The sequence below is a fragment of the Enterobacter sp. 198 genome, assembly GCF_009025585.1.
Taxonomy (GTDB): domain Bacteria; phylum Pseudomonadota; class Gammaproteobacteria; order Enterobacterales; family Enterobacteriaceae; genus Enterobacter; species Enterobacter ludwigii.
On the sequence record NZ_WCIM01000015.1, the window covers coordinates 57,672 to 173,014 of the forward strand.

The following is a 115,343-nucleotide window of genomic DNA, read 5'->3' on the forward strand; positions in this document are numbered from 1 at the left end:
TCCTGCTGTTGACCGACCTTCTCACGCAAGCGCTTGATATTGCGGAGGCCAAAACCTGGCTTCTGGAGACGCAAATCTCTGACTATCGCCTCGGGCCAACCTTTGCCGGCGACGTGCGCGGCTGGCTGGCAGATATGCCGCACCGCGAACTGGCACGCAGATTAAGCGGCGGATTAACCTACGGTGAAATTCCGGCGGCCTTTAAAAATATGGTGGTGGATACCCACACGGCAAATGATTTTATTATGAAGCCACTGCCTAACCATTTATTTACCCGCGATACCTCGTGCTGGATTTATAACGGCGTGTCAATTAACCCGATGGCCAAAGCAGCCCGCCAGCGTGAAACCAATAATCTCCGAGCCATATATCGCTGGCACCCTGCATTTGCCGATGGCGATTTTATTAAGTATTTCGGCGATGAGAACATTAATTATGACCACGCCACGTTAGAGGGCGGCGACGTATTAGTTATTGGCCGCGGCGCAGTGTTAATCGGCATGTCTGAACGCACCACGCCGCAGGGCGTTGAGTTCCTCGCCAATAGCCTGTTCAAACACCGCCAGGCCGAGCGCGTCATCGCTGTGGAACTGCCAAAACACCGCTCCTGCATGCACCTCGATACCGTCATGACCCACATCGACGTGGACACCTTCTCCGTCTACCCGGAAGTGGTGCGCAAAGACGCTCAGTGCTGGACGCTCACCCCGGACGGCCGCGGTGGCCTGCTGCGCACCCAGGAAACGGATCTGCTGCACGCCATTGAAAAAGCGCTCGGCATTAATCAGGTACGCCTGATCACCACCGGCGGCGACGCCTTTGAAGCCGAACGCGAACAGTGGAATGACGCGAATAACGTGCTGACCATCCGCCCGGGCGTGGTGATTGGCTACGAGCGTAACGTCTGGACCAACGAGAAATATGACAAAGCGGGTATCACCGTGCTGCCTATCCCGGGTGACGAACTGGGACGCGGCCGCGGCGGCGCGCGCTGCATGAGCTGCCCACTGGAACGCGACGGAATTTAAAGGAGCCATCATGGAACGAAAACCCACTCTGGTTGTGGCGCTTGGCGGTAACGCATTGCTGAAACGCGGCGAGCCGCTGGAAGCGGAGATCCAGCGCCAGAACATCGAGCTAGCGGCCCGCACCATCGCCGGGCTGACGGAACAGTGGCGCGTGGTACTGGTTCACGGCAACGGGCCGCAGGTTGGGCTGCTGGCGCTGCAAAACAGCGCGTACGACAAAGTCACGCCCTACCCGCTGGACATCCTCGGCGCCGAAAGTCAGGGAATGATCGGCTACATGCTCCAGCAGGCGCTGAAAAACAATCTGCCCCAGCGTGAGGTGAGCGTCCTGCTCACCCAGGTGGAAGTGGACGCCGCCGATCCGGCATTTACTAACCCGACTAAATACATCGGCCCGGTCTACAGCGAAGCCCAGGCAAAAACGCTGCAGGCGGAGAAAGGCTGGGTGTTCAAGGCCGACGGCAGCTATTTCCGCCGGGTGGTTCCCTCTCCACAGCCGAAACGCATCGTTGAGAGCGACGCCATCACGGCACTGATACAGCGCGATCACCTGGTGATCTGCAACGGCGGCGGCGGCGTGCCGGTGGTGGAAAACGCCAATGGGTATCACGGCATTGAAGCGGTGATCGACAAAGACCTCTCTGCCGCCCTGCTGGCGCGCCAGATTGAAGCCGATGCCCTGCTGATCCTGACCGATGCCGACGCGGTGTACCTCGACTGGGGCAAACCAACCCAGCGTCCGCTGGCACAGGTCACGCCGGAACTGCTCAGGGGCATGCAGTTTGACGCCGGTTCGATGGGGCCAAAAGTGGCCGCCTGCCGCGAGTTTGTCGAGGCCTGCAACGGCATCGCCGGGATCGGCGCGCTGGCCGACGGGGCAGACATTCTGGCGGGCGAGAAAGGCACGTTGATTCGCCACTGAACCGTATTTTCCCCTCACCTTCCCTCTCTCCCTGTGGGCGAGGGTCGGGGTGAGGGCACCAGACAACACCATTTTAAAAGGGACGACCCAATGACCATCAATCTGAAAAACCGTAATTTCCTCAAACTGCTGGACTACACCCCGGCAGAAATCCAGTACCTGATCGACCTGGCCATCGAACTCAAAGCCGCCAAAAAAGCCGGACGTGAAAAACAAACCCTGGTCGGGAAAAACATCGCCCTGATTTTTGAAAAAACGTCCACGCGCACCCGCTGCGCCTTTGAAGTCGGTGCCTTTGACCAGGGTGCACAGGTGACCTACCTCGGCCCAAGCGGCTCGCAGATTGGCCACAAGGAGTCGATGAAAGACACCGCCCGCGTGCTGGGGCGGATGTACGACGGCATAGAGTATCGCGGCTACGGCCAGGCCATCGTGGAAGAGCTGGGCGAGTATGCGGGCGTGCCGGTGTGGAACGGCCTGACCGACGAGTTTCACCCCACGCAGATCCTCGCCGACCTGATGACCATGCTGGAGCATGCTCCGGGCAAAACCCTGCCGGACCTGAGCTTTGCCTACCTTGGCGACGCGCGGAACAACATGGGCAACTCCCTGATGGTCGGTGCCGCCAAAATGGGGATGGATATCCGCCTCGTCGCACCGAAATCGTTCTGGCCGGAAGCCGGGCTGGTTGAGCAGTGCCGCGCCATCGCCAAAGAGACCGGCGCACGCATCACGCTCACCGACGACGTGGAGGAAGGCGTACACGGTGCCGATTTCCTCTACACCGACGTGTGGGTCTCGATGGGCGAGCCGAAAGAGGCCTGGGCCGAGCGCGTCAGCCTGATGAAGCCTTACCAGATTAACGCCCAGGTGATGAAAGCCACCGGCAACCCGAACGTCAAGTTCATGCACTGCCTGCCGGCGTTCCACAACGAACACACCAAAGTCGGCCGTGAAATCGAGATGGCCTACGGTCTGAAAGGGCTGGAGGTGACGGAAGAGGTCTTCGAATCACCGAACTCAATCGTCTTTGACGAAGCAGAGAACCGCATGCACACCATTAAAGCGGTCATGGTGGCGACACTCGGCGACTAATCACCGCCCGGCGCGCCACGGGGTGCGCCGGGTACAGGAGAACATCATGGGCAAGTTCAAGTTTCCCTCCGCTTACACCATTCTCTTTTTTCTGATTGCCGTTGTGGCGGCACTGAGCTGGGTCGTGCCTGCCGGTCAGTATCAGATGGCAATGAATGAAACCCTCGGTAAAGAAGTGCCGATTGCCGGAACGTACGCGCACGTGGCGGCGCATCCGCAGGGGCTGGTTTCCGTACTGATGGCCCCCATTGCCGGGCTGTACGATCCCGTTTCCGGCCAGGCCGGGGCGATCGACGTCGCGCTGTTTATCCTGATCATCGGGGGATTTCTCGGGATCGTCACCAAAACCGGGGCGATCGACGCCGGGATCGAACGCGTAACCACCCGCCTTCGCGGACGTGAAGAATGGATGATCCCGATCCTGATGGCGCTGTTCGCGGCTGGCGGCACCATTTACGGCATGGCCGAAGAGTCCCTGCCCTTTTATACCCTGCTGGTCCCGGTAATGCTGGCCGCCCGTTTCGATCCGGTTGTCGCCGCATCCACCGTGCTGCTCGGGGCGGGGATCGGCACGCTCGGCTCCACCATCAACCCGTTTGCCACGGTGATCGCCGCTAACGCCGCCGGGATCCCCTTCACCAACGGTATCGCCCTGCGCGTGGCGCTGCTGGTGATCGGCTGGATCATTTGCGTGGCATGGGTGATGCGCTATGCCCGTAAAGTGCGGCTGGATCCGTCATGCTCTATCGTCGCAGACAAGCAGGAAGAGAACCTCGCCCACTTCCTCGGCAATAAAGGCGAGCAGTCGCTGGAATTTACCCCGGTGCGCAAAATCATTCTGCTGATCTTCGCCCTCGCCTTCGCGGTGATGATCTACGGCGTAGCGGTGCTGGGCTGGTGGATGGCGGAGATCTCGGCGGTATTTTTGGCCAGCGCCATTATCGTCGGGCTGATTGCCCGCATGAGCGAAGAGGAGCTGACCTCGACGTTTATCAACGGCGCGCGAGATTTGCTGGGCGTCGCGCTGATTATCGGCATTGCGCGCGGTATCGTAGTCATTATGGATAAGGGCATGATTACCCACACCATTTTGCACAGCGCGGAAGGGCTGGTCAGCGGGTTGTCCACGGTGGCGTTTATCAACGTGATGTACTGGCTTGAGGTCGTGCTGTCGTTTCTTGTGCCTTCTTCGTCCGGCCTGGCCGTTCTGACGATGCCGATCATGGCACCCCTTGCTGATTTCGCTAACGTCAACCGCGACCTGGTGGTTACGGCTTACCAGTCGGCCTCCGGCATCGTTAATCTGGTCACGCCGACCTCAGCGGTTGTGATGGGCGGTCTGGCGATTGCCCGTGTGCCTTACGTGCGTTACCTGAAATGGGTTGCGCCGCTGCTGGCGATCCTGACGGTGGTGATTATGGTGGCGTTAAGCCTGGGTGCCTTGTTGTAATTTGCCGGCTGGCACTGCGCCTGTCCGGCCTACGGACCGGTGCGGTGCCACCGGTTATGTCGGGAACTGATATGGGAAATATGATGGATTACGAAGACTGCTCTCCCAGAGAACAACTGCAGCTAACGGTGTGCCAGCAGCTGATCGCCGAAAAGAGTTATCTCTCCCAGGAAGAAATCCGCCGCGATTTGCAGGAGAGAGGGTTTGACAGCATCAGCCAGTCGACCGTTTCGCGTCTGCTGAAATTGCTAGGTGTCATAAAAATTCGAAATGCCAAAGGGCTAAAGATTTATTCGTTGAATCCTCAGTTGCGCCCTGCCCCCGATGCCGCGCGTACCGTTTCCGAAATGGTGGTGAGCGTGGAGCATAATAGCGAATTTATCCTTGTTCATACCGTGGCCGGATATGGCCGTGCGGTGGCGCGAATTCTGGATTATCACCAGTTACCGGAAATTTTAGGTGTGGTTGCCGGAAGCAGTATCGTCTGGGTCGCTCCCCGGGTGGTGAAGCGTACTGCGCTGGTGCATAAACAAATTAATTATTTACTCAGAACGAATTAATATTCATAAAGAACCGTTTGCATTGAGTAAAGTGTGCATTAAACCCCTTGATCCGAAAATCGAGCTGCGTATAATGCCCGACAATTTGCCGGGAGGAAGCATGGTCAAGCGTGTACGACATAACGTCTTACCGCGTCTGAAATCAGACGCTGGCCTGCCGTTTTTCTTCCCGTTGCACAATCTATTCCCAGAGCCCCTCATTTGAGGGGCTTTTTTTTGCCCGGCGTCAGGAGATAAACATGAATCCGCTTTATCAAAAACACATCATTTCCATAAACGACCTCAGCCGCGAAGAGCTGGAACTGGTTCTGGAAACCGCGGCAAAACTGAAGGCAAATCCGCAACCGGAACTGCTGAAGCACAAGGTGATTGCGAGCTGCTTCTTCGAAGCGTCGACCCGCACCCGCCTCTCCTTCGAAACCTCCATGCACCGCCTCGGCGCGAGCGTGGTGGGGTTTTCAGACAGCAGCAATACCTCGCTGGGTAAAAAAGGCGAAACGCTGGCGGATACCATTTCAGTTATCAGTACCTACGTTGACGCGATTGTGATGCGCCACCCGCAGGAAGGCGCGGCGCGTCTGGCGACCGAATTTTCCGGCGGTATTCCGGTACTGAACGCCGGAGACGGGGCCAACCAGCATCCGACACAGACCCTGCTGGATCTGTTCACCATTCAGGAAACGCAGGGCCGTCTGGAAAACCTGAACATCGCCATGGTGGGTGACCTGAAATATGGCCGCACCGTTCACTCGCTGACCCAGGCGCTGGCGAAATTTAACGGCAACCACTTCTTCTTCATCGCGCCGGACGCGCTGGCGATGCCGCAGTACATCTTCGACATGCTGGACGAAAAAGGGATCCCGTGGAGTCTGCATGCCAGCATCGAAGAGGTGATGGGCAACGTCGATATTCTGTATATGACCCGCGTGCAAAAAGAGCGTCTGGATCCGTCTGAATACGCCAACGTGAAGGCACAGTTTGTGCTGCGCGCCAGCGACCTCGACGGCGCACGCGAGAATATGAAGGTGCTGCACCCGCTGCCGCGTATCGATGAGATCACCACCGACGTGGATAAAACGCCGCACGCCTGGTACTTCCAGCAGGCCGGAAACGGCATCTTCGCCCGCCAGGCGTTACTGGCACTGGTTCTGAATCGCGAATTGGCTCTGTAAGGGGAAACGACAATGACACACGATAACAAACTCCAGGTTGAAGCCATCAAACGTGGCACCGTGATTGACCACATCCCTGCCCAGATCGGCTTTAAGCTGCTGACGCTGTTCAAGCTGACCGAAACCGACCAGCGCATCACCATCGGCCTGAACCTGCCGTCGGGTGAAATGGGCCGCAAAGACCTGATCAAGATTGAAAACACCTTCCTGACCGACGAGCAGGTTAACCAGCTCTCTCTGTACGCGCCGGATGCCACCGTGAACCGCATCGATGAGTACGAAGTGGTCGGTAAATCCCGTCCCAATCTGCCGGATCGCATTGAAAATGTGCTGGTCTGCCCGAACAGCAACTGCATCAGTCATGCTGAGCCGGTTTCGTCCAGTTTTGCAGTGAAAAAACGTGCCGATGACATCGCACTCAAATGCAAATACTGCGAAAAAGAGTTTTCTCATTATGTGGTGCTGGCCAACTAATTGAGGTTGGTAAAGGATCCCGGCCTCCCTATAATGGCCGGGAACATTTAATCAGCTGTTATTCTGGAGAAATCATGACCAAAGTACTCGCGACGGAAAATGCACCAGCGGCTATCGGCCCATACGTTCAGGGCGTTGATCTGGGTAGCATGATTATTACCTCTGGCCAGATCCCGGTGAACCCAAAAACGGGTGAAGTGCCAGTAGACGTGGCGGCGCAGGCGCGTCAGTCGCTGGAAAACGTACAGGCTATCGTGGAGTCTGCGGGTCTGAAAGTGGGCGACATCGTGAAAACCACCGTGTTCGTGAAAGATCTGAACGATTTCGCGACCGTTAACGCCACGTACGAAGCGTTCTTCACTGAGCACAACGCCACTTTCCCTGCACGCTCCTGTGTGGAAGTTGCGCGTCTGCCTAAAGACGTGAAAATTGAAATCGAAGCGATCGCCGTACGTCGCTAAGTTTCAGTCAGGGGCAGCCGAGGCTGCCTTTGCGCCCGGCAGGCAACGCGCTACCGGGCGTTTTACTACTGATTCCGCGTCGCCCGTAGCAGCGTTTCCAGCGGATACACCGCCGCAATCACCACTTCATCCTGTATTTTCGCCGCGTTATCCAGCTCGCCCTGAATAGAGGCAATCTCGTTGTCATCCAGCGTCCCCTGACGCGCCACCAGATCCGTCAGCCGCAGGCCAATCGAGGCCAGCTTATCCACCTCCTGAATAACCGGTTTAATCGCCTTCAGTGCGTAGCTGTTTTCACTTAATGCCAGCGCATCGCTGGTGTTACTTTGCCAGCGGTTGAAGACGTGGCGCAGCGCGTCGGCGCTTTCCGTGTCTTCCGCGTCGCTGACCAGGCGGTCAGCCCATTTGTTCATCTGGCGCACCGTGGCACTTTCGGCGTTGAGCGCATCAGCAAACCGGTTGAGCGGTTCGAACTGATGGTAATTTCCGGCCTGGAACTTAAGATGCTGACGGGTGTAATACTGCGCCGGCTCGATTGCCTGCGCGAGGATTTGCAGCGGAAGGGTATCGGCGTTATTCGCCAGACGCGTGAACTGCACCTGCTGCTGAGTATGCTGCTGCAGCCCGACCGAGACCGTCGACCAGCTGTCCATCGCCTGCAGGCGGGTGTACATATTGTCGACATCGTTAACGTCCTGCGCGGACCATAACCGCTCCGCCACCGCAAAGGTGCGCGGCCACAGGCGGATATCCAGCACCGGTGCGACCACGTTTTCCGCCCACAGCGCGGCTTCCCCGCCGAGCAGGTTGACCTGATGAGCGGCGTCCGGTACCACCGGCGGGATGCCTTTGGGGATATCGTCCAGGCGCTTGCCGTCAATGGGATAGCGGGCATTGCCCACCAGGAAATAGCCGCTCAGCTTATCGTTGTCCACCGACACCACCGGGCGCGTTTCGCCCATCCAGGTATCGACGGTAAACGTCACCTGATTGTCGTCGCGCCACGCAATATCCTGTACCGCACGACGGGATTTCCCGGCGAAATCAATAAATCCACGCCAGCCGGAATCCCCTTTCACCAGGGTGAAACTCCCCTTCACCGGCTTGCCTTTCAGACGCGGCATGGTGAATGACCAGCTTTGAGCGCTGTCGGTGTCGCCAATCACATCCTCGCCGTTTAACCCCTGCGGCACAATTTCATTGCGGTAGTGATAGGCGGTGGACTGGGGCTGATCGAGGTAAAAGCCGGTCGAGAGAATGCCTTTATAGCCCTTCTGCGCCACCTGCCCCAGCGCGTCCTGCCCTTGCCAGGACTGGATCAAGATGCTTTTTGGCAGATCAGGATGAGCAATTTCATCCCAGCCCACCATCTGCCGGTGGTGTTTTTCGAGGATATTTTCCAGCTTGCGGTTGAAATAGGCCTGCAGGGCGTGGCTGTCTGCCAGTGTGTTGTCGCGCATAAACTGCTGAATGGCAGCGTTCGCTTTCCACTGGCTGTCATCCACCTCATCGCCACCGATATGCAGATACGGATCGGGGAAGATCGCCGCCAGTTCACTGACCATCGCCTCCGCAAACTGATAGGTCGCCGCTTTTGTCGGATCCAGGACCGGTTTCAGCACGCCCCAGTGGCGTTCCATCACATACGGTCCCGGGGCGCTCATCAGTTCCGGGTAGGCCACGGCAATCGCCGAGGCGTGGCCCGGCATGTCGATCTCCGGCACCACGCGGATGCCGCGTTCGGTGGCATAGCGCACAACGTCGCGCATCTGTTCCGGCGTATAAAACAGCCCGTCGCTGGCGAGTTGCGTGAGCTTTGGATAGCGTGTCGAGCTGAAGCGCCAGCCCTGATCGTCGGTCAAATGCCAGTGCAGCACGTTGAGTTTTGCCGCCGCCATACCGTCAATCTGCCGCTTGATATCCGGCAGCGGGATAAAGTGTCGTGCCGAGTCAAGCAGCAGCCCACGCCACGGGAAACGGGGGGAATCCTCGATAGTGACCCACGGCAGAGAGGTGTTTTCCGCCCCGTTTTGTATCAGCTGGAGCAGGGTTTCCATGGCGCGCAGCGCGCCAAAACGGGTGTTGGCGGTGATATCCACGCCACTGGCATCGACCGTGAGCGTATAGCCCTCATCGCTGTCCGGCAGCGGCTGCGGCTTCACTTTTTTGGTAATAGCAATGCGGATGGTGGGCTTGTCCGGTTTAACGGCCTGCGGTTGTAGCGTCCAGCCGGTTTGCAGGGCGATGCGCTGGCGCAGACGGTTGACCGCGTCGCCGAGGTCGTCTCCGGTAACGCTGACGGAAAGGGTGTTGTTGAGTACCAGTGCGCCCTGCGTCGCGGGACGTTCAACCTTCGCAGGCCAGGGCATCAGGGGAAGGTCGCCTGCCGGAGCGGCAAACGCTGACGCGCCGAGCATCAGCCCGGCGGTTAAGAGACTGTACCGTAACATGAATGTTCCTTATCTGACGGGCCAAATAAAGGCAAAACATTCAGTTAACATGCGCTCATTTTGTCGTCAAGCGAATGCGCTGACGGAGATCACAGGTTGTTGAATTTGGGAGGAAACGTACCCCTCTCCCGTGCCGGGAGAGGGGGGAAATCACTGCCACCCATACCGACGGCTATAGAAGCCTTTGACCATCTGCGTCAGCACCATATAGCCCGCGAGGATCGCCACCAGCCACGGGAAGTAGCTCAGCGGCAGCGCCTGCAGCTGGAGGTAGCTGGCCAGCGGCGAGAACGGCAGTGCAATGCCGAGCGCCATCACGATACCGGTCATGACAATCAGCGGCCACGCGGCCCGGCTCTGGATGAACGGGATGCGACGCGTACGGATCATATGCACAATCAGCGTTTGCGACAGCAGCCCTACCACGAACCAGCCGGACTGGAACAGCGTCTGGTGTTCCGGCGTGTTGGCATGGAACACAAACCACATCAGGCAGAAGGTCAGAATGTCGAAGATGGAGCTGATCGGGCCAAAGAACAGCATAAAGCGCCCCAGATCGGACGGATTCCAGCGCTGCGGCTTCTGGATCTGCTCGTCGTCCACGTTATCAAACGGGATGGCGACCTGAGAGACATCGTACATCAGGTTCTGGATCAGCAGGTGCAGCGGCAGCATCGGCAGGAACGGCAGAAACGCACTCGCCACCAGCACGCTGAAAACGTTACCGAAGTTGGAACTGGCGGTCATCTTGATGTACTTCAGCATGTTGGCGAAGGTGCGACGTCCCTCGATAACGCCCTCCTCCAGCACCATCAGGCTCTTTTCCAGCAGAATGATATCCGCCGCTTCACGGGCAATGTCCACCGCACCGTCTACAGAGATACCAATATCCGCCGCACGCAGGGCGGGCGCATCGTTAATGCCGTCGCCCATAAAGCCCACCACATGCCCTTCGCGACGCAGCAGGGTGACAATGCGCTCCTTGTGCATGGGTGTCAGCCGGGCGAACAGCGTGGTGCGCTGCGCAAGCGTCGCCAGCGCATCATCGGAGAGGGGCTCAATATCACTTCCCACAACGACGTCACCCGCATCCAGCCCCACTTCATGACACACTTTGGCGGCCACCAGCTCGCTGTCGCCGGTAAGGATTTTCACGGTGATGCCGCTGGCCTTTAACGCTTTCAGCGCAGGCGCGGTGGTCTCTTTCGGCGGATCGAGGAATGCGATATAACCCTCGAGGATCAGATCGGATTCGTCGATACGCTGATAGTCCCCTTCGCGTGCAGGCAGGAATTTGCTCGCCACCGCCACCACGCGCAGCCCCTGACGGTTCAGGTTATCGGTGACGCGCTTGATACGGCGCAGCATGGTTTCATCCAGCGGCACAATGTCGCCGTTATAGCGCACCTGGGTTGAGACATTGAGGATCTCCTGCAATGCGCCTTTGCAGATCAGCTGATGCACGTCCGGATGCTCGCTCACCACCACCGACATGCGGCGGCGCTCGAAGTCGAACGGGATCTCATCCACTTTCTGCCAGCGCCCGGAGAGCGTGCGGGCAGATTCTTCATCCACGCCTTCGAGCACGGCGACGTCGAGCAGGTTTTTCAGCCCGGTCTGGTAGTGGCTGTTCAGCCAGGCGCTGTGCAGCACGCGATCGCTGGTTTTACCGGCGATATCGGTGTGGTTCTCCAGCACAATTTTGTCCTGGGTCAGCGTGCCGGTTTTATCGGTGCAGAGAATGTCCATCGCGCCAAAGTTTTGAATGGCATCCAGGTGTTTGACGATCACTTTCTGTTTTGACAGTTTGACCGCCCCGCGCGCCAGCGTGGAGGTGACAATCATCGGCAGCATTTCAGGCGTTAACCCTACGGCGACGGAGAGCGCAAACAGCGCCGCTTCCCACCAGTCGCCCTTGGTATAGCCGTTGATCAGCAGCACAATCGGCGTCATCACCATCATAAAGCGGATCAGCAGCATGCTGACGCGGCCAATCCCCTTCTGGAAGGCATTCGGTTCGCTCTCCTGCTCGCTCACGCGCCCGGCTAACTGTCCAAACCAGGTGTTGCCGCCGGTAGCGATGACCATTGCCTGCGCCGTGCCGCTGACCACCGTAGTGCCCATAAAGCAGAGGGTGTCACACTCGAGCGGGTTCATCTGCTGCGGGTCGCGGGTGCGCGCCACTTTTTCTACCGGCAGAGATTCGCCGGTCAGCGAGGCCTGCGCCACGAACAGATCCCGCGCCTGAAGAATACGTAAATCCGCGGGGATCATGTCGCCGGCCGCCAGCTTCACCAGATCGCCTGGCACCAGCTGGTCGATAGGCAGCTCAACCCAGGCGTTCTCCCCGAGATCGTTAATGACGCGCGAGACGGTTGCGGTGTTGCTTACCATCGCTTTCAGGGCGTCTGCCGCGCGGGTAGAGCGGGCCTCCTGAATAAAGTTCAGCAGCGTGGAGATCCCCACCATCAGGGCGATAACCCCGGCGGCAAACAGATCTTCGGTGGCATAGGAGATAATGCCAAGCACGGTCAGCAGCAGGTTGAACGGGTTACGGTAGCAAGTCCACAGATGCACCCACCACGGCGCCGGTTTTTGCGCTGGAATTTGGTTATCGCCATGCACGGCACGGATTTTTTCCACTTCCGCCGCGTTCAGCCCCTCCGGATGCCCGCCAAAGGCACGCCAGACTTCGTTTTCATCCATCGCCGCCACGTTCAGGCAGCGTTGGCTTAGGGAAGCAGGGATCGCTGCAGAGGCCATATTTTTGGCATTTGGCAGCGGGTCGCGCTGAACAAGACGATGTGGCAGGTGGCGGCTCAGCATCGCCTGCAGCTGCCGGGTGATATTTTTAAACATAGTCATTCCCCCGCGCCCGCAAACGCGGACACAGTATTTCCTGCAGGCGTGGCAAGGCCGTACCTGACAGGCACTTAATGTTTTAAGCAGGAACGTGCAGGACGTTGCTGCCTCACATACCGGTGAGACAGCACAAAGGCTGGCTTACCGGAAAGAAAGAACGCTCCCGTTCAGGAGAAGCGTGGGATCGGGATCCATGTCACCTCCGGTAAGTAAAAAAGTAAGGTGCCGCCGCGCAGTATAAGGATTTAACCGTACCGTTTGCGGCGATTCGGGCGGTATTATACTCCCCCGCAAATAAACCGAACGTAAACCAGACTTTGCCCATAGCGAAAACACGCTATAGCATTAGGCTCTACTGACCACGTTGTCATTGTTACAGGGAATACAGCATGCAGAACCGCCTTACGATAAAAGACATCGCGCGTTTAAGCGGCGTGGGGAAATCCACCGTATCGCGCGTGCTCAACAATGAGAGCGGTGTCAGCGAACGCACCCGCGAGCGCGTCGAGGCGGTAATGAATCAGCACGGTTTTTCCCCTTCCCGCTCTGCGCGCGCCATGCGCGGGCAAAGTGACAAAGTGGTTGCCATTATCGTCTCGCGTCTGGATTCCCTGTCCGAGAACCTCGCCGTTCAGACCATGCTGCCCGCCTTTTATGAGCAGGGCTACGACCCAATCATGATGGAGAGCCAGTTCTCCACGCAGCTGGTTGAAGAGCATCTGGGTATGCTCCAGCGGCGCAACATTGACGGCGTGGTGTTGTTCGGATTTACCGGCATCAAAGAGGAGATGCTGAAGCCCTGGCAGGCGTCGATGGTGATGCTGGCGCGCGATGCCCACGGTTTTGCCTCCGTCTGTTACGACGATGAGGGGGCGATTATTACCCTGATGCAGCGTCTGTACGATAAAGGCCATCGCCATATCAGCTACCTCGGCGTACCGCATGCGGACGTTACCACCGGCAAACGGCGTCACGAGGCCTACCTGACCTTCTGTAAACAGCACAACCTTTCCGCCGTCGCGTCTCTGCCGGGTCTGGGAATGAAACAGGGCTACGAGCAGGTCGCCAGCGTGCTGACCCCGCAGACCACGGCGCTGGTGTGCGCCACCGATACCCTGGCGCTGGGCGCGAGTAAATATCTTCAGGAGCAACGCATAGAGGGACTGCAGATCGCGAGCGTAGGCAGTACGCCGCTGATGAAGTTTCTGCACCCGGAGATTATCACCGTCGACCCGGGCTACGCCGAGTCAGGCAGGCAGGCCGCTGCACAGCTGATCGAGCAAATTAACGGACGTGCTGAGCCGCGTCAGATCGTAATTCCTGCCCACCTTTCATAACCCTCGTTTATCCGTTTATTGTGATCTTCGCCCGATTTCGGGAACGTTCCCATTTTCGCCGTCACGCTGAAGGAGTAGGCTTGCGCTCAGGTCATTACCCCCCTCACCATCGGTCATGAGGTTTCATGATGAGTAAAGTCAAACAAGAAGATATCGACCAGTTGATTGTCCTGGTAGGCGGCCGTGAAAACATCGCGACCGTCAGCCATTGCATTACCCGCCTGCGCTTCGTGCTGAACGATCCGGCCAAAGCCGATCCGAAAGCCATTGAAGCGCTTTCCATGGTTAAAGGCTGCTTCACCAACGCCGGTCAGTTCCAGGTCGTCATCGGTACCGAAGTGGGCGATTACTATCAGGCTCTGCTGGCGACAACCGGGCACAGTTCAGCCGATAAAGAGCAAGCCAAGAAAGCTGCACGCCAGAATATGAAATGGCACGAGCAGTTAATTTCCCACTTCGCGGAGATTTTCTTCCCGCTGCTCCCGGCGCTGATCAGTGGCGGTCTGATTCTGGGCTTCCGCAACGTTATCGGTGATGTGCCGATGAGCGACGGCAAAACCCTGGCGCAGATGTACCCGGCGCTGAAAACCGTTTACGACTTCCTGTGGCTGATTGGTGAAGCGATCTTCTTCTATCTGCCGGTCGGGATTTGCTGGTCAGCGGTGCGCAAAATGGGCGGCACGCCGATTCTGGGTATCGTGCTGGGCGTCACGCTGGTCTCTCCACAGTTAATGAACGCTTACTTACTTGGTCAGCAGGTGCCTGAGGTGTGGAACTTCGGTCTGTTCACCATCGCGAAAGTGGGCTATCAGGCGCAGGTGATCCCAGCCTTGCTGGCCGGTCTGACGCTGGGCTTTATTGAAACGCGCCTGAAACGCATCGTACCGGATTACCTCTATCTGGTGGTGGTGCCGGTTTGCTCCCTTATTCTGGCCGTCTTCCTCGCCCATGCATTTATCGGTCCGTTTGGCCGCATGATTGGCGACGGCGTTGCCTTCGCGGTACGTCACCTGATGACCGGCAGCTTCGCGCCGATTGGTGCCATGCTGTTTGGCTTCCTGTACGCCCCGCTGGTGATCACCGGCGTGCACCAGACCACGCTGGCGATTGATATGCAGATGATTCAGAGCCTGGGCGGTACGCCGGTCTGGCCTATCATCGCGCTGTCTAACATTGCGCAGGCCTCGGCGGTCACGGGCATTATCCTGGTCAGCCGTAAGCATAACGAGCGTGAGATTTCTGTTCCGGCCGCCATCTCCGCCTACCTCGGCGTTACCGAACCGGCGATGTACGGTATCAACCTGAAATACCGCTTCCCGATGCTGTGCGCGATGATCGGCTCCGGTCTGGCAGGCCTGGTATGCGGTCTGTACGGTGTGATGGCGAACGGGATCGGTGTCGGCGGTCTGCCTGGTATTCTCTCCATCCAGCCCGCTTTCTGGCAGGTGTTTTCCCTGGCGATGGTCATCGCGATTGTCGTTCCAATGGCTCTCACCACCGTGGTTTACCAGCGTAAGTACCGTCAGGGCGCGCTGCAGATTGTTTAACTTCATCTTTCGGGGCGCAGTTGCGCCCCTTCGCATTTGCAGGAACGCATTATGAATACCCTTCCTCACTGGTGGCAGAACGGCGTTATCTACCAGATCTATCCAAAGAGTTTTCAGGACACGACGGGCTGCGGTACCGGCGATTTACGCGGCGTCACGCAGCGGCTGGACTACCTGCAAACCCTCGGCATCGACGCCATCTGGCTGACGCCGTTTTATATTTCCCCGCAGGTAGATAACGGGTACGACGTGGCGAATTACACCGCCATCGACCCGGCCTACGGCACGCTGGATGATTTTGACGAGCTGGTCGCGCAGGCCCATCAACGCGGCATTCGTATCGTGCTGGATATGGTGTTCAATCACACCTCAACGCAGCACGCCTGGTTCCGGGAATCGCTGAATAAAGAGAGCCCGTATCGCCAGTTCTACATCTGGCGCGACGGTACGCCGGAACAACTGCCCAATAACTGGCGCTCCAAATTTGGCGGCAACGCCTGGCGCTGGCACGCCGAGAGCGAGCAGTACTATCTGCACCTGTTCGCCCCCGAGCAGGCGGACCTCAACTGGGAAAACCCGCAGGTGCGCGCCGAACTGAAAAAGGTATGCGAGTTCTGGGCCGACCGTGGCGTGGACGGTTTACGCCTCGATGTGATTAACCTGATTTCTAAAGACCAGGATTTCCCGGATGACGCCGTGGGCGATGGCCGTCGCTTCTATACCGACGGACCGCGCATTCATGAGTATCTTCAGGAGATGAGCCGCGACGTCTTTACCCCGCGAAACCTGATGACGGTAGGCGAGATGTCGTCGACCTCGCTGGAAAACTGTCAGCAATACGCCTCTCTCGACGGGCGCGAGCTGTCAATGACCTTCAACTTCCACCACCTGAAAGTGGATTACCCCGGCGGCGAAAAGTGGACCCTGGCCAGGCCGGACTTCGTGGCGCTGAAAACCCTCTTCCGCCACTGGCAGCAGGGCATGCACAACAAGGCCTGGAACGCGCTGTTCTGGTGTAACCACGATCAGCCGCGCATTGTGTCGCGCTTTGGCGATGAAGGGGAGTACCGTCCCCACGCCGCGAAAATGCTCGGCATGGTGCTGCACGGAATGCAGGGCACCCCGTATATTTACCAGGGCGAAGAGCTGGGTATGACCAACCCGCACTTCAGCCGTATAACCGATTACCGCGACGTTGAAAGCCTTAATATGTTCGCTGAACTGCGGGCCAACGGTCGCACCCCTGAAGAATTGCTGGCTATTCTGGCGAGTAAATCCCGCGATAATGGCCGCACGCCAATGCAGTGGGATGCCACACACAGTGCGGGCTTTACCGAGGGTGAGCCGTGGATTGGCGTTTGCGACAATTACGAGACGGTCAATGCCCGTGCGGCGCTGGACGATACTGATTCGGTGTTTTACACCTACCAGACGCTGATTCGCCTGCGCAAAACCCTGCCGGTGCTGACGTGGGGAGATTATGAAGACCTGCTGCCTGACCACCCTTCCCTGTGGTGCTATCGCCGGCGGTCGCAGGGCCAGACGCTGATGGTGGTGGCAAACCTGAGCCGTGAGCGCCAGCAATGGGTTCCCGCGTCAGTACAGGGAGCCTGGCGGGTCGCACTGAGCAACTATGCGGATGCTCCCCCTCAGCCCGACAACCTGCTGTTGCGCCCGTTTGAAGCCATCTGGTGGATACAGGAATAACCCTCAAGAGATACAGCCAGCTGTATCTCTTTTTTTATGTTTAGCGATACGCTAAATGTACGACGATAACTTTTACTTCACGGTGTGCCAAAATAAGAATAGCCCTGCCATTTAAATAACCTCGGCAGGACATTATGAAAAAGACAATTATTAAAGCAACATGTATTAGCGCATTATTATTAAGTACCCAGGGATGGTGCGGAAATACCTCCGTCGATCTTCGCTTTGGTCATAATACGCGCTCAGACGTAAATGATTCACGTATTAAAGTGATGCATCAGGCTGATAACGGTTTTTACTTCTCCGTCGAAGCGGCGCAAAACCATAACGATACGTTCTTTGGTGATACCGACCGATATAATCCGGACGAAAAAGGGTTAACGGAGGCAGCACAGGAAATCGAAACGCGCTGGCGTTTTGATCTGGGAAATGGGTTCGCCATCGCGCCAGGTATGGTGACCGTCTTTACCGCCAGCAATACGCATTACCGCCCCTTCATCCAGGGCTGGAAAACGTTCGATAACGGCCTGAACCTGTCTGCCCGCTACCGCTATAACACCGTTAACGATGCGCACAGCGACAAACGCCTGGACGGCAGCGGCTACACCCGCCGCGAGTCACACCAGTTCGACCTGTGGTTCGCGTACAACATCGGGAAATTCGGCATGTCCTATAACCCGCGCTTCCGCTGGCAGGATAATGTCGATCAGGGAACCGGGGATGATACCTACTGGGAGCACACCGTAGCGTTCAACTACAAGCTCGACGACGGCTGGACGCCTTACGTCGAACTGGTGTCGCTGGATAAAACCTACCTTACTCAGGATGGCAATCATGAAAATGATTACGCCATTCGTCTGGGTATCGTGAAACAGCTCTGACGGCCTGCCTACTCCGTATCGTGCTGCAGAAGCCTGCAGCCGATACGATCGACGGCGCTTAACAGGTCCAGCTGCCCCTCTCGCTGGTATAACGAGACGGCATTCATATCAATCGACAATGGCCAGCACAGCGTAGAAAGCCCGGCCAGCGTCGAACCCTGACGAGTAATCGCAATAATCTTTAGCCCCTTACGCAGCGCGTTACGCGCCATTTCTATCAGCGACTGCGTCTCCCCGGATTTACTGATCAACACCAGCGTGCCCTTCGATACCCGGGTCAACTGGTGCATATCATTCAGAATCAGGTGCGGCAGGCTCGCCAGTGACAAAAAACGCGACAGGTAGTTGAGGCTGGTGAGAGACGCCCCGCGTGCATATAAATAGATATGGCTGGAATGGGTCAGTAACCGGGACACGTCCACCACGATATCGTCTGCCTGCGGCCCCATCGCAGGCTCGGCAGGGACAGACGTAAAATGGTCGCGTAAAAACCGATAGCGAAGCTCGGTATAACTTTTATAGCCCATTTTCTTACAGACACGATTCACCGAGGTGGTTGTCGTAAAAGTATCACGCGCAATCTCTTTTGCCGATATATCAGAAATATTGCGTGCGTGGTGCTGAATGTATTCAAATATCAACCGTTCACTTCCCTGAAATGAATTCATTTATTACGTCCTGTTAAAACCTAACAGGATATTAGCAGAATAGCGAAATAGTCTCTGGAAGGCGCTTCACATATTGCCACATAGCGTATGACGATACGTAATTAGTATTAGCAAACCTTAAACACTGTTTTAAGTTCTCTTTATACTTTCGCTATTTTCACACCCAGGGAATTATTACAATGATGAATCAAAAAATTATCGCTGTAACGGCTTGTCCTACAGGGATCGCGCACACGTTTATGGCGGCAAGTAAAATTATTGCATGGGCAAAAGAGCATAATATTGAGGTCAAGGTCGAAACGCAGGGCAGCGACGGCGTAAAAAACAGATTAACGAAACAGGATATTGCCTCCGCCACGGCCATTATTCTTGCAACCGACGTTCCCATTCAGGACGCAGAACGTTTTGAACACGTTCCTCACCTTCAGACCCGCACGCAGGAGCTGATTAAAAATACCGACCGCTACCTGCGTCAGGCGCTGGCCATGCAGAAAAACGTCACCGCTGTGACGTATGAAGACGCCATTCAGCGTTCGGCTTACCAGATTTTTATCGGCCATATCATGGCGGCCATCAGCTATATGTTACCGGTCGTGGTGATGGGCGGCCTGATGATGGCGACGGCCAAAATTACCGGGCAGTTTATTAACATTGAGCATTCGCCGTTCAGCGTGCTGGATAAAATGGGCTTTATGACCATCAAGTTCATGTACCCGGTCTTTGCGATGTATCTGGCCTTTTCCATTGCCGGTAAACCGGCGCTGATCCCCGGACTGATCGGCGGCATCATGTCAGATGAGGTCTACAAACGCTTCTTTGATATTGAAGGCTTTATGCCCTCCGGCTTTTTCGGCGCAATTGGCATTGGCTTTTTTGTCGGCTATCTGGTGCGCTGGCTGAATGATGCCATTCACGTCCGACAGCAGCTTACTACCCTTAAAACCATGTTGGTCGTTCCGCTGATCACCGGTATTACGCTGGTGATGGTAATGGAATATCTGATCAACCCGATTTTTGGTTCGCTTAACCAGCTGATGGTGGTCTTTTTTACCTCGGCGGGTGATACCGGACGCGGCTTCTATTCGGCCATGATCGCCGCGGGTACCGCGTTCGATCTCGGCGGCCCGGTCAACAAGGCGGCAGGATCGGTCGCGCTTGGCCTGAACGGCATGAGCGAGACATTTGATTTAACCGCCCGCGAGCTCTCCATCGTGATTCCTTCTATTGGGGTAGGCCTCGCCGCGTTCCTCAATGGGCGTTTTGGCCTGCCGGATGTGTTCAGCCGTGAAGAGAAAACCGTTGGCAGCACTTCGTTATTGCTGGGCTTTATCGGTATTTCAGAAGGCGCTATCCCGTTCATCCTGAAAAACCCACGTCTGATCCCCGTGTTCATGACAGGAGCCGTCGCGGGTGCGCTGGTGGCGATTACCCTCGGCGTGAAGCAGACGTTGCCCCTGCCGGCTATCTGGGGCTGGCCGCTGGCGACCAATGTGGTCGGGTACCTGGCAAGCGTCTTTATTGGCGCACTGATTTGCGCCCTGGGCGTGCTTTATCTCAGCCCAAAGAACGCCAGATAAGGAGAGCGCAATGAGCCAGATCCACGTCATAGCCCATACCCATTGGGATCAGGAGTGGTATTTCACCCGCCAGGACAGCATGGTGCTGGCGTCATACAACTTTGCGGAGGTCATCGAGACGCTGGAGCAGGACCCGGCCTGGCAGTGCTATCACCTTGACGGGCAGATGGCGGTGGTGGATGACTTTCTCGCCATCAATCCCGATTACCGGCCCCGGCTGGAAAAACTGGTCAGGGAGAAAAGCGTGTTTGTCGGGCCGTGGTTCACCCAGACGGATACCTACAACGTTCACGGCGAATCGATTATCCGCAACCTCAAGTACGGCATTTTCGCCGCTCGGGCGCTGGGGCATGCCATGCAGGTCGGTTATCTGCCGGATACCTTTGGGCATAACGCGCAGATGCCCACGATTTTGCAGGGCTGCAATATCGATAACATCGTTTTCTGGCGCGGTATCGACCACGACACTCAGGCCAAAAACAGTCAGTTTCTCTGGCGCGCGCCGTCAGGTGCAACCATCATCGCCTGTGCAATGGCGCTGGGGTATGGTGCGGCCAAGAACATGCGCGCGGAGGCCAGCCATCTGCACGGCAAGATCTACCCGATGGTGGATCTGCTGCGTTCACGGTCGCAGATTGACGACCTGCTACTGCCCTGCGGCGGCGATCAGGTCAGCATCGACCCGGCGCTGCCGCATATCCTGCAGGTTGCCAGCGCGCACTCTCCCACGCAGGACCGTTACGTCCTCAGCTCGCTGGAGCAGTACGTCGCTCTGCTGCGCACAAAACGGGAACAACTGGCGTTATGGGAAGGTGAGCTGAAATCGCCGCGCTACACCCGCATTCACAAAACGATCGGGTCTGTGCGTTACGATATCAAAAAGAAAAATGCCGACATCGAGCAGTTCATCCTGCGACAGCTGGAACCCACTATCGCCATGGCGCGTCATCAGGGCATTCCGGTCGCGCTCCCGATTGTGGACACCCTCTGGAAGAAGCTTCTGCGAAGCCATGCCCACGACTCCATGGGCGGCTGCAACAGCGATGCCACTAACCGCGATATTCTTCATCGGCTCGAGCAGACAGAGCAGCTTTGTCACAGCCTGTGGAATCTGGTGGTGAAGTCACTGGCCGCCGCATGCTGTCAGGAGGGTGACCTGCTCATTTTCAACCCGCTGGCCACCCCGACCCGCTGCGTGATCCACACCACCCTGTACAGTCGGGCCGACAATATCACCCTGACGTATCAGGGCCAGCCGCTGCCCTTCGACGTTCTGGAACGCGAGACGTTACCCGGAGGAACGGCTATCTCCCTCACCTGTGAGGGCGAACGCGAAACGCACCTTCCGCCTTATTTCCGCTGGCATGTTGTTCTGCAGACGCCTCTCCTGCCGCCGGTGGGCTATATCACCGTCAACGTAAAAGACACACCGGCTCCGTTTGCCAGGACCTGCGCCGCGAAAGGAGAGGCGATAGAGAATACGGTTTATCGACTGACGCTGGAGGCCGGTACGCTGGTGCTTGAAGACAAGCGCAACGCCAGGCGCATCACGTCGTTATTCAGTCTTGAAGACTGCGCGGATGCCGGAGACAGCTATGATTTCTCGCCGCTCGCGGGCGATGAACCGACGCGCTGCGCGCATTTCACGCTGATCGACTGCAGCAAAACCCCTCTTTGCCAAACGATGGTGCTTGAGGCGGTCATGTCGCTGCCGCCGGATCTCGCTGGACGCCGGGAAAATACCCGCACCCCGTTATCAATGCGCATAGTGTGCGAATTACGTCACGACGATCCGAACCTGCATGTTGATAGCTCGCTGGTAAACAGCCACTGCGATCACCGGCTGCGTTTACTGATCAACAGCGATATTTGCACCCGTCACTCCCTCGCCTCGCAGCCGTTCTCGATAATCGAGCGCGAAACGGGGTACGACGATACTCACTGGCAGGAGCGCTATCGCGAGAAGCCCGTGGATATTGAAACCAGCGAGGGCATCATCGCTATCGCGCAAGCGGGCAAAGCGCTGGTCGTGAATAGCCGCGGCATGAAAGAGTTTCAGGTTATTGGAAGCAATCCGGCAGTCATTGCCCTGACCTTATTCAAATCAACCGGCGTACTGGGGCGCAGCGATCTTGACTGGCGACCCGGCCGGGCGTCTGGCATTAACAATACGGTGGTCGACACGCCCGATGCGCAGCTGCTCAAACCGCTGCACTTTTCCTTCACCGTGGCGCTGGCCGATAACGCAGACCATCTGACGCTGCGCCAGCTGGAGAATCAAGCGACGGGTCACCCCTTCACCTATCAACGGCAAACGCTGCATACCCTCGATAACCGGCTTGAGCGTTTTTCGCTGCGCCTGCCCGAACGCACGCTGCCGGCAGAATTTTCGTTATTCGCCTTACCGGAACCGCTCGTTCTTTCTGCCCTGCCTCATGCGCAACGATCGCCTGGCACGATCGCCCGCGTGTTCAACGCCGGGACGCAGCCTGTCCCTGTTCCGGCTGGCCTGGCAGAGCGTCCCCAGCTCAATTATCTGGAAGAACACGTGCCATCGGTGACGACGATCCCCCCTTCTGCGACCTGTGATTTTTTGATTGAGGCTTAACATGAACTTGCTTGAACTCACGCACCCCGAACTGGTGTTTATTAACCCACCCTGCCGCACGCCTGAAGCGCTGATCCGCTGGCTCTCCGAACCGCTTGTCGGTCGAAACGTCATCACGGATAAAGACGCCTTTATCCAGAGCGTCTTACACCGCGAAAGTGAAGGTCCCACCGCGCTGGGCGAAGCGCTGGCCGTTCCGCACGGTAAATCAGACGCGGTGCAGCAGGCGGCGTTTTGCCTGGCGCTTTTTGATGAGCCGGTTATCTGGCCGGGGCTGGGAGGCGATGAAGCGGTCAGGATGGTTTTTCTGCTCGCCATTCCGCACGCCGAGGCCGGCAGTACGCATATGCAGCTGCTGACGACGCTGACCAGTTCGCTGGCGGAAGAGCGCGTGCGTAACGCGCTTCTGGCGGCGCGCACCGGCGAAGAAGCGCTGTCCGCGTTGCGCAGAGAAACGCCACAAAACGCGGACGCCGAACCCGGGCGCTCACTTGTTATCCCGCTGATACTGGGGAGTATTGCGGCGGCAGCCTTTCTCCAGGCCGGACTGAACTGGGCATGCGGTGTGAGTTAACCGACTGGCGCTCGGCACATGCTGCTGAGCGCTTGTTTTTGTTGAATAATTAATCAGAATTTTCCCTCTCGTCTTTACAAACGCTGGAGTGCCCGTCGTTTGTACTCTCGTCTTTTTACTTTGTTCTGAATCAAATAAATCGCAAACATGTTTGATGCAAATCACTATATGTAGCACTTAAAATGCACGCCGACCCAACATATTGTATTTATCGTCTACTATTCCAACAACAAGACGGCGACTCAGCTCTCCGGAATTGTGGATAACACGCGTTGGGAACGAGGGAAGTCTCTGGCCAGGCTGACAATACGCCCGGTGAACACTTCTCCACCTCTGTGGATAACCTGTTTTTAAAAATGGAGTGATCATGACACCGCATGTGATGAAACGTGATGGCTGTAAAGTGCCGTTTAAATCAGAGCGCATCCAGGAAGCCATTCTGCGTGCAGCTAAAGCAGCGGGTGTCGATGACGCAGATTACTGCGCCACCGTCGCAGAAGTCGTTAGCAGCCAGATGAACGAACGCAGCCAGGTCGATATCAATGAGATCCAGACCGCGGTTGAAAACCAGCTGATGGCGGGCCCCTACAAGCAGTTAGCCCGCGCCTATATCGAATACCGCCACGATCGGGACGTTCAGCGTGAGAAACGCGGTCGTCTTAATCAGGAGATTCGTGGCCTGGTGGAGCAGACCAACTCCGCCCTGCTGAATGAAAATGCCAACAAAGACAGCAAAGTGATCCCCACCCAGCGCGACCTGCTGGCCGGCATTGTTGCCAAACACTATGCCCGTCAGCACCTGCTGCCGCGCGACGTGGTCTCGGCGCATGAGCGCGGTGAGATCCACTACCACGATCTCGATTACTCGCCCTTCTTCCCGATGTTCAACTGCATGCTCATCGACCTGAAAGGCATGCTGACCCACGGTTTTAAAATGGGGAATGCCGAGATTGAGCCGCCAAAATCGATCTCCACGGCCACTGCGGTCACGGCGCAGATTATCGCTCAGGTCGCCAGCCATATTTACGGCGGCACCACCATTAACCGCATTGATGAAGTACTGGCACCGTTCGTCACGGCAAGCTTCAATAAACACCGTCAAACCGCTGAAGAGTGGCAAATCCCGGACGCCGATGGCTACGCGCACTCCCGTACCGAAAAAGAGTGCTACGACGCGTTCCAGTCGCTGGAATACGAGGTGAACACCCTGCATACCGCCAACGGTCAGACGCCGTTTGTGACCTTCGGTTTTGGTCTGGGTACCAGCTGGGAATCACGCCTGATTCAGCAATCTATCCTGCGCAACCGTATCTCCGGGCTTGGTAAAAACCGTAAGACAGCGGTGTTCCCGAAACTGGTGTTCGCTATCCGCGACGGCCTGAACCACAAGTTTGGTGATCCTAACTACGACATCAAACAGCTGGCGCTGGAGTGTGCGAGCAAGCGCATGTACCCGGACATTCTGAACTACGACCAGGTGGTCAAAGTGACCGGCTCGTTTAAAACGCCGATGGGCTGCCGCAGCTTCCTCGGCGTGTATGAAGACGAAAACGGCGAACAGGTTCACGACGGCCGTAATAACCTCGGTGTGATCAGCCTCAACCTGCCGCGTATCGCCCTCGAAGCCAAAGGCGACGAAGCGGCCTTCTGGGCGCTGCTGGACGAACGTCTGCAGCTCGCACGTAAGGCCCTCATGACCCGTATCGCGCGTCTGGAAGGGGTGAAAGCCCGCGTTGCGCCCATCCTGTATATGGAAGGGGCCTGCGGCGTACGCCTGAAGGCGGACGATGACGTGTCGGAGATCTTCAAAAATGGTCGCGCGTCGATTTCTCTGGGCTACATCGGTATTCACGAAACGATCAACGCGCTGTTCGGCAACCAGCACATGTATGACAGCGACGCCCTGCGTGAAAAAGGTGTCGCCATTGTTCAGCGCCTGCGCGATGCGGTTGACCAGTGGAAAGACGAAACCGGCTACGGCTTCAGCCTGTACAGCACCCCGAGTGAAAACCTGTGTGACCGTTTCTGCCGCCTGGATACCGCTGAATTTGGCATTGTCGAAGGGGTAACCGACAAAGGGTACTACACCAACAGCTTCCACCTCGACGTGGAGAAGAAGGTGAACCCTTACGACAAGATCGACTTTGAAGCCGCGTATCCGCCCGTCGCGAACGGTGGCTTCATCTGCTACGGCGAGTATCCGAACATTCAGCACAACCTGAAGGCGCTGGAAGATGTCTGGGATTACAGCTATCAGCACGTACCGTATTACGGGACCAACACCCCGATTGACGAGTGCTACGAGTGTGGCTTTACCGGTGAGTTTGAGTGCACCAGCAAAGGCTTCACCTGCCCGAAATGCGGTAACCACGATGCGGCTCGCGTCTCGGTGACCCGCCGCGTGTGTGGCTATCTCGGGAGTCCCGATGCGCGTCCGTTTAACGCCGGTAAGCAGGAAGAGGTTAAGCGACGCGTGAAACATTTGGGGAATGGGCAGATCGGTTAAGGCGTCGGGGGTTTCCCCTCACCTTACCCCTCTCCCTCCGGGAGAGGGAACCGAACGCGCACCTACGTTTCCCCCCTCTCCCGGTGGGAGAGGGCTGGGGTGAGGGCACCCGCGCACACACACTCTGGACATCTTCTTATGCGATATCATCAATACTACCCCGTCGACATCGTCAATGGTCCCGGCACCCGCTGCACTCTGTTTGTCTCAGGCTGCGTCCATGAATGCCCCGGCTGTTACAACAAAAGCACCTGGCGCCTGAATTCAGGCCTGCCGTTCACCGCAGAGATGGAAGAGCGGATCATCCACGATCTCAACGACACGCGCATTCATCGCCAGGGGATTTCACTCTCCGGTGGCGACCCGCTTCACCCGCAAAACGTGCCGGACATTCTGAAGCTGATAAAACGCATTCGCCGCGAATGTGCAGGAAAGGATATCTGGGTCTGGACGGGTTATAAGCTTGAAGAACTGAATGCTGAGCAGAGGGAAGTGGTGGATTTGATTAACGTGCTGGTTGACGGCAAGTTTGTGCAGGATTTAAAAGACCCTGCGCTGATCTGGCGCGGCAGCAGCAACCAGGTTGTGCATCATTTGCGGTGATCGCTAAAGCCGTTTGTTTACGTCATGAGAAACGGCTGATTTCTCTCTCTTACCGATAGTAATAACACATACCGTCACAACGTTGTCCTGAACCTGATAGACCAAACGATAACCCTGGGATCTGAGTTTTATCTTGTAGCAATCAGGCAGGCCATGCAGGCGAGCCGATTCAACCCAGGGGTTCACCAACACGTTCGCAAGCTTCTTCTTAAACTGATTTTTTACGGTATCACCCAGCCTGGTCCACTCCTTGAACGCCCTCGGATCAAATACGAGTTCATAACTCATCCAGCCTAACCTTAATTCCTTTTTGCGGATCAGCCAGCCGCTCCCGGACTGTCTGTATGAGTTCATCTTCACTGTCGCTAACAGTGACCGTTTTCACCGGCATACGCCCCGTCTCCGCAACGTACTGAAACAGTAACCGAACGGCTTCCGTTGGCGTGATATTGAGTTTTTCAAGCACGGCATAAGCCTCGTTTTTGAGTTTGTCATCCAGACGGACGTTCAGCGTGGCCATTATGCCTCCAGTGAAATCGATTGTGTAATGCATTTTAGCATTACATTTGCATTACATCGAATTCTGGATAACGTCTCTCAAAACCGGCTCACACTCTCCATCGCCACCGCTTTAAACCCGGCGAAATCATTGCAACTGCACAGCCGTGACATGGCGCGCTCACGCAGGAAAGTCACGAAAATATCGTAAATCGCCATCGCCTCTTCGTACTCACGCTTGCTGATGGCGAGCAGGAAAATCACGTGGGCGGTTTCATCCCCCCAGGCAATACCCTGCGGTGCCAGCACGGTGTAAACCACCGTTTTTTGTGCCAGTAGCCCGAGGGAGTGCGGCAGCGCAATGCCGTCGCCCAGCATGGTGCTGACGATGGCCTCTCGCTCAACGACCGAATCCAGAAACTCCGCGCCAACAAACCCCTCTTCTTCGAGCTGCTCGCACAGCTCCCGGAACAGCGTTTGCTGGTCAATCGGCCTGTCAATAATGCGGAAATGGGCGGCGTCGAAGTATTTATCCAGCATCCACGGGCGGGTTCGGTCCACCAGCACCAGCTTACCTATCTGCTCAAGCTGGTAGTCCGTCGGGAACGGGGCGATCATTACCACCGGTTTAGATTTTTCGCTCACCCGGGCAGTCGAGATAACAAAGTCTTCGCCGATCGGTTCCGCCAGCTCATACTCGCGCAGCGTGAGCGTGCGGGTCACCTCAATTTGCGGATATTTGCGCTGCAGCACCGCTTCAATCATCCGGACCATCGCATTCCCGGCATCGCAAACTAACAGCACGCGCGGCTGGCGCTGGTAGCCGATGTTGTAGTGGCGCTCCAGCCCGACGCCGATATGCAGCACCAGGAAACCGATCTCGTTTTCGCTGATCACATACGGCGTGTATTTCCCCCAGCTCGACACTGCCGCGAGGGTCATATCCCACGCCATCGGGTAGTGCTGCTTGATGTTATCCAAAAGCGGATTCGGGATCATGATTTGATAGCGCACGCGGGTGATCATGGTTTTGATGTGGGTGAGCAGATCCGCATGCAGTTGCTCGTCGCTGAGCAGGTTGTAGTTATAGTGGGTATTGATGTAGCGCAGGATGTAATTGACCAGCGCTTCGTCGTCATCGGCATTGATGGCACTGGGGGCAATCTCCTGGATCTGACGTGCCGCGATGTGAACGCAGAGCCAGCTCTCTTCTGAAGGCGAAAGCGCTTTATCCGCCAGCTGTTGAATGGTCACAGCGATGTCTTTCGCCGCCTCACGGACATTCTCGGCCACATCTTCTGCGTGAAATTCCGGCAGCGGATAGCCCTCGCTGATGCGACGCACCGACACCGCACAGTACAGGCGCAGGAACAGCTCGCCCTCGTCAGTCAGACGAATGTGATGCCGCGTCAGCGCATCGTGCAGCACGGGAACCATCTGCTCCGCCACCCCCGCATTGAGCGCAACGTCGGTCACCAGCGGGTTCAGGCTATCCTGCTGTGCCAGCTCCCAGAGCAGATCGGTGAGACAGGCGCGGGTCGCCATCTCGCTGCCAAACAGCTTCATGCCGTGCCGCGGTCGGGTTTCCAGCGTCAGGTTGTAGCGGTGGAACCACTCGCGCACTTCCACCATGTCACTTTGCAGCGTCGCACGGCTGACAAACCACTCATCCGCCAGATCCTCCAGCTTGAGCGAAAACGCGGAGGTAAGAAAACGGACCACCAGATAGTGCACGCGCTCCGGCCCGGTGCGGGGAATGCGCAGCGCGCGCGGGTGGGAGGACTGAAGCTGCTGATAGCGTTCTGCATCGTCAATTTTGAGCTGATAGCCATTGCCGCGGCTGAGAATAAACTGCGCGCCGTGGCTCGCCAGCAGCGCGTTCAGGGCAGTGATATCAGCGCGGACGGTTCGCGTGGAGACCGACAGCCGCTGCGCCAGTTCGTCCTGCGGCAGCGTCTCGTTTTGCAACAGATCGAAAAGTTGCGCTAAACGTTGGTTCGGAAATCGCACGGGGTTGTCCTCTTACGGCTTAGGGTGAAATGACCATCTGGGATGGGCTGCCGACCGGGGTATAGCCCGGCTCGGCGCTGAGTTTGCCGTCCTGCGCCACACGAAAACGGGTAATGTTGTCGCTGCGCTGATTCATGACGTACAGCCAGCGCCCCTGTTTGTCGAGCGTCAGGGTGCGCGGGTAATCACCACGCGTCCACACATCATCCTGATGCGTCAGCGTACCATCCGCTGTTACGGTAAAGTGCCCGATGCTGTTATGCAAACGGTTAGCCACATACAGCTGTTTGCCATCGGCACTGAGCGCCAGCCCGGCGGCAAAGCTGGTGCCTTTATAGCCGTGTGGCAGGGCGGAGAGGGTTTTCCTCTCCTGCAGCCTGCCCCGGGCATCCAGCGTATAGTGCGTGAGCGTGGATGCCTCTTCGTTAATCAGCCATAACGCATCGCCTTTCGGCGTAAAGACGAAATGACGCGGACCGGCCCCTTTCGAGGAGGCACTGATAAACGGCGGATCGTTCGGGGTCAGCTTGCCTGTTTGATCGTCAAAACGGTACTGGTAGATACGATCCAGACCCAGATCGGTAGAAAAAACGTATTTCCCGCGCGGATCGGCGGCGATCATGTGCGCATGGGGGCCATTGTGATCGCTAATGGCAAAACTGCCTTCCACCGCCGCCGCCGGTTTCGCCGCGCCCGGCTCTCCCCGATCCTGATGCGTGTCCGTCGCCTCCCCCAGACTGCCGTCTGCATTAACGGGCAGAACAGCAATCGAGCCGCTGACGTAGTTCGCCACCAGCAGGTGGTGACCCTTTGGCGTCAGGGAGAGATAGACCGGCCCCGCCCCGCCGGACGCCACCTGATTAAGCTCGCTCAGTTCACCGTTATCGCTCACGCGCAGCGCCTGCACCACGCCCTGCTCCACTTCGCTCGCCAGATAGAGCGTCTTACCATCCTGCGAGACGGTGAGCTGCGCGGCGTTTGGCAGCGTGCTGACCAGCGTTTTATTCGACAGCGCGCCAGTGTGAGGATCGACCGTAAAGCGGTACAGCCCCTCGCCGTTGGGGTTGTACGTCCCGACCCAGGCGTAATGGGTCTGGGCGATGGCAGTGGTAGCGAGTAACGAGAGTGAAGCGACGAGCAGATTGCGGGTGTGCATGGTGGCTCCTTTGGTTTTGTGCGGTTTGTGCCCCTCACCCTAACCCTCTCCCCAAAGGGGAGAGGGGACGATTACACCCTCTCCCCTTTGGGGAGAGGGTTAGGGGTGAGGGGTAAAGACTACTTAGCCAGCTTCTTCGTCATCTCCAGCAGCGTACGCACATCTTCCGGACGCGTGTCGCCGCTGGCTTTGTCGATAATCGAGCTGTAGATATGCGGAATGATTTTACTCACGCCCGCATCAAGGGCGATCTGCAGGATCGCTTCATAGTTCTCCAGATCGATCCCACCGGTCGGCTCCAGCCAGAAATCGTGACGGGCGCAGGCTTCCGCCACTGCCTGGTATTCGTCCCGACACGCCAGACCTCCCATCGGGAAGTATTTGATGGAGCTGCCGCCAAAATCTTTCAGCAGGGCAATCGCGGTTTCAACCGGCACAATGCCGTCCGGCGCCGTGCTGCTCAGCGGACCGGTGGAGATTTTCACCTTGCCAACGGTGCCGGTCGGAGAGACCAGGCCGTTGACCACGGATTCACTCTGCCCCAGCAGCGCACGGCTGGTTGCCACGCCGGTGAACACCTGGTTAACGTGCTGCGGCTGCACCTGACGGGCGATCTCACTGACCATCGCGGACTGGTTCGGATCGCCCGCGCCGAGGCCCACAGAGAGCGCATTATCGATAAGCTGAGCGTAGTCGCGCATATCGGCAACCGCACTGGCGACATCCGGGTAATTTTTGGAGAGCACGCCCACCAGCACGTGGCCTTCCGCCGCCTCGTAAATGGCGCTGGCGTTGGCTTTCGATCCTGCCAGCACGTTCAGGCAGACGCGGTCACGGTAAAAGTTGGGGGTCAGTTTCATGCCTTTTTCTCCTGTCCTAACACTTCACTAATGCGGCGATAAACAATGTTCAGCTGATCGGCATTCACGCTGCGCACGTCCGCTTCGATAATCCCTTCGTTGGCCTTGTAGCCACGGAAGTAAATGGCGTACTCGCCCTGCTTCAGCGCGGTCACCAGGTCGCCGGTGCCAACACCGGTGGTAGCTTCATCAAACTTAATCTCGGTACGGGCGATATCGCGACCGGCACTGTCCCAGACCACGCGTGCCGTCACGCCGTTAAGGGTATTAAGCGCGTCAATAAATGGCGTCATCTTCGCCACCATCTCTTCGCCGCTCTCTTTGGTCGCCGTCAGGTAGTGTTCGATGGCACAGGTGAGGCCGAGGATCCCCTCTTTACCCACTTTCATTGCGCGGCCAATCCCCGCCGTCTGGCGTTTCACCCACTCAACATACTGCGTTTTGCCGATCACCAGCCCGCTGGTTGGCCCTTCAATCGCTTTCGCACCGCTGTAGATAACCAGATCGGCACCGGAGCGGTAGTAAACGTGAAGATCTTCTTCCGCGGCCGCATCCACGATCAGCGGCAGATCGTGCTTACGCGCCACCACCGCCGCCTGCTCTACGCTGAGCATGCTTTTCTGCACGCAGTGGTGAGACTTGATGTAAAGAATGGCCGCGGTACGCGGCGTGATGGCCGCCGCCAGCTGATCGGCGGAGCATTCGTTCGCGTAGCCCGCTTCCACCAGCTTGCCGCCGCCCAGCGCCACCATGGTGCCTACCGGTGCGCCAAAGTTAACGTTATGGCCTTTCGGCAGCACGATTTCGTTGTTCTCAATCGGGGTGACGTGCAGGTTCTCCAGCAGCCAGTCGCTGTCTTTGACCAGCACCGCCGCCACGGACTGGGCGATGCCCGCTGACGCGCAGGAGACCACCGTCGCCCCTTCCACATCCAGCAGCTTCGCGATGTATTCGCCGGTTTTGTTGACCAGATCCTTCATCTCGAAATAGTGATTCATGCCATCCATCGCCGCCTGCACCACGTCCGGGCGCGGCGTGGAGACACCCAGCGCCGTCATACGGCCTGAGGTGTTGATGACTTGCTTTAAGTGATACTTCTCATAAATCGAAGGCATGTTCCGTGCTCCCTTGTTCGGTCATGTAGCCCTTGCCTGCGCGGATGGCGGCAAGCGGCACCAGAATGTGTTCAGCCTGCAGGCTGTCATTTTCAGCATCCACCAGCAGCGTTGGCTGGCGTTTTATCGTGAACAGCGTCAGGTCAGCATCAAGACCTGGCTGAATACGGCCTTTGTGCGTCAGACGCAGCCCGTCGGCGGCGTTCGCGGTGACGCACTCAATCACCTGCGGCAGCGACATGCCGATGGCGAGAAACTTCGACATCACGCTTGCCAGCGACCCTACCGGGCCGTTAATGCGGTTGCGGCAGTAAATATCCGAGCTGATGGTGTGTGGCAAAATGCCCATCGCAATGGCGCGCCTCGCCACCTCAAAGCTAAAGCTCGCCGTACCGTGTCCGACGTCCAGGCGCACACCGCGTTTCAGGGCGGAGGTGATGGACGCCCGCAGTTCACCGGATGGCGTCAGAATGCGGTTCGGCTTGCCGTTGTAGCAGTGGGTGATGATGTCGCCTGAGCTGAGCAGGTCGGCAATTTCATCGAGGTTGGGCGGGTTGTTGCCGATGTGCACCATCAGCGGCAGGTCGCCGTTCTCTGCCTGGATGGCTTTCGCGCGCTCAAGCGGCGTTATGCCGTTTTCGCCGACTACGCTGCTGCTCATGCGCGCTTTCAGGCCAACGATAAAATCCGGGTAGCGCGTAACGGCCTGCTTCACGGCCTTCGCATCAATGTTGGCCATATTGGCCAGTTCGTTCTGGGCAATCAGCCCCACGCGGGAGATGTTCAGTAAGGCATAAACGTCGGTTGAGGCTTTACGGGTGATTTCATAAAAATCGTCCACGTCATCCGCGCCGGTACTGCCGGCATCCACCACTGAGGTCACGCCAGTGGCGATGCCCACGCTGTCCGGTTCGTCGTGATAAATAGGGGAGTTCGGGTAGCAGTGAACGTGGGAGTCAATCCAGCCTGCGCTGACGAACACTTCACCGTTCAACTCAACCGTTTTGCGGGCGGCCGCGGTAATGTCGCCCGCCACCGCGATTTTTCCGTCCTGAATGGCGATATCGGTCAGGGTATCGTCGGTGAGGCGCACACGGCGCAGGAGTAAATCAAACATGAGGATCTCCTGATAAGGCGGGCGCCGGAGCGCCCGCGGGCATTAAAGGGCGACCGGGAACAGCCAGCCCAGAATCATTGCACCGAGAATGGCGCCACCGGTAATCGGCTTCTGCCAGATATAGAACAGCAGCGCACCCACCAGAGAGCCGACACCAATAGGAATGGAGGCGGTCATGGCGCTGAGGATAATCAACGGCCCGAGGAAACGACCGGAGGCGTTACCGGCCCCCATCATCACGTCCGCCCCGTAGGTGGAGTTGCTCTGATTGATGGTGAACTTACGCGCCAGAATGATGACGTAGCCAATTGCCAGGCCAATCACCAGGCCGGTGATCAGCGCAGCAATAAAGTTGGTCACCGGGAACATGATGCCCGCGCCCAGCAGCAGCGCCGGAACCCCGAGGCCCACCCCGGTCTGGATCGCCCCGCCGATATCAAGGATACCGACCAGCGACCCTTCGATAATACGGGCGAACAGGAAGCTCGCACCGAACGCCGCCACCGCGCCGTAAACGCCGGTATCCATCCCCGCTTTCAGCATCGCCACGAAGGCCACTTCGTTGAACGCGCCGATGCCGTAGAGGTAGTACATATGCGTCCCGGCAAAAACACCGGAAGAGAGCAGGCCAACGAAGATCGGGAACGACCAGTCGGCATACCAAAAACCTTTATTCTGTTCCATGTCGAGGCTCCTGTTATTTACCGCTGAGCGCGTTGTGGATCATGTCGAGCCAGTTCGGCACGGTCAGATGGAAGGATTCGATCATCTTCATGTCGAAGCCACGGAAGAAACCGCTCAGCACGAACAGCGCCACGATGGCCGCCATCATCACTTTGGTGACGTGGTTCCATCCGCTCTCTTCAACGCCCTTACCAATCAGGATACCCAGCACCAGACCCGGTACGGCGTTACCCATGATCAGCTGCGCCGCGCCGCCAAAAATGGTGGCCCAGAAGCCCGATTTTTTACCCGCATCGATGGCGGCCAGCCAGAAGATCACCGGCATCACGGTGTTGACCAGCAGGTTTGCTGCAGGTACCAGCACCTTCACGGCGGTCACCTGAAGCGCAGCCGGAACAGAAGAGGCGGTGAGGTTAAGGAAGGTGACGACAATCATGCCGATCACGCCGCAGGCAATCGCCATTTTGCGCGGATCGTGCAGCGTTTCGCCGACGTTACGGTTTTTAATCATCAGTGCTGCAGCACCCCAGTTCGGGATGATGCGGTGGTCAACGTCCTGTGTGAATGCACCTGCAGCCACGGAAGAGGCCCAGGCGTTAAAGAAGAAGCCTAACCCGAAGGAGAAGTGAGAAGCCGGATCCCCTTCACAGGAGTTCAGTTCCCCCAACGTACGAAACGCGCCCATACCCTGAGTGGTAGGCGCATGAAACATGCGTGCAGCCCCGGCCCCCACACCGACGCCAACCAGGCCGCCAATGATGAGCGATTTTATTAATATAATTAAGAACATCAGTCTGCCCTTTTATGAATAATCAGCGTTGCGTGACGAAATCCACCTGGTCGAGATTGATGGCAGTCACGTTGACGGTCACATCCAGCTCCACGCTGTAGGTGCGTCTTTCCCGGCGCAAAAAGAAGAACAGAAAAGCTTCTTTACGCACCGCTTCTTGCGCCTGAACGACCTGCACATCCTGTGGCTCAATACGCAGTAAGATATGCGGTGAGGCTTTCATCACCGCGGCCTGAACGTGGTTGAGCGCATCAGCAAAGGCGCGCGCTTTAGCGTCGCCTTTGCCCTTCACTCTCACCGTGGTTGTGAACTGTTCTTTCATGCTTATGCGCCGTGTTTCTTCTGCCACGCCTGAACCAGACGCTCGCCCAGCTCTTCTTTATCCATAAAGCCAAAGCCCAGCACATTGCAGCCTTCATTGATGGCGGTGACGCCTTCATCCACTGAACGCATGCCGTATTTGGCTTTGTAGCCATATTTGGTTTGTGCGGTGATGGCACCCGCGCCGCCGCTGCCGCAGAAAGAGATGCCGAAGGTGGCATTTTCCGCTTTCATCACGTCACCGAGCTTCATGTCTGCCGCCACACCCGGCACGACAACCGCGCGTCCACCGGCTTTTTCAACGCCTGCCGCCACTTTCTGACCTTTACCCAGGCGATCGCCAATCACGACTGTAATCTGTTCCATGTGTTGCTCCTTAAAGGTTGTCTTTCGCGACTTCGAAGTGAACGGAGAGCAGCCAGGCCTCTTCATCAGGAAGGTTGCCAAACTGCGCGACCACTTCACGGGCAAGCCGCATTGAATCGGGAGAAATTTCGTCGAACAGCTCGGCTTCAACCTCCGGCAGCGGCTCGCCGGTCACGGACCGGTGCGCCATCGCGCGAACGTGGGAGGTGAGCATCTGTTCCTGTACTGCGTTGGGGATGATGTTGTGCCGGGCCAGCAGGGCATACACCTGCGCCAGCATAGTGTTAGCGAGCTGCTCTGTTTGCACCGCCTGATCTCCAACGTCGTTCATTACCGCTCCGTTAATCACTCGTCTTACCCCGTTAATGGCTCTGGAATAAAACTAACGTTGGGGGGGAATTGTTTGTAGCGAGTTGTTTTCCACTTCGAAGTGGAAAGGCGAGCACCGGCAGTGATCTGTGCCACATAAATATGCTGAATATAGATAAATCACTGTATTTACGTGATGAATATCACGCTATCTGACGGCAATTAAGGGGGCGTGGGAGCGAAAAAGATTATGGGCAGACGTGCAAATATGTGAGGTGGATAAGGTTTTCTTATGCCCGGAAAGCAAACATGCGGGGGCGATTAACCACCCCCGCACGGGGAAAGCGCGTACCGAGAATTAACGATACTTTTTGTGATAGGTATTACGCGTGGTCACAAACTGGTCGGCTGCCGCCTGGGCTTCCTTCACTTTGCCTTCGTTGGCAAGCTTCAGTGCACCGTCAATCTGACCGACCAGCACGTCAAAGCCGTGGCGGTAGTCTTTCATCTCAGCGCTGTCTGCCGCTTTGTTTTCCAGCTTTGGCGGCGTGGATTTCTGCGCGTCCAGTGCCGCTTCACGCATTTTGGTCAATGCGCCTTTCATTTCCGCCGCATTGTCCGTTTTCTGCACCACCTTCAGGTTTTCACTGAGGATGCCCATGTCGTCTTCAAGATCGGCAGCAAACGCAGAAGAACCAAGAACCAGCGTTGACGCTGCGACGATCGCTAACAGGTGTTTACGCATTGCTCACTTCCTTTTTTATTATTAAAACGCCTTTACGGGTATTACTGCCCGGCGATTTTCATCTCCGGTAAGAGGACTGAACCACACTGTATATTGCTACGTGTTTCAATATCGTTACCGACAGTAACAATATTGCGCCACATGTCTTTCAGGTTGCCGGCGATGGTAATTTCGCTTACCGGATACTGAATTTCACCGTTCTCAACCCAGAAGCCCGCCGCGCCGCGCGAGTAATCGCCGGTAATGCCGCTTACGCCCTGGCCCATTAACTCTGTGACGACCAGACCGGTGCCCATCTCTTTAAGCATCTGCTCAAAGCTCAGGCCCTGACCCGCGATTCGCCAGTTGTGAATGCCGCCCGCGTGACCGGTGCTTTTCAGCCCCAGCTTGCGCGCGGAGTAGTTGGTCAGCAGCCACTGCGTCAGAATGCCGTCTTTGATGATATCGCGGCGCTCGGTGCGAACACCTTCGCTGTCGAACGGCGTCGAGGCCAGCCCTTTCAGCAGGTGCGGATGCTCTTCAATGGTCAACCATTCCGGCAGGATCTGCTTGCCCAGCGAGTCGAGCAAGAACGTCGATTTACGGTAAACGGAGCCCCCGGCAATTGCCCCCACCAGGTGGCCAAACAGGCCGGTCGCCACTTCATTGGCAAAAATGACCGGGGCTTTCATGGTGGAAAGTTTACGTGGCGACAGACGGGACAGCGTGCGCTGCGCGCATTCTGCGCCAACCCACTCAGGAGACTGCAAATCGCCCAGCGCGCGACCGATGGTGTAGGCGTAATCACGCTCCATATCCCCATTCTCTTCAGCGATAACGCAGCTGGAGAGCGAATGGCGCGTTGAGCAGTAGCCCTGCAGCATCCCGTGGCTGTTACCAAACACTTTGATACCGTAGTGGCTGTTAAAACTTCCGCCTTCGGTATTGGTGATGCGTTTATCGGCCTGCAGGGACGCCTGCTCGGCACGGGCAGCCAGTTCGATCGCTTCGTCCGGCGTCACTTCCGCCGGGTGGAAAAGATCGAGATCCGGGGCATCGAATGCCAGCAGCTCTTTGTCGGCAACGCCGGCGTAAGGATCGGGCGAGGTGTAACGCGCAATATCCAGCGCAGCCTGCACCGTACGGGCAATGGCATCCGGGCTGAGATCGGTCGATGATGCGCTGCCTTTGCGATTCTGGTGATAAACCGTGATCCCCAGGGCGCCATCGCTGTTGAATTCTACATTTTCCACTTCGCCGTAGCGGGTGCTGACGCTGATGCCGGTGGTTTTGCTTACCGCCACTTCGGCGCCATCTGATTTACCTGAAGCGAGCGTCAGCGCGGTGGAGACGGCTTCTTCCAGAATCTTACGCTGCGCTTCAACTTGTGAGGTTACTTTCATCGCAAATGCCATACTGTAAGAGAGAGTTAATTGAAGTCTAACAGAGAACCGTTTTTCAGTGCGCGTCTTAACTGGTAACATTAGCCTCTTTTTTAAGGAGCCTGACATGACTAAGCAGCCCGAAGACTGGCTCGACGACGTTCCCGGTGATGACATCGAAGACGAAGATGATGAGATCATCTGGGTCAGTAAAAGTGAAATTAAACGTGACGCCGAAGAGTTAAAACAGCTTGGCGCGGAAATGGTAGAACTGGGTAAAAACGCGCTGGATAAACTCCCGCTCGACCAGGATCTGCGCGATGCCATTGAACTGGCACAGAAAATCAAGAAAGAAGGCCGTCGCCGTCAGCTTCAGCTTATCGGTAAAATGCTGCGTCAGCGTGACGTTGAACCGATCCGCCAGGCGCTGGACAAACTGAAAAACCGCCACAACCAGCAGGTTGCGCTGTTCCATAAGCTTGAGCAGATCCGCGATCGTCTGATTGAACAAGGTGATGATGCGGTACCGGAAGTACTGAACCTGTGGCCGGATGCCGATCGCCAGCAGCTGCGTTCGTTGATCCGCAATGCCCAGAAAGAGAAAGAAGCGAACAAGCCGCCGAAGTCTGCACGCCTGATTTTCCAGTATCTGCGTGAGCTGTCTGAAAACGAAGAGTAAGCACAGCATCGTTGAGTGCCCTTAACCCCGCCCCTCTCCCTGTGGGCGAGGGAGAAAAAGCCCGGTAAGCGTGAACGCTACCGGGCTTTTTTTTACTCTGCGACCGCCTGCGCTTTCTTCGCCAGACCGTCCAGCAGCTTCTGATGGATCCCGCCAAAACCGCCGTTGCTCATCACCAGAATGTGATCGCCAGGCTGTGCGGCTTTCACCACCATATCCGCCAGCGCATCCACATCCGCACTCCAGTGCGCAGGCTGAATGCAGGCATCGGCCACTTCGGCCACCTGCCACGGAATATGCTGCGGCTGCAGCAGGAAGACTTCATCGGCACGCCCTAAGGATGGCGCAAGATCGTCTTTGCAGATGCCCATTTTCATGGTGTTCGAACGCGGTTCCAGCACGGCCAGAATGCGGGCGGTCCCGCCGACTTTGCCGCGTAAAGCTGCAAGCGTCGCCAGAATGGCGGTCGGGTGATGCGCAAAATCGTCATACACCGTGACGCCGTGGGCTTCACCGCGCAGCTCCAGACGACGACGGGCGTTAATGAACGAGCCTAACGCATCCGCCGCATCCGCAGGCTGAACGCCCACATGACGTGCCGCGGCAATCGCCATCAGGCCGTTGTGCATGTTGTGCTCGCCCACCAGGCCCCACTTCACCTCACCCACTTTCTCACCGTCGAGCAGCACTTCCCACTCGGAGGCATCCGCGTTGAGTTTTTTCGCCTGCCAGTGTCCCTGCTCGCCCACCAGCTCCTGCTCGCTCCAGCATCCCATCGCCAGGGTTTGCTTCAGGTTGATGTCGTTTTCCGGCAGGATGATGCGGCCCTGACCCGGAACGATGCGCACCAGATGGTGGAACTGTTTCTGAATCGCTTTCAGATCGTCAAAAATATCGGCGTGATCGAACTCAAGGTTGTTGAGGATCAGCGTCCGCGGGCAGTAGTGCACGAACTTGGAGCGCTTGTCGAAGAACGCGCAGTCATACTCGTCGGCTTCGATCACGAAGAACGGGCTGTCACCCAGACGCGCAGAAACATCGAAATTACCCGGTACACCCCCGATTACAAAACCTGGCTTATAACCACAGGCTTCGAGGATCCAGGTCGCCATTCCGGCGGTCGTGGTTTTGCCATGCGTTCCGGCTACGGCAACGACCCAACGGTCGCGCAGCACGAAATCATGCAGCCACTGCGGGCCAGACATGAACGGAATGTTGCGTTCCAGAACCGCCTCAACGCACGGATTACCGCGGGTCATGGCGTTGCCAATGATCACCAGATCCGGCTCAGGATCCAGCTGGCTGGCATCGTATCCCTGAATCAGAGAGATGCCCTGTTTCTCCAGAAGCGTGCTCATCGGCGGATACACATTGGCGTCCGAACCTGTCACTTCATGGCCCAGAGAGCGCGCCAGCATTGCCAGTCCGCCCATGAAAGTGCCACAAATCCCCAATATATGAATGCGCATACGTCACTATCCTTCTTCAATGTGGCGCACATTTTACTCACATGTCAGCGACAGCGAAACGCATTTCAGGTAAATCCGTATATTGCTGGCGCGATTCACCTCTGCGCTAATATTTGAATGTTTGTTAAGATTGTTGGGCTTTAGTCGTTTTAGTGAACATACAATCGCTCTACTCACAAAGATGCAGGGAAAGTGTTATGAAAACGTTAGGTGAATTTATTGTCGAAAAGCAGCACGAGTTTTCTCATGCTACGGGTGAACTCACTGCTTTGCTGTCGGCAATAAAGCTGGGCGCTAAGATCATCCACCGTGATATCAACAAGGCCGGTCTGGTCGATATCCTGGGTGCCAGCGGTGCCGAGAACGTTCAGGGCGAGGTTCAACAGAAACTCGATCTGTTCGCAAATGAAAAACTGAAAGCTGCACTGCGCGCGCGCGACATCGTGGCGGGTATCGCCTCCGAAGAAGAAGATGAAATTGTCGTTTTCGAAGGGTGTGAACACGCTAAATACGTTGTGCTGATGGATCCGCTGGACGGTTCCTCTAACATCGACGTTAACGTTTCTGTCGGTACCATTTTCTCCATCTACCGCCGCGTCACGCCTGTTGGCACGCCGGTGACAGAGGAAGATTTCCTGCAGCCGGGCAGTAACCAGGTGGCAGCCGGTTACGTCGTTTATGGCTCCTCCACCATGCTGGTGTACACCACGGGCTGCGGCGTTCACGCCTTTACTTACGATCCCTCGCTGGGCGTTTTCTGCCTGAGCCAGGAACGTATGCGCTTCCCGGAGAAGGGCAACACCTACTCCATCAACGAAGGCAACTACATCCGATTCCCGAACGGCGTGAAGAAATACATCAAGTTCTGCCAGGAAGAAGATAAAGCCACTCAGCGCCCGTACACGTCCCGCTATATCGGCTCGCTGGTTGCTGACTTCCACCGCAACCTGCTGAAAGGCGGTATCTACCTCTACCCAAGCACGGCAAGCCACCCTGACGGCAAGCTGCGTCTGCTGTATGAATGCAACCCAATGGCGTTCCTGGCCGAACAGGCTGGCGGCAAGGCGAGCGACGGTAAAGAGCGTATTCTGGACATCGTGCCGGAAAGCCTGCACCAGCGTCGTTCGTTCTTTGTCGGCAACACCCATATGGTTGATGACGTTGAACGTTTTATCCGTGAGTATCCGGACGCATAACCCATAACACGGGGAGCCCTTCAGGCTCCCCGCTTCATTTATATATTTTACCGTATAAGTGTTTATAAAAAACACGCTTTAATATTCGGTTTTGCTCCTGCATTATTTCCATAACAGTTTGACAAATATTTCCTGGAGCCTAATCGTCATGAAAAATTATTCCCGTGCTAATACCGGCATTGATTTAAATCTTATCCCTGTTTTTATTGAAGTGGTCCGCTGCGGCAGTATGGCAAAAGCCTCTGTACGTCTGGAGATGTCGCGCCCCGCGGTGAGTCTGGCATTAAAACGCTTTAATCAGCTGTTTGACGAGCCGCTATTTTTCCGCAAAGGGTTATATCTCGAGCCGACTGAAAATGCATTAGCATTAACCCAGTCTCTGGAAATATTAATGGGCGACATTCACGATAATATTGGCGCATTAAATTCAGCGACACATAAAACCCCGACACAGAATGCGCCGGGGCGGGAAAATATTATGCCGCTGTCTGAGCCGTCAGTTTAAATGATGCCATGGCGTCCATCAGCTGACGCGATTGCTCTTCCAGCGAGCGCGTCGCGGCAGAAGATTGCTGGACCAGCGCCGCATTCTGCTGCGCGGTTTCGTCCATCTGATTCACGGCAATATTCACCTGCTCAATGCCGCGACTCTGCTCCTGGGACGCGGTCGCAATCTCGCGCATCAGTTTGGTCATGCGCAGTACTTCTGTTGCGATCTCATCCATCGTTTCGCCAGCCTGCTGCGCCAGCTCGCTGCCTTCGTTTACATGGGTCTGAGAATCACTGATAAGCGAACGGATCTCTTTTGCTGCGTCAGCGCTGCGGCTGGCGAGGTTTCGCACTTCACCGGCGACAACGGCAAACCCGCGCCCCTGCTCACCCGCGCGCGCCGCTTCCACCGAGGCGTTCAGCGCCAGAATATTGGTCTGGAAGGCAATGCCGTCAATGACGCTCAGAATATCGGCGATGCGTGCCGAACTGCCGGCGATATCACGCATTTTTTCAATGACGTAGCAGACCATTTCGCTGCCGTGATCGGCGGTGTCAGACACGGATTTCGCCAGCTGGTGCGCCTGCTCGGCGTTGTCTGCATTGAGTTTCACCGTGGCGGTGATCTCTTCCATGCTGGCGGCCGTCTGCTCAAGCGATGTCGCGGTGGATTCCGTGCGCTGGGCAAGATCCATGTTCCCCGCCGTCAGCTCGCGGCTGCCGGTATCAATTTGCGAGCTGGCATCACGTACCCGTAAAACCGAGTTCATCAAAGACTGCCGCATCCCCTCAATGGCCGCGTTCAGGCGGTTAAACTCCTGGCTCGCCGGGTCATTCAGCGTATGGGTTAAATCGCCCGCCGCCACGTTCTCCAGCTGAGCAATGGAGGCCGAAAGCGGTTTGAGCAGCATGTGACGCAGTACCAGCCACGCCAGCACAATAATGCCAGCCGTCAGCAGCGCGGCCACCACGATCAGGATCAGTACCCGGTTTTTGCTCGACTGCACGGCCTTCACTTCCGCTTTCCCGCGCGCTTCGCTCCATTTCTGAAAGACCTGCATATCATTATCAAACTGCGCCGCCACCGGGATCAGCGTGTTCTCCAGCAGATCGTAATAGCTGTCTGCGCTCTGATCGTTCAGGGCTTTCAGCATCGGGTCGATCCCCTGCTGGTTATAGGTCGCCAGGCTCGCGGCCACCTTATCCAGCAGTTTTTGTCCCTGTTCATCCGCCACCCCGCCGTCGATCACGCCTTTCAGCGTTTTACGGGCCTGGGCAATCTCCTGATTGATGTTTTTCACCGATTTGGCCGCGTCATCCATCATGCCGATTTCCATCATCCGGACCGCCTGACCCGCTTCATTACGCGCGCGCAGGATCAGGGTATAGCCAGAATTAAGCTGCACCATCTGCTCACCCTGAAGGTGGTTGATGCGCTGGAGTGAAGAAGAACTCTGTGTGAGGGCATAAATGCCAATGCCGCTGACAATCAGCAGCAGAAGGGTCATAACGGCCAGTAAAGAGAGCAAGCCGGTACGAATCGATAGCGTTTTAAGCATGATATTATTTCCGGTAGCGAGATATTTCTGGGCATAAAAAAAGAGTATCGGCCGCTACCGGAAAATGTTTAGACTTTAAGCAAATTCAGCGTGTTATGGCTCTGTTACTGAAGTGTTTACACGGGTAACAGGCGAGCTTTGTCGGTTCTCCCAGAGCACCGTCAGGCCGCGCTGCAGGGCGATAAAAATAAACAACAGAATGCCAATGGCGATCTTGGTCCACCATGAACTGAGCGTGCCGTCAAAGTTGATATAGGTCTGGATCAGTCCCTGGATCGCCACGCCGAACAGCGTCCCCAGCACCGTGCCAACGCCGCCGCTGAGCAACGTGCCGCCAATCACCACCGAGGCGATGGCATCAAGTTCCACCCCGACCCCTGCCAGGGCATAACCCGCCTGGGTATAAATCGAGAAGACGATCCCCGCCAGCGTCGCCAGTCCGGTCGAGAGCATATAGATGCGGATTGTGGTGCTGCGGGTGGAGATCCCCATCAGGTTTGCCGAGGTGGCGCTGCCGCCAATGGCATAGACCTGATTACCAAACCGGGTACGGTGGGCAAGGAAGATCCCCACCACCACCACGCCCAGCATCAGCAACCCCATCGCGCTCAGACGACCGCCGCCGGGGATTTTCCACGCCAGGCTGGAGAGCGTGTCGTAGACAGGATGGTTAATCGGAATCGATTCTTCCGAGACCAGGTAGCTTACGCCGCGCAGGAAGAACATGCCAGCGAGGGTGATAATAAAGGCCGGAATTTTCAGCGCGTCGATCAAAAGCCCCATAAAGGCGCCAAACGCGCAGCCCATCACCAGCACCAGCGGGAAAGCCAGCAGCGGCGAGATCCCCCAGAAACCGATCGCTTTTGCGAGGAATACGCCCGTGAAAGCGATCACCGACCCAACCGAGAGATCGATCCCACCGGAGAGGATCACAAAGGTCATGCCAACGGCGATAATGCCTAAAAAGGCGTTATCCGTCAGAATGTTGCAAATCACCCGGGTAGAGGCAAAGCCCGGGAATTGCGTCAGGCAGTAGAGATAACCCAGCACAAACACGCCCAGGGTGATCATTAACGGTAAATTACGTTTTATCATGGCCACGGATCCCTTTAATGATGCTGACAAAGCGCGGCGACTGGACGATCAGCACGCAGAGCACGACCACCGCTTTCACCACCTGGTTGAGTTCCGGCTGAAAACCGGAGAGCAGGATCCCGGTATTCATACCCTGAATAATCAGCGCGCCGATCACCGAGAGCAGCAGATTAAACCGCCCGCCCATCAGCGATCCGCCACCGATAACCACCGCCAGGATCGCATCCAGCTCCAGCCATAACCCGGCGTTGTTGGCATCCGCACCACGGATGTCCGCCGCGACGATCACCCCGGCAATGGCGGCGCAAATGCCGCTCAGCACGTAGGTCAGCATGACCATCAGCCGCGTATTAACCCCGGCGTTTCGCGCCGCACGGATGTTAATTCCGACCGCTTCAATGAACATGCCCAGCGCCGTTTTACGGGTAAAGAGCCAGAACACGACTAATGTGACCAGCGCAATAACGATCGGCGTCGGGAAGAAGAACAGCTTACCGCTGCCAAGCCATGCCAGGCCGGGGGAGTTGAAGGTCACAATCTGACCCGAGGTGATAAGCTGTGCCACACCGCGTCCGGCCACCATCAGGATGAGAGTGGCGACAAACGGCTGAATTTTCAGGACCGCCACCAGAATGCCGTTCCACAGTCCGGCCAGCACCCCAGTACCTAATGCAGCCAGCAGCACCACCGGCAGGCTGTGCCCGGCGACGGTCATGGACGCTGCCGTGGCGCCTGCGATGGCCATCACCGCACCGACGGAGAGGTCAATCCCGCCGGTGGCGATCACCAGCGTCATACCAATGGCCAGAAGCGCCACCGGGGCGGCACGGTTTAAAATGTCTATCGGACTGCCAAACAGCCGGCCATCCTGCACGATAATCTGAAAGAAATGCGGGGCGACCAGGCTATCGATCAGCAGCACCAGCAGCAACGCGATAATTTGCGGCGTGCCGGTAGGCCAGGTGAAGCGGCGCCTGGTTGCACCGGTTTGCGGAAGCGAACGGGGCATCACGATTAACTCCTTACGCCGCGATGGCATTCATGATTGCCGGAACGGACAGTTTATCCAGCGGGATCTCTGCCACCTGCTTACGATCGCGCATGATGATGACGCGATCGGCATACCCCACCAGCTCTTCCAGCTCGGATGAGATAACCAGCAGCGCCAGACCGTCTGCACACAGCGTTTCGATAAGCCGGATAATTTCGGCATGCGCCCCGACGTCGATACCGCGCGTCGGTTCATCGAGGATCAGGAACTGGGGTTTAGTCAGCAGCCAGCGTGACAGCAATACCTTCTGCTGGTTGCCACCGGAGAGAAATTCAATGGGCTGTTCAGCGCTCGGCGTACGTATACCGAGCTGACGGATAAATCGCTCGGCAATGGCGTTTTGTTCTTTCCGCGGGATGGGGCGTAGCCATCCGCGCTGCGCCTGCAGAGCCAGAATGATATTTTCCCGCACCGAGGCGGCGGCAATTATGCCATCGGTTTTCCTGTCTTCCGGGCAGAAGCCCACGCCCAGGCAGGAGGCCTGATGCGGCGATCGCAGGGTCTGCGGTTTACCTTTGATCAGCGCGCTGCCGCTGTCTGCAGGTTTGATCCCGAAGATCACCTCGGCGGTTTCGGTGCGCCCGGAACCCAGCAGGCCCGCCAGCCCGACAATTTCACCGGGCCGCACGTCCAGATTAAAGGGCGAGATCACCCCTTTTTTGCCAAAATCGCTGAAGGCCGCGACCGGTTTCTCGCTGAGCAGCGTGCGGCCTGCACGCTGAAGCGCGTTGGTTTCCAGCTCGCGGCCCAGCATCATTTTGACCAGTTCTATCTGCGGCAGCTCGCGAGTTTCGCGGCAGCCGACAAAGCTGCCGTTGCGCAGCACCGTGATGCGATCGCTGACCTCATACACCTGATCGAGGAAGTGGGTGACGAAGATCAGGCTTACCCCCTGATCGCGCAGCTGGCGCATCAGGGTAAAGAGCATTTCGACTTCCTGGGTATCAAGGCTCGCGGTAGGCTCATCAAGGATCAGCACTTTCGCGGAGAGATCGATCGCCCGGCAAATCGCGACAATTTGCTGCATCGCGACGGAAAAACGGTTCAGCGGTTCGCGAACGTCCAGGGAGAAGCCATAGGATTCCATCAGCCTGGTGGCCCGTGCTTCCATCTCTTTGCGTCGCAGCAGGCCGAAGCGTCTTGGCTCACGGCCGATAAACAGGTTATCCGCCACCGACATATTCGGCAGCAGGTTCACTTCCTGGTAAACCGTCCCAATCCCCAGCTGTTGTGCATGGGCGGTGTTTTTTGGCGAAATGGCGTTGCCTTCTAGCCAGATTGTGCCGCGATCGGCATGGTAAACGCCGGTAAGTGCCTTAATCAGCGTCGATTTTCCCGCACCGTTCTCTCCCAGCAGCGCCATAATCTCACCGCGTCGCAGGCTAAAATCAACGTTATCCAGCGCTTTTACACCGGGGAAAAACTTGCTTAAGCCCTCTGTGCGGAGGATTTCCTGGTGTTGTGTGTCGGTCATGTTTCCCCCTCACCCTCGCCCTCTCCCGGTTGGGGAGAGGGAAATGTTCATGCCAGTCTCCCCGCCCTTGTATACCCTCTCCCCTCTGGGGAGAGGAGTGGGGTAAGGGGCGAGGGAAAAGGCCTTAGTAGCCCATATTTTTCTTCTTCTCTAACTCTTCTTTCGCGGTGTCAGGCAGGTAGAGCGTCGATTTGGTGATCGTCACTTTTTCAGGCAGGGTGCCGTCTTTCTTGAATTTCTCCAGCGCATCGAATGCCGGGCCAGCCATGTTTGGCGTCAGCTCCACGCTGGCGTTCGCTTCGCCGTCCATCATCGCTTTATAGATATCCGGTACGCCATCGATAGAGCCGGTGAGGATATCTTTGCCCGGCTTCAGCCCCGCTTCTTTGATGGCCTGGATAGCCCCGATCACCATGTCATCGTTGTGGGCGTAAACCATGCAGATGTTCTTGCCGTTGTTTTCAGCCTTGATAAAGCTCTCCATGACCTCTTTACCTTTACTGCGGGTAAAGTCGCCGGACTGAGAGCGGATAATCTTAATGTTTGGCGCTTTGGCGATGGCTTCCGCGAAGCCTTTCTTACGATCGATGGCCACGCTCGCCCCGACGGTCCCCTGCAACTCAACGACGTTACACGGCTTGCCATCCACCTGTTTCACCAGCCAGTCACCAATTAATTGACCCTCGAGAACGTTGTTGGCGGTGACGGTGGTCATATAGAGAGATTTGTCTTTTACATCAATGGAACGATCGAGCAAAACAACCGGGATCTCAGCGTCTTTCGCTTCCTTCAGGACCGGCTCCCAGCCTGTGGCCACGACCGGCGCAATAAAGATGGCATCAACGCCCTGGGCGATAAATGACCGCACGGCTTTGATCTGGTTTTCCTGTTTTTGCTGCGCATCGGCGATTTTCAGGGTGATACCGCGTTTCTGGGCCTCGCTTTTCGCAACGTTGGTTTCTGCCGCTCGCCAGCCGGATTCAGAGCCGACCTGGGAAAAACCTACGGTTAAAGGGGCGGCCATCGCCATAGACGACATGGCTGCCGAAACTGCTGTGACAAGAAGTAAGCGCTTCCACATATGAACGTCCTCGTAGGGGTGTTTATTGTTGGTTAAAAGATGTTCTGCGAAATGACTATAGCCAATGAAATATGTAACGAATTGCGTTACATCACACTTCAGAAAAGTGAATAAAACGTTAATCACAAGTTTGTAATCGCTTTCATTTCACCATTAAAAAAGCGGCTGAGTTTATGGATTTTCCTGTCATGGAATCGGTCTGAAAAGTGGGGAGAACGTGGAGAGAAGACGAAAACAGGCGGAGACATTCAGCGCCAGTTGGCTATAATACCTGCCACTTGTTTACCATCCATTTTAAAGGACACAGACATGAGCTTACTCAACGTCCCTGCGGGTAAAGAACTGCCAGAAGACATCTACGTAGTTATCGAAATCCCGGCTAACGCAGATCCTATCAAATACGAAGTGGACAAAGAGAGCGGTGCGCTGTTTGTAGACCGTTTCATGTCTACCGCCATGTTCTATCCATGCAACTATGGTTACATCAACCACACCCTGTCTCTGGACGGTGACCCGGTTGACGTACTGGTTCCAACGCCATACCCACTGCAGCCAGGCGCAGTCATTCGCTGCCGTCCTGTTGGCGTGCTGAAAATGACCGACGAATCTGGTGAAGATGCGAAACTGGTTGCTGTTCCGCACACCAAACTGAGCAAAGAGTACGATCACATCAAAGATGTGAACGACCTGCCAGAACTGCTGAAAGCGCAGATCACTCACTTCTTCGAGCACTACAAAGACCTCGAAAAAGGCAAGTGGGTTAAAGTTGACGGCTGGGAAAACGCAGAAGCAGCGAAAGCGGAAATCATCTCCTCTTTCGAACGCGCTGCGAAGAAGTAATTCTTACCGCTGAATAATAAGGCCCCGCGAGTCGGGGCTTTTTTGTACCTTGCGTCTGACGCGATACTGGCACGCTAAATACGGTATAGCGGGTAACATCTCAAGGAACCAGCAGAATATATGAGCTTGTGACCCCAGGTTTTGTCCCCGGCAGAGCCGACCTGTTTGAAGAGCTTGCAGGGTATTATGAGAGTGATGACCTGATATTTACCGAGATAGGTCTTTGATATCATCTAACGCTATTAATAGCCTGCATTTGCCCTACACGCTGCGTTAAAACAATTACCGACGAATATGCCCGTTTCGTGTCTGCTTCAGGGCTGTATGAAGACAGGTGTATCTACCCTTTTTGTTGCAATGCACAGCGGGTAGAGTAAACGGCATACCCTGAGCTCAGGTGCTACTAATATCACCCATAGCTATTTTTTAATTGAGTTGCTGGTCAGCACACTCCTGACCGTCGCGATTGTGGGCGTTTTACATGCTACGTTTCTTTCTTCACAGCATAAAGATGGGCTACATAAAGGCGTTTGACTGTTACGGTAAAGACAGCAAATGGCAGTATCTCTGCATCATGACATTCCAGCTCGCCTGGTTTTTGTTTTATTTATGGATCCCCTACCGTAGCGATTATGCCATTTTGCTGTTTTTACTGTTTTTTATTCCCGTCATTTCAAGCAATACGCGGTGCATCAACTACTACGGCTTTTCACGCACCCTGTGTCTGATATGGCTGGTTGCTCCGTACATCATGCTTTTTGTTCCGCTGTTTTTGACCCGACGCCGAAGCACAGAAGAGAGCTAAGCCCATAAAAAACAACGCCACCTGACGGTGGCGTTGTTTTTTTCAGTACTGGTCTCTGTCTAACCAGTTACCGCTTACAATCCGCTTTAACCCCTCGACCGGACGCTGGTAGACGTACATCCACGCACTTCCATACGGCGTCTGGATCAACTGGCGAGCGTATTCACCGCCCCTGGTGCGCAAGGCATCAAGTTCGGCAAGTGTAGCATTATCAATACGATAAACTTCACCCTGTACTGTTCCTTCCCCAGGAACCGCACCTGGATAGTGGCCCAGGCTATACAACTGGTAGTTCTCGATATTGTAATTCCCCAGCAGCAGGGCATTGGTCATCCAGTGACTGTTGCCTTGCTTGGTTCGTAAACTGCCGTAGACAAATATTCGCATTGCTAAAACTCAAACTGATAGAGCAGATCAAGTGCCTGGTCTACGCCGGACACTGCTTCCAGATATAGCTTAGGCATAAGGCGATAGCGTAACGTGAGTGTTGCCAGTGAGTCAAAGATCCCCACGCCATATTTTACCTGCAGACCCGGCAGTACATAGCCACTGACCACCACTTGCGAGGAGTCACCCACGCCCTGGGTGTCCAGTGCCAGATTGCTTACGCCGAACGTCTCGCCGATTTTACCCACAACCTGCCCACTTTGTGCAACCCCCAGACCCACTAACATCGAGGTCATCGCTGCGCTGTCGCTCTGGCCGCTCTCCAGTCCTTGCCCGCGCAGCAGGTAAGACAGGGCTTCCTGTTGCGACATTGCCGGGTCGGAGAAGATCTCCGCCTTCGGCTCATCAGCAGAGCCGGTAACGCGAACACCTGCAATAACGTCGTTTTCGGTGGCTTCCGGGTTACGAATCGCTTCGATATTGAGCAGTGGCTGATCCGGCGGGCCGGAGAACAGCAGCTCACCTTTACGCACAATCAGATCCTGACCATAGGCATGGAAGCGCCCTTCAGGAATATTGATCTGACCGTTCAGACCCAGACCCTGCTTGTCCTGCGCGACTTTCAGATCCCCTGTCAGTCTCGCCTTCAGCCCAAACGCATCCAGACGCACGTTATTGCCGACGTGAACGGTGAGGTTACTGTTGATCGGAATACCGGCGCTCTTCTGCTCAACGGGTTTGAGATTTTCATTGAGCATGACTTCGTCACTGGAGACGCCCACCGCGCTCTCAGGCACCTCGTGCACCACGATGCGTGCCCACGGTACGTCCACGTTGCCGTCCAGCGTGAAGAGGCTTGGGGTGGCTTCAAAGACAATATCCGGGGATACGTCCAGACGTACCATCGGCGGTACGGTGATCCGCACCTTGCTGCCTTTGGCCGCGACACGGGCCCGCCAGTTATCAAGCTGGCTCCAGTCGGCGTCGCCGCTGAGGTTGATTTGTCCCTGCTGGGTACGCACCACCCCGGCGAGGGTCGAGCTCATGCCGTTGAAGTTCATCGCAATCTGGCTTGGCTGCATATCAAACGGCATAAAGTTGCCGTCGATATCCACGCCGTTAAGCTGCATCTGGCCAAACAGCTGCGGGCTTTGCGCATTGCCCGCCAGGCGCAGGTTCGCGCTGAGCATCCCCTCCGCTTTTTCTCCGCGTGAGAAAATCGGGTTGGCCATCGCCAGGTTGAAGTTGCGGATATTAACGTTACCGGCGAGATTACGGCGTCCTTGCGGATCGGTAATCTGCACCTGCCCGTCAAACTGACCGTTATTGGTCAGACGGATAAGCCACCCCAGCTCCGCGCGGTTGTTATGCAGATCGGCACTCAGGTTGAGGGTATCAAACGCCACCGGCAGCGGTGCGTCGTTTACCTCCTGTATCACCTTCACGTTACGACCGGAGAGCGTCACGCTCCCCTGCGGCAGCCCCTCTTTGGTCGTGTCCCACGCGACATCGGCTTTCCCGCTAAAGACGCCGCTGGCCTGAGTTGTCTCCGGCATAAACGGTTTTAGCATCGCCAGGTCGAAGCGATTAAGGTTGATCTGCGCACGCCCTTCAGCCCCCGCATCAATGGTCTGCGGCACGCACAGTTCCGCATTCGGGTTGGTCCAGCAGTGCGGTCCGATACTGATCTTTTGTTCGGCGTTGCGGTAGTCCAGCGCGATAGAGCGGGACAGTGCCAGCGGCCCTACCGGGGTGTTGAAGCGGGTATTGTCCAGCGACCCTTTCCAGCGCGCCTGTTTGCGATCAAAGCTTCCGGTCAGATGAAGCTGACCGGATACCGGCTCGCCCTGCACCTTAAGCTGGAGATCGTGCTGTTTTTCGTTACCTTTGGCATCCAGAGTGACCAGATTAATGTTCACGTCGGGCTGAGAAATGCGCTCCACGCGCAGGTTCAGGTTACCGCCAATTTGATCGGTGGATTTCACATCCCCTTCGACGCGAACCCGCGCAACGGTCAGCGCCTGCCAGCGCAGGTTGCTGGCGGTGATATCGGCCAGCAGCTGCGGAGCCTCTACCGTGCCGCGCACCTTCACTAACCCTTTCGCCGTGCCGCCCAGCCCTGGCAGGGCGTTATCCAGATTTGGCGCATCAATGGTGGCATCGAGATTAAGATCTTTCACCCCCAGCTCGCCTTTGATATCCGCCGTGTTACGGCCCAGCGCCACGTGCAGACCCGGGATCACCCACTGCAGATAGCTGTTGCCCTTCAGCGAGCCTTCAACGTTGACCTTATTCTGCTTCACGTTACCGGTAAGCTTGATTTCCGGCACGTCCATCTGCCACGTACCGCCATACAGGCTGCCGCGGGTTTTGATCAGGCCGTCCAGTTTTGATGGCCAGTCCGGCACCTCTTTGGCCGTGTTGATCCCCGTCAGCTTCAGCTCGCCGCGCCAGCTGATCGCCTGCTGCCAGTCAAGCAGCGCGGTGAGTTCCGTTTTGCCTTCCAGCGCCGCGACGGTCAGTTTGTCGAGATTCACCTGCTGCTCGTTGCCTTTAGCATCCAGCGTAATCGTCGCAGGCGGAACACCTTGCCCCTTCACCGCCGTGCGGAACGACAGGGTGTAATCCGTCATTTTGCCGCTCAGCTTCAGCTTCAGGTCATCGGCCTGGAACTGTTTTTCGCCGGTGAACGGCCAGTAGAGCTGCTTACTGACAACCTCAAGGTTGAGCGGCAGCCCCGCTTCCGCCAGCTGCGTTTGCGCGCGCAGAACCATATCCACCGGGCCGGAGAAGTTAACGCCGACATCCAGTTTATCGCGCAGCGCCCCGCCCACTTTGACCTTCACTTTTTCGCCTTTCAGCGGGTCGATGTTGAGCGAACTGTTCAGGGTGATATCCACCGGCCAGTTGTCGCGCAGCAGGGCATTCCCTGACGCGTTAACCGAGCCCTGGTTGGTGTCGATATCCAGCGCGTCGAGCTTCATGTCGCCGTCGATGCTGCTGACTTTAAGCAGCATGTTGAAGACCGTCAGATCGGTATCGCCGGTGAGACGCAGCTGCTCGCCTTTAAACTCTTCGATATTCAGGTTCAGCGGCAGATGAACGTCCGTCATCTCCGGCAGCACAGGTTTAGAGAAGAGATCTTTCAGCGTTTCGCCCAGCGGTTTCTCTTCCGGCTGCGGGTTCTGGATCTTCGGTTCGACAATTTCTTCCTGCGCCACGTCCGCCACTTTCGGCAGCGCAATCAGCAGCCCCTGAAGGGAGGTTGGCGTCAGGGTGAGGTTTTTCTCCTGCCAGCGCAGGCCGGAGGTGAAATCCATGACGGAGACGGTGGTGTCGTCGATTTTGACATTGACGTTATCCAGCGCCACCCGATAGAGGGCAATCGGATACGGTGTGGAGAGATTCAGCGGGCCGCTATCCTCTTCCTCAACGGGTGCCGATTTCGGCATTTTCTTCGAATCTATCGCCACGTTCACGTCTTTCAGCGACAGATCGTTAACGCACAGCTTGCTGTCCCGCAGGCAGCCCAGCTTCACCGCGAGGTGAAATTCCCCCGCGTTTACCGCCACGCCAGGCTGCTCGTAGCGGATGTTTTTCAGACGCAGATCGCGCCAGCCGCCTGTCACCTGGCCAATTTCCAGCCCAGGAACCCAGCGGTTAGCCGCGTTAAACAGCAGATGCAGGCCAGACGTCGTGCCGACCAGAAACGCCACCGTACCGAGCAGCAGTACGATAAAAATCAGCACCCCGAGGCTTATCTTCTTCCATAAACTCATAATTCAGGCCCCAGACCGATGTAAAACTGTAAACCGTGTTCTTCTTTATCACCCACCGGCACGGCGAAATCGAGCTTGATTGGCCCGACGGGAGACTGCCAGCGTACGCCCACGCCCGCGCCGGTTTTAAAGTCGCTGCGGCGGATATCGCTTACCGCTTCGCCGCCGTCGACAAACATCGCGCCCCACCATTTTCCGCTGACGTTGTACTGGTACTCCAGCGAGCCGGTAGCCAGCTTGGAGGCACCAATCAGCTTGCCGTCATCATCTTTCGGCGCGATGGATTTGTATTTGTAACCGCGAATACTGCGGTCGCCACCGGCGAAGAAGCGCAGATCCGGCGGAACTTTGTCGAAGTCGCCGGTTTCAATCCAGCCGAGGTTGCCGCGCATCACGAAGCGGTGTTTGTCATACAGCGTGCGGATCCAGACGTTTTGCGCCTGAATTACCGAGAAATCCACATCGGAGCCCCACATGGTGTTGGAGTAATCGATGGAATAACGCTGGGAATCGCCCCAGGTTGGCATCAGGCCGCCGCGCGAGCGGGTACGGCTGATCATCACCCCCGGATAGAGCAGCATGGTGGTGTTGGTGACGTTGGCCTGGGTAAAGTGGTCCAGACTCCAGCGCAGGTTAATGGCGCGCTGCCAGCCGCTGGAGAGGTCCCAGTATCGCGATACCGCAAGCGTGGTGGAATCTGCCTCGGTATCGTTCAGGTCGGTACGCTTAAAACCGCCCTGAACAAGGTAATACTGTTCAAGCGGGTTTTTCAGCAGCGGCATTTTGTAGCTGAAATCGAGCTGCTGTTCCGGCGCTGAGATACTGGCGCTGGTGGTCAGGCTGTGGCCGTATGAGTTCATCCACGGCTTTTTCCACGTGGCTTTCACGCGCGGACCGACGTCGGTCGAATAACCAACACCGGTCTCAATGGTGTTCTCGGTGCGCGGCGAAACAACGCCATGCAGCGGCAACACCTTGGTTTTGCGCGATTTATCAAACTCCGGCGCGACAACCACCGAGTTAAACCACCCGGTGGCGGAGAGGCGGCGGTTCAGCTCCGCCAGATCACGCGACTGGTAGTAATCGCCCTTTTTGAAAGGCACGAGGTTTTGCAGATACTCTTCACGAATTTGTGAGCCTTCGAAGGTCACATCGCCGAAACGATAACGTTCGCCGCTGTCATAATCGATATCCCAGAAGGCCTGGTGCCTGTCGAGCGCAATGCCCAGCTGGCTTTTGTCGAACTGGCTGTCAAAGTACCCCTTACGCAGGGAAACGCTCGTCAGCTCTTTTTTGAAATGATCGTAGTCACCGTGGTTCAGCACGGTACCGTTTTTCGGCCGCGTGCTGAGCAGATCCAGGTAGTCCCGGTCCGTACGCGCGCCGCCGCGCAGAATGACGTTAGTGCCGCCGATCAACACCGGCTCACCCGGTGAAACGCGGGCAATAAGCACCTGTCGCCCCTTCTTTGGCGGCGGACGGAGATCGAAATCAATGGTGGGTTCGTAATAACCCAGCGCTTTCAGCCCTTCGCGGATCGCATCATCCACGCGCGCGCGAAAACGCCGGTCCGGCGTCACTTCGTCGCTCTCGATGGTCGACAGCTGCGCACGCACGTTTTTTTCCAGCGCCCCGGATAACCCCTCAACCTGCAAACGGACATTCGCCGCGCTGGCAACCCCGCTTGTCAGCAATAAACTGACCAAACATAACTGGCGGATTTTTGTCACGTTTTCTCCTGAATATCCCTTTTTCCACCCTGGAAGCAAATGAAGTGCCGCTCCGCGGCAAAATACGGCCTGTTAGCCAAAAACCCACATCACGGGTTGAAAACGGGTGTAACACCCAAATATTTCTTATGATTAAATCTAGACTCATTCAGCGCATTTATTGTGTTCAATTAAACGCTTCGTGACAACCTTAACCGAAACATCGCAGCCCGGGAGGCCCCCATCGTGAGTTTATTCGACAAAAAGCATCTTGTTTCACAAGCTGATGCATTACCGGGACGCAACACCCCTATGCCTGTGGCGACCTTACACGCCGTGAATGGCCATTCAATGACAAACGTTCCTGATAGAATGGAAATCGCCCTGTTCGCCATGGGCTGCTTCTGGGGCGTAGAACGTCTCTTCTGGCAACTCCCCGGCGTTTACAGCACCGCGGCGGGTTACACGGGGGGGTATACGCCAAACCCAACCTATCGCGAAGTGTGCTCTGGCGAGACCGGTCATGCCGAAGCCGTACGCGTGGTGTATGACCCTGCCGTCATTAGCTATGAGCAGCTTCTGCAGGTGTTCTGGGAAAACCACGACCCGGCCCAGGGCATGCGTCAGGGTAACGACCACGGCACCCAGTACCGCTCGGCTATCTACCCTCTCACTCCGGAGCAGGAGACGGCCGCCCGCGCAAGTCTGGCGCGCTTCCAGAAAGCGATGCACGATGCCGGTGACAACCGCGAGGTCACCACGGAAATCGCCTCTGCCAAACCGTTCTACTATGCGGAAGACGACCACCAGCAGTACCTGCATAAAAACCCGTACGGCTACTGCGGTATCGGGGGTATCGGCGTCTGCCTGCCGCCACAGCTGGCCTGATTACTGGTCTAGCGCCACGCGAGCCGCGTGGCGCGTGGCATTACTGACCGACCCATAATTCATGACTTTTCCCTGCAACAGCAGGTTAAAAACCGGTGCCTGCGGCCTGTTAAGGCGGGTCTGCAGCAGGTGCACGGCCTCAATGCCCAGTTCGCGGCAGGGCACCGTGACCCCCGTGACCGGTTTTTCCAGCCGGTGCGCTAAATTCCAGGCAAAATCGGTGGTAATCAGAGAGATGTCTTCCGGGACGCGCAGCCTGTGGCGGGTTAATGCCCTCACCACACCTTCGGTCATGCTGGTGCTGTTCGGGAAAATCACCTCTGGCCACTGCGCTCTGTCATGACTCAGCAGCCACTCATCCAGCGCCCGCTCGGCTTCGTCTGCGGTAAACCACTCCGTCACGAGTAAATCACGCTGCGGCTCAAAGGCGACGTGAAAATGGCGATACGCCTCTTTAATGCCATCCAGACGAGCGTAAAGCGTATCTCGCCGAAGGCAGGTCAGCGTCAGGACCCGCCGGTGCCCCTGTTCAAAGAGATACTGCATGGCGGTGAAGCCAATCGCCCGGTGATCGGGTGATACCGAATCCAGTACCCGCTCCCGGTCCACGGAATTAATTAAGACGCAGGGTTTATTGAGCGTGCTGGCCAGTTTAAATATGGTGGCATCATCAGTACCAATAATAATTATCGCGTTGATGTTCTTCTGGCTGGCCTTTTCCATAAATAATTTTACATCGGCGTGCTGTTCTTCTAATCCGCAACAGCTGACCCACACATTGTGTGGCGAGCAGGCCTCAGCAATCCCTTTGGTCACCTCAAGATAAAAAATATCGCCGCGCCCCTGAAAGGTTCTTTCCGGAGCAAAAACGGCAATACCGTTAATCAACAGCCGTCCACTGGCCATGGACTCCAGCACGCCCAGCTCTCGGGCGGTGCGAACGATCGCATCCCGGGCTTTATCGCTGGTATATGACTTGCCGCTTAATACCCTCGACACCGTGCTAACGGAATATCCCGTGAGGGCCGCGATCTCCTCCATTTTTAACCTGCCCGGCATAGTGTGACCTCGCTCTCAATCAGTTTTTGCAAATATTTGCAGAAACAGCCTTTTGATTTTAAAACCAAATTTCAGAAAGCCTGGAGATTACTTATTCACCTTGCGAGTATTCTCACAAAAACACATTGTCGCTACGCCTCGCCTTTCCTATTTTCCGGTCATCACTTCTTTTCAACTGAAATTAAGGTGTGACATGGAGAAGGTACGTTTTGGCATTATTGGTATAGGTAATATCGGTACGGTCCACGCACGTTATTTACTCGCGGGTACGGTCAATGACGCCTGCCTGACGGCAGTTTGTGACAATGCACCGGAAAAACACCCGGCCATTCGCCAGCTGGTGGGGGCCATTCCCCTGTTCAGTGATGCCCAGGAGATGATCCAGAGCGGGCTTATCGACGCGGTGATTGTCGCCACGCCCCATTACGAACATCCGCGCCTGTCGATGCTGGCGATGCGTAACGGCATTCATACCCTGTGTGAAAAACCGGCGGGCGTTTATACGGCGCAGGTGCAGGAGATGAACGCCTGCGCGCGCGAGTGCGACGTGGTGTTTGGCATCATGTACAACCAGCGACCAAACCCGCTCTACCGGAAGGTTAAGGATCTTATCGACAGCGGCGAGCTGGGCGAGATCCGCCGCTCTAACTGGATAATCACCAACTGGTACCGCTCGCAGAGCTACTACAACTCCGGCGGCTGGCGCGCGACCTGGAAAGGAGAAGGCGGTGGCGTGTTGCTCAACCAGGATCCGCATCAGCTCGATCTCTGGCAGTGGCTGGTGGGCATGCCGGTACGCCTGCGCGCGTTTTGCCAGTTCGGCAAACATCGTGACATTGAAGTGGAAGACGAGGTCACCGCCTATGCCGAATATGCCGGTGGGGCTACCGGTGTATTTATCACTACCGTGGCAGAAACGCCGGGGACAAATCGCCTGGAGATCGTTGGGGATCGCGGCAAAGTGGTCGTCGAAGAGGGGCGGCTTCGCTACTGGCGGCTACGTGAGTCCGAAACCGCGTTTAACGCCCGCTGGCAAAACGGTTTTGGGGAGCCTGAATGCTGGGAGGTCGACATTCCTGTCGCCGCCGAATGCAGCGAACATCATGTCATTACCACAAACTTCTGCACCGCCATCCTGCGCGGTGAACCGCTGATTGCGCCGGGCCTGGACGGGATCCACGGCCTGACGCTCTCCAATGCCATGCATCTTTCCACCTGGACTGACGACTGGGTCGAACTGCCGATCAACGAGAAACACTACTTGCGCCTGCTCCAGCAACGCATCAGCACCTCAGTTGCTAAAGAGGCCATAAACGTGACGCTTGATGCCTCAGGCACCTGGTAACTCCGGAGACGACACGATGCTAAATATCGCCATTGTAGGTACAGGCAATATCTCACATAACCATATTCAGGGTTATTTGCAGTTTGGTCAGCGCTGCCGGATTGTCGCGCTGGTGGATATCTACCCGGAAAAAGCGCACGAGAAAAAAACGCGCTACGGCCTGACGCAGGCCCGCGTGTATGAGAGCCATCAGCAGATGCTGGCATCCGAGCCAGACGTCGATATCGTCGATGTCTGCACCCCGCCGTATGTCCACGCACAAATAAGCATTGATGCACTGGAGGCCGGGTGCCATGTGCTGTGTGAAAAGCCGATGGCCACCTCGCTTGAGGAGTGCGACGCGATGATTGCGGCTCAGCAGGCCAGCGGCAAAACGCTCTCCATCATTGCGCAAAATCGCTTTACCGATGCCTTCTGGCGCTTAAAAGCAGCGCTGGATTCCGGCCTCGCGGGCAAAATCTGCCATGCGCAGGTGGATTCGTTCTGGTGGCGCGGCCACTGCTATTACGATCTGTGGTGGCGTGGCACCTGGGAAAAAGAGGGGGGAGGCTGCACGCTCAATCATGCGGTTCACCATATCGACGCCATTCAGTGGATGCTCGGGTTTCCATCCGAGGTGGTGGCGATGATGACCAACGTGGCGCATGACAATGCCGAAGTGGAAGACCTCAGCGCCGCAATATTCAAATATCCCAGCGGCGCACTCACGCAGCTTACCGCCTCGGTGGTGCATCACGGCGAAGATCAGACGATCGTCATCCAGGGCGAGCACGCGTGCATCTCTGCCCCCTGGCAAGCCTGTGCCAGCGTGAGTGCCGATAACGGTTTTCCTCAGGAAACTCACGACCTGCAGCGGGAAGCACAGCTCAACGCTGTTTTTGCGCAGACACCGGCACTCGCGTGGACGCTGCATACCGGGCAGATTAACGACCTGTTGCTGAGTATTGAACGCGGCACTGCCCCGCTGGTGGATGGATTACAGGGAAAACGCTCGCTGGAGTTGATTACCGCAATTTATAAATCTGCCATCACCCGCACCGTGGTCTCGCTCCCCATTCCACGTGACGATCCGTTTTACCGTACCGGCGGGATTAACACCCTCGCCCCCCGTTTTCATGAGAAATCCGCAAGCGTGGCCAACTTCAGCGAAGTGGCCGCTATCCCCCTGGGTAAAGATCTGGATCGAGGAATCTGAAGATGAATAAACATGACGGAATGAACTACGCGCCAGTCGGCAAACCTCAGCCCGTTGTCCGGGAAGGTGAGTTTGTCTTTGCCGCTGCCGCGCTCGACCACGGGCATATTTATGGAATGTGTAACGGGCTGATTGAAGCCGGCGCCACGCTGAAATGGGTTTACGATCCCGATCCGTCCAGAGTGGATAAATTTATCCAGCAGTATCCGCAGGCCAGAGTGGCGGATTCGCTGGAGGCGATCCTCGCCGATAACGAGGTGCGTCTGGTGGCAGGCGCCGCCATCCCCTCTGAACGCTGTGCGCTGGGGCTGAAATCGATGGCAGCGGGGAAGGATTACTTTACCGACAAAGCGCCGCTCACCACCCTTGAACAGCTGGCAGAAGCCAAAGCGATGGTTGAAAAAACCGGTAAGAAATACGCGGTTTACTACAGCGAACGTCTGCATGTTGAGAGTGCTGTCTTTGCCGGTCAACTGGTAAAGCAAGGTGCCATCGGCGACGTGGTACAAACGCTGGGGACAGGCCCACACCGTGAAGGCGAAGGAAGGCCAGACTGGTTTTACGATCGGCGATACTTCGGCGGCATCCTGTGTGACATCGGCAGCCATCAGATTGAGCAGTTCCTTTTTTACACCGGCAACCGCGATGCCACCGTGATGGCAAGCCAGGTCCGGAACGTTAAACACCCGCAGTACCCCGCCTTTGAGGATTTTGGCGACGCAATGCTCAAAGGCGAAAACGGTGCCAGCGGCTACTTCCGCTGCGACTGGTTTACCCCGGACGGGCTGTCCACATGGGGTGACGGGCGACTGACGCTGCTCGGCACCGAGGGCTACATCGAAATCCGCAAATACGTCGATTTAACCCGCGGCGAGCAGGATGTGGTTTATCTCGTCAATAAAGAGGGGGAGTTCCGTTATCCGGTGGCAGGCCAGGTCGGATTCCCGTTCTTTGGCGAACTGATCCTCGACTGTCTCCATCGGACTGAAAATGCCATGACGCAGGCGCACGCCTTCAAGGCTGCGGAGCTCTGCGTGAAGGCTCAAATGCTCGCTAACGCGGCGGGTTAAGGGGAGCCGAAGATGACTATCCTGAATACCGCTATCATCGGCAGCGGGGCGATTCATGGCTGCCATGTCAATGCCCTGCGCCAGATACCCAACGTCGCGCTGCGTGCGCTGGTCGACATCGACAGCGTTAAAGGACTGGCGCTGGCGAAAGACTATCAATGCCGTTTTTATCAGGATTACCGGGAAATGCTGCTGGATGATGCCATCGACGTGGTACACATCTGTACGCCCCATTTCGAGCATAAAGAGATGATTCTGGCGGCACTCGCCGCCGGGAAGCATGTTTTTTGCGAAAAACCGGTGGGCATGAACACCCGTGAACTCATTGATATCACCCGTGCTGCCGATTTGGCTCAGAGCCTGCTCGGCGTGTGCTATCAGAACCGACTCAACCCCACCAGCCAGCGTATTCGGCAGGAGTTAGGCCATGGACAGCTGGGGAAAATGCTCAGCATCAGGGCAGTACTCACATGGTCACGCGCGGGCGCTTACTACACGCAAAGCCCCTGGCGCGGTCGGCTGGCGACAGAAGGCGGGAGTCTGCTGATCAACCAGGCAATCCATACGCTCGACCTGATGCAGTGGTTCGGTGAAGGCGTGACGCGAGTGAAAGGCGTGGTGGATAGCGGTGAGCTGGCAGACGTGACCGAAGGCGAAGACAGCGCAATGGCCACGCTACACTTCGCCAACGGCGCCCGCGGCCTGTTTTATGCCAGCAATTGCCACACCACGGACGCCCCTCTCCTGCTGGAGATCCACTGTGAGCACGGCTCGCTGCTGCTGAATGACAACACTCTCTGGCGCGTCACACCGGGTGAGCGGTTAAAACTGGCAAGCGATGATTCCCCCGACGGCACGGTAAAAAGCTACTGGGGGCTGGGTCATCAGCAGGCGATCCGCCGGTTTTATACTGCCGTTCATCATCCGGAAAACAGAGACTATATCGATATCCGTACCGCCGGAAAATCACTCACCCTTGTGGAGGCTATTTATCGGTCATCTCAAACAAGACAATGGATAAATATCAACAACCAGAACGTAATTTGAATTCCAGACGTTAATAAAAATACGCCCCGTAAAACGGGTTAATCATTACCCTACACTGGATATTATTATGGTCAAACCAACTGAACGTAGAGTTGGTTATGGCGTGGCGCTTGGCTACGGCATAACCGATCTGTTTGGCGGAGGCGCTTTCGCCATTATCGGCACCTGGCTGTTATTTTTTTACACGACCTATTGCGGGCTGTCTGTTATTGAAGCGGGCTCTATATTTGCTATCGCCCGCGTCATTGATGCGCTGTTAAGCCCGATCATGGGTTATATCACTGATAATTTTGCGGGTACCTGGCTCGGCCGTAAATTTGGCCGTCGCCGTTTCTTTTTATTACTGAGTTCCCCGTTAATGTTTTTGTATGCCCTGCTGTGGCTGACGGATATGGGGTACTGGTATTACCTGGGAACCTATCTCTCGATTGAACTGCTGTCGGCGATGGTGCTGGTGCCGTGGGAGACGCTGGCCGCAGAAATGACGAACCGCTATGAAGAGCGCAGCCGACTTTCAGGGGTGCGCATGATCTGCTCTCAGCTTGGGGGGTTTCTTGCCGTTTCCGTCCCCGGCGTCATTATGCAGTTCACCGGGAAAGACAATGCGTTTACCTATACGCTCACCGGCCTGATATTTTCCTGCGTTTTTTGCCTTGCGGTGTTTATTACGTGGTACACCACCTGGGAAGCGAAAGATGTGCATCAGGAGTCCGATTTTAAGATAGATAACCAGCGCAGCAGCGGGGTAGCCAATCATCTTAAATATCTGATACTGGACCTCTTTTCGTCCTTTCGCATCCGCGCATTCCGCCTGCATATCATTATTTATATCTTCTCGTTTACTGCGATGGACGTCTTCGGCTCGGTCTTTACCTATTATGTCGTTTATTGTCTGATCCAGGATGCGGCGGCCGTGTCGGGCTGGCTGAGCATTGCCGCCTTTGCCTCGGTACCAGGCACGTACGGATTTATGCTGCTTTTGAACCGGCTGAATATCACGCCGTCCGCGGCGCTGCGCCTCTCGTATGGCTGTATCTTCGCCGTGCTGGTATTCCTGTTTACGGTCTACCTCACCAAAACGCAGGTGCCAACGCTGCTGTTCTCGGGGGTCTTTATCCTGCTCGGTGCCGCCCGCTCTGGTCTTTATTACATCCCGTGGAATATCTACAGTTTCATCCCTGATATCGATGAGATTGTAACGCAGCAGCGCCGCGAAGGGATTTTTGCCGGCGTGATGGTATTGACCCGCAAAAGCACCGTGGCGATTGCCATCATGATCATCGGCCTGGTGCTGCAGGAGTCAGGGTTTGTGAAGGGCAGCGGCGCACAGCCTGAAAGCGCGCTGGGGGCCATTATCGGCCTGCTGATTTTCGCGACGGCGGCCCTTCTGGCCGTGAGCTTCTTCACGACCTACAAATTTAAACTGACCCGCGAGACGCACAAGCTGCTGCTGAAGGAGATTGCGCGCCGCAAGCTGGGCGGAGATTATCGCGACTGCGACGCCAACACCCGGGTGGTGATCAAACAGCTCACCGGCTATGAGTATGACCAGGTGTGGGGAGGGGATGCCACGCGCCGGGCGGCAGGAAACGCCAGTTTATCCGCAGTAAAATAGCCGTACGTACCGGACAGCGCTTCGCTGTCCGGCCGGTTTTATGCCAAAATGTGACCTCTGGCAGATTTACACGCCTTTACGCTATACTACCCGCTGAAATAATCAGCTCAACGCTACGAGCTGACGTTCTATGTGTCTTCACACAAATGTAATTAACTTCCCTTCCGAGGATCTGGCTGAAGCCGGATAAACTATGTTAAACAGTATTTTAGTGATACTTTGTCTCATTGCCGTCAGTGCATTTTTCTCGATATCCGAGATCTCGCTGGCCGCCTCCCGTAAAATCAAACTGAAACTGCTTGCTGACGAAGGCAACGTTAACGCATCACGCATACTCAAAATGCAGGAAAACCCGGGAATGTTTTTCACCGTGGTGCAGATTGGCCTTAACGCGGTCGCCATCCTGGGCGGTATCGTGGGGGATGCAGCATTTTCACCGGTGTTTCATGGTCTCTTCGCACGCTACTTTTCACCTGAACTCTCCGAGCAACTGAGTTTTATTCTCTCCTTCTCGCTGGTGACTGGCCTGTTCATCCTCTTCGCTGATCTGACCCCGAAACGCATCGGTATGATTGCGCCAGAAGCTGTGGCTTTGCGCATCATCAACCCGATGCGCTTCTGCCTGTTCCTGTTCCGTCCGCTGGTGTGGTTCTTCAACGGCCTGGCCAACAGCATTTTCCGCCTGTTTAAAATTCCGATGGTGCGAAAAGACGATATCACCTCTGATGATATCTATGCGGTCTTCGAAGCGGGTGCCCTGGCGGGCGTGCTGCGCAAGCAGGAGCACGAGTTGATTGAGAACGTGTTTGAGCTGGAATCCCGCACCGTACCGTCATCCATGACCGGACGTGAAAACGTGATTTGGTTCGACCTGCACGAAGACGAGCAGAGCCTGAAGCAAAAGGTGGCCGAGCACCCGCACTCCAAGTTCCTGGTCTGTAATGAAGATATCGACCACATCATCGGTTATGTGGACTCGAAAGACCTGCTGAACCGCGTGCTGGCCAACCAGAGCCTGGCGCTCAACAGCGGCGTTCAGATCCGCAATACCCTGATTGTTCCGGATACCCTCACCCTCTCTGAAGCGCTGGAAAGTTTCAAAACGGCCGGTGAAGATTTTGCCGTTATCATGAACGAATACGCGCTGGTGGTGGGCATCATCACCCTCAACGATGTGATGACCACGCTGATGGGCGACCTGGTTGGCCAGGGGCTGGAAGAGCAGATTGTTCAGCGTGATGAGAACTCATGGCTTATCGACGGCGGTACGCCGATTGACGATGTCATGCGCGTGCTGGATATCGACGAGTTCCCGCAGTCAGGTAATTACGAGACCATTGGCGGCTTTATGATGTTTATGCTGCGAAAAATCCCGAAACGTACCGACTCGGTGAAGTTCTCTGGCTATAAGTTTGAAGTGGTGGATATTGATAACTACCGCATCGACCAGCTGCTGGTGACGCGTATCGATAATAAACCGACCGTGCTGGTGCCGCGGATGCCTGACGCAGAAGAGAAAGTGTCGGCGTAAGGTCCATAAACATCAACGGCTCCCATCGGGAGCCGTTTTTTTATCAACTGCGTTTTTAACTACTGCATAGCACGGTGGTTAAGCCATCTCAGTTTGCAGACGCATAACCTGACGGTTGACTTCAGACATCACAGACAGGTGCTGCTTGTCCTTCACTTTTGGGATAAGGATCTTGCCCTTATCAAACTCAAAAGCGCCAACATCCTTGATATACAACCGTCCACGGAACAGGATCTTCACGTACTTCGCCACCTGAAGCGGGTTGTAGCGTTGGAAAATTTTCATTCTTGTATCTCCTGCGAATCATACGCTCTTGCGGTGCCACAATCGGCCCGACTGTCCTGAGCGCAAATTTTGTTGCCCAAAGACTATAGACCAGAACTACGGTGTTACCCAGTATGCATAAGTTTATTTACCGTTTGATTACAATTATTCAGAATAATCTTTGCAAAGCTTCACTCAGGGCAGTATAAGCCGTCGTTTTTTCATGGATATGTGCGTTCACCCGCAAACTGGCATCGGGATTGCGGGAAAACCACATTGATCGCACTTATGATTAAAAGCGTATGACCAAGTGGTCGGATCACCTGCAAACAATAAGGAAACACCATGACCCTACGAACTATCCTTGCAGCAGCCTGCCTGCTTCTGCCCCTGTGGGCTAGCGCTCACGCGATTGAAAAAGGACAACGAGTACCACCAGTCGGCATTGCTGACCGGGGAGAATTGATTCTCGACAATGATAAGTTTAGCTACAAAGCGTGGAATAGCGCGCAGCTCGCAGGCAAAGTGAGAGTTGTACAACATATTGCCGGTCGTACATCCGCAAAAGAGAAAAATGCCAACCTGGTGGAAGCGATCAAGGCCGCAAAATTCCCACACGACCGCTACCAGACCACCACAATTGTTAATACTGACGATGCCATTCCTGGCTCCGGCATGTTTGTGCGTTCAAGCCTTGAGAGCAATAAAAAACTCTATCCGTGGTCGCAGTTTATTGTCGACAGCAACGGCGTGACGCGTAAGGCGTGGCAGCTGGAGGAAGAGAGTTCCGCAATCATCGTGCTGGATAAAGACGGCCGCGTGCAGTGGGTGAAAGACGGGGCATTAACCCAGGAAGAGGTGCAGCAGGTTGTCGCCCTGCTGCACAAACTGCTGGCTCAATAAATAGAGACGCGGAAGCCGGGGTTAAGGAAGGATTCGCGCGGGGTGTAGTCCAGCGGCTTACCCTGCCAGTCATGAACATGTGCCCCGGCGGCCGTGGCGACCGCATGCCCTGCCGCGGTATCCCAGACGTTCGTTGGCCCAAAGCGAGGGTAGAGCTGGGCATGGCCTTCCGCCACCAGACAGAATTTCAGTGATGAACCAATCGAGGTCGTCTGGTGTTCACCCAGCTGTTGCAGATATTCCTGCAGTTCACTGTCGCTGTGCGACCGGCTGATCACCACCAGCGGTGGACGCGCATCGCGCACCTGAATCTGCTTACGCACGCCGCACTCTTCCTTCCACGCCTTACCGTCTGCAGCGCTGTACATGACCTTCATCACCGGCGCGTATACCACCCCAAGCACCGCTTTGCCTTTTTCAATCAGCGCGATGTTGACGGTGAACTCACCGTTACGCTTGATAAACTCTTTGGTGCCGTCGAGGGGGTCCACCAGCCAGTAACGCTGCCAGTGCTGACGCTCGTCCCAGCTCTGCGGCGCTTCTTCTGACAGGACCGGGATATCCGGCGTTAAGGCCTGCAGCCCTTGCAGGATCACCTTGTGAGCCGCGATATCTGCCGCGGTGACCGGAGAGTCATCTGCCTTGCTGACGACCTCCATCGGTTTTGCACCGTCATACACCTGCATGATGGCATCTCCCGCATCCCGTGCGAGCTGACAAATCTTATCTAACATTCTCCACCTCTTTGTTAACGCAGTGGGGTTAACTCTTTGTTTTAGTTATATCGTAATGGGAACAATTCCGCTATCTGTGAAGCAATTCTGGTTTCATGGCGCTTTTTTCTGTCAGGATTCACATTTATGTAAGCAACACGCTATAGATACATATTCTTTTGTGGCCTGGATCGAAAAAAGGACTCCTCTGATGATTAAGTTTAGCGCAACGCTCCTGGCGACGCTGATTGCAGTGAGCGTACAGGCGGCGACGGTAGACCTGCGAATTCTGGAAACTACCGACCTGCACAGCAACATGATGGACTTCGATTACTACAAAGATACCCCGACGGAAAAATTCGGACTGGTACGCACGGCAAGTTTGATCGCTGCCGCCCGCAATGAAGTTAAAAACAGCGTGCTGGTCGACAACGGCGATCTCATTCAGGGTAGCCCGCTCGGGGACTACATGGCCGCGAAGGGGCTGAAGAAAGGCGAGATCCACCCGGTGTATAAAGCGATGAACACCCTGGACTATACCGTCGGCAACCTGGGCAACCACGAATTTAACTACGGCCTGAAGTACCTGCACGATGCGCTGGCTGGCGCGAAATTCCCGTACGTTAACGCCAATATCATCGACGTTAAGACGCAGAAGCCGCTCTTTACCCCCTATCTGATTAAAGAGACCGAGGTTGTCGATCAGGACGGTAAAAAACAGACGCTTAAAATCGGCTATATCGGCTTTGTACCGCCGCAAATCATGACCTGGGATAAAGCCAACCTCGACGGTAAAGTGACCGTTAACGATATTACCGAAACTGCGCGCAAATACGTGCCGGAAATGCGCGAAAAAGGCGCAGATCTGGTGGTGGTGGTTGCGCACTCGGGACTCTCCGCCGATCCGTATCAGGCCATGGCGGAAAACTCCGTTTATTATCTGAGTGAAGTCCCGGGCGTCGATGCGATTCTGTTCGGCCACGCCCACGCGGTCTTCCCGGGTAAGGACTTTGCCAACATTAAGGGTGCAGACATCGAGAAAGGGACGCTCAATGGCGTGCCGTCGGTGATGCCGGGCATGTGGGGCGATCACCTTGGTGTGGTGGATCTGGTCCTCAATAACGACGGCGGCGACTGGAAGGTCACTCAGTCAAAAGCAGAGGCGCGCCCGATTTACGACGCTGCGGCTAAAAAATCACTGGCCGCCGAAGATAAAAAACTGGTCGACGTGCTGAAGCACGATCACGACGCCACCCGCGACTTCGTCAGCAAGCCGATCGGTAAATCGGCGGATAACATGTACAGCTACCTGGCGCTGGTGCAGGATGACCCGACTGTTCAGGTGGTTAACATGGCGCAAAAAGCCTATGTCGAACACGTTATTCAGGGCGACCCGGACCTGGCAAAACTGCCGGTGCTGTCGGCCGCGGCACCGTTCAAAGTGGGCGGGCGTAAGAATGACCCGGCAAGCTACGTTGAAGTCGAAAAGGGCCAGCTGACCTTCCGTAACGCCGCCGATCTCTATCTCTATCCGAACACCCTGGTGGTAGTGAAAGCGACGGGTAAAGAGGTGAAGGAATGGCTGGAGTGCTCCGCCGGGCAGTTTAACCAGATTGATCCGCACAGCAGCAAGCCGCAGTCGCTGATTAACTGGGACGGGTTCCGGACCTATAACTTTGACGTGATTGACGGCGTAGAGTATCAGATTGATGTTACCCAGCCTGCAAAATATGACGGTGAATGCCAGGTCATTAACCCGCAGGCCGAGCGCATCAAAAACCTGACCTTTAAGGGCAAAGCCATCGACCCGAATGCCACCTTCCTGGTGGTAACCAATAACTACCGCGCCTACGGCGGCAAGTTTGCCGGCACGGGAGATAGCCATATTGCCTTTGCCTCACCGGACGAGAACCGCTCGGTGCTGGCGGCGTGGATCAGCGCGGAGTCCAAAAAAGCGGGGGGCATTCATCCGGCAGTGGACAACAACTGGCGCCTGGCTCCCATTCACAGCGACACGCCGCTGGACATCCGTTTTGAAACTTCACCGTCCGATAAAGCGGCGGCGTTTATTAACGATAAAGCCCACTATCCGATGAAGAAAGTTGCAACAGATGATATTGGCTTCGCCATTTATCAGGTGGATTTAAGCAAGTAACGCGGTGTGTGCCGGGTAGCGGCTTCGCCTTACCCGGCCTGCCTTTACGCCGCGCGTTCTTCCCGGTTCGCCATCACCTGCGGCGTATGCACTTCTATCCAGTCCGCCAGCGCGGCCACTTTCTCACTCACCTCTGTCCCTAACGGCGTCAGGCTATACTCAACGTGCGGTGGTACAACCGGATACGAGACGCGATTAACAAACCCGTCCTGTTCCAGCGCCTGTAGCGACTGGGCCAGCATCTTTTCGCTGACGCCTCCCATTTTTCGGCGCAGGTCGCTGAAACGGTGGGTTCCCTGTCGCAGGGCCACCAGAATCAGCACGCCCCAGCGGCTGGTGACATGTTTGAGAACCTCTCTGGAAGGACACTGTTCCGCGAAGAGGTTGCCATCGCGCATTTGTTCGCTGAGTGTCGGTATCGTTGTTTTCATACTTACCTTTATGTGCGTACTTACTAAAAGTTAGCTATGGTGCTAGTGTGCCACAACACCAGACAAACACGAAGAGGATTCATCATGATCGCAATTACCGGCGCAACCGGCCAGCTTGGCCAGCTCGTTATCGAACAGCTGTTAAACACCGTACCGGCAAACCAGATTGTGGCGATTGCCCGCAATCCGGCAAAAGCTGAAGCCCTGAGCCAGCAGGGAATTACCGTTCGTCAGGGGGATTACGCTGACGAAAGCACAATGACCTCCGCGCTTAAGGGCGTAGAAAAGCTGCTGCTGATCTCCTCCAGCGAAGTGGGTCAGCGCGCCACCCAACATCAGAACGTCATTAATGCTGCCAAAGCCGCTGGCGTAAAATTCATCGCCTATACCAGCCTGCTGCATGCTGATAAATCACCGCTGGGTCTGCACGTTGAACACGTCGCGACGGAGAAGGCGCTGGCGGAGTCCGGCATCCCTTACGCCCTGCTGCGTAACGGCTGGTACACCGAAAACTATCTGGCGAGCGCACCACCAGCGCTGGAGCACGGCGTATTTATTGGCGCGGCCGGTGAAGGCAAAATCGCCTCGGCCACCCGTGCGGATTACGCGGCTGCCGCGGCAAAAGTCATCTCCGGGGACGGCCATGCAGGCAACGTATACGAGCTGGCCGGCGACCACGCCTGGACGCTGAGCGAACTGGCAGCCGAACTCAGCAAACAGAGCGGCAAAAACGTGACGTATCAGAACATGAGCGAGGCGGATTTTGCCGCGGCGCTGAAGGGCGTTGGCCTGCCTGCCGGGCTGGCGGATATGCTGGCAGACTCCGATGTGGGCGCGTCTAAAGGCGGTCTGTTTGACGACAGCCATACGCTGAGCAAACTGATCGGGCGTCCAACCACACCGCTTTCAGAGAGCATTAAAGCCATTCTGTAAATGTTGCAAAATGGTTATTTTTTGTAGCATCCCCTCGGGTCATCTCTGATAATGGAGAGATGACTCATGAGGAGGTTCACTGTGCAGGGCGTACCGGAACAGTTCATTGATGAGAGAGACAGCGCGCGCTTTCGCCATCTGGCGCATTTGCCGGGCCTGGAGCTTTATCACGCGCATATTTCTGACTACGCCTTTGAGCCTCATACGCATGAAGCCTTCGGCATCGGCACCATTGAAACCGGTGCCGAACGCTTTCGCTATCGCGGTACCCAGCATCTCGCGGCGGAAAAATCCGTCGTGACCATGAACCCGGACGAGATCCACACCGGGGAATCGGCGACGGATGGCGGCTGGCGCTACCGGATGGTTTACATTGAACCCGATCTGCTGGAAGAGGTGACCGGCCTTAGCCACTGGTGGTTTAGCGACGTAACCCGCCATGACCCGCTGCGCTCACAGCAAATCGGCAGGCTTATCTATGGCCTGTGGCATACGGACGACCCGCTGGCGCAAAAAGGCTTGCTGCTGGATCTGATCGAGACCTTCCAGCCGTTAGCCCGCCACGCACCGATTACCCGGGAAGGTGCCCACCGGTTCGAACGGGTTCGTGAGTATATGCACGACAACTACATGCACGCCCTGACGCTGGACGAGCTGGCCAACGTGGTCTCACTGAGCCCCTACCATTTTCAGCGCCAGTTCAAGGCACATTTCCATGTCACTCCGCATCAGATGCTGATGGCTATCCGCCTGTGGCGCGCCAAAGCGTTTCTCACGCGCGGCATGCCCGCCGCCGAAGTCGCCGCCGCGACCGGGCTGACCGATCAGTCCCATTTGACTCGCGCCTTTACCCACCGCTATGGCATTACCCCCGTGCGCTACCAGAAGCAGGTCATTAAGCGCTGATGCGCAACCTCATACAATACGCGCGCCCTTCCCCCTCCTACACTGAACGCAGAATAAACCGATGTGGATGGAAAAATGATTAGTGGTGTGTTGTATGCCCTGCTTGCGGGTCTGATGTGGGGACTGATCTTTGTCGGCCCGCTGATCGTGCCGGAGTACCCGGCAATACTGCAGTCGACCGGACGTTATCTGGCACTGGGGCTGATTGCTCTCCCGCTGGCGTGGCTCGGTCGTGCACGTTTGCGTCAACTCGGCCGACAGGACTGGTTCACCGCGCTGGCGCTGACCATGATGGGCAACCTTATCTATTATGTTTGCCTGGCGAGCGCCATTCAGCGAACCGGTGCACCGGTATCTACCATGATTATCGGCACGCTGCCCGTGGTGATCCCGGTCTTCGCTAACCTGCTTTACAGCCACCGCGACGGGAAACTGGCGTGGTCAAAAATGGTACCAGCGTTGGGGTGTACCGCCGTGGGGCTGGTATGCGTCAACATTGCCGAGCTGCAGCATGGGCTGGAGGACTTCTCGCTGTTGCGTTACGGTTCTGGCATCCTGCTGGCATTCGTTTCCGTGGTGTGCTGGGCGTGGTATGCCCTGCGCAACGCGCGCTGGCTGCGGGAAAACCCGGATAAACACCCGATGATGTGGGCGACGGCTCAGGCGTTGGTCACGCTCCCGGTTTCGCTTATAGGCTATGTGGGGGCCTGTCTCTGGTTAGGCCATCAGCAACCGGATTTCGCTCAACCGTTCGGGCCGAGACCGTGGGTCTTTGTCGGGCTGATGCTGGCGATTGCGGTGCTCTGCTCGTGGGTGGGCGCGCTGTGCTGGAATATCGCCAGCCAGAAGCTGCCGACGGTGATTTTAGGGCCGTTGATTGTATTCGAAACGCTGGCCGGGCTGCTTTACACCTTCCTGATGCGCCAGAGCGTACCGCCGCTGTTAACCGCCTGCGGGATTATATTGCTGGTCGTTGGGGTCGTGATGGCGGTGAGAGCAAAGCCGGAAAAACCGATGGTCGTTCCGGCTTCAGAGAGTTAAAACGTTTCCCAGTTCGCTTCAGACGTCGCCGCAACAGGTTTAGCCGCTGGAGTGTAGCTTTTCACCGGCGCGGCGTTGACCACCGGGTTGCGGGTAATTTTAAACACCGCCACCGCTTCGTTCAGGCGTGCCGCCTGATCTTCCAGCGCGGCCGCCGCTGCCGCAGACTCCTCTACCAGCGAGGCGTTCTGCTGGGTCACGCGATCCATCTCGGCCACCGCCTGACCTACCTGATCGATACCGCGGCTCTGCTCGTCAGAGGCAGAGGCAATCTCGCCCATGATGTCGGTCACGCGGGTGACCGCATTCACGATCTCCGCCATCGTCGCCCCGGCTTCGTTTACCAGCTGTGAGCCGGCATTCACGCGCTCGCCGGAATCGTCGATCAGCGCTTTAATCTCTTTTGCCGCCTGAGCGCTACGCTGGGCAAGGGTACGCACCTCACCTGCGACCACCGCAAAGCCACGGCCCTGCTCGCCTGCACGCGCGGCTTCCACCGCCGCGTTCAGCGCCAGGATATTGGTCTGGAAGGCAATGCCGTCGATTACGTTGGTAATTTGCGCAATTTTGCTGGAACTGGTCGCAATGTCGTCCATGGTGCGCACCACACCCTCCACCACGTTACCGCCCTTCTTCGCGGTTGAGGAGGCATCGAGCGCCAGACGGGAAGCCTGACGTGCGTTATCGGCGTTTTGTTTTACCGTGGCGGTCAGTTGTTCCATGCTGGCAGCCGTCTCTTCCAGAGAGGCAGCCTGCTGCTCGGTGCGGGAAGAGAGGTCGTTGCTGCCCGCAGAGATTTCCCCTGCACCGGTGTAAATGGTGTCTGCGCCTTCACGCACCACGCCCACCGTGTTTGCCAGCGAGGTTTGCATCTCCTGAACGTTGCGCGCCAGGATTGCCATTTCATTCTTACCCTCTGCCTGAATCGGCTGGGTCAAATCCCCTGCGGCAATGGCGCGGATATGGCCGATCACATCCTGCAGCGGCAGCAGCAGAACGCGGCGCATCGCAATCCAGCTGGAGACGATCACGGCAATCACCAGCAGCATGACCGCAGAGAGGATCCACAGGATACGTTTATAATCGTTTTCGTTGTCTTTAATTCCTCTGTCCGTGAGGACGGCCTGCGCTTCACGCCATTCACGGTACACGTTCTGCATCGCGGTCTGTTTCTGCTCCGCATTCTGCTTGAACATATCTTCCAGATTGCCCTGGCCCAGCAGAACGTTCATTTGCGTCAGCGTGGCGGAGTAAATACGGTACTGCTCTTCCAGACGGTTAGCCAGATTCTCGTCCAGACCCGGAGTATTAGGCAAAGCGTAGTATTTATCGTAATGGGACTGCGCATCCGCCAGCAGGTTCTTCGCCGTGTTCACCAGTTCATTCAACTGGCCGCCGTTAATCTGAGACGCCATGCTGCTTTGCAGACGCAGCATGCCGCGGTTCAGGGTCACGCGGGCCTGGTTGAGGCTGATCCATGCATCGGTAAACTCGGCGACATTCTGGCTTGAGAGCTGCGAGACGGTGAAGTTATCTTTGTCGTTATTCAGCGCGTTGATAAAAATGCCGGCGGAAATGACTTGCATGATGCCGAGCACAAGCAGCACCGAAATAAGAAGGGTAATGACTTTTATACGTTTAAACATGCGTTGCCTTTTTTATATGCAGGTTTGTCTGACGTGGATATATCGGCAGGCACGGCGAGTTGTTTACTGTTTCCCCACGTTAAAAAACTTTCTAAAGTAATTTCCTGCATTCATTCAGCAAGTTAAAAGTCATTATTTTTTGTGATCTGGTTCTCACTTTTTCCCTTCCCTCTAAAGGGTTATAGCGTCGCCTTAAAGATGCATTTAAAATGCACTTTATATTATTGATGATGAGGTAACTGCTATGGCCTTCCGCGACCAACCCCTTGGCGAGCTGGCGCTCTCCATCCCGCGCGCGTCCGCGCTGTTTCGTAAATACGATATGGATTACTGCTGTGGCGGTAAGCAAACCCTGGCACGTGCCGCCTCGCGTAAAGAGCTGGATGTGGGGCTCATTGAAGCGGAGCTGGCGCAACTGGCTGAGCAGCCCATTGAGAAAGACTGGCGCACTGCAGCCCTTGCCGACATCATCGACCATATCATCGTGCGTTTTCACGACCGTCACCGTGAACAGCTGCCTGAACTGATCCTGCAGGCGACAAAAGTGGAGCGCGTTCACGCCGACAAACCTTCCGTACCACGCGGTCTGGCGAAATACCTGACCCTGCTTCACGAAGAGCTTTCCAGCCACATGATGAAAGAGGAGCAAATCCTCTTCCCGATGATCAAACAGGGTATGGGCAGCCAGGCGATGGGGCCCATCAGCGTCATGGAAAGCGAACATGATGATGCAGGCGAACTGCTGGAAGTGATTAAACACACTACCCATAACGTTACACCGCCACCAGAGGCGTGCACCACGTGGAAAGCGATGTACAACGGCATTAACGAGATGATCGACGACCTGATGGAGCACATCAGTCTTGAGAACAACGTCCTGTTCCCGCGTGCCCTCGCAGGTGAATAAAAAAAGGCGCCCGAGAGCGCCTTCCTGAGGTTATCATTCGGCCACAGCATCTGTGGCCTTTTTTATTAACGCATGCCTGCCATACGTTTCTTACCGATAAATAACCATCCCAGCCCCAGCGCGATGAACCACAGCGGCGTGACGATTAACGCCTGACGGGTATCGTCTTCCAGCGTCAGCAGAACCAGCACGAAGACGAAGAACGCCATGCACACCCAGCACATCAGCTTGCCCAGCGGCATTTTGTAGATCGATTTTTCATGCAGGTGTGGACGCTGTTTGCGGTACACCAGGTAAGAACACAGGATGATGGTCCAGACGAACATGAACAGGATCGCAGAGACCGTGGTGATCATGGTAAACGCACCGATCACACTCGGGTTCACGTAGAGCATCACCACACCGCCCAGCAGGCAGATACAGGAGAAGGTCAGCCCTTTCGCCGGCACCGCACGCTTAGACAGTTTGGCAAACGCGCGTGGCGCAACCCCTTCCTGTGCCAGACCAAACAGCATACGGCTGGTAGAGAACACCCCACTGTTGGCTGAAGAGGCCGCGGAGGTCAGCACCACGAAGTTAATCAGGCTTGCGGCCGCAGGCAATCCAACCAGTACAAACAGCTCAACGAACGGGCTCTTGGTCGGTACAACAGAGCTCCACGGCGTCACGGACATGATGATAATCAGCGCGAACACGTAGAACATAATGATACGAATCGGGATGGAGTTAATCGCGCGCGGCAGGGATTTCTCCGGATCTTTAGTTTCCGCCGCCGTGGTACCGACCAGCTCAATCCCCACAAAGGCAAACACCGCAATCTGGAAACCGGCAAAGAAGCCGCTGATGCCTTTCGGGAACCAGCCGCCGTCATTCCACAGATGCGCGAACGAAGCCTGAACGCCGGTTGGAGACTGGAAGTGCGTCAGTACCATCACCAGGCCGACAACAATCAGGGCGATAATCGCCACGATTTTGATCATCGCAAACCAGAACTCCATCTCACCGAACATTTTAACGGTGGCGAGGTTAAGGCTCAGCAGCAGAACAATCACCGCCAGCGAGGCCACCCAGTCCGATAACCCAGGGAACCAGAACTGCGCGTAGGCCGTGATGGCGACCACATCCGCCATGCCGGTCACCACCCAGCAGAACCAGTAGGTCCAGCCGGTGAAGTAGCCCGCCCAGGGGCCAAGCAGGTCGGAAGCGAAATCGCTAAAGGACTTGTATTCGAGGTTCGAGAGCAGCAATTCACCCATTGCACGCATCACGAAGAAGAGCATAAAACCGATGATCATATAAACGAAAATGATCGACGGCCCGGCAAGACTGATGGTTTTACCTGACCCCATAAACAGCCCGGTACCGATGGCACCCCCGATGGCAATGAGCTGAATATGACGGTTTGTGAGATTGCGCCGTAGCGACTGTTCAGACGACGCCTCTTCGTCGGCGACGACTTTAACCTGATCTACCATGTGATATTTTCCTGTTTATGCCTGTCTGTGTTGTTAAGGCTCTTCTGGCCTTTAAATACGTCAAAAAAATAACGGTCCCCATGAAAGGACTCATCGATATTAGGTAAGAATCGGCGGGATGAATACTATGATTTGGATATTATGTTAATAATATGTTTAAAGTGAGTGTCATATCACTCATACAACGCGAAACAGCTCACAAAAATACACGCAACAGTTTCGTTTGCAAGATAAAATGTTGATTCCGTCGTAACTATAGGTTTTATCACTATATTCCTCTCCCCCGAAGGAGAGAGGAAATAAGAAAAGCTGATTACAGAATTTCCAGCAGCTCGACTTCAAACACCAGGGTGCTGAATGGCGGGATGGACGCACCAGCGCCACGCTCGCCGTACGCCAGGTTGTGCGGGATAGTCAGTTCCCATTTGGAACCCACTGGCATCAGGGTCAGCGCTTCGATCCAGCCCGCGATAACGCCGTTAACCGGGAATTCAGCCGGTTCGCCACGTGCTACAGAGCTGTCGAACACCGTACCGTCGATCAGTTTACCGGTGTAGTGCACGCGAACGTGGTCAGTACGCGCCGGGATTGCGCCGTCGCCCTGATTGATCACGCGGAACTGCAGGCCAGACTCGGTGCTGTTCACGCCTTCACGCTCACGGTTCTCTTCCAGATATTTCACGCCTTCTGCAGCCATCTCTTCGAAACGCGCGCGACGCACGGCGTCAGCACGTTCGTGGATTTCACGCAGCGCACGGTGCACAACATCAACCGGAACTGCCGGGTTGTTGCCTTCCAGCGCATCAGCGATACCCGCCACCAGCGCTTCGGGTAACAGACCTTCCAGGCCGGATTCGCTCAGCTGCTGTCCTACCTGCAAGCCGATACCGTAACTTGCCTGCGCTTCGATAGTGTCAAAAGTCGGGGTGGTCATGGGTTTTCCTTCCATCACATTTAAAGTAGCGGGCAGCATATCAGCCATGCCCTTATGGGTAAAACTTTGTCTGAAGTTAAGGTGACAAACCGCGACGAAACAGAAACAATAGAGAGAACCAGGATTAATCCCGAACGAATGTCACGGATGTCGGGTTTGCTACGCCGTTCAGGCAGTTAGCAAACTATACTTCGGAGCACAGGATAAAAAAGACGCGGAGCAGGAGGAGAGCCATGCCCGGGCGATTTGAACTGAAACCTACCCTGGCGAAAATCTGGCAGGCGCCGGACAATTTTCGCATCATGGACCCGCTGCCGCCTCTGCATCGCAGAGGGATCATCATTGGCGCGCTGATGGTGATCGTGGGTTTCCTGCTTCCTTCCGGTGGCGATGACGCCGACACCGCGACGGTGACCCGCAATGCCCAGCTGGATATTCAGTCGCAAACGCGACCGCAGCCGGACACCCAGCCTGTGCAGACGCAACTGGTCACCCCGTCGAACGATCCGGGACAGGTTGCGCCTGTTGAACCGGAACCCATTCAGGATGAACAGCCACAGGAACAGGCAGCGGCCCCGGCAGAGCCACAGGCTCAGCAGCCAACCGGCATTGAGCAGCAGTGGCGTTCCTATCGCGTAGAGCCGGGTAAAACCCTTGCGCAGCTGTTCCGCGACCACAATCTGCCGCCAACCGATGTGTATGCCATGGCGCAGGTGGAAGGCGCGGGCAAGCCGCTCAGTAATTTGCAGAACGGCCAGCTGGTGCAGATACGTCAGAATGCCAGCGGTGTCGTCACCGGGCTCACGATTGATACGGGAAATGGCCAGCAGGTGCTGTTTACCCGCCAGCCTGACGGCAGTTTTATCAGAGCACGTTAATGTTCCGGCCGGGTAAGGCGAGCCAGCCCCCCGGCAATGCCCTTCTTAGTGACTCCGCTTATTGACCCACCAGATCCCCGAGCAGACCAGCACCAGCGCAATCGCATATTTGATGTCCAGAATGTTTTCACCGAGGAAAATGGCGGACAGCACCGTCCCGGCAACGGGGATCACAAAGTTGAACGGGGCAATCATACTTACGCGGTTCACTTTCAGCAGCGCGCTCCAGAGGGCGAACGCTACCGAAGAGAGTAACGTCAGATACCCCAGCACCGCGACGGCCGTCATGCTATGCACTTCCAGCGTCCCTCCCGTGAGATAGCCACCCGCCACCAGCGCCGCGCCGCCGATAGCCAGCTGCCAGCCGGTCATTACTGTCGGGTCGACGGTCTGGGAGATGCGTTTTCCGTAAAGCGTGGCGGCAGAAAGGATAAAGGCTGCCAGCACCACAAACCCGTCTCCCTTCCAGACGAAGCTGAATTCGCTTAACCCGCCGTGGAAGTTAACCAGCATCACTCCGGCAAAGCCCAAAATACAGCCAAGCGTTTTGTTATAGCTGAGCTTGTCGTTGTGGTAGATGAAATGCGCCAGCAGCACGCTGAAGAAAGTGCCGGTGGCGTTCATGATTGAGCCGTTCACGCCTGTCGTGTAGGCCAGTCCGATATAAAAGAAGATGTACTGAATGCTCGTCTGCGTCAGCCCCAGGACGGTCAATTGCCCAAACTGCCCGGGCGTGAACCTGCCGATGGGCTTACGCTGTGCTAATGCAAAGAGAAGCAGCAGCACACCCGCAAACAGAAAACGGTAACCGGCGAACACGACCTTTGAGGGAATATCATCGGTGGCAATCTGGAAGAGTTCATAGCCGCTTTTTATGGCCGGGTAAGAACTACCCCAAAGCAGACAGCAGAGCGTGGCGCAGGCATAGGCCACCTTTCGACGGGCAAATACGGGCGTGGGCAGAGCGGTTTCCATGTCGAATCTCATAAATAAAATTGCGTTTCATTTTATTATCCGAGAATGCGCCAGGAATAGCGACCCTACAAGCACTAAAGCGCGAGGCTGGTCCCTTAAAAAAGCAAAACGCCGGCACAAGGCCGGCGCTTCGACGTGAGCAGAGTAAAATTACTCAGCTACAACGTTAACAACCAGTTTAGCGAACACTTCGCTGTGAACCTGGAAGTCCACTTCGTGCTCACCAGTGGTACGCAGAACACCGTTCGGCAGACGAACTTCGCTCTTAGCCACTTTAACGCCAGCTGCAGTTACTGCATCAGCGATATCGCGGGTACCGATGGAACCGAACAGTTTACCTTCGTCGCCAGCTTTGGAAACGATGGTAACAGTGCCCAGTGCGTTGATTGACTCAGCGCGAGCATTAGCAGCCGCCAGAACGTCAGCCAGTTTGGCTTCCAGTTCAGCGCGACGTGCTTCGAAAAACTCTACGTTTTTCTTGGTAGCTGGAACAGCTTTACCCTGTGGAACCAGGAAGTTACGAGCGTAGCCCGCTTTAACGTTTACCTGATCACCCAGGCTGCCCAGGTTTGCTACTTTATCAAGCAGAATAACTTGCATTACCTTATCCTCTTAAAGTCGTATTAATGGACCGTGCCCGATTACTGATGACGATCAGTGTACGGCAGCAGGGACAGGTAGCGAGCGCGTTTGATAGCGCGAGCCAGCTGACGCTGGTATTTTGCACGAGTACCGGTGATACGGCTTGGGACAATCTTACCGCTTTCGGTGATGTAGTTTTTCAGCGTTGCGATATCTTTATAGTCGATCTCTTGAACGCCTTCCGCGGTGAAACGGCAGAACTTGCGACGACGGAAATAACGTGCCATATGGCTAGTCTCCAGAATCTATCAAATCAATCTGCTCGGCATGCAGAACCATTTTGCTCAGGCCGTTCTTTGCCTTGTGGCAAGAAATGAACCCCTGAACGATTACTGCGCTACCGACCGTTAAACTGTGAGTAATGGCCTGGTTTTCGTGTCCGCTAATAATAACGGGCATTTGGCACCACGCCTGCCGGTGAAAGCCGGCTTCCTCTTGCACAGAACGATGCTCAAGCACGAACTGGCAATGCGGAATTCCTGATGGACTGACCTTACGAAGGGGGGTCCTGCACACGGTACCGGACAACACCAGACGGTTGGTCATCAGAAATTACTCTTCAGAATCCCCAGCATCAGAATCATCTGCGGTTTCGTTTGCGAAATCATCGCGACGCTCACGGCGCTCGTCTTTCGCTTTAACCATCGGAGATGCTTCGGTCACTGCGTTTTTGGTACGCATAACCATGCTGCGGATAACGGCATCGTTGAAGCGGAAGGTAGTTTCCAGCTCATCGATCACTTCCTGCGGCGCTTCAACGTTCATCAGAACGTAGTGTGCTTTGTGCAGTTTGTTGATCGGGTAAGCCAGCTGACGGCGGCCCCAGTCTTCCAGACGGTGGATCGTACCTTCTGCACCAGTGATGGCAGCAGAGTAGCGCTCGATCATGCCCGGAACCTGTTCGCTCTGGTCAGGATGGACCATAAAAACGATTTCGTAATGACGCATCGAATTGCTCCTTACGGATTATTCAGCCTCCTGTCTGGGTCAGCCGAGGCCCGGGGAGGCAAGGAACGTGTTAAAGGTCGGCTGAAAAATTGACGCGTCATAATACTTGCGCGCCCCTGGAAACTCAAGCTGATTGCACAAATAATTCGCACAAAGCGTAAAGCTGGTCTAAGTGGGTGATTTAAAATTAATCACATCAGGAAGCGTTGTTTTTTTGAACAACAGCATCAGAAATGGTCACGCATCCCCGCCGGATAAGTGATTACACTTTAATCAGAGACCTTATTTATAAAAGGAGAGCAACACCCCCTTTCACAGCACGCAGTCGTGGAGCGCATATCATGAAAAAAATCGCATTTGCCGTAATGGCTGCACTTTTGCTCAGTGCAAACGCGATGGCAGCCATCAAGATAGACGGCCGGCAGGCCCAAAACATGGATGATGTGCAGAGCTTAGGCGTAATCTACATCAATCATAATTTCGCCACTGAAAGTGAAGCAGATCAGGCACTCAATCAAGAGACCGATGCTCAGGGTGCACAATATTATCACGTCATACTGATGCGTGAGCCCGGCAGCAACGGCAATATGCACGCCAGTGCAGATATCTACCGATAACGCTTTAACGCTAGCACCAGGAAAGCCAACAAAGAGAACATAGCCATAGTTTAACTTGCCCCCTGCCCGGGGGCTTTTTTTTACTAATGGCTCTGAAATACCACCGGTTACAACTGTTTTTCGGTATTCCAGAGCACTTATTCACTTCTGCCCGTAATAGGCGTTGGGCCCATGTTTACGCATGAAATGTTTATTCATAAGGTAATCATCAATGCCCTGAAGCTGCGGATTGATGCCGCGGGCAATCCACGCCATTCGCGCCACTTCCTCCATCACCACCGCGTTATGCACGGCATCGTGAGCGTCTTTTCCCCACGAGAATGGACCGTGCTGATACACCACAATACCCGGCGTATGCAGCGGCTCACGCTCAGCCAGCGTGTCGATAATGACGCGACCGGTGTTGAGTTCATACTCCCCTTCCACTTCGGCCTGCGTTAATGCCCGCGTGCAGGGAATATCGCCAAAGAAGTAGTCTGCATGCGTGGTGCCAAGAGCCGGAATGGGCAGCCCTGCCTGCGCCCAGGCCGTGGCATGGGTCGAGTGTGTATGTACAACGCCGCCCAGGGAGGGATAACGCTGATACAGTGCCAGATGGGTGGCGGTATCAGAAGAAGGACGCCACTTTCCGTCAACCACGTTGCCATGGAGATCGACAACCACCATGTCGTCGGCGGTCATGGACTCATAGGGCACACCGCTGGGCTTAATCACGACCCGCCCCTGCTCACGGTCGATGGCGCTGACGTTACCCCAGGTAAACGTCACCAGACCGTGGCGAGGTAGATCCATATTGGCCTCAAAGACCTGCTGCTTAAGCTTATGCATGCTCAGCCTCCATCAACCCAGCCCGCGCCATACGTTCACGGACCCAGTCCCGCGCCTTCGCCACTTCGGCTGCCGGGTCGTCCGACGTTTCACTCCACATCTCAATCAGGTAAGGCCCGCAATACCCTGTCTGTTTGAGCGTCTGGAAGCACCGTTCGAAATCCACCACCCCGGTGCCAAACGGAACATTTTTGAATACACCAGGCCGGGTATCTTTGACATGAACCGCCACGATATGGCCAATACCCGCCTGCAGTTCCATCTGCACGTCGTTATCCCAGGCTGACAGATTGCCGATATCAGGGTAGAGCTGGAACCACGGATTATTCAGGTAGTGCGCGTAACCCAGCGCCTTGCTGATGGAGTTCATTAACGGATAATCCATGATCTCCATCGCCAGCGTCACCTGAGCACGGCTGGCCATGTCGACGCTCTCTTTCAGGCCGTCACGAAAACGACGGCGCGTTTCATTGTTGGCGTCCTGATAGTAAACGTCATACCCCGCCAACTGGATCACACGGATGCCGACATCCTGGGCAAAGCGAATGGCTTTACGCATGATCTCCAGCCCCTGAGCACGCACACCATCATCTTCACTGCCAAGCGGAAAACGACGGTGGGCGCTGAGGCACAGGGAAGGCACACGTACCCCCGTTTCAGCGATGGCGCTAACCAGTGCCAGACGCTGTTCGCGGCTCCAGTCAAGGCGAGACAGGCGTTCGTCTGTCTCATCCACTGACATTTCGACAAAATCGAAGCCGAGTTGTTTCGCCAGTTGCAGCCGCTCCAGCCAACACTCCCCCGCAGGGAGTGCCTTTTCATAGATGCCGAGCGGGACTTGTTTAGACAACATACCCGCTCCTTAGCCCCAAAGCTGAGCGATTGAGCGTTTGAACTGACGCGCGGCTTCTACCGGAGAGGCGGCATCACGGATGCTACGGCCTGCGATAAAGACATGAATTGGGATACCTTTGAAGAGCGGCAGATCTTCCAGCGCCAGGCCTCCGGTCACGGTCACTTTGAAGCCCATATCGGCCAGACGCTTAATCGCGCTGATATCCGCTTCCCCCCACGCTACCCCAGCGGCCTGTGCATCACGGCTGCGGTGATAAACCACCTGTTGAATGCCCGCGTCACGCCACTCCTGCGCCTGCTCCCAGGTCCAGAACCCGGTCAGCTCAATCTGCACATCACCCTTGAACTCTTTTGCCACATCCAGCGCACCTTTAGCCGTGTTGATATCCGCACAGCAAATAACGGTGACCCAGTCGGCATTGGCTTCAAAACACATACGGGAAAGAATTTTGCCCGCATCGGCAATCTTGGCATCCGCCAGCACGATTTTATGCGGATACAGTGCCTTCAGGTCGCGGACGGCGCGAACGCCTTCACCCACGCACAGAATGGTACCGACTTCGATGATGTCCACTTCTTCCGCAATCAGGCGGGTGGTTTCGTAAGCGTGAGACAGAGTCTGGTTATCCAGCGCGACCTGCAACATTGGTAATGACATTTTCAATTCCCTCTTAAACTGCCGCCGCAGTGGCGTTATCAATTAAATCCAGCACGTCCTGCTCGGTGCGGCAGGCGCGTAAACGGTCGAAGTTGGCCTCATCATCAAACAGATTCACGATCTGCATAATGCCCACCTCCTGGTGAGTGTTGGCATCAACAGCCGCCATGGTGATGAGGATGTCGACCGGGTCGTTATCTTCGTGGTTGAAAGCCAGTGGTGTTTTCAGCGTAACCAGCGCAAAGCCGGTTTTTTTAACGCCCTCTTCCGGGCGGCCATGCGGCATCGCCAGCCCTGGTGCAATCACGAAGTAAGGGCCGTGCTCTGCAACACCATCCAGAATGGCCTGGTAATAACGCGGCTCGACAACATCGGCTTTTACCAGCAGATCTACGCTAAGTTTCACCGCTTCCTGCCAGGTGCTGGCGTCGGCCTGTAAAAGGATGGAGCTATTCTCTGCCAGCGAATCACGTAGTTTCATATTGCGTCCTTACTTCACATCTTGTGGGAAATGCGCGTTGATCACTTCCAGCAGCTTTGGCCCAAAGTCGGCTGGCGACAGCATGTTGCGCACGCCTACCACATATTTGTTGCCTGTCACGGTGATCTCACCGGCGATGTGGGTAGAGGCGATGATGATGTCCGCGCCGTTCAGTTCACTTTTGTATTCGCCCACTGCGCAGCTGTTCACCGTGTGGTCGATGTTTGACTGGGTTAAAAACTGGTCCACTTTCATCTTCATGATCATGGAACTCCCTTGCCCATTGCCACACACAGCCAGGATACGTACGGTCATAATCGAAACTCCTTAATGAGCAGAAACTTCTGCTGTTTGTTTTTCTGCATCTTCTTCAGCCCGCAGAGAGCGACCAGCGAAGAACATATAAGCCAGAGCAATGAGGAGGATGATGGCCATAAAGATCAGACCAACGGAGGCGAAGCCCTGCATCATCGGTGGTGCCAGAATTGACCAGTCGGCCATACCCATCCAGGCGCTCATACCGGTGAGCTTGACCGCCCACACACACCCGAAGATTTCCACCATCCCCATCACCAGGCAGATCTTGAGCGCCGCGCGCCAGCCACCAAAGTGGTTCGCAAAGACGCCAATGGTGGCGTTGGAGAAGAACATCGGGATAAAGCCAGGAATGATCAGAATGGAAGAGCCGCAGCCCACCAGGATACCCACCGCAATCAGCTGGCCGATGGTGCCCCACATGAAGCCCCAGACCACCGCGTTTGGTGCGAAGCTGTAGATAGCCGCGCAGTCAATCGCCAGTACCGCACCGGGAATCAGACGCTGAGAGATACCGTTGAAGGCTTCGGACAGCTCGGCAACGAACATACGCACGCCCTGGGTGATAATGAAAATCGCCACCGCGAAAGAGAAACCTGTTTGCAGGATATAGACAGTCCAGTGGGTTTTACCCGCCATCGCCTGTACGACGTCAATGCCAAAGGAGAGCAGAATGGCACCGAAGAAGAGGGTCATCACAATCGCCGTAGAAACGATATTGTCGTGGAAAATATTCAGCCAGCCCGGCAGTTTAAGATCTTCGACGCTCTCTTCTTTTTTGCCCAGATACGGCGCGACTTTATAGGCAATCCAGGAGGCAAACTGCTGCTGGTGGCCGATGGAGAAGCCGCAACCGTCGGTGACGTCCTGCGTGGGCTTGTACATCATGTTGGAGGTGATACCCCAGTAGAGCGAGACCAGCACCGCGGTGCAGATAATGGTCGTCCACATTGGGTAGCCAAAGATAAAGAAGGAAACCGCAATCAGCCCTGCCTGCTGGAACATGATATGGCCAGTCAGCATGATGGTGCGAATACCGGTAATGCGGCGCAACAGAACGTAAATGATGTTCAGCGCCAGCGCGAGCAGGACCGCATACCCTACCCAGCTGTAGGCATCGCCCATGCGATCGATGGTGGCCATCATCGAGGCGTAGGTGTCAGAGATGGCGCCGTTGATGCCATAGACTTCCGACATTTTGGCCACTACCGGCTTGAAGGTGCCGGTCAAAATGCCTGAACCCGCCTGCAACAGCATGAAACCGATGATGGTTTTAATGGTGCCTTTAATAATAACGCTGACGCTTTTACGCAGCAGGATATAGCCAAGGCACGTCACGATGCCCAACAACAGCGGGGCATTAGTCATTACCTGATTAAAGAACACGGTAAAGACGTTGTAGAGGATCTCCATAACTCTCTCCAGAAATGAGAACACGAGGGGCAATCCCTGTGCGGTTGGTGACAACACTCTATTAATCACAAAAAATCATCACAAGATTAAATCTGATTATTTGTGACGCATCACGCAAATTATTTCCCTGGTGTTAGTAATGATTTTCACTTCGGCATGCCACATAGAATTATTTTCATATAATTCATGCAATTAATGATTAATACGGTAAAAGATAACAAGAAGCGAGAAGAGCGTCCGTGACGTCAGGCAGATAAAATTACACATTTTGATCGTTGCAATGCGCGTGAAATGGTGCCAGCATTAATCACAACAAATCACCAATTGATTACTTTTGATTAAACCAGGAGTCAAAACGATGAGTAAAGTGAACACCATTACCCGTGAATCATGGATTCTGAGCACTTTCCCGGAATGGGGTAGCTGGCTGAATGAAGAGATTGAGCAGGAACAGGTTGCTCCTGGTACCTTTGCAATGTGGTGGCTGGGGTGTACGGGGATCTGGCTGAAATCAGAAGGTGGCGCGAATATTTGTGTCGATTTCTGGTGCGGCACCGGCAAACAGAGTCACGGTAACCCGCTGATGAAAAAAGGCCATCAGATGCAACGCATGGCGGGCGTGGAAAAACTTCAGCCAAACCTGCGTACCACACCGTTTGTTCTTGATCCGTTCGCCATTCGCCAGATCGATGCCGTTCTCTCTACGCACGATCATAACGATCATATTGATGTCAACGTGGCGGCAGCGGTCATGCAAAACTGTGCCGATGACGTACCGTTCATCGGGCCGCAAACCTGCGTGGATTTATGGATCGGCTGGGGCGTACCGAAAGAGCGCTGCATCGTCATGAAACCGGGCGATGTGGTCAAAATTAAAGACGTTGAGATCCACGCGCTGGATGCCTTTGACCGCACTGCACTGATTACCCTTCCGGCCGATCAGAAAGCCGCAGGCGTACTGCCAGACGGTATGGACGAACGTGCGGTGAACTACCTGTTTAAAACGCCCGGCGGTTCCCTGTACCACAGCGGTGACTCTCACTACTCAAACTACTATGCAAAGCACGGCAATGAGCATCAGATTGATGTGGCGCTCGGCTCATACGGGGAGAACCCACGCGGCATTACAGATAAAATGACCAGCGCCGATATGCTGCGCATGGCGGAAGCGCTGAACACCAAAGTAGTGATCCCTTTCCACCACGATATCTGGTCAAACTTCCAGGCCGACCCGCAGGAGATACGCGTACTGTGGGAAATGAAAAAAGATCGCCTGAAGTATGGCTTTAAGCCGTTCATCTGGCAGGTAGGAGGCAAGTTCACCTGGCCGCTGGACAAAGACAATCTCGAGTATCACTACCCACGTGGCTTTGATGATTGCTTTACTCTTGAGCCAGACCTCCCGTTCAAGTCATTCCTCTGATTATTAAGGCCCATCGCCAGACCCGTGTGTCTGGCGGTTTCATATTTCTTTTAGTAATTTCACGCTATTTCAAATATCATCTTTTAAAATCAATTCTTATCGGAATAGCTCATGACGGAAGCGCAACGGCATCAAATATTACTGGAACTCCTGGCGCAAACAGGGTTTGTCACCGTTGAGAAAGTGATCGAACGTTTAGGGATTTCCCCGGCAACAGCGCGGCGGGATATTAATAAGCTGGATGAAAGCGGTAAGCTGAAAAAAGTCCGCAACGGTGCGGAAGCGATTAGCCAGCAGCGTCCACGCTGGACGCCGATGAACATTCATCAGGCGCAAAATCATGATGAAAAAGTCCGTATTGCCCGAGCGGCATCGCAGCTGGTGAACCCCGGCGAGAGCGTGGTGATTAACTGCGGCTCCACGGCGTTTCTGTTAGGTCGGGAGATGTGCGGAAAGCCGGTACAAATCATCACGAACTATTTGCCGCTCGCCAACTATCTTATCGATCAGGAGCATGAGAGCGTGGTGATCATGGGCGGCCAGTACAACAAGAGCCAGTCCATTACGCTCAGCCCGCAGGACAGCGAAAACAGTCTTTATGCCGGACACTGGATGTTTACCAGTGGCAAAGGCCTGACCGCGGATGGCCTCTACAAAACCGATATGTTGACCGCCATGGCAGAACAAAACATGCTTAACGTGGTGGGCAAGCTCGTTGTGCTGGTCGACAGCAGTAAAGTGGGCGAACGCGCAGGAATGCTGTTCAGCCGTGCTGAACAGATAGACATGGTGATCACCGGCAAAGGTGCCAACCCTGAGATCCTCCAGAAACTGAAAGATCAGGGTGTCAACGTCCTGTGCGTTTAAAGGTGCTGGCGGAAGAAGTCCACCGTGGCGTCCAGCGCCGTTGGCGTAATGCGGTGGCGAACGCCCGCTTCCCACAGGCAGGTCAGGTTGCCATCCAGCCCCTCGTGCTGCAGCGCCTGCTGAAGCCGGAACGTTTCTCCGGGTGGGACGACATCGTCCGCATCACCATGCCACAACAGCAAAGGACGATCGGCCAGACGCGGTAACGCCCGGGTAACCTCCCACTCTGCAAGCGCCGCCTCAACCTCTGTGAGTGCCTGAGGTGGAAAAAGCGTCTTCGCCAGTGAGGTAAAGTAGCCCGAGCCCATCAGACAAGCCACTGACTTCACTTCTGGATGGTGCGTCATGATCCCCAGCGCCGCCATCCCGCCCATCGATGCCCCAGCCACGGCCAGCCGATTATCAGCCACCAGCCCTGCCTGGTAAAGCGCATCGCGCAGCCCGGCAAACTCGGTCAGGCTACCGTGCAAAATGTGCCAGAACTGCCCAAGTCGCGCCTGTTCGTTGCCGGTAAAACGTGCGCCGTGGTCGGGTGCATCCGGCATGACCACACGAAAACCGGCCTGCGCGAGTGCCACCGCAAAATAGCTGTAGACCAGCTTCGATGAGGTAAATCCATGATAAAACACTATAACAGGCAGTGGTTCCTCACGTTTTCCGGCGGGTGTTGCGTGTAATATTTCACGATCACCCAGATGGCGTATTTCAATTTCAATCATTGTCGACCCTGTAATGATGAATGATTCATAATGTTGAGAACTGGGTTACGATTTCACGCTATTTTCATTCGAAAATTACGCCCCAGCTAACACTTCGGGAACATTCCCCCAAAACTAAATTCACAGACAACTACACTATGGCTATCAGGAAACGAGATATGGTTATGCGCAGGTTTGCTGCTTTATTGCTGATGTTACTGCTCAGTGGCTGTAGCGCGCTGCAGGGAACGCCACAACCCGCTCCCCCGGTGGCCGATCACCCGCAGGAAATCCGTCGTAATCAGACGGAAGGATTACAGCGTATGGGTACCGTCTCTGCGCTGGTTCGCGGCTCCCCGGATGACGCGGAAGAAGCAATAAAGGCACAAGCCGTCGCCGCCAAAGCAGATTATTACGTCATCATTATGATCGACGAAACCATCATTACGGGACAGTGGTACTCACAGGCCATTCTGTATCGTCAATGATCGTCTTCATTTGAACGACATTTACACTGCTTTGCGTCCATAGACACTTTCCTGTCCACAATAAACTCCATGCCCGCAACAATGGAAGTGAGTTTATTCGCGAAGGATTGCCCGGCGGATACCGGAGACATGTGAAATGGAGCTGACGATGAAACGAACTCTTGCTTTGACCACACTGTTGCTCTCAGCAGGTCTTGTGAGCACAACCGCGCAGTCAGCTGAATTTGCCAGTGCTGATTGTGTGACTGGCCTGAATGAAATTGGCCAGATCTCCGTGAATAATATTTCGGGGAGCCCGCAGGACGTTGAACGTGTCGTTGCATTAAAGGCCGATGAGCAGGGTGCTTCATGGTATCGCATTATCCAGATGCAGGAAGATCAGTACATCGATCACTGGCGGGTACAGGCCATTCTCTACGCGTAATCCCCCCTCCGATAAAAGCCACTTACTTTTAGTGGCTTTTCGTTTTTGCAAATTTTTTATCTTTTAGCAAACCAATTAAAAACAATTAAATAACATTTTGTTACACTAAAACAGTAAACGTTATCTCTGCTCTGCCGTTGAAAAGCCATACCTTTTCAATGATGAGCAATTTATGATCAACTTTTTCCGTCGTGCAGGTCTGGGTGCAAAGCTGTCGCTGCTTACCGGTGCCAGTGTCGCCATCCTGTTTCTGTTTTTCACTTTTCTGCTCAGCCAAAAAGCCAGCCAGCAGCTTGAAGCCCTCGCGATAGAAGACCTGCATAATCAATCCACCGGCATGGTCGATATGGTGCAGATGTTTAACACCAGCCTGAGTGAAGAGGTCGAGAGTTATACCCGGCTGTTTACCACCTTTTTGCCCCAGCCACTGAGCGTTGATAACACTCAAACCCAGACGATTAACGGGATTAACGTTCCGCTCCTGAAAGGAGGGGAAACCGGGCTACATGAAAACAATACCCTTTCAGACGATTTTCTGAGCCGGACAGGGGCAATCTCGACCCTGTTTGTGCGTAGCGGTAACGACTTTGTGCGCGTCGCCACATCGCTGCGCAAAGAGAACGGCGAGCGGGCAATGGGCACCGTTCTGGATACCACCAGCCCGGCCTTTGCCGCCGTCACCCGGGGCGAGGTTTATCGCGGTCTGGCGCTGCTGTTCGGCAAGCGCTACATCACCCAATACCAGCCGGTTAAAAATGCAGACGGCCAGGTCATTGCAATCATCTTTGTTGGTGTGGACATCACTCACTCCTGGAACGTCATGCGCGAGAAAATACTCAACCGTCGACTGGGCGAGAGCGGTCACTTCTTTGTTCTGGACCGCAGCCATGGCAAAACGCGCGGGCAGTATCTGTTCCACACCAGCGCGGAGGGAAAAGTACCGGAGTGGGATAGCGCTATCCAGCAACAGCTGTTGAGTGATAAATCCGGCACGCTGGAGCGCGTCAGTGCCGATGGTCGCACGCTGACCATGGCGTATACGCCGCTGCCAGGCTGGAACTGGGCCATTGTCGGCGAAGTGGATAAATCGGTACTGCTCTCAAGCGTGACCGCCATGCGCGACCGCTTCCTGCTGGCAGGGGTGGTGCTGTCAGTGCTCTTCGCGGGTCTGTTTGTGGTCATTATACGTCGCATACTGACACGCCCATTGCGCAATGTGATCCACCTGGCCCGACAGTATGCCGCAGGCGATCTGCGCTCCAGCCTGCCCGTGACCCGCCAGGATGAGGTCGGTCAGCTCATCGATGCCATTAACGGTATTGGAGGGGGACTGCAGAAAATTGTTCTTCAGGTGCGCGAGGCCGCAGCGGAGATCCATATGGGCACCAACGCGCTGGCATCCGATAGCGAAGAAATCTCCGGGCAGATTAACAAGCAGGCCAGCAGTGTAGAAGAGACGTCTGCCAGCATGGAGCAACTGGCCGCGACCGTGCAGCAAAATGCCGCCAACATGGAGCAAACGCAGCAGCTGGTAGGCGAAACGTCGCGCGCAGTACACCAGGGTGGAGAGACGGTCACCCACGCTGTCGCTACCATGGATGATATTCGCGAAGCATCAAAGCGAATCGAAGACATCACGCGCGTGATTGAATCCATCGCTTTTCAGACCAACATTCTGGCGCTTAACGCAGCGGTTGAAGCAGCCCGCGCAGGCGAGCACGGAAAAGGTTTTGCGGTGGTGGCGCAGGAGGTACGCGCGCTGGCAGGACGCAGCGCCAACGCGGTGAAGGAGATTGAACAGCTCATCGGTGATACGCTCAGAAAAGTCAGCGAAGGCCATGCGCTGTCTGAACAAACGCGTCTGGCGATGGATTCCATCATCGTGCACATCGATAATATCAACAAGCTGGTCACGGAGATTAACCATGCGTCCCGCGAGCAATCCGCGGGAATAGGCCAGGTTAATCTGGCCATGACCCACATTGGCGAAGCGTCGCACATCAACGCCGACCGCGTCCTACGCAGCGAACAAACCGCACACACGCTGCGTGAGAAAGGCTCACACCTCACCCAACTGGTGAGCCTGTTCCAGCTAAAGAGTTAGCCAACCCTGCCCGTGGCACGCAACAGCAGGTCATTTTGCACCTGCTCGCTCATCAGCGTACCGCCACGGGTATCAAGCATCATGCGGCACCACGCCTGCGCCACGGGTGGCGATGCGTGCCGCAGCATCTGACTTCCGGCCCCCAGCAGGAAAAGCTGTTGCGTGATCTCCCGCCCCTGCGCCTCCTGCGGTTTTCGCAGTTTTTGCTGAAGCTGACGCCAGCTGCGATCGAAGTGCCTGTCCTGCCCTTTTACCTGGGCAAAATCATCCACAAGCAGGTCGAGGATGCCGGATTGCTTCGTCAGTACACGCAGAACGTCCAGGCACATAATATTGCCGGACCCTTCCCAGATGCTGTTCACGGGCATCTCACGGTACAAACGGGGAAGCTCACTCTCCTCGCAGTAGCCTGTGCCGCCGAGCACTTCCATGGCTTCCGCCACAAACGGGATACCCGCTTTGCAGACGCTGTATTTCGCCGCGGGGGTGAAAAGGCGCGCCCAGGCGGCCTCCTGAGGATCGGCACGCCTGTCCCACGCCCGGGCCAGACGAAACAACAGTGCCGTCTGGCCCTCCAGCATCAGCGCCATGCGGCTCAGCACATCGCGCATGAGCGGCTGGTCGATAAGGTTTTTACCAAACGTCTGGCGTTGATGCGCATGGTAAAGCGCCACGGATAAAGCCCGACGCATCAGCCCATGGCTGCCCAGCGCGCAGTCAAACCGCGTCAGGCCGCCCATTCGGAGGATCTGGCGTACCCCTTCTCCTTCCTCCCCCAGCAGCCAGCCGGACGCATCCAGGAACTCCGCTTCGCTGCTGGCGTTAGAGCGGTTGCCGAGCTTCTCTTTCAGCCGCTCCAGACGTACGGCATTGCGTTGCCCGTCAGGCAAAAAGCGTGGAACAAAAAAGCAGGACAGCCCCCCTTTCGCCTGGGCCAGTACCAGATGCGCATCGCTTTGCGGCATCGAGAAAAACCATTTATGCCCGATAAGCCGGTAGTTGCCGTCACTGCACTTTTCCGCTTTGGTGGTATTGCTGAGTACGTCCGAGCCGCCCTGTTTTTCTGTCATCCCCATGCCAATCAGCAGGCCACGCTTTTGCGCCCCTGGGGCAAGATGAGGATCGTAACGATCGCTCATTAACGGCGTGATCCAGTCACGGAACGGCTCGGGCAGCGCCTGTTGCAGCAGCGGTGTAGCAGCAAAGGTCATGGTAACAGGGCAAAGCGTGCCCGCTTCTACCTGAGCGTGCAGGACAAAACGTGCAGCTCTGGCGACAAACGCGCCTTTGCGCGCCTCCTCTTCCCACGCCAGGTTATGGACACGGTTGGCGCAAAGTCCCTGCATTAAGAGGTGCCATGCGGGATGAAAGCGAACGTCATCCAGTCGCTCCCCGGTGGCGTCATAGCGTAATAACTCCGGCGGATTAACGTTCGCCAGCCTGCCCAGTTCCAGCGATTCCGCGGTTCCTAACTGCTGGCCGATGCTGGCAAGAAGCTCGATATCCCACTCGGCGCCTTCGCGAACAACCGCGTCACGCAGAGCGCAATCAGAGAGGAAAAGGTTGCTGTTTGAGAGCGGTGCAGGTTGATTAAAAACGGTATGGGTCTGCCAGTGCATGCTGTCTCCCTCCTTCAGTGGCAATGAAGATAAGTATGGACAGGCCACGTGCACGCTGCATGGGAGTGAGGTCACACGATGACGATCCCGCTGATATCATTCGTGAAATAGCTCACAGAACATAAGAATAAACTATTTCGCGCATTCGCTTTTGTTGAATAATTTATTCTTACCCCCTTTCAGTGAGGAACGTTATGCAACCGGACGCGCACAAGCGTGCATTAATTGCAGGCTCCATTGGTAACTTTATCGAGTGGTATGAGTTTGCGGTCTATGGTTTTCTGGCGACCGTAATTGCGAAGAACTTCTTCCAGCTTGAGGGGGACGCGGGGCTGACCAGCCTGATCCTTACCTACGCTTCCTTTGCCATCGCCTTCTTCTTCCGCCCGCTGGGCGCGGTGGTGTTTGGCAGAATAGGTGACCGGATAGGCCGAAAACCGACGCTGATTATTGTACTGGTGCTGATGACGCTGGCCACCGCCGCAATCGGTATTGTGCCGGTCTATGCCAGCATCGGTATTGCCGCCCCGCTGATTATCACGCTGCTGCGCATCCTGCAGGGATTGTTCGCCGGTGGTGAGTATGGCGGCGCCGTCTCGCTGATGACCGAGTTTGCCCCACGCGGCAAGCGGGGCCTCTACGGTGCATGGCAGTCATTTACCGTCGCGCTGGGCCTGTTAGCAGGCGCTGGCATTGTCGCACTGCTCTCCGCCCTTCTGACACCGGAAGCCCTGCATGACTGGGGCTGGCGCATCCCGTTCTTCCTGGCATTACCGATGGGCGTGGTGGCGCTGTGGCTGCGGGTGAGTATGGAAGAGACGCCAAGCTTTGTGCAGCAGCAGGAAAAGCCGGTTGCCACTCAGGCTGATACCGTCGCCACGCTCAACGCCATTGTGATGGGCATTGGCCGGGTGATGGTCTGGTCAGCGGCGGGTTATACCTATCTGGTGATAATGCCCACCTATCTGCAGTCGGCGCTGCATACCGGGTTTAACCAGGCGCTGTTGATTGCGGTGATTTCGAATATCGGTTTTGCGCTGACGATTATTCCGTCCGGGATCCTGAGCGACAAAATCGGACGCCGCACGGTGATGATCGTCGCCACCACGTTGCTGCTGCTCCTTGCCCTGCCGCTGCTGAAGGTTTTACAGGCGGAGTCCAGCACGCTGGCCATCAAAGCGCTGGTGGTGCTGATTGCGGGTGGTCTGGTGGGGATGCTGGCAGGTCCCGGGCCGGCGATGCTCTCAGAGATGTTCCCGACGCGCGTACGGTATACCGGGCTTGGGCTGGCTTATTCCCTGTCGAACGCCCTTTTCTCGGGCTGTGCGGGGCTGATTATTACCGGGCTGATTAAAGAGACGGGCAACCTGGATATTCCGGCTTATTACGTCATGGCGACGGCGGTAGTGAGTATCTTCGCGCTAATGACGCTCAGGAAGGATGACCATTTGCGGTCACTGGAGGAGTGAGTTTTTCACCGTCTGGTGACTCTCCCACAGAAAATACGAAAGGCCGTCCTCAGGACGGCCTTGCTGTTTATTCCCCGCGCTGACGTACCGCTTCAAACAGGCAGATACCTGTTGCCACGGAGACGTTCAGAGACGACACGCTGCCCGCCATTGGAATGCTGATCAGCTCATCGCAATGCTCACGGGTCAGACGGCGCATACCTTCGCCCTCAGCACCCATCACCAGGGCCAGACGGCCGGTCATCTTGCTCTGATACAGAGTATGATCCGCTTCACCCGCGGTACCGACGATCCAGATATTCTCTTCCTGCAGCATACGCATGGTGCGCGCCAGGTTGGTGACGCGGATCAACGGTACGTTTTCCGCTGCGCCACAGGCCACTTTCTTCGCCGTCGCGTTAAGCTGTGCAGAGCGATCCCTCGGCACGATAACCGCATGAACACCTGCCGCATCTGCGCTTCGCAGACATGCGCCAAGGTTGTGCGGGTCGGTCACGCCGTCAAGGATCAGGAAGAATGGATTTTCCAGCCCGGCGATAAGATCCGGCAGATCGTTTTCCTGATACTGACGACCTGGCTTAACGCGGGCAATAATGCCCTGGTGAACGGCACCTTCACTTTTCTCATCCAGGAACTGGCGGTTCGCCAGCTGGATCACGACACCTTGTGCTTCCAGGGCGTGGATCAGCGGCATCAGACGTTTGTCTTCACGCCCTTTCAGAATAAACACTTCCTGAAAACGCTCCGGTGCGCGCTCCAGCAGGGCCTGCACCGCGTGGATGCCGTAAATCATTTCACTCATTGATGGTTCTCGTTCTGTCTTTTCTTTTCCCTCTCTCCGCAGGAGAGAGGGTCAGGTTGAGGGGGAGAATTACTCCGCCTGCTGTTTCTTCGCTGCGCGCTTTGCCCTGGTGGCAGCCGCAATTTTCTGCGTTTTGGTGGACGGCTTTTTCGCCTTCCGGGCCTCTTTCTTTGCGGCCTTCGGCTTCTGTTTCTTCTCACCGCGGAACGCGCTGTCTGGCTCGAAGTTTACCTTCTTACCCGCCTGACGACGTTTGCCACCGCTGTTGCCGTTGCCCCCTTTTTTCGTCTTTTCACGCGCCGTTTTACCCACATTACGCGGGGCACGCTCGCTGGAGATCAGGCTAAAGTCGATTTTACGGTCGTCCATATTAACGGCTTCGACCTTCACTTCCACGCGATCGCCAAGACGATAGGTCTGGCCGCCAGATTCGCCAATCAGGCGCTGCCCGACCTGGTCGAAACGGTAGTAGTCGTTATCCAGGCTGGAGACATGCACCAGACCGTCGATAAACAGTTCATCCAGACGGACGAAGAAACCAAAGCCGGTGACGCTGGCAATCACGCCTTTAAAGACGTTACCCACCTGGTCCAGCATAAAGTCACACTTCAGCCAGTCTGCCACGTCGCGCGTCGCTTCATCTGCACGACGTTCGGCCATGGAACAGTGCTGACCGAGTTGTAGCATCTCTTCCATTGAATAATGGTAGCCACCGGTTTCGGTCGTATTACCTTTATGACCCTGCTCCTGCGCCAGCAGATACTTGATCGCGCGGTGCAGGGAAAGGTCCGGATAACGACGGATCGGTGAGGTAAAGTGGGCGTAAGACTGCAGCGCCAGACCGAAGTGACCGCGGTTTTCCGGATCGTAAATCGCCTGCTTCATGGAACGCAGCAGCATGGTCTGCAGCATTTCCGCATCCGGGCGATCGCCAATCGACTCCAGCAATTCAGCATAATCACGCGGCTCTGGCTTGTTACCGCCAGGCAGTTCCAGACCCAGTTCAGCCAGCACGGAGCGGAACGCAGTGATGGCTTCGGTCGACGGTTTATCGTGAATACGGAACAGCGCAGGTTCTTTGGCTTTCTCAACGAAACGTGCCGCCGAGATGTTTGCCAGAATCATACACTCTTCAATCAGCTTATGGGCATCGTTACGCTGGGTCTGCTCAATACGTTCAATGCGGCGTTCAGCGTTAAAGATGAACTTCGCCTCTTCGCTCTCAAACGAGATCCCGCCGCGCTCTTCACGCGCCTGATCCAGCGTTTTGTAGAGGTTATGCAGCTCTTCGATGTGTTTCACCAGCGGCGCATACTGCTCACGCAGATCCTGATCGCCCTGCAGCATATGCCAGACCTTGGTGTAGGTCAGGCGCGCATGGGAGCTCATTACCGCTTCGTAGAATTTGTAACCCGTTAAGCGCCCTTTGGTGGAGATGGTCATCTCGCAGACCATGCACAGGCGGTCAACCTGCGGGTTCAGGGAGCACAGGCCGTTAGACAAGACTTCCGGCAGCATCGGGATTACCTGCGACGGGAAGTAGACCGACGTTCCACGGCTGCGCGCTTCGTTATCCAGCGGAGTATGCGGGCGCACGTAATAGCTTACGTCAGCGATGGCAACCCACAGACGCCAGCCGCCGCCGCGTTTTTTCTCGCAATAAACGGCATCATCGAAGTCGCGGGCATCTTCACCATCAATAGTCACCAGCGGCAGATCGCGCAGATCCACGCGGCCCACTTTGGACTCTTCCGGCACGTCTTCTTTCAGGCCGACAACCTGCTCTTCAACCGCTTTCGGCCAGACGTAAGGAATTTCATGAGTACGCAGCGCCATATCAACGGCCATGCCGGTGCCCATGTTATCGCCTAACACTTCGACGATTTTCCCGACCGCCTTGGTGCGTCGGGTAGGACGCTGGGTGAGTTCAACCACCACCACAAAGCCCATACGGGCACCCATCACCTCTTCAGGCGGGATCAGGATATCGAAGCTCAGGCGGCTGTCGTCCGGCACCACAAAGCCCACGCCAGCGTCGGTAAAGTAGCGGCCAACAATCTGGCTGGTTTTAGGGACCAGGACACGCACCACGCGCGCTTCGCGGCGGCCTTTACGGTCTGCGCCCAGCGGCTGCGCCAGGATCTGGTCACCGTGAATGCACATCTTCATCTGCTCAGAGGAAAGATAAAGATCGTCTTTACGGCCTTCTACGCGCAGGAAGCCATAGCCATCACGGTGGCCGATGACGGTGCCTTTCAGCAGGTCAAGACGTTCGGGAAGCGCATAGCACTGACGGCGGGTAAAGACCAGTTGCCCGTCGCGCTCCATCGCGCGCAGGCGGCGGCGAAGGGCTTCAATTTGCTCTTCACCTTCAATGTTTAATTCAACGGCAAGTTCTTCACGATTGGCGGGTTTTTCGCGTTTTGTTAAGTGTTCAATGATGAACTCGCGGCTGGGGATAGGATTCGCGTATTTTTCGGCTTCGCGTTCCTGGAAAGGATCATGTGACATATCGGTTCCTCCGTTGTCAGCTCCGGTGGAAATTTTCTTCATTCCACCAGCAATAATTTATAAAGTGGTTGATTCTCTTCAACCAAATCGGCCAGCGTGTAGTTATCCAGTTCCTTGAGAAAACTTTGCACGGCCAGAGAAAGTGCCTGTTTAAGGCGACAAGCGGGCGTAATGTGGCAGAACGCGCTGCTGCAGTTCACCAGAGACAACGGCTCCAGTTCACGTACCACATCCCCAACACGAATACTCTGCGCCGGTTTACCGAGACGGATCCCACCATTCTTCCCGCGGACGGCAGCAACGTATCCGGCACGACTAAGTTGATTGATTATTTTGACCATATGATTACGGGACACACCGTATACCTCTGTAACCTCAGAGATACTGGTCATTTTCCCATCGGGTAACGACGCCATGTAAATCAGCGCGCGTAAGCCGTAATCGGTGAAACTTGTTAACTGCACATCAACCTCAGGAAAAAGGGAAAACGCGGATAAACCGCACAGATATTCATTAATGATGATAAACCAGCCAGATAGTAAGCGGCTAATTTATTTGACAGACGGGGCGAAAAAGCGGAGATCGAGGAGCGTTCGCCGGATGGCGCGACGCGTATCCAGCCTGCGGGTTGTCCCGCAGGCCAGCAGTCACGAAGATTATGCGTCGAACGGGTCGCGCAGGATCATCGTTTCAGTACGATCAGGGCCGGTAGAGATAATGTCGATCGGCACTTCGGTCAGTTCTTCAATACGCTTGATGTAATTCAGTGCTGCCTGTGGCAGACCGCTACGCTCTTTCACACCGAACGTCGTTTCAGACCAGCCTGGCATGGTTTCGTAGATTGGCTCGATGCCTTTCCAGTCATCCGCAGCCAGCGGAGTGGTGGTCACTTCGCGACCATCAGGCATACGGTAGCCTACGCAGAGTTTCACCTCTTTCAGACCGTCCAGCACGTCCAGTTTGGTCAGGCAGAAACCAGACAGGGAGTTAATCTGTACTGCGCGACGCACGGCTACCACGTCCAGCCAGCCGGTACGACGACGACGACCGGTGGTCGCGCCAAACTCGTTACCCTGCTTGCACAGGAACTCGCCGGTTTCATCAAACAGCTCAGTCGGGAATGGACCCGCACCCACGCGAGTGGAGTAAGCTTTGATGATGCCCAGAACGTAATCCACATAACGTGGACCCAGACCAGAACCGGTCGCAACGCCACCTGCGGTGGTGTTAGAGGAGGTGACGTACGGATAGGTACCGTGGTCGATGTCCAGCAGCGTACCCTGCGCACCTTCGAACATGACGAAATCGCCACGCTTGCGCGCCTGGTCCAGCAGATCGGACACATCAACAACCATACCGGTCAGAATGTCAGCAATCGCCATGACGTCATCCAGCACTTTCTGGTAGTCAACAGCGTCAGCTTTATAGAAGTTCACCAGCTGGAAGTTGTGATATTCCATCACTTCTTTCAGTTTTTCAGCGAACGTCTCTTTATCAAACAGATCGCCCACGCGCAGACCGCGACGAGCAACTTTGTCTTCATAAGCCGGGCCGATACCACGACCGGTCGTGCCAATCGCTTTCGCGCCACGCGCTTTTTCGCGCGCTACGTCCAGCGCCACGTGATAATCAAGGATCAGCGGGCAGGCTTCGGAGAGCAGCAGACGCTCGCGAACGGGGATACCACGGTCTTCCAGACCTTTCATCTCTTTCATCAGAGCAGCCGGAGACAGCACAACGCCGTTACCGATGATGCTGGTGACGTTTTCGCGAAGAATGCCTGATGGAATAAGATGGAGGACGGTTTTTTCACCGTTGATTACGAGAGTATGGCCTGCGTTGTGACCGCCCTGGTAGCGTACAACATATTTAGCCCGTTCAGTCAGAAGATCAACAATCTTCCCTTTACCTTCGTCACCCCATTGGGTGCCCAGTACGACGACGTTGTTACCCATTTTTTTCAAAATCACCGTTTGCTTAAAAATGGATTCTACCATCGCTTTTTCAGATATACAGCACTTTTTGACCTCAAAATACGCCAAACCAGATTACTTTTTGATCAGCCAATCGTTTTCCTCAACATGTAGTAGATAACGATGCCGGCAACCACAAGTCCGCCCCCAAATCGACGCAAAATATTATCCGGCAACTGGCTCAGAGAGGCTATCATCCGACGCCATGCACGCGGATAAAGCATCGGTCCAAGGCCTTCCAGCACCAGAACCAGGGCCAGCGCAAGCCAAATCGTTGAATTCATTTTTCATCCTTATAAAAGAAAACCACCGCTCCGTTGAGAGCGGTGGTTTGAATACTCAAACTGGCCTGAGTTTATCGCGTTGCGTTAGCCGGCGTCTTCATGTAACGGAAGAAATCGCTGTCCGGGCTGAGCACCATCACATCCTGGTTGCTCTGGAAGCTGTTCTCGTAAGCACGCAGGCTACGGATAAAGGCGTAGAAGTCGGGATCCTGGCTGAAGGCATCGGCAAACAGTTTTGCCGCTTCGGCATCCCCTTCACCGCGCAGAATACGGCCCTGACGCTCAGATTCTGCCAGCGTCTTGGTCACTTCGTAATCCGCTGCCGCACGCAGTTTCTCCGCCTCTTCCTGACCTTGTGAACGATGACGACGGGCTACCGCTTCACGCTCGGCGCGCATACGGTTGTAAATCGCCTCGGACACTTCCGCTGGCAGGTTGATCTGCTTGATACGGACGTCGACCACTTCGATACCCAGAGCAGCCATACTGTTCGGGTTGATCACCGGCACTTTGCCGTTGGTTTCAGCCTGAACGCGTTCTGCCGCTTTGGCAATGGCATCATCCGCTGCCGGGGTGGTGACTTCGTCTTCGGTTCCTGCAGAACCGGAGTTCAGCGCATCACGCACTTCCAGCGTCAGACGACCACGGGAGTCGGTGACGATGTCTTTCACATCCAGACGACCAATCTCAGAGCGCAGACGGTCAGAGAACTTACGTTTCAACAGCACTTCCGCCTGAGAAACGTCGCCACCGCCCGTTGCCAGGTAGTAGCGGCTGAAATCACTGATACGCCATTTGATGTAGGAATCAACGATCAGGTCTTTCTTCTCTTTAGTCACGAAACGGTCGGCCTGGTTATCCATGGTCTGGATACGGGCGTCGAGCGTTTTCACCGATTCAATCAGTGGCATTTTAAAGTGCAGGCCCGGCTCAAACACCAGCGGCTTGTTCTCGCTGTCGCGCAGAACTTTACCAAAACGCAGGGTAATTCCACGCTCGCCCTCTTTCACCACAAAGATAGAGGTATAAAGCACGACCAATACGATGATGATGATCGCAATAACTGACTTACGCATCCTTATTCCCCCTGACGCTGGTAGTCGTTACGCTGCGCGTTAGCACGGCGTTGGTCCATAATGTCACCATCGTTCGAAGAAGGCGTGGTTGTGGCGCTTGAGCTACCGGATGCCGCAGGTGGCAGACGCAGCAGGTTGTTGGCACCGCTGGTATCCGCCTTTGCCGCCGGCGCCGAACCGCCTTTCAGCATCTGATCCAACGGCAGTACCATCAGGTTTCCACCTTTGCTGTCGTTAACCAGTACCTTACGCGTATGGCTCAGCACTTTTTCCATGGTCTCAATATAAAGACGTTCACGGGTAATCTCCGGAGCCGCTTTATATTCTGGCAAAATCTTCGCGAAACGCGCCACTTCACCCTGAGCTTCCAGGACGGTCTGAGTTTTATACGCACGCGCTTCTTCAAGAATACGCTGCGCCTGACCGTTAGCACGTGGCTGAACTTCGTTGGTGTACGCTTCCGCTTCACGGATGTACTGTTGTTCGTTTTCACGGGCGGCAATCGCGTCATCAAACGCGGCCTTCACCTCTTCCGGCGGACGAGCAGCCTGGAAGTTGACGTCCAGCAGGGTGATACCCATGTTGTACGGGCGAATGGTCTCTTCCAGCTCACGCTGGGTATCGCTACGAATAACGGTACGACCTTCGGTCAGAATGCGGTCCATGGTGTATTTACCGATCACACCGCGCAGCGCACTGTCTGTGGCCTGGCGCAGACTGTCATCTGCACTGGTCACGCTAAACAGGTAGTGCTGCGGATCGGTGACGCGGTACTGGACGTTCATCTCAACGCGCACAACGTTCTCGTCGGAGGTCAGCATCACGCCGGAGGCCGCCAGTTCACGGACAGACTCCACGTTCACCGCGGTCACGTCGTCAATGAAAGTCGGTTTCCAGTTCAGACCTGGTTCAACCAGATGGCTGAACTTACCGAAACGGGTGACCACACCGCGTTCCGCTTCTTTAATGGTGTAGAACCCACTGGCAGCCCAGATGATCACCACGGCAGCGGCAACAATGCCCACCACGCGGCCCCCTAACTGCGGGCGCGGCCCCTGAGTGGAACCCCCACCAGAGCCAGAACCTTTACCTCCGCCAAGACCACCAAGCTTCTTGCTTAGCTTGCGGAAGATATCATCCAGATCCGGCGGCCCCTGCTCGCGACCACCTTTGTTGCCATTTCCCCCAGAGTTGCCGCCTTGATTATTGCTGCTTCCCCACGGGTCGCGGTCTTGTCCGTTATTACCGGGCTGATTCCACGCCATGTATATGCTCCATATTTGTTATGCAAGGGCGAATTATTCAGGCATCCCCTTTCTGATCAGACGATATAGTCGACCAGCGCAGGTTCTTGTTTACAGAGGCGACGCCAGTCAACGATCGGCAAACGCACCTGCATCCCCACGCTGCCGTCATCCTCCATCCACTCTTTTTCTATCGCCTGAAGCTGATAAAACCGGCTGCGCAGCCTGCCTTCCTGTGGCGGCAATCGCAGCGTGTGCTGGGCTACCTCACCGGAAAGACGTTCTGTCAAAGCCTGGAAAAGCAGTGGCACACCAATACCGGTCTGAGCGGAAAGCCAGACCCGAATCGGTTTGTTCTCTTCATCTCGGTCGATACGCGGCTCAAAATCCTCCAGCATATCGATCTTGTTCATCACCAACAGCGTTGGGATGTCGTCGGCGTCGATCTCGTCGAGCACCACGTTTACCGCGTCGATGTTCTCCTGCAAGCGAACGTCTGCAGCATCAATGACGTGCAGCAGCAGGGTCGCCTGACGCGTCTCCTGCAGGGTGGCTTTAAACGCAGCCACCAGGTCATGCGGCAGGTGACGGATAAACCCTACGGTATCCGCCAGCACCGTTTCACCGACGTCGGCGACGTCAATACGACGCAATGTGGGGTCCAGGGTCGCAAACAGCTGGTCTGCGGCATAAACCTGGGCCTCAGTAATCTGGTTAAACAGGGTGGATTTACCGGCGTTGGTATACCCCACCAGCGACACCGTCGGGATGTCAGCTTTCGATCGCGCCCGACGTCCTTGCTCACGCTGTTTTTCAACGCGTTCCAGACGTGAAAGGATCTGGGTAATACGGCCACGCAACAGACGGCGGTCGGTTTCAAGCTGGGTCTCACCCGGACCGCGCAAACCAATCCCGCCCTTTTGTCTTTCAAGGTGGGTCCAGCCACGCACAAGCCGCGTTGCCAGATGGCGCAACTGCGCCAGCTCAACCTGCAGCTTACCTTCGTGAGTACGCGCACGTTGAGCGAAAATATCTAAAATCAAACCCGTGCGATCGATAACACGGCATTCGCAAAGACGTTCCAGGTTACGTTCCTGAGCCGGAGACAGCGCATGATCAAACAACACGACTGACGCGCCGGTTGCTTTTACGGCATCCGCAATTTCAACTGCTTTACCTTCACCAACAAAATACTTTGGGTGCGGCGCTTTACGGCTACCGGTAATCACCTGCATTGCTTCGACACCGGCGGAAGAGACCAGAGATTCAAACTCATGGAGGTCTTCCATATCTTTGTCTTGCGTAAAATAGATGTGTACCAGCACCGCCTGCTCACCGGCATCATAACGGTCAAACAAGCGTAAATTCCTCAAAAAAGATCAGCGGGGAACGCAGGATCCCTGGCTCCCCGTGTGGATAACAGCCCGAAACCTTATTCGGTATCTTCGCTGTCCTGCGCAGGAGAAGAAGAACCCTGCGCGCTGCTGCCATGATGGTAGTTACTACCCGTGCCGCCGCCAGTGTTATTGCTGTGATGGGATACCGGACGAGACGGAACAACTGTAGAAATAGCGTGCTTATAGACCATCTGACTGACCGTGTTTTTCAACAGGATCACGAACTGATCGAAGGATTCAATCTGACCTTGCAGCTTAATACCATTCACCAAATAAATAGAAACTGGAACACGTTCCCGACGCAATGCGTTCAGGAACGGATCTTGTAAAGATTGCCCCTTAGCCATTCTATCTTTTCCTTATATGCTTGTTTTGTACTTAGAACCTTGCGATTCTGAAAAATTGCGCACGATACGACTCAATTGTACACATTCAGTGAGCGATATCACCAACAACCTCAATCACTTCGTTTAACGCCTGTTGCGGTTTTTCACTGTCTAACCAGTGAACACCGTCCCAACCGCGCAACCAGGTGATCTGGCGCTTCGCTAACTGTCTCGTGGCGCAAACACCTCGATAAACCATTTCATCATATGAAATCTCGCCTTCAAGATATAACCACATCTGGCGGTATCCCACACAACGAACGGAAGGCATATCCGTATGCAAATCTCCACGGGCAAATAGCGCCCGCACTTCTGCTTCAAAATCTGAAGCTAACATCTGATGAAAACGCTGCTCAATTCGTTGATGGAGCAGTTCACGGCTCGCCGGGGCGATGGCGAACTGATGCACCTGATACGGCAGAGCGTCTCCTGACGTTTGCGTCAGTTCCGTTAAAGTTTTACCCGAAATGAAAAAAACTTCCAGTGCCCGGGAAAGCCTTTGCGGATCATTTGGATGGATCCGTGCTGCGGCAACCGGGTCAATCTCGGCCAGTTGCTTATGCAAAACGTCCCATCCCTGCTCTGCCGCCTGCTGCTCAATTTTTGCTCTTACTTCCGGATCCGCTGATGGCAGAGGTGAAAGCCCCTCCAGCAACGCCTTGAAATAAAGCATGGTTCCGCCGACCAACAGCGGTATACGTCCCGCCGCCGTTATCTCGGCCATCTCGGCTAACGCATCGCGGCGGAAATCCGCTGCGGAGTATGCCTGAGCCGGGTCGAGAATATCCAGCAAACGATGCGGTGCCGCGCGCAGTTCGTCTGCGTCAGGCTTCGCCGTGCCGATGTCCATCCCTCGGTAGATAAGGGCAGAATCGACACTAATCAACTCTACAGGCAAAACTTTACGCAACTCAATGGCCAGTGCCGTTTTGCCGGAGGCCGTGGGGCCCATTAAAAAAATCGCCTTTGGCAGGCTCGCCTTGCTTACGTCAATCATGTTTCAGGGCATTCATCGCCGTTTGTAAATCAACAGGTTGTAATAACCCACCTGGCGGTGTCTTCACCAGATGCGGACAAAGGCGTTCAACCTCCGCCAGCACGCTAATGGCCTGCGCCATACTCCACGGCGTATGTTCGCTTGCCAGATGGCGGGCGATCCACTGCGCGGTGTTGGCGGCATCAAACGACGTTTGCTGCGCCAGGTAGCCTATCAGTTCAGGAATCAAGTTTTGTAAATTTTGTTGGCGTAAGGGTAAAGGCACTGCGCGAATGGTCACATGTTGTGGTTCGAGCACCATTTCAATGCCCATCTGCGCCAACAGGGCCTCTGCGCGACGCAGTACCCCTGTTTCTTCAGGGGATATTTTTAGCCGAACGGGGATCAGCAGCGGTTGTGCACAGGCCGCGTTTTCACCCGGAGTAAGCTGCACTTGTTTAAGCCAGCGTTCCGCCACCGGCAATGCCAGAAGCATCACGTGGCCTTCGCGCTCCAGCAGCGCCATATCCGGTGCAATAATCGTCAGAACCCGGCCAAAACTCTGGCTGTGGCCGTCCAGCGAAGGCGCTGGTACCGCGACAGGCGCTTTGCGCTCCACCGCGGGGGTTTCCAGCAATTTGCGGTACAACGCTCCCTGCTGTTTTTGATAGCCAGGCTGGGCGTTTGGATAGTTCGCTCCCGTTGGGCGCGGTGTGCTACCCGCAGCAGAGAAACGCGGGGCATCCGGCTCACGCGCCACGGCAGGTTCAGCAAAATGGTTCCGGCCCGCTGCAACACGGTTTTCCGGAAACGCGCGCGGGGCGGGTTCTTCTTTTTCCAGCGGCAGCGTCGGTTCAGCCTGCTGTTGCAATACGCTCAGCACGCCCTGATAGATAAAATCATGCACCAGACGTGACTGGTGGAACCGCACTTCATGCTTGGCAGGATGGACGTTAACGTCCACCTGGTGTGGATCGATTTCTAGATAGAGCACAAACGCCGGTTGCTGATCTGCGCCCAGTTTATCTTCACAGGCCTGACGAATGGCGTGGTTGATGAGGCGGTCACGCATCATGCGGCCGTTCACGTAGCAATACTGGATCTCAGCGAAGGCGGCGCTGCTCGCGTTGGGGTCAGCCACCCAGCCGCGCATGGCCAGATCGCCATGCTGCCACTCAATGGCCAGCGCGTGCTCGAGGAACGGTACGCCGCAGATAGCGCCCAAGCGGCGCTCTTTTTGCCCACCTTCCGCCACGGCGCGGTACTGGCGCATGACTTTGCCGTTATGGCTAAGGTTAATGGTCACGTCAAACCGCGCCAGGGCAATGCGACGAATGATCTCATCGATATGCCCAAACTCGGTTTTTTCGGTACGCATAAACTTGCGTCGGGCGGGGGTGTTATAAAACAGATCCAGCACTTCCAGCGTCGTACCGACCGGATGCGCCGCTGGTTTAATCGTCACGTCCATATCACGCCCTTCGGCGTACGCCTGCCAGGCTTCCTGCTGTTCAGCGGTACGGGAGGTGAGCGTGAGACGGGAAACGGAGCTGATACTGGCCAGCGCTTCCCCGCGAAAACCGAGGCTGATGATCGCTTCCAGGTCATCAAGAGAGGCAATTTTACTGGTGGCATGACGCGCCAGCGCTAACGCCAGCTCGTCTTTTTTAATTCCACAGCCGTTGTCACGAATGCGAATCAGCTTTGCGCCGCCGCGTTCGATATCAATATCAATGCGGGTGGCCCCCGCATCAAGGCTGTTTTCTACCAGCTCCTTCACCACCGATGCAGGGCGCTCCACCACCTCACCGGCGGCGATTTGGTTCGCGAGCTGCGGCGGTAGAACCTGAATCGGCATGAATTCTCCTTAGTTGGTCGCGGTCATCTCACCTGGCTGCGCTGCGCTGGCCGTCTGGGCGGCACCGCCCTGTGGCGCGGACTGCAGCGGATGCGCATCAAAGTATTTACGCAGACCGTTATAGATCGCTTCGGCAATTTGCTGCTGATAGCTGTCGCTGCCCAGCAGGCGTTCTTCAGCGTTATTACTGATAAAGCCTGTTTCCACCAGAATCGATGGAATATCCGGCGATCGCAGAACGCCAAGGCTCGCATGCTCCGGACGGCGCTTGTGCAATGACCCGATGCCCTGCAGCTGATTCAATACATTTGTGGCGACATCATACCCGACGCGCTGGGAATGACCGAATTGTAAATCCAGCACCGCCTGGCTGAGATACGGATCGGCCTGGCTGTTTGCCAGCACATCACCCGCCCCACCTAACAGTTCGGACTGTTTCTCGTGCTCTTCAAGCCAGTTTGCCATTTCACTGTTCGCCCGACGGTTTGACAGCACCCACACTGAGGCTCCCGTGGCGTTACGGTTTGGCGCGGCATCCGCATGAATGGACACCAGGAAATTGGCATTTTGCTTACGTGCCACATCCGAGCGGCCCATCACCGAGATAAAGTAATCGCCGTCGCGCGTCAGCACGCCTTTAAACATAGGATCGTCGTTTAGCAGCGTCCGCAGCTTACGGGCAACCGCGATGGTGACATTTTTCTCCCGCGTACCGCCCGGGCCAATTGCGCCGGGATCCTGACCGCCGTGCCCCGCATCGATGGCGATAATCACTTTATCACCGCTGACCGCGCGACGTGCGCTGGCCGCCGGCCGCGTCACGGTATTGCTGCTGGTAACGCTGGTAATGCGGTCGCTGTCCGTTTTAAACGGATTACGTGCCGGTTCAGATGGGCGCGGGGTATAAACCGGCTCTTCCACGCGTTTCGCCACCACAGGTGGAGGCGGAGGCGGCGGAGGGGCGTCAGCGTTGATGGTAAAGACCACCGTATAATTCGCACCGTTTTGCTGTTTAACCGCTCTGGTTTTACCCTTTTCGGTTAGGTCGACCACCAGACGCAATGACTGGCTATCTTTTGGCGAGCCGGAACGAATGCTTTTAACCAGATTATTGCCGCTGAACTGGAGCGGTAACCCCTGGATAACCCCGGTTTGTTTGATATCCAGCGCCACGCTGTGGCTGTCTGGCTGTGAAAAAGCATATTCCGGATCGCCCATAAAGCTGAATGTGATCCTGGCCTGGCTTTCGCCGTTCGACACCTGAATATCCGACAGGCTTGCCGCCCCGGCCTGCGCGCACAGCAGCACCGTGGCAGCCAATAACCAACCTTTAACGCGACTAATCATCCCGTCATCCCTACGCTTAACCGGCCAGACGCGCCAGTAAGGAACTACCTGATGAGGAAACAGCACTGATGCGTGCCTCACGCCCTTGTGCCTGGTAATCTAAGTGAATTTCGACATCCGGGTCAGGCAACACACCCGCACCTTGTTGCGGCCACTCCACCAGGCAGATGGCATCATTGGCAAAATAATCACGGATCCCCATAAATTCCAGCTCCTCGGGATCCGCAAGGCGGTATAAATCAAAGTGGTACACCATGAGATTTTCAAGGGTGTACGGTTCTACCAGCGTGTAGGTTGGGCTTTTCACATTGCCTTTATGGCCTAACGCCTGCAGAAAACCCCGGCTGAAGGTGGTTTTACCCGCACCTAAATCACCATACAGATAAATGACGGTTGCCCCCTGACAGGCCTGTGCCACGCGTTTGCCAAGATCTAAAGTGGCTTGTTCATCAGGTAAAGAAATCGCTCGATTAGTCATTTTCTACGTCAATCACATCCGGGTTAACAACACGCCGTAGCGTGCAAAAAAGATCGGTGGCCAGCATTCCGCGTGTACCGTAACGTGCCGCCAGCTTATCCGCCGCGACACCATGGGCCACGCAGCCAGCGCAGGCTGCATCATAAAGGGGAAGTTTCTGTCCAAGCAATGCGCCAATGATGCCGGAAAGCACATCGCCCATTCCGCCGCTCGCCATGCCCGCATTTCCGGCATCGACAATGCCCAGTGCCTCGTCGCTGGCGACAACGGTTCCTGCCCCTTTCAGAACGGCAACACCTCCGTAACGTTTTACCAGACGCCGGGCAGAAAGTAAGCGATCGCTTTCAATTTCTGCCACGCTGCAGTTAAGCAGGCGCGCGGCTTCGCCGGGGTGCGGCGTCAGAATGCGATTGTGACGCTTATCAGGATTGATTGCCAGAAGGTTCAGCGCGTCGGCATCCCACAGCATCGGTTTACGAAAATTCTCGACCTTCTGCAGGGCCTGTTTCCCCCAGGCCTGCTGCCCAAGCCCCGGGCCAATGACCACGACATCCGCCCATTCGAGACTCTCTTCAAGCGACTGCGGCGTCAATTCATGCACCATCAGCTCCGGACGGGCCGTAATAATTGGCGCACTATTTTCGATGCGCGTCAGCACCCGCACTAAACCGGCACCACAACGCAATGCCGCTTCCCCCGTCATGCGGATAGCCCCCGCCGTGCCGTGGTCACCTCCAATGATCACCAGCCTGCCGTGATCGCCTTTATGGGACGTCGGGCGGCGCGGCGGTAGCCACTGTGCCAGCAGCGAAGCATCAACGCGCGAAACGTGGGTTTCCTGTCCGGCAAGCCAGCTCTCCAGCCCCAGTGCGTTATGGTGCAACGTTCCCGTGACATCCCGCGCTTTACCGGTAAGCAGCCCCGGTTTCAGGGCGATAAAGGCAACGGTGTGCGCGGCCTGAATCACCGCGCCCGGCGTCGTGCCGGTTTGCGCCATCAGGCCAGAAGGTATATCCAGGGCCACCACCGGCGCGCTGTGGGCATTGGCACGTGCAATCAGGGTGGCAACCGGGTCGCGCGGCGCACTGCGTAGTCCGGTGCCCAGCAGGCCATCAATAATCACATCAATCTCTTCCGGCCAGACGATATCGGTGGCATGAATAACACCGCCCGCGTTCAGCCAGGCTTCCCGCGCCGCGCTGGCCTCTTCTGGCAGCGGTTTATCGCTCTCCTGCGCCAGCAACGTCACGTGGATCCCGGCGGCAACCGCCAGGCGGGCGACGACATAACCGTCACCGCCGTTATTGCCGTGTCCGCATAAAATCAGCCAGTGCGACGATTCAGGGTAAGCCGCGCGGGCAACGTTAAACGCCGCTTCGCCCGCGCGTTGCATCAGTTCATACAGGGTAATGCCGAGGCTGTCTGCGGCCTCTTTTTCGGCGTGCCGGAGGTCATCCGCATGCCAGATGGAATGTGGTATACTTTCGGGGTTTTTCTTCACAGTATGGTCCGTCATGTCACAGCCCCTCGATCTCAATGAATTAGCGCAAAAAATTAAACAGTGGGGTGCTGAGCTTGGCTTCCAGAAGGTGGGTATCACCGATACCGACCTCTCCGCCAGCGAGCCGAAACTGCAGGCATGGCTGGATAAACAATACCATGGCGAAATGGAGTGGATGGCGCGTCATGGCATGATGCGTGCCCGCCCACACGAGCTGTTGCCTGGTACATTACGCGTCATCAGCGTACGCATGAACTACCTGCCCGCCAACGCGGCGTTTGCTCGCACGTTAAAAAATCCCGCTCTCGGTTACGTCAGCCGGTACGCCCTGGGCCGTGATTACCATAAGCTTCTGCGTAACCGTTTAAAAAAACTTGGGGAAACTATTCAGCAGCACTGTGTGTCGCTGAATTTTAGACCGTTTGTAGACTCTGCGCCTGTTCTTGAGCGCCCGATAGCAGAAAAAGCCGGGCTTGGCTGGACAGGTAAGCACTCACTTATCCTTAGCCGCGACGCCGGATCGTTCTTTTTCCTCGGTGAACTGCTCATAGATTTGCCGCTGCCGGTAGATGGTCCGGTAGAGGAAGGTTGCGGGCGCTGCGTGGCCTGCATGACCATCTGCCCGACGGGTGCCATCGTTGAGCCTTATACGGTGGATGCGCGCCGCTGCATCTCCTATCTCACCATTGAACTCGAAGGGGCGATACCGGAAGAATTCCGTCCGCTTATCGGGAACCGTATCTACGGCTGCGATGACTGCCAGCTGATCTGTCCCTGGAATCGTTACTCGCAGCTTACGGATGAAGACGATTTCAGTCCTCGTAAAGCGCTTCATGCGCCTCAGCTTATCGAGCTCTTCGCCTGGAGTGAGGCCTGGTTCCTGAAAGTCACCGAAGGATCCGCCATTCGGCGTATTGGGCATCTGCGCTGGCTACGAAATGTCGCCGTTGCGCTGGGCAATGCGCCCTGGGATGAAGCCAATATTCAGGCGCTCGAAAGTCGCAGAGGTGAGCACCCACTTCTTGATGAACACATAGAATGGGCGATTGCGCAGCAAATCGAGAAGCGCAATGCCTGCGTTGTCGAGGTGCAGCTGCCGAAGAAACAACGGCTGGTGAGAGTGATTGAAAAAGGGCTTGTTCGGGATGCTTGATATATTCACAGCCTGTGAATAAAAATAAAAACTCAAGCGCCATCGGGGCTGGCAATGAGGTCAAGTGATCTAAATAACATTTTGAAATGAAATTTACTTCATTAAATTCAGTACGTTACGAAGATATTATTCACCCTGCTAATTTTCTTCTGGTCTGTAACTGAGTAGGGCTTCTGTGGATAACTCTGTTCACAAGAGTATTTCAGATGCAATAGAAAATGTCCCCAACGAAGCATTCCGCTGTGGATAATCTGGAGATGATAAGAATTTGGAGCGGGAAACGAGACTCGAACTCGCGACCCCGACCTTGGCAAGGTCGTGCTCTACCAACTGAGCTATTCCCGCTTGGGTGGTCCGTGCTGTGGAAGCACTTTCAAATTTTGGAGCGGGAAACGAGACTCGAACTCGCGACCCCGACCTTGGCAAGGTCGTGCTCTACCAACTGAGCTATTCCCGCTTGGGTGGTCCGTGCTGTGGAAGCACTTTCAAATTTTGGAGCGGGAAACGAGACTCGAACTCGCGACCCCGACCTTGGCAAGGTCGTGCTCTACCAACTGAGCTATTCCCGCAAATTTGCACTGCTTTTGTTGCTGTCGTAACGTGTATTTCTCTGTCGTTACGGGAGGCGCATTATACGAGAAATCCGTTTAGCTGCAACCCCCCTAAAAGCGTTTTTTGTGAAATTCAGTTCAAGTGATGGAATATTCATCGCTTTGCACGTTTTTACACCATTCATGCGTTCTGTAGGCCGGGTAACGCGCAACGCCCCCGGCAACCGCCTGAATTACAGCTTAATAAAGTTCTCGCGATAATACGCCAGTTCGGCCACGGACTCACGGATATCGTCCATGGCCTGATGCGTTCCCTGCTTTTTAAAGCCATCCAGGATTTCCGGTTTCCAGCGACGCGCCAGCTCTTTCAGGGTGCTCACATCCAGATAGCGGTAATGGAAGTAAGATTCCAGCTCCGGCATGTACTTAAACAGAAAACGGCGATCCTGACCGATGCTGTTACCGCAGATAGGTGATTTGCCCGCCGGAACCCACTGTTTCAGAAACTCAAGCGTTGCCAGCTCCGCCTCGCGATCGCCCATGGTGCTCGCCTTAACGCGCTCCACCAGCCCGCTCCCCGTGTGGGTGCGCACGTTCCACTCATCCATTAACGCAAGCTGGTCGTCGGACTGATGAACCGCGATAGTCGGCCCTTCCGCCAGAATATTCAGGTTGGCATCGGTCACCAGGGTTGCAATCTCAATAATGCGATCGCGCTCGGGATCCAGCCCGGTCATTTCAAGATCGATCCAAATCAGGTTGTTTTCATCCGCGCTCATGTTATTTTCCACCCTTCTCGCATAACCGGCTGTAGCAGGTTAACTAGTATTAATTAGAGTGTATCATAGAGGTTTTGCCCCTTACGGGCGACCAGGAGCCAGCGCGATTGAGTAAAAATAAACTCTCCAAAGGGCAGCAGCGCCGTGTGAATGCCAATCACCAGCGCCGTCTTAAAACCACTTCGGAGAAGGTCGATTACGACGACAACCTGTTTGGCGAACCGATGGAAGGCATCGTCATCAGCCGTTTCGGTATGCACGCCGACGTGGAATCCGCCAACGGTGAGATTCACCGCTGCAACATCCGCCGGACGATTCGTTCTCTGGTGACCGGCGATCGCGTGGTCTGGCGCCCGGGTAAAGAAGCGGCGGAAGGCGTCACGGTAAAAGGCATCGTTGAGGCGGTCCACGCGCGTACGTCGGTACTGACCCGTCCCGATTTCTACGACGGGGTTAAACCTATCGCAGCCAACATTAACCAGATCGTTATCGTCTCGGCGATTTTGCCCGAACTTTCGCTCAATATTATCGACCGATACCTTGTCGCCTGTGAAACGCTGCAGGTTGAACCGATCATCGTACTCAACAAAATCGATCTGCTCGATGAAGACGGTATGAACTTCGTCAACGAGCAGATGGATATCTACCGTAACATCGGGTATCGCGTTCTGATGGTTTCCAGCTATACCAAAGATGGTCTGAAACCGCTTGAAGAGGCGCTTACCGATCGCATCAGCATCTTTGCGGGACAGTCCGGTGTGGGCAAATCGAGCCTGCTGAACAACCTTCTCGGCCTCCAGCAAGAGATCGTGACCAACGATGTGTCTGATGTTTCTGGCTTGGGCCAGCACACCACGACCGCGTCACGCCTGTATCACTTCCCGCACGGCGGCGATGTCATTGACTCCCCGGGCGTGCGTGAATTCGGTTTGTGGCACCTTGAGCCGGAACAAATCTTCAACGGATTTGTCGAATTCCATGATTATTTAGGTGCTTGCAAATACCGCGACTGTAAACATGACAATGACCCGGGCTGCGCTATCCGTGAAGCGGTCGAGAAAGGCGAAATAGCGGAGACCCGCTTTGAAAACTACCACCGCATTCTCGAGAGCATGGATCAGGTAAAAACGCGTAAAAACTTTTCTGATTCTGATAACTGACAACTAAGCTAAGCATCGCTAAAATCGTCCCCTTTTTTCAGGTTCCGGCGCTTTGCGGCCGGATCAGGAACGACAAAACAATGGCCTGGAGGCTACCTTGTTAAACTCATTTAAACTTTCGCTTCAATACATTCTGCCGAAACTGTGGCTCACTCGCCTGGCGGGCTGGGGCGCGAGCAAACGAGCGGGCTGGCTGACCAAACTGGTCATCGACCTTTTCGTAAAATATTACAAGGTCGACATGAAAGAGGCGCAGAAGCCGGATACCGCCAGCTACCGCACCTTCAACGAGTTTTTCGTCCGCCCACTGCGCGACGACGTGCGCCCGCTGAATACGGACCCTAACGTGCTGGTGATGCCTGCAGATGGCGTGATTAGCCAACTGGGTCACATCGAAGACGACAAAATCCTGCAGGCGAAAGGCCATAACTACAGCCTGGAAGCGTTGCTGGCAGGTAACTACCTGATGGCGGATCTGTTCCGTAACGGGACCTTCGCGACCACCTATCTCTCACCGCGCGACTATCACCGCGTGCACATGCCGTGCAACGGCATCCTGCGTGAAATGATCTACGTTCCGGGCGATCTGTTCTCCGTGAACCACCTCACGGCGCAGAACGTACCTAACCTGTTCGCCCGTAACGAACGCGTCATTTGCCTGTTTGATACTGAATTCGGCC

108 protein-coding genes, 3 tRNA genes and 1 pseudogene (2 of these 112 cut by a window edge) are annotated in these 115,343 nt (G+C 55.8%); 47 read left to right on the forward strand and 65 right to left on the reverse strand.

The genetic code is table 11. The features are described 5' to 3' along the window. From arcA to F8561_RS07125, 5 genes are all read left to right on the forward strand, one after another. Positions 1 to 1,028, forward strand: the 3' portion of a protein-coding gene (gene arcA / locus F8561_RS07105; protein ID WP_151887289.1) for an arginine deiminase. It extends 193 nt beyond the left edge of the window; only the last 1,028 of its 1,221 coding nucleotides appear in the window; its start codon lies beyond the left edge, outside the window; the stop codon is at positions 1,026 to 1,028. 10 nt (positions 1,029 to 1,038) lie between these two features. Then, positions 1,039 to 1,950: a carbamate kinase gene (arcC, locus tag F8561_RS07110; protein WP_014168407.1), complete on the forward strand. Its 912-nt coding sequence runs from the start codon at positions 1,039 to 1,041 to the stop codon at positions 1,948 to 1,950. A 90-nt stretch (positions 1,951 to 2,040) separates the two neighbouring features. Continuing rightward, positions 2,041 to 3,045, forward strand: a complete 1,005-nt coding sequence (argF, locus tag F8561_RS07115) for an ornithine carbamoyltransferase (RefSeq protein WP_020885389.1) — start codon at positions 2,041 to 2,043, stop codon at positions 3,043 to 3,045. Positions 3,046 to 3,091: 46 nt separating this feature from the next. Further along, entirely contained in the window at positions 3,092 to 4,495 is a 1,404-nt protein-coding gene (locus F8561_RS07120) for a YfcC family protein (RefSeq protein ID WP_020885390.1), read from the forward strand. An 80-nt stretch (positions 4,496 to 4,575) separates the two neighbouring features. Continuing rightward, positions 4,576 to 5,055 (forward strand): arginine repressor, encoded by a 480-nt coding sequence (locus F8561_RS07125; RefSeq protein ID WP_025205741.1) that lies wholly within the window; start codon positions 4,576 to 4,578, stop codon positions 5,053 to 5,055. A gap of 3 nt (positions 5,056 to 5,058) precedes the next feature. On the opposite strand, the pseudogene F8561_RS24605 reads toward F8561_RS07125, so the two are convergent. Further along, positions 5,059 to 5,176: pseudogene (locus F8561_RS24605) on the reverse strand (hypothetical protein). On the opposite strand from F8561_RS24605, the gene F8561_RS07130 reads away from it, so the two are divergent. From F8561_RS07130 to ridA, 4 genes are all read left to right on the forward strand, one after another. Further along, positions 5,156 to 5,260, forward strand: coding sequence for a pyrBI operon leader peptide (locus tag F8561_RS07130; protein ID WP_168769597.1), 105 nt, complete (start codon positions 5,156 to 5,158; stop codon positions 5,258 to 5,260). The pseudogene F8561_RS24605 and the gene F8561_RS07130 overlap by 21 nt on opposite strands. Before the next feature lie 34 nt (positions 5,261 to 5,294). Beyond that, the gene (gene pyrB, locus F8561_RS07135; RefSeq protein ID WP_151887290.1) at positions 5,295 to 6,227 is read left to right on the forward strand and encodes an aspartate carbamoyltransferase; all 933 of its coding nucleotides are present in this window, start codon (positions 5,295 to 5,297) and stop codon (positions 6,225 to 6,227) included. A 12-nt stretch (positions 6,228 to 6,239) separates the two neighbouring features. Further along, positions 6,240 to 6,701 carry an aspartate carbamoyltransferase regulatory subunit gene (pyrI, locus tag F8561_RS07140; protein ID WP_025205744.1) on the forward strand — a complete coding sequence of 154 codons (462 nt, stop codon included), beginning with the start codon at positions 6,240 to 6,242 and terminating at the stop codon, positions 6,699 to 6,701. Between the two features lie 74 nt (positions 6,702 to 6,775). Further along, on the forward strand, positions 6,776 to 7,162 hold the full coding sequence (ridA, locus tag F8561_RS07145; protein ID WP_063214253.1) for a 2-iminobutanoate/2-iminopropanoate deaminase: 387 nt from the start codon (positions 6,776 to 6,778) through the stop codon (positions 7,160 to 7,162). A 65-nt stretch (positions 7,163 to 7,227) separates the two neighbouring features. Here the strand turns inward: ridA and F8561_RS07150 are convergent, their stop codons facing one another. Together F8561_RS07150 and mgtA are read right to left on the reverse strand one after the other, a co-directional pair. Next, a complete protein-coding gene (locus F8561_RS07150; protein ID WP_151887291.1) occupies positions 7,228 to 9,612 on the reverse strand; it encodes a beta-N-acetylhexosaminidase in 2,385 nt (794 codons plus the stop codon). 150 nt (positions 9,613 to 9,762) lie between these two features. Then, positions 9,763 to 12,471, reverse strand: a complete 2,709-nt coding sequence (gene mgtA / locus F8561_RS07155; RefSeq protein WP_020885394.1) for a magnesium-translocating P-type ATPase — start codon at positions 12,469 to 12,471, stop codon at positions 9,763 to 9,765. Between the two features lie 392 nt (positions 12,472 to 12,863). On the opposite strand from mgtA, the gene treR reads away from it, so the two are divergent. The 4 genes from treR to F8561_RS07175 all read left to right on the forward strand — a co-directional run bounded on the left by treR (position 12,864) and on the right by F8561_RS07175 (position 17,946). Continuing rightward, the gene (gene treR / locus F8561_RS07160; protein ID WP_014168396.1) at positions 12,864 to 13,811 is read left to right on the forward strand and encodes a trehalose operon repressor TreR; all 948 of its coding nucleotides are present in this window, start codon (positions 12,864 to 12,866) and stop codon (positions 13,809 to 13,811) included. Positions 13,812 to 13,939: 128 nt separating this feature from the next. Then, the gene (gene treB / locus F8561_RS07165) at positions 13,940 to 15,358 is read left to right on the forward strand and encodes a PTS trehalose transporter subunit IIBC (RefSeq protein WP_025205752.1); all 1,419 of its coding nucleotides are present in this window, start codon (positions 13,940 to 13,942) and stop codon (positions 15,356 to 15,358) included. 51 nt (positions 15,359 to 15,409) lie between these two features. After that, a complete protein-coding gene (gene treC, locus F8561_RS07170) occupies positions 15,410 to 17,065 on the forward strand; it encodes an alpha,alpha-phosphotrehalase (RefSeq protein WP_151887292.1) in 1,656 nt (551 codons plus the stop codon). A 134-nt stretch (positions 17,066 to 17,199) separates the two neighbouring features. Further along, entirely contained in the window at positions 17,200 to 17,946 is a 747-nt protein-coding gene (locus tag F8561_RS07175) for an oligogalacturonate-specific porin KdgM family protein (protein ID WP_032679522.1), read from the forward strand. A gap of 8 nt (positions 17,947 to 17,954) precedes the next feature. On the opposite strand, the gene F8561_RS07180 is transcribed toward F8561_RS07175, so the two are convergent. After that, positions 17,955 to 18,614, reverse strand: a complete 660-nt coding sequence (locus F8561_RS07180) for a MurR/RpiR family transcriptional regulator (RefSeq protein WP_014168392.1) — start codon at positions 18,612 to 18,614, stop codon at positions 17,955 to 17,957. A gap of 179 nt (positions 18,615 to 18,793) precedes the next feature. Here F8561_RS07180 and F8561_RS07185 point away from each other — a divergent pair, with 179 nt between their 5' ends. The 5 genes from F8561_RS07185 to nrdG all read left to right on the forward strand — a co-directional run bounded on the left by F8561_RS07185 (position 18,794) and on the right by nrdG (position 26,482). Then, positions 18,794 to 20,191, forward strand: coding sequence for a PTS fructose transporter subunit IIC (locus F8561_RS07185; protein WP_072126507.1), 1,398 nt, complete (start codon positions 18,794 to 18,796; stop codon positions 20,189 to 20,191). A 10-nt stretch (positions 20,192 to 20,201) separates the two neighbouring features. Next, positions 20,202 to 22,799: a glycoside hydrolase family 38 C-terminal domain-containing protein gene (locus tag F8561_RS07190; protein WP_151887293.1), complete on the forward strand. Its 2,598-nt coding sequence runs from the start codon at positions 20,202 to 20,204 to the stop codon at positions 22,797 to 22,799. A gap of 1 nt (position 22,800) precedes the next feature. After that, complete coding sequence (locus F8561_RS07195; RefSeq protein WP_151887294.1) at positions 22,801 to 23,373, forward strand: PTS sugar transporter subunit IIA; 573 nt, start codon at positions 22,801 to 22,803, stop codon at positions 23,371 to 23,373. A 367-nt stretch (positions 23,374 to 23,740) separates the two neighbouring features. Beyond that, positions 23,741 to 25,879 (forward strand): anaerobic ribonucleoside-triphosphate reductase, encoded by a 2,139-nt coding sequence (gene nrdD / locus F8561_RS07200; protein WP_032679516.1) that lies wholly within the window; start codon positions 23,741 to 23,743, stop codon positions 25,877 to 25,879. Between the two features lie 138 nt (positions 25,880 to 26,017). Then, positions 26,018 to 26,482 (forward strand): anaerobic ribonucleoside-triphosphate reductase-activating protein, encoded by a 465-nt coding sequence (nrdG, locus tag F8561_RS07205; RefSeq protein ID WP_059306428.1) that lies wholly within the window; start codon positions 26,018 to 26,020, stop codon positions 26,480 to 26,482. Positions 26,483 to 26,485: 3 nt separating this feature from the next. On the opposite strand, the gene F8561_RS07210 is transcribed toward nrdG, so the two are convergent. From F8561_RS07210 to pmbA, 14 genes are all read right to left on the reverse strand, one after another. Then, entirely contained in the window at positions 26,486 to 26,770 is a 285-nt protein-coding gene (locus F8561_RS07210) for a type II toxin-antitoxin system RelE family toxin (protein ID WP_079231471.1), read from the reverse strand. Next, entirely contained in the window at positions 26,760 to 27,002 is a 243-nt protein-coding gene (locus F8561_RS07215) for a type II toxin-antitoxin system RelB/DinJ family antitoxin (protein WP_079231472.1), read from the reverse strand. The genes F8561_RS07210 and F8561_RS07215 overlap by 11 nt, the downstream gene beginning before the upstream one ends. 77 nt (positions 27,003 to 27,079) lie before the next feature. After that, positions 27,080 to 28,990, reverse strand: a complete 1,911-nt coding sequence (locus F8561_RS07220; RefSeq protein WP_014168384.1) for a BglG family transcription antiterminator — start codon at positions 28,988 to 28,990, stop codon at positions 27,080 to 27,082. 19 nt (positions 28,991 to 29,009) lie between these two features. Continuing rightward, the gene (locus F8561_RS07225; protein ID WP_151887295.1) at positions 29,010 to 30,146 is read right to left on the reverse strand and encodes a lactonase family protein; all 1,137 of its coding nucleotides are present in this window, start codon (positions 30,144 to 30,146) and stop codon (positions 29,010 to 29,012) included. 119 nt (positions 30,147 to 30,265) lie between these two features. Beyond that, positions 30,266 to 31,006 carry a 2-dehydro-3-deoxy-phosphogluconate aldolase gene (gene dagF / locus F8561_RS07230; protein WP_014168382.1) on the reverse strand — a complete coding sequence of 247 codons (741 nt, stop codon included), beginning with the start codon at positions 31,004 to 31,006 and terminating at the stop codon, positions 30,266 to 30,268. Continuing rightward, positions 31,003 to 32,121 carry a DgaE family pyridoxal phosphate-dependent ammonia lyase gene (locus F8561_RS07235; RefSeq protein WP_104440427.1) on the reverse strand — a complete coding sequence of 373 codons (1,119 nt, stop codon included), beginning with the start codon at positions 32,119 to 32,121 and terminating at the stop codon, positions 31,003 to 31,005. The genes dagF and F8561_RS07235 overlap by 4 nt, the downstream gene beginning before the upstream one ends. Then, positions 32,105 to 33,238 (reverse strand): amidohydrolase/deacetylase family metallohydrolase, encoded by a 1,134-nt coding sequence (locus tag F8561_RS07240; protein WP_151887296.1) that lies wholly within the window; start codon positions 33,236 to 33,238, stop codon positions 32,105 to 32,107. The genes F8561_RS07235 and F8561_RS07240 overlap by 17 nt, the downstream gene beginning before the upstream one ends. A 42-nt stretch (positions 33,239 to 33,280) precedes the next feature. Then, positions 33,281 to 33,922 carry a DUF4310 family protein gene (locus F8561_RS07245; protein WP_014882285.1) on the reverse strand — a complete coding sequence of 214 codons (642 nt, stop codon included), beginning with the start codon at positions 33,920 to 33,922 and terminating at the stop codon, positions 33,281 to 33,283. 13 nt (positions 33,923 to 33,935) lie between these two features. After that, positions 33,936 to 34,712, reverse strand: coding sequence for a DUF4311 domain-containing protein (locus F8561_RS07250; protein ID WP_014168378.1), 777 nt, complete (start codon positions 34,710 to 34,712; stop codon positions 33,936 to 33,938). A 22-nt stretch (positions 34,713 to 34,734) separates the two neighbouring features. Next, the gene (locus F8561_RS07255; protein WP_006810338.1) at positions 34,735 to 35,034 is read right to left on the reverse strand and encodes a DUF4312 family protein; all 300 of its coding nucleotides are present in this window, start codon (positions 35,032 to 35,034) and stop codon (positions 34,735 to 34,737) included. Between the two features lie 2 nt (positions 35,035 to 35,036). Further along, positions 35,037 to 35,399, reverse strand: a complete 363-nt coding sequence (locus F8561_RS07260; RefSeq protein WP_003830384.1) for an SFCGS family glycine-rich protein — start codon at positions 35,397 to 35,399, stop codon at positions 35,037 to 35,039. Between the two features lie 10 nt (positions 35,400 to 35,409). Beyond that, positions 35,410 to 35,748 (reverse strand): glycine dehydrogenase, encoded by a 339-nt coding sequence (locus F8561_RS07265; protein WP_014168376.1) that lies wholly within the window; start codon positions 35,746 to 35,748, stop codon positions 35,410 to 35,412. A gap of 318 nt (positions 35,749 to 36,066) precedes the next feature. Then, positions 36,067 to 36,453: a cytochrome b562 gene (cybC, locus tag F8561_RS07270; protein WP_014168375.1), complete on the reverse strand. Its 387-nt coding sequence runs from the start codon at positions 36,451 to 36,453 to the stop codon at positions 36,067 to 36,069. 41 nt (positions 36,454 to 36,494) lie between these two features. Continuing rightward, positions 36,495 to 37,847: a metalloprotease PmbA gene (gene pmbA, locus F8561_RS07275; RefSeq protein ID WP_032679509.1), complete on the reverse strand. Its 1,353-nt coding sequence runs from the start codon at positions 37,845 to 37,847 to the stop codon at positions 36,495 to 36,497. A 94-nt stretch (positions 37,848 to 37,941) separates the two neighbouring features. Here pmbA and yjgA point away from each other — a divergent pair, with 94 nt between their 5' ends. Next, a complete protein-coding gene (gene yjgA / locus F8561_RS07280) occupies positions 37,942 to 38,493 on the forward strand; it encodes a ribosome biogenesis factor YjgA (RefSeq protein ID WP_014168373.1) in 552 nt (183 codons plus the stop codon). A 92-nt stretch (positions 38,494 to 38,585) separates the two neighbouring features. On the opposite strand, the gene mpl is transcribed toward yjgA, so the two are convergent. After that, on the reverse strand, positions 38,586 to 39,962 hold the full coding sequence (gene mpl, locus F8561_RS07285) for a UDP-N-acetylmuramate:L-alanyl-gamma-D-glutamyl-meso-diaminopimelate ligase (protein WP_025205787.1): 1,377 nt from the start codon (positions 39,960 to 39,962) through the stop codon (positions 38,586 to 38,588). Between the two features lie 197 nt (positions 39,963 to 40,159). On the opposite strand from mpl, the gene fbp reads away from it, so the two are divergent. After that, on the forward strand, positions 40,160 to 41,158 hold the full coding sequence (fbp, locus tag F8561_RS07290) for a class 1 fructose-bisphosphatase (protein ID WP_020882906.1): 999 nt from the start codon (positions 40,160 to 40,162) through the stop codon (positions 41,156 to 41,158). 148 nt (positions 41,159 to 41,306) lie between these two features. Beyond that, positions 41,307 to 41,663: a helix-turn-helix domain-containing protein gene (locus tag F8561_RS07295; RefSeq protein WP_025205788.1), complete on the forward strand. Its 357-nt coding sequence runs from the start codon at positions 41,307 to 41,309 to the stop codon at positions 41,661 to 41,663. Here the strand turns inward: F8561_RS07295 and F8561_RS07300 are convergent. The 5 genes from F8561_RS07300 to ytfQ all read right to left on the reverse strand — a co-directional run bounded on the left by F8561_RS07300 (position 41,635) and on the right by ytfQ (position 47,907). Next, positions 41,635 to 43,206 (reverse strand): methyl-accepting chemotaxis protein, encoded by a 1,572-nt coding sequence (locus F8561_RS07300; protein WP_040018484.1) that lies wholly within the window; start codon positions 43,204 to 43,206, stop codon positions 41,635 to 41,637. The two genes, F8561_RS07295 and F8561_RS07300, sit on opposite strands and share 29 nt — an antisense overlap. Positions 43,207 to 43,299: 93 nt before the next feature. Further along, positions 43,300 to 44,301: a galactofuranose ABC transporter, permease protein YjfF gene (yjfF, locus tag F8561_RS07305; protein WP_020882909.1), complete on the reverse strand. Its 1,002-nt coding sequence runs from the start codon at positions 44,299 to 44,301 to the stop codon at positions 43,300 to 43,302. Beyond that, positions 44,288 to 45,313: a galactofuranose ABC transporter, ATP-binding protein YtfT gene (ytfT, locus tag F8561_RS07310; RefSeq protein ID WP_025205793.1), complete on the reverse strand. Its 1,026-nt coding sequence runs from the start codon at positions 45,311 to 45,313 to the stop codon at positions 44,288 to 44,290. The genes yjfF and ytfT overlap by 14 nt, the downstream gene beginning before the upstream one ends. Positions 45,314 to 45,323: 10 nt before the next feature. Next, complete coding sequence (ytfR, locus tag F8561_RS07315; protein ID WP_032681853.1) at positions 45,324 to 46,826, reverse strand: galactofuranose ABC transporter, ATP-binding protein YtfR; 1,503 nt, start codon at positions 46,824 to 46,826, stop codon at positions 45,324 to 45,326. Positions 46,827 to 46,950: 124 nt separating this feature from the next. Continuing rightward, positions 46,951 to 47,907, reverse strand: coding sequence for a galactofuranose ABC transporter substrate-binding protein YtfQ (gene ytfQ / locus F8561_RS07320; RefSeq protein ID WP_020882912.1), 957 nt, complete (start codon positions 47,905 to 47,907; stop codon positions 46,951 to 46,953). 309 nt (positions 47,908 to 48,216) lie between these two features. Between ytfQ and ppa the strand changes: the two genes are divergently transcribed. Continuing rightward, a complete protein-coding gene (gene ppa / locus F8561_RS07325) occupies positions 48,217 to 48,747 on the forward strand; it encodes an inorganic diphosphatase (RefSeq protein ID WP_020882913.1) in 531 nt (176 codons plus the stop codon). A 511-nt stretch (positions 48,748 to 49,258) separates the two neighbouring features. Beyond that, entirely contained in the window at positions 49,259 to 49,552 is a 294-nt protein-coding gene (locus tag F8561_RS07330) for a hypothetical protein (RefSeq protein WP_014168361.1), read from the forward strand. A gap of 42 nt (positions 49,553 to 49,594) precedes the next feature. Here the strand turns inward: F8561_RS07330 and F8561_RS07335 are convergent, their stop codons facing one another. Genes F8561_RS07335 through tamA form a run of 3 tightly spaced genes read right to left on the reverse strand, consistent with a single transcriptional unit; the run spans position 49,595 to position 55,448 of the window. Then, the gene (locus tag F8561_RS07335) at positions 49,595 to 49,939 is read right to left on the reverse strand and encodes a gamma-glutamylcyclotransferase (RefSeq protein WP_014168360.1); all 345 of its coding nucleotides are present in this window, start codon (positions 49,937 to 49,939) and stop codon (positions 49,595 to 49,597) included. A 2-nt stretch (positions 49,940 to 49,941) separates the two neighbouring features. After that, positions 49,942 to 53,718 carry an autotransporter assembly complex protein TamB gene (gene tamB, locus F8561_RS07340; RefSeq protein ID WP_151887297.1) on the reverse strand — a complete coding sequence of 1,259 codons (3,777 nt, stop codon included), beginning with the start codon at positions 53,716 to 53,718 and terminating at the stop codon, positions 49,942 to 49,944. Further along, positions 53,715 to 55,448, reverse strand: coding sequence for an autotransporter assembly complex protein TamA (gene tamA / locus F8561_RS07345; protein WP_020882918.1), 1,734 nt, complete (start codon positions 55,446 to 55,448; stop codon positions 53,715 to 53,717). Before tamA ends, tamB begins: the two co-directional genes overlap by 4 nt. Before the next feature lie 225 nt (positions 55,449 to 55,673). Between tamA and msrA the strand changes: the two genes are divergently transcribed. Next, positions 55,674 to 56,315 (forward strand): peptide-methionine (S)-S-oxide reductase MsrA, encoded by a 642-nt coding sequence (gene msrA / locus F8561_RS07350; protein ID WP_151887298.1) that lies wholly within the window; start codon positions 55,674 to 55,676, stop codon positions 56,313 to 56,315. On the opposite strand, the gene F8561_RS07355 is transcribed toward msrA, so the two are convergent. Continuing rightward, positions 56,316 to 57,374: a LacI family DNA-binding transcriptional regulator gene (locus tag F8561_RS07355; RefSeq protein ID WP_151887299.1), complete on the reverse strand. Its 1,059-nt coding sequence runs from the start codon at positions 57,372 to 57,374 to the stop codon at positions 56,316 to 56,318. A 193-nt stretch (positions 57,375 to 57,567) separates the two neighbouring features. Here F8561_RS07355 and F8561_RS07360 point away from each other — a divergent pair, with 193 nt between their 5' ends. The 6 genes from F8561_RS07360 to F8561_RS07385 all read left to right on the forward strand — a co-directional run bounded on the left by F8561_RS07360 (position 57,568) and on the right by F8561_RS07385 (position 65,177). Beyond that, positions 57,568 to 58,719: a Gfo/Idh/MocA family protein gene (locus F8561_RS07360; protein WP_151887300.1), complete on the forward strand. Its 1,152-nt coding sequence runs from the start codon at positions 57,568 to 57,570 to the stop codon at positions 58,717 to 58,719. Positions 58,720 to 58,735: 16 nt separating this feature from the next. Then, a complete protein-coding gene (locus F8561_RS07365) occupies positions 58,736 to 59,914 on the forward strand; it encodes a Gfo/Idh/MocA family protein (RefSeq protein WP_151887301.1) in 1,179 nt (392 codons plus the stop codon). Between the two features lie 2 nt (positions 59,915 to 59,916). Beyond that, positions 59,917 to 60,984 carry a Gfo/Idh/MocA family protein gene (locus tag F8561_RS07370; RefSeq protein ID WP_151887302.1) on the forward strand — a complete coding sequence of 356 codons (1,068 nt, stop codon included), beginning with the start codon at positions 59,917 to 59,919 and terminating at the stop codon, positions 60,982 to 60,984. Positions 60,985 to 60,996: 12 nt separating this feature from the next. Beyond that, positions 60,997 to 62,031 (forward strand): Gfo/Idh/MocA family protein, encoded by a 1,035-nt coding sequence (locus F8561_RS07375; protein ID WP_151887303.1) that lies wholly within the window; start codon positions 60,997 to 60,999, stop codon positions 62,029 to 62,031. 67 nt (positions 62,032 to 62,098) lie between these two features. Beyond that, positions 62,099 to 63,646 carry an MFS transporter gene (locus F8561_RS07380; RefSeq protein ID WP_151887304.1) on the forward strand — a complete coding sequence of 516 codons (1,548 nt, stop codon included), beginning with the start codon at positions 62,099 to 62,101 and terminating at the stop codon, positions 63,644 to 63,646. A 193-nt stretch (positions 63,647 to 63,839) separates the two neighbouring features. Further along, positions 63,840 to 65,177 carry a hemolysin family protein gene (locus F8561_RS07385; RefSeq protein WP_014168349.1) on the forward strand — a complete coding sequence of 446 codons (1,338 nt, stop codon included), beginning with the start codon at positions 63,840 to 63,842 and terminating at the stop codon, positions 65,175 to 65,177. Between the two features lie 78 nt (positions 65,178 to 65,255). On the opposite strand, the gene F8561_RS07390 is transcribed toward F8561_RS07385, so the two are convergent. Next, the gene (locus F8561_RS07390; RefSeq protein ID WP_003856054.1) at positions 65,256 to 65,462 is read right to left on the reverse strand and encodes a DUF1107 domain-containing protein; all 207 of its coding nucleotides are present in this window, start codon (positions 65,460 to 65,462) and stop codon (positions 65,256 to 65,258) included. 324 nt (positions 65,463 to 65,786) lie between these two features. Here F8561_RS07390 and F8561_RS07395 point away from each other — a divergent pair, with 324 nt between their 5' ends. Next, entirely contained in the window at positions 65,787 to 66,344 is a 558-nt protein-coding gene (locus F8561_RS07395; protein WP_014168347.1) for a YtfJ family protein, read from the forward strand. Here F8561_RS07395 and cysQ read toward each other — a convergent pair. Then, the gene (gene cysQ / locus F8561_RS07400) at positions 66,338 to 67,078 is read right to left on the reverse strand and encodes a 3'(2'),5'-bisphosphate nucleotidase CysQ (protein WP_014168346.1); all 741 of its coding nucleotides are present in this window, start codon (positions 67,076 to 67,078) and stop codon (positions 66,338 to 66,340) included. The two genes, F8561_RS07395 and cysQ, sit on opposite strands and share 7 nt — an antisense overlap. 190 nt (positions 67,079 to 67,268) lie before the next feature. Between cysQ and F8561_RS07405 the strand changes: the two genes are divergently transcribed. Then, entirely contained in the window at positions 67,269 to 69,212 is a 1,944-nt protein-coding gene (locus tag F8561_RS07405) for a bifunctional 2',3'-cyclic-nucleotide 2'-phosphodiesterase/3'-nucleotidase (protein ID WP_151887305.1), read from the forward strand. A 44-nt stretch (positions 69,213 to 69,256) separates the two neighbouring features. Here the strand turns inward: F8561_RS07405 and F8561_RS07410 are convergent, their stop codons facing one another. Then, a complete protein-coding gene (locus F8561_RS07410; protein ID WP_014168344.1) occupies positions 69,257 to 69,643 on the reverse strand; it encodes a winged helix-turn-helix transcriptional regulator in 387 nt (128 codons plus the stop codon). A gap of 84 nt (positions 69,644 to 69,727) precedes the next feature. Here F8561_RS07410 and F8561_RS07415 point away from each other — a divergent pair, with 84 nt between their 5' ends. The 3 genes from F8561_RS07415 to F8561_RS07425 all read left to right on the forward strand — a co-directional run bounded on the left by F8561_RS07415 (position 69,728) and on the right by F8561_RS07425 (position 72,523). After that, a complete protein-coding gene (locus F8561_RS07415) occupies positions 69,728 to 70,576 on the forward strand; it encodes an SDR family oxidoreductase (protein ID WP_049023709.1) in 849 nt (282 codons plus the stop codon). Positions 70,577 to 70,657: 81 nt separating this feature from the next. Beyond that, positions 70,658 to 71,482, forward strand: a complete 825-nt coding sequence (locus tag F8561_RS07420) for an AraC family transcriptional regulator (RefSeq protein WP_151887316.1) — start codon at positions 70,658 to 70,660, stop codon at positions 71,480 to 71,482. A 75-nt stretch (positions 71,483 to 71,557) separates the two neighbouring features. Next, a complete protein-coding gene (locus F8561_RS07425; RefSeq protein ID WP_047355596.1) occupies positions 71,558 to 72,523 on the forward strand; it encodes a DMT family transporter in 966 nt (321 codons plus the stop codon). Here F8561_RS07425 and F8561_RS07430 read toward each other — a convergent pair. After that, positions 72,520 to 74,169 carry a methyl-accepting chemotaxis protein gene (locus F8561_RS07430; protein WP_014168340.1) on the reverse strand — a complete coding sequence of 550 codons (1,650 nt, stop codon included), beginning with the start codon at positions 74,167 to 74,169 and terminating at the stop codon, positions 72,520 to 72,522. The genes F8561_RS07425 and F8561_RS07430 overlap by 4 nt on opposite strands. A 244-nt stretch (positions 74,170 to 74,413) precedes the next feature. Between F8561_RS07430 and ytfE the strand changes: the two genes are divergently transcribed. Further along, positions 74,414 to 75,076 (forward strand): iron-sulfur cluster repair protein YtfE, encoded by a 663-nt coding sequence (ytfE, locus tag F8561_RS07435; RefSeq protein WP_014168339.1) that lies wholly within the window; start codon positions 74,414 to 74,416, stop codon positions 75,074 to 75,076. Positions 75,077 to 75,141: 65 nt separating this feature from the next. On the opposite strand, the gene cycA is transcribed toward ytfE, so the two are convergent. Together cycA and fklB are read right to left on the reverse strand one after the other, a co-directional pair. Further along, positions 75,142 to 76,551, reverse strand: coding sequence for a D-serine/D-alanine/glycine transporter (gene cycA, locus F8561_RS07440; RefSeq protein ID WP_014168338.1), 1,410 nt, complete (start codon positions 76,549 to 76,551; stop codon positions 75,142 to 75,144). A gap of 313 nt (positions 76,552 to 76,864) precedes the next feature. Continuing rightward, positions 76,865 to 77,485, reverse strand: coding sequence for an FKBP-type peptidyl-prolyl cis-trans isomerase (gene fklB, locus F8561_RS07445; protein ID WP_025205816.1), 621 nt, complete (start codon positions 77,483 to 77,485; stop codon positions 76,865 to 76,867). Between the two features lie 233 nt (positions 77,486 to 77,718). On the opposite strand from fklB, the gene F8561_RS07450 reads away from it, so the two are divergent. Beyond that, positions 77,719 to 78,363 carry an OapA family protein gene (locus F8561_RS07450; protein WP_020882930.1) on the forward strand — a complete coding sequence of 215 codons (645 nt, stop codon included), beginning with the start codon at positions 77,719 to 77,721 and terminating at the stop codon, positions 78,361 to 78,363. A 45-nt stretch (positions 78,364 to 78,408) separates the two neighbouring features. On the opposite strand, the gene F8561_RS07455 is transcribed toward F8561_RS07450, so the two are convergent. The 5 genes from F8561_RS07455 to rpsF form a co-directional block, all read right to left on the reverse strand. After that, complete coding sequence (locus tag F8561_RS07455) at positions 78,409 to 79,338, reverse strand: DMT family transporter (RefSeq protein WP_151887306.1); 930 nt, start codon at positions 79,336 to 79,338, stop codon at positions 78,409 to 78,411. Positions 79,339 to 79,488: 150 nt separating this feature from the next. After that, positions 79,489 to 79,938, reverse strand: a complete 450-nt coding sequence (gene rplI, locus F8561_RS07460; protein WP_014168334.1) for a 50S ribosomal protein L9 — start codon at positions 79,936 to 79,938, stop codon at positions 79,489 to 79,491. Positions 79,939 to 79,979: 41 nt separating this feature from the next. Further along, positions 79,980 to 80,207: a 30S ribosomal protein S18 gene (rpsR, locus tag F8561_RS07465; protein ID WP_000135199.1), complete on the reverse strand. Its 228-nt coding sequence runs from the start codon at positions 80,205 to 80,207 to the stop codon at positions 79,980 to 79,982. A 4-nt stretch (positions 80,208 to 80,211) separates the two neighbouring features. Next, positions 80,212 to 80,526 (reverse strand): primosomal replication protein N, encoded by a 315-nt coding sequence (priB, locus tag F8561_RS07470; protein WP_003856035.1) that lies wholly within the window; start codon positions 80,524 to 80,526, stop codon positions 80,212 to 80,214. Between the two features lie 6 nt (positions 80,527 to 80,532). After that, a complete protein-coding gene (gene rpsF / locus F8561_RS07475) occupies positions 80,533 to 80,928 on the reverse strand; it encodes a 30S ribosomal protein S6 (protein WP_014068637.1) in 396 nt (131 codons plus the stop codon). Positions 80,929 to 81,269: 341 nt separating this feature from the next. Between rpsF and yjfY the strand changes: the two genes are divergently transcribed. After that, complete coding sequence (gene yjfY, locus F8561_RS07480) at positions 81,270 to 81,545, forward strand: DUF1471 family protein YjfY (RefSeq protein WP_025206244.1); 276 nt, start codon at positions 81,270 to 81,272, stop codon at positions 81,543 to 81,545. A gap of 141 nt (positions 81,546 to 81,686) precedes the next feature. Here yjfY and F8561_RS07485 read toward each other — a convergent pair whose 3' ends face one another. Genes F8561_RS07485 through ulaA form a run of 6 tightly spaced genes read right to left on the reverse strand, consistent with a single transcriptional unit; the run spans position 81,687 to position 86,095 of the window. Next, entirely contained in the window at positions 81,687 to 82,373 is a 687-nt protein-coding gene (locus F8561_RS07485) for an L-ribulose-5-phosphate 4-epimerase (protein ID WP_149376289.1), read from the reverse strand. Further along, entirely contained in the window at positions 82,366 to 83,226 is an 861-nt protein-coding gene (locus tag F8561_RS07490; RefSeq protein WP_151887307.1) for an L-ribulose-5-phosphate 3-epimerase, read from the reverse strand. The genes F8561_RS07485 and F8561_RS07490 overlap by 8 nt, the downstream gene beginning before the upstream one ends. Before the next feature lie 9 nt (positions 83,227 to 83,235). Beyond that, entirely contained in the window at positions 83,236 to 83,886 is a 651-nt protein-coding gene (gene ulaD / locus F8561_RS07495) for a 3-keto-L-gulonate-6-phosphate decarboxylase UlaD (protein WP_151887308.1), read from the reverse strand. Positions 83,887 to 83,899: 13 nt separating this feature from the next. Further along, positions 83,900 to 84,367: a PTS ascorbate transporter subunit IIA gene (ulaC, locus tag F8561_RS07500; RefSeq protein WP_014168330.1), complete on the reverse strand. Its 468-nt coding sequence runs from the start codon at positions 84,365 to 84,367 to the stop codon at positions 83,900 to 83,902. Positions 84,368 to 84,376: 9 nt separating this feature from the next. After that, positions 84,377 to 84,682, reverse strand: a complete 306-nt coding sequence (gene ulaB / locus F8561_RS07505) for a PTS ascorbate transporter subunit IIB (RefSeq protein WP_014168329.1) — start codon at positions 84,680 to 84,682, stop codon at positions 84,377 to 84,379. Between the two features lie 12 nt (positions 84,683 to 84,694). Continuing rightward, complete coding sequence (gene ulaA / locus F8561_RS07510; protein ID WP_151887309.1) at positions 84,695 to 86,095, reverse strand: PTS ascorbate transporter subunit IIC; 1,401 nt, start codon at positions 86,093 to 86,095, stop codon at positions 84,695 to 84,697. 358 nt (positions 86,096 to 86,453) lie between these two features. On the opposite strand from ulaA, the gene ulaG reads away from it, so the two are divergent. Beyond that, entirely contained in the window at positions 86,454 to 87,518 is a 1,065-nt protein-coding gene (gene ulaG / locus F8561_RS07515; RefSeq protein WP_020882936.1) for an L-ascorbate 6-phosphate lactonase, read from the forward strand. A 111-nt stretch (positions 87,519 to 87,629) separates the two neighbouring features. Next, positions 87,630 to 88,385, forward strand: coding sequence for an HTH-type transcriptional regulator UlaR (gene ulaR, locus F8561_RS07520; protein WP_014168326.1), 756 nt, complete (start codon positions 87,630 to 87,632; stop codon positions 88,383 to 88,385). On the opposite strand, the gene yjfP is transcribed toward ulaR, so the two are convergent. After that, complete coding sequence (gene yjfP / locus F8561_RS07525) at positions 88,382 to 89,104, reverse strand: esterase (protein ID WP_025206248.1); 723 nt, start codon at positions 89,102 to 89,104, stop codon at positions 88,382 to 88,384. The two genes, ulaR and yjfP, sit on opposite strands and share 4 nt — an antisense overlap. Before the next feature lie 137 nt (positions 89,105 to 89,241). Here yjfP and bsmA point away from each other — a divergent pair, with 137 nt between their 5' ends. The 3 genes from bsmA to F8561_RS07540 all read left to right on the forward strand — a co-directional run bounded on the left by bsmA (position 89,242) and on the right by F8561_RS07540 (position 92,099). After that, entirely contained in the window at positions 89,242 to 89,571 is a 330-nt protein-coding gene (gene bsmA / locus F8561_RS07530) for a biofilm peroxide resistance protein BsmA (protein ID WP_025206249.1), read from the forward strand. A gap of 148 nt (positions 89,572 to 89,719) precedes the next feature. Then, entirely contained in the window at positions 89,720 to 89,995 is a 276-nt protein-coding gene (gene yjfN / locus F8561_RS07535) for a DUF1471 family protease activator YjfN (protein ID WP_025206250.1), read from the forward strand. Between the two features lie 172 nt (positions 89,996 to 90,167). Continuing rightward, positions 90,168 to 92,099: a methyl-accepting chemotaxis protein gene (locus F8561_RS07540; protein WP_047355591.1), complete on the forward strand. Its 1,932-nt coding sequence runs from the start codon at positions 90,168 to 90,170 to the stop codon at positions 92,097 to 92,099. Here the strand turns inward: F8561_RS07540 and F8561_RS07545 are convergent. Beyond that, positions 92,096 to 93,718, reverse strand: coding sequence for an isovaleryl-CoA dehydrogenase (locus tag F8561_RS07545; protein WP_138613149.1), 1,623 nt, complete (start codon positions 93,716 to 93,718; stop codon positions 92,096 to 92,098). The genes F8561_RS07540 and F8561_RS07545 overlap by 4 nt on opposite strands. 194 nt (positions 93,719 to 93,912) lie before the next feature. Here F8561_RS07545 and F8561_RS07550 point away from each other — a divergent pair, with 194 nt between their 5' ends. Further along, on the forward strand, positions 93,913 to 95,187 hold the full coding sequence (locus F8561_RS07550) for an MFS transporter (protein ID WP_078774362.1): 1,275 nt from the start codon (positions 93,913 to 93,915) through the stop codon (positions 95,185 to 95,187). 67 nt (positions 95,188 to 95,254) lie between these two features. Here F8561_RS07550 and rlmB read toward each other — a convergent pair whose 3' ends face one another. From rlmB to nnr, 14 genes are all read right to left on the reverse strand, one after another. Beyond that, positions 95,255 to 95,989, reverse strand: coding sequence for a 23S rRNA (guanosine(2251)-2'-O)-methyltransferase RlmB (rlmB, locus tag F8561_RS07555; protein WP_014168319.1), 735 nt, complete (start codon positions 95,987 to 95,989; stop codon positions 95,255 to 95,257). A 69-nt stretch (positions 95,990 to 96,058) separates the two neighbouring features. Further along, positions 96,059 to 98,500 (reverse strand): ribonuclease R, encoded by a 2,442-nt coding sequence (rnr, locus tag F8561_RS07560; RefSeq protein WP_041162388.1) that lies wholly within the window; start codon positions 98,498 to 98,500, stop codon positions 96,059 to 96,061. Positions 98,501 to 98,538: 38 nt separating this feature from the next. After that, complete coding sequence (gene nsrR, locus F8561_RS07565; protein ID WP_014168317.1) at positions 98,539 to 98,964, reverse strand: nitric oxide-sensing transcriptional repressor NsrR; 426 nt, start codon at positions 98,962 to 98,964, stop codon at positions 98,539 to 98,541. A gap of 192 nt (positions 98,965 to 99,156) precedes the next feature. Then, positions 99,157 to 100,455 (reverse strand): adenylosuccinate synthase, encoded by a 1,299-nt coding sequence (locus F8561_RS07570; protein ID WP_025206256.1) that lies wholly within the window; start codon positions 100,453 to 100,455, stop codon positions 99,157 to 99,159. 104 nt (positions 100,456 to 100,559) lie between these two features. Beyond that, positions 100,560 to 100,757, reverse strand: coding sequence for a DUF2065 domain-containing protein (locus F8561_RS07575; RefSeq protein WP_014168315.1), 198 nt, complete (start codon positions 100,755 to 100,757; stop codon positions 100,560 to 100,562). 71 nt (positions 100,758 to 100,828) lie between these two features. Further along, positions 100,829 to 101,833, reverse strand: coding sequence for a protease modulator HflC (gene hflC, locus F8561_RS07580; RefSeq protein ID WP_014168314.1), 1,005 nt, complete (start codon positions 101,831 to 101,833; stop codon positions 100,829 to 100,831). Between the two features lie 2 nt (positions 101,834 to 101,835). Next, entirely contained in the window at positions 101,836 to 103,098 is a 1,263-nt protein-coding gene (gene hflK / locus F8561_RS07585; RefSeq protein ID WP_014168313.1) for an FtsH protease activity modulator HflK, read from the reverse strand. Positions 103,099 to 103,154: 56 nt separating this feature from the next. After that, a complete protein-coding gene (hflX, locus tag F8561_RS07590; RefSeq protein WP_138613145.1) occupies positions 103,155 to 104,435 on the reverse strand; it encodes a ribosome rescue GTPase HflX in 1,281 nt (426 codons plus the stop codon). Positions 104,436 to 104,509: 74 nt separating this feature from the next. Next, positions 104,510 to 104,821, reverse strand: a complete 312-nt coding sequence (hfq, locus tag F8561_RS07595) for an RNA chaperone Hfq (RefSeq protein ID WP_014168311.1) — start codon at positions 104,819 to 104,821, stop codon at positions 104,510 to 104,512. Positions 104,822 to 104,906: 85 nt separating this feature from the next. Continuing rightward, on the reverse strand, positions 104,907 to 105,857 hold the full coding sequence (gene miaA, locus F8561_RS07600) for a tRNA (adenosine(37)-N6)-dimethylallyltransferase MiaA (RefSeq protein WP_151887310.1): 951 nt from the start codon (positions 105,855 to 105,857) through the stop codon (positions 104,907 to 104,909). After that, positions 105,850 to 107,694, reverse strand: coding sequence for a DNA mismatch repair endonuclease MutL (mutL, locus tag F8561_RS07605; protein ID WP_047743149.1), 1,845 nt, complete (start codon positions 107,692 to 107,694; stop codon positions 105,850 to 105,852). Before mutL ends, miaA begins: the two co-directional genes overlap by 8 nt. Before the next feature lie 9 nt (positions 107,695 to 107,703). Further along, positions 107,704 to 109,041, reverse strand: coding sequence for an N-acetylmuramoyl-L-alanine amidase AmiB (amiB, locus tag F8561_RS07610; protein ID WP_014168308.1), 1,338 nt, complete (start codon positions 109,039 to 109,041; stop codon positions 107,704 to 107,706). 16 nt (positions 109,042 to 109,057) lie between these two features. Continuing rightward, a complete protein-coding gene (gene tsaE, locus F8561_RS07615; protein ID WP_020882947.1) occupies positions 109,058 to 109,519 on the reverse strand; it encodes a tRNA (adenosine(37)-N6)-threonylcarbamoyltransferase complex ATPase subunit type 1 TsaE in 462 nt (153 codons plus the stop codon). Beyond that, positions 109,512 to 111,035 (reverse strand): bifunctional ADP-dependent NAD(P)H-hydrate dehydratase/NAD(P)H-hydrate epimerase, encoded by a 1,524-nt coding sequence (gene nnr / locus F8561_RS07620; RefSeq protein ID WP_151887311.1) that lies wholly within the window; start codon positions 111,033 to 111,035, stop codon positions 109,512 to 109,514. Before nnr ends, tsaE begins: the two co-directional genes overlap by 8 nt. On the opposite strand from nnr, the gene queG reads away from it, so the two are divergent. Then, positions 111,034 to 112,173, forward strand: a complete 1,140-nt coding sequence (gene queG / locus F8561_RS07625) for a tRNA epoxyqueuosine(34) reductase QueG (RefSeq protein ID WP_020882949.1) — start codon at positions 111,034 to 111,036, stop codon at positions 112,171 to 112,173. The genes nnr and queG overlap by 2 nt on opposite strands. Before the next feature lie 269 nt (positions 112,174 to 112,442). On the opposite strand, the gene F8561_RS07630 is transcribed toward queG, so the two are convergent. The 4 genes from F8561_RS07630 to orn form a co-directional block, all read right to left on the reverse strand. Next, a tRNA-Gly gene (locus tag F8561_RS07630) sits at positions 112,443 to 112,518 on the reverse strand. Between the two features lie 36 nt (positions 112,519 to 112,554). Then, positions 112,555 to 112,630: transfer RNA gene (locus F8561_RS07635), tRNA-Gly, on the reverse strand. 36 nt (positions 112,631 to 112,666) lie between these two features. Beyond that, positions 112,667 to 112,742: transfer RNA gene (locus F8561_RS07640), tRNA-Gly, on the reverse strand. A 215-nt stretch (positions 112,743 to 112,957) separates the two neighbouring features. After that, positions 112,958 to 113,503 (reverse strand): oligoribonuclease, encoded by a 546-nt coding sequence (gene orn, locus F8561_RS07645; protein WP_013095280.1) that lies wholly within the window; start codon positions 113,501 to 113,503, stop codon positions 112,958 to 112,960. A 107-nt stretch (positions 113,504 to 113,610) separates the two neighbouring features. Between orn and rsgA the strand changes: the two genes are divergently transcribed. Beyond that, the gene (gene rsgA / locus F8561_RS07650) at positions 113,611 to 114,663 is read left to right on the forward strand and encodes a small ribosomal subunit biogenesis GTPase RsgA (RefSeq protein ID WP_020882951.1); all 1,053 of its coding nucleotides are present in this window, start codon (positions 113,611 to 113,613) and stop codon (positions 114,661 to 114,663) included. Between the two features lie 97 nt (positions 114,664 to 114,760). Next, positions 114,761 to 115,343 carry the 5' portion of an archaetidylserine decarboxylase gene (gene asd / locus F8561_RS07655; RefSeq protein ID WP_020882952.1) on the forward strand. 386 nt of this gene lie beyond the right edge of the window, so the window shows 583 of its 969 coding nt (coding positions 1-583); the start codon lies at positions 114,761 to 114,763; its stop codon lies off the right edge, out of view.

Bases quoted from the DNA above. Each gene is read 5' to 3' on its own strand.
- arcC (WP_014168407.1), top strand. From the start codon at position 1,039: ATGGAACGAAAACCCACTCTGGTTGTGGCGCTTGGCGGTAACGCATTG.
- argF (WP_020885389.1), top strand. From the start codon at position 2,041: ATGACCATCAATCTGAAAAACCGTAATTTCCTCAAACTGCTGGACTAC.
- F8561_RS07120 (WP_020885390.1), top strand. From the start codon at position 3,092: ATGGGCAAGTTCAAGTTTCCCTCCGCTTACACCATTCTCTTTTTTCTG.
- F8561_RS07125 (WP_025205741.1), top strand. From the start codon at position 4,576: ATGATGGATTACGAAGACTGCTCTCCCAGAGAACAACTGCAGCTAACG.
- F8561_RS07130 (WP_168769597.1), top strand. From the start codon at position 5,156: ATGGTCAAGCGTGTACGACATAACGTCTTACCGCGTCTGAAATCAGAC.
- pyrB (WP_151887290.1), top strand. From the start codon at position 5,295: ATGAATCCGCTTTATCAAAAACACATCATTTCCATAAACGACCTCAGC.
- pyrI (WP_025205744.1), top strand. From the start codon at position 6,240: ATGACACACGATAACAAACTCCAGGTTGAAGCCATCAAACGTGGCACC.
- ridA (WP_063214253.1), top strand. From the start codon at position 6,776: ATGACCAAAGTACTCGCGACGGAAAATGCACCAGCGGCTATCGGCCCA.
- F8561_RS07150 (WP_151887291.1), bottom strand. From the start codon at position 9,612: ATGTTACGGTACAGTCTCTTAACCGCCGGGCTGATGCTCGGCGCGTCA.
- mgtA (WP_020885394.1), bottom strand. From the start codon at position 12,471: ATGTTTAAAAATATCACCCGGCAGCTGCAGGCGATGCTGAGCCGCCAC.
- treR (WP_014168396.1), top strand. From the start codon at position 12,864: ATGCAGAACCGCCTTACGATAAAAGACATCGCGCGTTTAAGCGGCGTG.
- treB (WP_025205752.1), top strand. From the start codon at position 13,940: ATGAGTAAAGTCAAACAAGAAGATATCGACCAGTTGATTGTCCTGGTA.
- treC (WP_151887292.1), top strand. From the start codon at position 15,410: ATGAATACCCTTCCTCACTGGTGGCAGAACGGCGTTATCTACCAGATC.
- F8561_RS07175 (WP_032679522.1), top strand. From the start codon at position 17,200: ATGAAAAAGACAATTATTAAAGCAACATGTATTAGCGCATTATTATTA.
- F8561_RS07180 (WP_014168392.1), bottom strand. From the start codon at position 18,614: ATGAATTCATTTCAGGGAAGTGAACGGTTGATATTTGAATACATTCAG.
- F8561_RS07185 (WP_072126507.1), top strand. From the start codon at position 18,794: ATGATGAATCAAAAAATTATCGCTGTAACGGCTTGTCCTACAGGGATC.
- F8561_RS07190 (WP_151887293.1), top strand. From the start codon at position 20,202: ATGAGCCAGATCCACGTCATAGCCCATACCCATTGGGATCAGGAGTGG.
- F8561_RS07195 (WP_151887294.1), top strand. From the start codon at position 22,801: ATGAACTTGCTTGAACTCACGCACCCCGAACTGGTGTTTATTAACCCA.
- nrdD (WP_032679516.1), top strand. From the start codon at position 23,741: ATGACACCGCATGTGATGAAACGTGATGGCTGTAAAGTGCCGTTTAAA.
- nrdG (WP_059306428.1), top strand. From the start codon at position 26,018: ATGCGATATCATCAATACTACCCCGTCGACATCGTCAATGGTCCCGGC.
- F8561_RS07210 (WP_079231471.1), bottom strand. From the start codon at position 26,770: ATGAGTTATGAACTCGTATTTGATCCGAGGGCGTTCAAGGAGTGGACC.
- F8561_RS07215 (WP_079231472.1), bottom strand. From the start codon at position 27,002: ATGGCCACGCTGAACGTCCGTCTGGATGACAAACTCAAAAACGAGGCT.
- F8561_RS07225 (WP_151887295.1), bottom strand. From the start codon at position 30,146: ATGCACACCCGCAATCTGCTCGTCGCTTCACTCTCGTTACTCGCTACC.
- dagF (WP_014168382.1), bottom strand. From the start codon at position 31,006: ATGAAACTGACCCCCAACTTTTACCGTGACCGCGTCTGCCTGAACGTG.
- F8561_RS07235 (WP_104440427.1), bottom strand. From the start codon at position 32,121: ATGCCTTCGATTTATGAGAAGTATCACTTAAAGCAAGTCATCAACACC.
- F8561_RS07240 (WP_151887296.1), bottom strand. From the start codon at position 33,238: ATGTTTGATTTACTCCTGCGCCGTGTGCGCCTCACCGACGATACCCTG.
- F8561_RS07245 (WP_014882285.1), bottom strand. From the start codon at position 33,922: ATGGAACAGAATAAAGGTTTTTGGTATGCCGACTGGTCGTTCCCGATC.
- F8561_RS07250 (WP_014168378.1), bottom strand. From the start codon at position 34,712: ATGTTCTTAATTATATTAATAAAATCGCTCATCATTGGCGGCCTGGTT.
- F8561_RS07255 (WP_006810338.1), bottom strand. From the start codon at position 35,034: ATGAAAGAACAGTTCACAACCACGGTGAGAGTGAAGGGCAAAGGCGAC.
- F8561_RS07260 (WP_003830384.1), bottom strand. From the start codon at position 35,399: ATGGAACAGATTACAGTCGTGATTGGCGATCGCCTGGGTAAAGGTCAG.
- cybC (WP_014168375.1), bottom strand. From the start codon at position 36,453: ATGCGTAAACACCTGTTAGCGATCGTCGCAGCGTCAACGCTGGTTCTT.
- pmbA (WP_032679509.1), bottom strand. From the start codon at position 37,847: ATGGCATTTGCGATGAAAGTAACCTCACAAGTTGAAGCGCAGCGTAAG.
- yjgA (WP_014168373.1), top strand. From the start codon at position 37,942: ATGACTAAGCAGCCCGAAGACTGGCTCGACGACGTTCCCGGTGATGAC.
- mpl (WP_025205787.1), bottom strand. From the start codon at position 39,962: ATGCGCATTCATATATTGGGGATTTGTGGCACTTTCATGGGCGGACTG.
- fbp (WP_020882906.1), top strand. From the start codon at position 40,160: ATGAAAACGTTAGGTGAATTTATTGTCGAAAAGCAGCACGAGTTTTCT.
- F8561_RS07295 (WP_025205788.1), top strand. From the start codon at position 41,307: ATGAAAAATTATTCCCGTGCTAATACCGGCATTGATTTAAATCTTATC.
- F8561_RS07300 (WP_040018484.1), bottom strand. From the start codon at position 43,206: ATGCTTAAAACGCTATCGATTCGTACCGGCTTGCTCTCTTTACTGGCC.
- yjfF (WP_020882909.1), bottom strand. From the start codon at position 44,301: ATGATAAAACGTAATTTACCGTTAATGATCACCCTGGGCGTGTTTGTG.
- ytfR (WP_032681853.1), bottom strand. From the start codon at position 46,826: ATGACCGACACACAACACCAGGAAATCCTCCGCACAGAGGGCTTAAGC.
- ytfQ (WP_020882912.1), bottom strand. From the start codon at position 47,907: ATGTGGAAGCGCTTACTTCTTGTCACAGCAGTTTCGGCAGCCATGTCG.
- ppa (WP_020882913.1), top strand. From the start codon at position 48,217: ATGAGCTTACTCAACGTCCCTGCGGGTAAAGAACTGCCAGAAGACATC.
- F8561_RS07330 (WP_014168361.1), top strand. From the start codon at position 49,259: ATGGGCTACATAAAGGCGTTTGACTGTTACGGTAAAGACAGCAAATGG.
- F8561_RS07335 (WP_014168360.1), bottom strand. From the start codon at position 49,939: ATGCGAATATTTGTCTACGGCAGTTTACGAACCAAGCAAGGCAACAGT.
- tamB (WP_151887297.1), bottom strand. From the start codon at position 53,718: ATGAGTTTATGGAAGAAGATAAGCCTCGGGGTGCTGATTTTTATCGTA.
- F8561_RS07355 (WP_151887299.1), bottom strand. From the start codon at position 57,374: ATGCCGGGCAGGTTAAAAATGGAGGAGATCGCGGCCCTCACGGGATAT.
- F8561_RS07360 (WP_151887300.1), top strand. From the start codon at position 57,568: ATGGAGAAGGTACGTTTTGGCATTATTGGTATAGGTAATATCGGTACG.
- F8561_RS07365 (WP_151887301.1), top strand. From the start codon at position 58,736: ATGCTAAATATCGCCATTGTAGGTACAGGCAATATCTCACATAACCAT.
- F8561_RS07370 (WP_151887302.1), top strand. From the start codon at position 59,917: ATGAATAAACATGACGGAATGAACTACGCGCCAGTCGGCAAACCTCAG.
- F8561_RS07375 (WP_151887303.1), top strand. From the start codon at position 60,997: ATGACTATCCTGAATACCGCTATCATCGGCAGCGGGGCGATTCATGGC.
- F8561_RS07380 (WP_151887304.1), top strand. From the start codon at position 62,099: ATGGTCAAACCAACTGAACGTAGAGTTGGTTATGGCGTGGCGCTTGGC.
- F8561_RS07385 (WP_014168349.1), top strand. From the start codon at position 63,840: ATGTTAAACAGTATTTTAGTGATACTTTGTCTCATTGCCGTCAGTGCA.
- F8561_RS07390 (WP_003856054.1), bottom strand. From the start codon at position 65,462: ATGAAAATTTTCCAACGCTACAACCCGCTTCAGGTGGCGAAGTACGTG.
- F8561_RS07395 (WP_014168347.1), top strand. From the start codon at position 65,787: ATGACCCTACGAACTATCCTTGCAGCAGCCTGCCTGCTTCTGCCCCTG.
- cysQ (WP_014168346.1), bottom strand. From the start codon at position 67,078: ATGTTAGATAAGATTTGTCAGCTCGCACGGGATGCGGGAGATGCCATC.
- F8561_RS07405 (WP_151887305.1), top strand. From the start codon at position 67,269: ATGATTAAGTTTAGCGCAACGCTCCTGGCGACGCTGATTGCAGTGAGC.
- F8561_RS07410 (WP_014168344.1), bottom strand. From the start codon at position 69,643: ATGAAAACAACGATACCGACACTCAGCGAACAAATGCGCGATGGCAAC.
- F8561_RS07415 (WP_049023709.1), top strand. From the start codon at position 69,728: ATGATCGCAATTACCGGCGCAACCGGCCAGCTTGGCCAGCTCGTTATC.
- F8561_RS07425 (WP_047355596.1), top strand. From the start codon at position 71,558: ATGATTAGTGGTGTGTTGTATGCCCTGCTTGCGGGTCTGATGTGGGGA.
- F8561_RS07430 (WP_014168340.1), bottom strand. From the start codon at position 74,169: ATGTTTAAACGTATAAAAGTCATTACCCTTCTTATTTCGGTGCTGCTT.
- ytfE (WP_014168339.1), top strand. From the start codon at position 74,414: ATGGCCTTCCGCGACCAACCCCTTGGCGAGCTGGCGCTCTCCATCCCG.
- cycA (WP_014168338.1), bottom strand. From the start codon at position 76,551: ATGGTAGATCAGGTTAAAGTCGTCGCCGACGAAGAGGCGTCGTCTGAA.
- fklB (WP_025205816.1), bottom strand. From the start codon at position 77,485: ATGACCACCCCGACTTTTGACACTATCGAAGCGCAGGCAAGTTACGGT.
- F8561_RS07450 (WP_020882930.1), top strand. From the start codon at position 77,719: ATGCCCGGGCGATTTGAACTGAAACCTACCCTGGCGAAAATCTGGCAG.
- F8561_RS07455 (WP_151887306.1), bottom strand. From the start codon at position 79,338: ATGGAAACCGCTCTGCCCACGCCCGTATTTGCCCGTCGAAAGGTGGCC.
- rplI (WP_014168334.1), bottom strand. From the start codon at position 79,938: ATGCAAGTTATTCTGCTTGATAAAGTAGCAAACCTGGGCAGCCTGGGT.
- rpsR (WP_000135199.1), bottom strand. From the start codon at position 80,207: ATGGCACGTTATTTCCGTCGTCGCAAGTTCTGCCGTTTCACCGCGGAA.
- priB (WP_003856035.1), bottom strand. From the start codon at position 80,526: ATGACCAACCGTCTGGTGTTGTCCGGTACCGTGTGCAGGACCCCCCTT.
- rpsF (WP_014068637.1), bottom strand. From the start codon at position 80,928: ATGCGTCATTACGAAATCGTTTTTATGGTCCATCCTGACCAGAGCGAA.
- yjfY (WP_025206244.1), top strand. From the start codon at position 81,270: ATGAAAAAAATCGCATTTGCCGTAATGGCTGCACTTTTGCTCAGTGCA.
- F8561_RS07485 (WP_149376289.1), bottom strand. From the start codon at position 82,373: ATGCATAAGCTTAAGCAGCAGGTCTTTGAGGCCAATATGGATCTACCT.
- F8561_RS07490 (WP_151887307.1), bottom strand. From the start codon at position 83,226: ATGTTGTCTAAACAAGTCCCGCTCGGCATCTATGAAAAGGCACTCCCT.
- ulaD (WP_151887308.1), bottom strand. From the start codon at position 83,886: ATGTCATTACCAATGTTGCAGGTCGCGCTGGATAACCAGACTCTGTCT.
- ulaC (WP_014168330.1), bottom strand. From the start codon at position 84,367: ATGAAACTACGTGATTCGCTGGCAGAGAATAGCTCCATCCTTTTACAG.
- ulaB (WP_014168329.1), bottom strand. From the start codon at position 84,682: ATGACCGTACGTATCCTGGCTGTGTGTGGCAATGGGCAAGGGAGTTCC.
- ulaA (WP_151887309.1), bottom strand. From the start codon at position 86,095: ATGGAGATCCTCTACAACGTCTTTACCGTGTTCTTTAATCAGGTAATG.
- ulaG (WP_020882936.1), top strand. From the start codon at position 86,454: ATGAGTAAAGTGAACACCATTACCCGTGAATCATGGATTCTGAGCACT.
- ulaR (WP_014168326.1), top strand. From the start codon at position 87,630: ATGACGGAAGCGCAACGGCATCAAATATTACTGGAACTCCTGGCGCAA.
- yjfP (WP_025206248.1), bottom strand. From the start codon at position 89,104: ATGATTGAAATTGAAATACGCCATCTGGGTGATCGTGAAATATTACAC.
- bsmA (WP_025206249.1), top strand. From the start codon at position 89,242: ATGGCTATCAGGAAACGAGATATGGTTATGCGCAGGTTTGCTGCTTTA.
- yjfN (WP_025206250.1), top strand. From the start codon at position 89,720: ATGAAACGAACTCTTGCTTTGACCACACTGTTGCTCTCAGCAGGTCTT.
- F8561_RS07540 (WP_047355591.1), top strand. From the start codon at position 90,168: ATGATCAACTTTTTCCGTCGTGCAGGTCTGGGTGCAAAGCTGTCGCTG.
- F8561_RS07545 (WP_138613149.1), bottom strand. From the start codon at position 93,718: ATGCACTGGCAGACCCATACCGTTTTTAATCAACCTGCACCGCTCTCA.
- F8561_RS07550 (WP_078774362.1), top strand. From the start codon at position 93,913: ATGCAACCGGACGCGCACAAGCGTGCATTAATTGCAGGCTCCATTGGT.
- rlmB (WP_014168319.1), bottom strand. From the start codon at position 95,989: ATGAGTGAAATGATTTACGGCATCCACGCGGTGCAGGCCCTGCTGGAG.
- rnr (WP_041162388.1), bottom strand. From the start codon at position 98,500: ATGTCACATGATCCTTTCCAGGAACGCGAAGCCGAAAAATACGCGAAT.
- F8561_RS07570 (WP_025206256.1), bottom strand. From the start codon at position 100,455: ATGGGTAACAACGTCGTCGTACTGGGCACCCAATGGGGTGACGAAGGT.
- F8561_RS07575 (WP_014168315.1), bottom strand. From the start codon at position 100,757: ATGAATTCAACGATTTGGCTTGCGCTGGCCCTGGTTCTGGTGCTGGAA.
- hflC (WP_014168314.1), bottom strand. From the start codon at position 101,833: ATGCGTAAGTCAGTTATTGCGATCATCATCATCGTATTGGTCGTGCTT.
- hflK (WP_014168313.1), bottom strand. From the start codon at position 103,098: ATGGCGTGGAATCAGCCCGGTAATAACGGACAAGACCGCGACCCGTGG.
- hfq (WP_014168311.1), bottom strand. From the start codon at position 104,821: ATGGCTAAGGGGCAATCTTTACAAGATCCGTTCCTGAACGCATTGCGT.
- miaA (WP_151887310.1), bottom strand. From the start codon at position 105,857: ATGATTGACGTAAGCAAGGCGAGCCTGCCAAAGGCGATTTTTTTAATG.
- mutL (WP_047743149.1), bottom strand. From the start codon at position 107,694: ATGCCGATTCAGGTTCTACCGCCGCAGCTCGCGAACCAAATCGCCGCC.
- amiB (WP_014168308.1), bottom strand. From the start codon at position 109,041: ATGATTAGTCGCGTTAAAGGTTGGTTATTGGCTGCCACGGTGCTGCTG.
- tsaE (WP_020882947.1), bottom strand. From the start codon at position 109,519: ATGACTAATCGAGCGATTTCTTTACCTGATGAACAAGCCACTTTAGAT.
- queG (WP_020882949.1), top strand. From the start codon at position 111,034: ATGTCACAGCCCCTCGATCTCAATGAATTAGCGCAAAAAATTAAACAG.
- nnr (WP_151887311.1), bottom strand. From the start codon at position 111,035: ATGACGGACCATACTGTGAAGAAAAACCCCGAAAGTATACCACATTCC.
- orn (WP_013095280.1), bottom strand. From the start codon at position 113,503: ATGAGCGCGGATGAAAACAACCTGATTTGGATCGATCTTGAAATGACC.